Origin of the sequence: Streptomyces sp. NPDC087422 (assembly GCF_044744145.1) — a bacterium.
In the GTDB taxonomy this organism is placed as follows: Bacteria; Actinomycetota; Actinomycetes; order Streptomycetales; family Streptomycetaceae; genus Actinacidiphila.
The window spans coordinates 170,424-281,544 of record NZ_JBIUXT010000007.1 but is presented as its reverse complement, the minus strand read 5'-3'; the positions used below and the strand labels follow the sequence as shown (position 1 = coordinate 281,544).

107 protein-coding genes and 1 riboswitch (2 of these 108 only partly in view) are annotated in these 111,121 nt (G+C 72.8%); of the genes, 56 read left to right on the top strand and 51 right to left on the bottom strand.

Translation table 11 applies throughout. The features are described 5' to 3' along the window. The 6 genes from ACIO6U_RS23800 to ACIO6U_RS23775 all read left to right on the top strand — a co-directional run. Nucleotides 1-1,195, top strand: partial view of a MurT ligase domain-containing protein gene (locus ACIO6U_RS23800; protein ID WP_355341129.1) — the 3' portion only. It extends 44 nt beyond the left edge of the window; the window shows 1,195 of its 1,239 coding nt (coding positions 45-1,239); the start codon falls outside the window, past its left edge; it ends in the stop codon at nt 1,193-1,195. A gap of 60 nt (nt 1,196-1,255) precedes the next feature. Further along, entirely contained in the window at nt 1,256-1,984 is a 729-nt protein-coding gene (locus tag ACIO6U_RS23795; protein WP_188282469.1) for a type 1 glutamine amidotransferase, read from the top strand. Nucleotides 1,985-2,232: 248 nt separating this feature from the next. Further along, complete coding sequence (locus ACIO6U_RS23790; protein WP_188282470.1) at nt 2,233-3,258, top strand: 6-phosphofructokinase; 1,026 nt, start codon at nt 2,233-2,235, stop codon at nt 3,256-3,258. A 170-nt stretch (nt 3,259-3,428) separates the two neighbouring features. Next, nucleotides 3,429-4,385, top strand: coding sequence for a cytochrome c oxidase assembly protein (locus ACIO6U_RS23785; protein ID WP_391045115.1), 957 nt, complete (start codon nt 3,429-3,431; stop codon nt 4,383-4,385). 16 nt (nt 4,386-4,401) lie between these two features. Beyond that, nucleotides 4,402-5,454, top strand: coding sequence for a hypothetical protein (locus tag ACIO6U_RS23780; protein WP_391161969.1), 1,053 nt, complete (start codon nt 4,402-4,404; stop codon nt 5,452-5,454). Nucleotides 5,455-5,590: 136 nt separating this feature from the next. Next, entirely contained in the window at nt 5,591-5,752 is a 162-nt protein-coding gene (locus ACIO6U_RS23775; protein WP_355341139.1) for a hypothetical protein, read from the top strand. A gap of 199 nt (nt 5,753-5,951) precedes the next feature. Here the strand turns inward: ACIO6U_RS23775 and ACIO6U_RS23770 are convergent, their stop codons facing one another. Further along, complete coding sequence (locus tag ACIO6U_RS23770) at nt 5,952-6,668, bottom strand: TetR/AcrR family transcriptional regulator (protein ID WP_401721962.1); 717 nt, start codon at nt 6,666-6,668, stop codon at nt 5,952-5,954. A 118-nt stretch (nt 6,669-6,786) separates the two neighbouring features. Between ACIO6U_RS23770 and ACIO6U_RS23765 the strand changes: the two genes are divergently transcribed. The 3 genes from ACIO6U_RS23765 to ACIO6U_RS23755 all read left to right on the top strand — a co-directional run bounded on the left by ACIO6U_RS23765 (nt 6,787) and on the right by ACIO6U_RS23755 (nt 10,389). Further along, a complete protein-coding gene (locus tag ACIO6U_RS23765) occupies nt 6,787-8,274 on the top strand; it encodes an MFS transporter (RefSeq protein WP_401721959.1) in 1,488 nt (495 codons plus the stop codon). A gap of 159 nt (nt 8,275-8,433) precedes the next feature. Further along, nucleotides 8,434-9,159 carry a lysophospholipid acyltransferase family protein gene (locus tag ACIO6U_RS23760; RefSeq protein WP_355341148.1) on the top strand — a complete coding sequence of 242 codons (726 nt, stop codon included), beginning with the start codon at nt 8,434-8,436 and terminating at the stop codon, nt 9,157-9,159. Nucleotides 9,160-9,345: 186 nt separating this feature from the next. Next, nucleotides 9,346-10,389, top strand: coding sequence for an NAD-dependent epimerase/dehydratase family protein (locus ACIO6U_RS23755; protein ID WP_401721955.1), 1,044 nt, complete (start codon nt 9,346-9,348; stop codon nt 10,387-10,389). Between the two features lie 21 nt (nt 10,390-10,410). Here ACIO6U_RS23755 and ACIO6U_RS23750 read toward each other — a convergent pair whose 3' ends face one another. Next, nucleotides 10,411-11,013 carry a DUF1707 domain-containing protein gene (locus ACIO6U_RS23750; RefSeq protein WP_401721952.1) on the bottom strand — a complete coding sequence of 201 codons (603 nt, stop codon included), beginning with the start codon at nt 11,011-11,013 and terminating at the stop codon, nt 10,411-10,413. A 192-nt stretch (nt 11,014-11,205) separates the two neighbouring features. Between ACIO6U_RS23750 and ACIO6U_RS23745 the strand changes: the two genes are divergently transcribed. Beyond that, nucleotides 11,206-12,060: a TIGR02452 family protein gene (locus ACIO6U_RS23745; protein ID WP_401721950.1), complete on the top strand. Its 855-nt coding sequence runs from the start codon at nt 11,206-11,208 to the stop codon at nt 12,058-12,060. A 121-nt stretch (nt 12,061-12,181) separates the two neighbouring features. On the opposite strand, the gene ACIO6U_RS23740 is transcribed toward ACIO6U_RS23745, so the two are convergent. The 8 genes from ACIO6U_RS23740 to ACIO6U_RS23705 form a co-directional block, all read right to left on the bottom strand. Further along, nucleotides 12,182-13,783, bottom strand: coding sequence for an alpha/beta hydrolase (locus ACIO6U_RS23740; RefSeq protein WP_401721947.1), 1,602 nt, complete (start codon nt 13,781-13,783; stop codon nt 12,182-12,184). A gap of 311 nt (nt 13,784-14,094) precedes the next feature. After that, the gene (locus ACIO6U_RS23735; protein WP_401721944.1) at nt 14,095-14,922 is read right to left on the bottom strand and encodes an urease accessory protein UreD; all 828 of its coding nucleotides are present in this window, start codon (nt 14,920-14,922) and stop codon (nt 14,095-14,097) included. Further along, nucleotides 14,919-15,620, bottom strand: coding sequence for an urease accessory protein UreG (gene ureG / locus ACIO6U_RS23730; protein WP_401721941.1), 702 nt, complete (start codon nt 15,618-15,620; stop codon nt 14,919-14,921). Before ureG ends, ACIO6U_RS23735 begins: the two co-directional genes overlap by 4 nt. A gap of 129 nt (nt 15,621-15,749) precedes the next feature. Further along, the gene (locus tag ACIO6U_RS23725) at nt 15,750-16,508 is read right to left on the bottom strand and encodes an urease accessory protein UreF (protein ID WP_401721939.1); all 759 of its coding nucleotides are present in this window, start codon (nt 16,506-16,508) and stop codon (nt 15,750-15,752) included. 4 nt (nt 16,509-16,512) lie between these two features. After that, the gene (locus ACIO6U_RS23720) at nt 16,513-18,234 is read right to left on the bottom strand and encodes an urease subunit alpha (RefSeq protein ID WP_401721936.1); all 1,722 of its coding nucleotides are present in this window, start codon (nt 18,232-18,234) and stop codon (nt 16,513-16,515) included. Further along, nucleotides 18,227-18,538, bottom strand: a complete 312-nt coding sequence (locus ACIO6U_RS23715) for an urease subunit beta (RefSeq protein ID WP_355341174.1) — start codon at nt 18,536-18,538, stop codon at nt 18,227-18,229. Before ACIO6U_RS23715 ends, ACIO6U_RS23720 begins: the two co-directional genes overlap by 8 nt. A 14-nt stretch (nt 18,539-18,552) precedes the next feature. Then, entirely contained in the window at nt 18,553-18,855 is a 303-nt protein-coding gene (locus ACIO6U_RS23710; protein WP_355341177.1) for an urease subunit gamma, read from the bottom strand. 87 nt (nt 18,856-18,942) lie between these two features. After that, nucleotides 18,943-19,233, bottom strand: coding sequence for a type II toxin-antitoxin system Phd/YefM family antitoxin (locus tag ACIO6U_RS23705; RefSeq protein WP_188285531.1), 291 nt, complete (start codon nt 19,231-19,233; stop codon nt 18,943-18,945). Nucleotides 19,234-19,318: 85 nt separating this feature from the next. On the opposite strand from ACIO6U_RS23705, the gene ACIO6U_RS23700 reads away from it, so the two are divergent. The 3 genes from ACIO6U_RS23700 to ACIO6U_RS23690 all read left to right on the top strand — a co-directional run bounded on the left by ACIO6U_RS23700 (nt 19,319) and on the right by ACIO6U_RS23690 (nt 21,371). Beyond that, nucleotides 19,319-19,954, top strand: coding sequence for an ATP-dependent Clp protease proteolytic subunit (locus tag ACIO6U_RS23700; RefSeq protein ID WP_188285535.1), 636 nt, complete (start codon nt 19,319-19,321; stop codon nt 19,952-19,954). A 6-nt stretch (nt 19,955-19,960) separates the two neighbouring features. Then, a complete protein-coding gene (locus tag ACIO6U_RS23695; RefSeq protein ID WP_401721931.1) occupies nt 19,961-20,281 on the top strand; it encodes a hypothetical protein in 321 nt (106 codons plus the stop codon). A gap of 484 nt (nt 20,282-20,765) precedes the next feature. Beyond that, nucleotides 20,766-20,894: riboswitch (cyclic di-AMP (ydaO/yuaA leader) on the top strand. A gap of 3 nt (nt 20,895-20,897) precedes the next feature. Further along, nucleotides 20,898-21,371 carry a C40 family peptidase gene (locus ACIO6U_RS23690; protein ID WP_355341181.1) on the top strand — a complete coding sequence of 158 codons (474 nt, stop codon included), beginning with the start codon at nt 20,898-20,900 and terminating at the stop codon, nt 21,369-21,371. A gap of 241 nt (nt 21,372-21,612) precedes the next feature. Here ACIO6U_RS23690 and ACIO6U_RS23685 read toward each other — a convergent pair whose 3' ends face one another. Beyond that, nucleotides 21,613-22,338 carry an ADP-ribosyltransferase gene (locus ACIO6U_RS23685; RefSeq protein WP_401721928.1) on the bottom strand — a complete coding sequence of 242 codons (726 nt, stop codon included), beginning with the start codon at nt 22,336-22,338 and terminating at the stop codon, nt 21,613-21,615. A gap of 97 nt (nt 22,339-22,435) precedes the next feature. Here ACIO6U_RS23685 and ACIO6U_RS23680 point away from each other — a divergent pair, with 97 nt between their 5' ends. Beyond that, nucleotides 22,436-23,185: a GNAT family N-acetyltransferase gene (locus ACIO6U_RS23680; protein ID WP_401721926.1), complete on the top strand. Its 750-nt coding sequence runs from the start codon at nt 22,436-22,438 to the stop codon at nt 23,183-23,185. Nucleotides 23,186-23,199: 14 nt separating this feature from the next. On the opposite strand, the gene ACIO6U_RS23675 is transcribed toward ACIO6U_RS23680, so the two are convergent. Then, nucleotides 23,200-23,628, bottom strand: coding sequence for an ATP-binding protein (locus tag ACIO6U_RS23675; RefSeq protein ID WP_401721923.1), 429 nt, complete (start codon nt 23,626-23,628; stop codon nt 23,200-23,202). Nucleotides 23,629-23,880: 252 nt separating this feature from the next. Here ACIO6U_RS23675 and ACIO6U_RS23670 point away from each other — a divergent pair, with 252 nt between their 5' ends. Further along, the gene (locus tag ACIO6U_RS23670) at nt 23,881-24,750 is read left to right on the top strand and encodes a helix-turn-helix transcriptional regulator (RefSeq protein ID WP_355341193.1); all 870 of its coding nucleotides are present in this window, start codon (nt 23,881-23,883) and stop codon (nt 24,748-24,750) included. Between the two features lie 11 nt (nt 24,751-24,761). Next, nucleotides 24,762-24,995 (top strand): DUF397 domain-containing protein, encoded by a 234-nt coding sequence (locus tag ACIO6U_RS23665; protein ID WP_355341196.1) that lies wholly within the window; start codon nt 24,762-24,764, stop codon nt 24,993-24,995. A gap of 46 nt (nt 24,996-25,041) precedes the next feature. Here the strand turns inward: ACIO6U_RS23665 and ACIO6U_RS23660 are convergent, their stop codons facing one another. After that, nucleotides 25,042-26,271, bottom strand: coding sequence for an 8-amino-7-oxononanoate synthase (locus ACIO6U_RS23660; protein WP_401721919.1), 1,230 nt, complete (start codon nt 26,269-26,271; stop codon nt 25,042-25,044). A 294-nt stretch (nt 26,272-26,565) separates the two neighbouring features. On the opposite strand from ACIO6U_RS23660, the gene bioB reads away from it, so the two are divergent. From bioB to bioD, 3 genes are all read left to right on the top strand, one after another. Continuing rightward, nucleotides 26,566-27,807 (top strand): biotin synthase BioB, encoded by a 1,242-nt coding sequence (gene bioB / locus ACIO6U_RS23655; RefSeq protein WP_391045148.1) that lies wholly within the window; start codon nt 26,566-26,568, stop codon nt 27,805-27,807. After that, entirely contained in the window at nt 27,800-29,125 is a 1,326-nt protein-coding gene (locus ACIO6U_RS23650; protein WP_391045151.1) for an adenosylmethionine--8-amino-7-oxononanoate transaminase, read from the top strand. The genes bioB and ACIO6U_RS23650 overlap by 8 nt, the downstream gene beginning before the upstream one ends. Nucleotides 29,126-29,345: 220 nt before the next feature. Then, complete coding sequence (gene bioD / locus ACIO6U_RS23645) at nt 29,346-30,077, top strand: dethiobiotin synthase (protein ID WP_355341205.1); 732 nt, start codon at nt 29,346-29,348, stop codon at nt 30,075-30,077. 124 nt (nt 30,078-30,201) lie between these two features. Here bioD and ACIO6U_RS23640 read toward each other — a convergent pair whose 3' ends face one another. Further along, nucleotides 30,202-30,606 (bottom strand): fic family toxin-antitoxin system, toxin component, encoded by a 405-nt coding sequence (locus ACIO6U_RS23640; protein WP_401721914.1) that lies wholly within the window; start codon nt 30,604-30,606, stop codon nt 30,202-30,204. Next, complete coding sequence (locus ACIO6U_RS23635; protein WP_355341211.1) at nt 30,603-30,842, bottom strand: antitoxin; 240 nt, start codon at nt 30,840-30,842, stop codon at nt 30,603-30,605. Before ACIO6U_RS23635 ends, ACIO6U_RS23640 begins: the two co-directional genes overlap by 4 nt. Nucleotides 30,843-31,023: 181 nt before the next feature. Between ACIO6U_RS23635 and ACIO6U_RS23630 the strand changes: the two genes are divergently transcribed. The 4 genes from ACIO6U_RS23630 to ACIO6U_RS23615 all read left to right on the top strand — a co-directional run bounded on the left by ACIO6U_RS23630 (nt 31,024) and on the right by ACIO6U_RS23615 (nt 34,969). After that, nucleotides 31,024-31,449: a GNAT family N-acetyltransferase gene (locus ACIO6U_RS23630; protein WP_401721911.1), complete on the top strand. Its 426-nt coding sequence runs from the start codon at nt 31,024-31,026 to the stop codon at nt 31,447-31,449. Nucleotides 31,450-31,540: 91 nt separating this feature from the next. Next, nucleotides 31,541-32,962 (top strand): hemolysin family protein, encoded by a 1,422-nt coding sequence (locus tag ACIO6U_RS23625; protein WP_401721908.1) that lies wholly within the window; start codon nt 31,541-31,543, stop codon nt 32,960-32,962. Then, nucleotides 32,959-33,975: a hemolysin family protein gene (locus ACIO6U_RS23620; RefSeq protein ID WP_355341220.1), complete on the top strand. Its 1,017-nt coding sequence runs from the start codon at nt 32,959-32,961 to the stop codon at nt 33,973-33,975. The genes ACIO6U_RS23625 and ACIO6U_RS23620 overlap by 4 nt, the downstream gene beginning before the upstream one ends. A 196-nt stretch (nt 33,976-34,171) precedes the next feature. Further along, nucleotides 34,172-34,969 (top strand): SGNH/GDSL hydrolase family protein, encoded by a 798-nt coding sequence (locus ACIO6U_RS23615; RefSeq protein ID WP_401722258.1) that lies wholly within the window; start codon nt 34,172-34,174, stop codon nt 34,967-34,969. Between the two features lie 23 nt (nt 34,970-34,992). On the opposite strand, the gene ACIO6U_RS23610 is transcribed toward ACIO6U_RS23615, so the two are convergent. Continuing rightward, nucleotides 34,993-36,846: a CocE/NonD family hydrolase C-terminal non-catalytic domain-containing protein gene (locus ACIO6U_RS23610; RefSeq protein WP_401721905.1), complete on the bottom strand. Its 1,854-nt coding sequence runs from the start codon at nt 36,844-36,846 to the stop codon at nt 34,993-34,995. A 328-nt stretch (nt 36,847-37,174) separates the two neighbouring features. Between ACIO6U_RS23610 and purB the strand changes: the two genes are divergently transcribed. From purB to ACIO6U_RS23595, 3 genes are all read left to right on the top strand, one after another. Then, the gene (purB, locus tag ACIO6U_RS23605) at nt 37,175-38,608 is read left to right on the top strand and encodes an adenylosuccinate lyase (RefSeq protein WP_401721902.1); all 1,434 of its coding nucleotides are present in this window, start codon (nt 37,175-37,177) and stop codon (nt 38,606-38,608) included. 37 nt (nt 38,609-38,645) lie between these two features. Beyond that, nucleotides 38,646-39,194, top strand: coding sequence for a G/U mismatch-specific DNA glycosylase (gene mug, locus ACIO6U_RS23600; RefSeq protein WP_401721899.1), 549 nt, complete (start codon nt 38,646-38,648; stop codon nt 39,192-39,194). A gap of 213 nt (nt 39,195-39,407) precedes the next feature. Continuing rightward, entirely contained in the window at nt 39,408-40,565 is a 1,158-nt protein-coding gene (locus tag ACIO6U_RS23595; protein ID WP_355341235.1) for an ROK family protein, read from the top strand. Between the two features lie 108 nt (nt 40,566-40,673). Here the strand turns inward: ACIO6U_RS23595 and ACIO6U_RS23590 are convergent, their stop codons facing one another. Beyond that, nucleotides 40,674-41,435: a GntR family transcriptional regulator gene (locus ACIO6U_RS23590; RefSeq protein WP_401721896.1), complete on the bottom strand. Its 762-nt coding sequence runs from the start codon at nt 41,433-41,435 to the stop codon at nt 40,674-40,676. 391 nt (nt 41,436-41,826) lie between these two features. On the opposite strand from ACIO6U_RS23590, the gene ACIO6U_RS23585 reads away from it, so the two are divergent. After that, nucleotides 41,827-43,287, top strand: coding sequence for a solute carrier family 23 protein (locus ACIO6U_RS23585; RefSeq protein WP_391045172.1), 1,461 nt, complete (start codon nt 41,827-41,829; stop codon nt 43,285-43,287). Between the two features lie 221 nt (nt 43,288-43,508). Here the strand turns inward: ACIO6U_RS23585 and ACIO6U_RS23580 are convergent, their stop codons facing one another. Next, a complete protein-coding gene (locus ACIO6U_RS23580) occupies nt 43,509-44,540 on the bottom strand; it encodes a DMT family transporter (protein WP_401721893.1) in 1,032 nt (343 codons plus the stop codon). Nucleotides 44,541-44,586: 46 nt separating this feature from the next. On the opposite strand from ACIO6U_RS23580, the gene ACIO6U_RS23575 reads away from it, so the two are divergent. Continuing rightward, a complete protein-coding gene (locus tag ACIO6U_RS23575) occupies nt 44,587-46,146 on the top strand; it encodes a PLP-dependent aminotransferase family protein (RefSeq protein WP_401721890.1) in 1,560 nt (519 codons plus the stop codon). 23 nt (nt 46,147-46,169) lie between these two features. Here ACIO6U_RS23575 and ACIO6U_RS23570 read toward each other — a convergent pair whose 3' ends face one another. Next, the gene (locus ACIO6U_RS23570; protein ID WP_401721887.1) at nt 46,170-49,160 is read right to left on the bottom strand and encodes a tetratricopeptide repeat protein; all 2,991 of its coding nucleotides are present in this window, start codon (nt 49,158-49,160) and stop codon (nt 46,170-46,172) included. Nucleotides 49,161-49,209: 49 nt separating this feature from the next. After that, nucleotides 49,210-51,033 carry an HSP90 family protein gene (locus ACIO6U_RS23565; protein ID WP_391045183.1) on the bottom strand — a complete coding sequence of 608 codons (1,824 nt, stop codon included), beginning with the start codon at nt 51,031-51,033 and terminating at the stop codon, nt 49,210-49,212. Between the two features lie 255 nt (nt 51,034-51,288). On the opposite strand from ACIO6U_RS23565, the gene ACIO6U_RS23560 reads away from it, so the two are divergent. Further along, the gene (locus ACIO6U_RS23560; RefSeq protein ID WP_401721884.1) at nt 51,289-52,695 is read left to right on the top strand and encodes a GNAT family N-acetyltransferase; all 1,407 of its coding nucleotides are present in this window, start codon (nt 51,289-51,291) and stop codon (nt 52,693-52,695) included. A gap of 238 nt (nt 52,696-52,933) precedes the next feature. Here the strand turns inward: ACIO6U_RS23560 and ACIO6U_RS23555 are convergent, their stop codons facing one another. After that, on the bottom strand, nt 52,934-54,127 hold the full coding sequence (locus ACIO6U_RS23555) for a trans-sulfuration enzyme family protein (RefSeq protein ID WP_401721881.1): 1,194 nt from the start codon (nt 54,125-54,127) through the stop codon (nt 52,934-52,936). Between the two features lie 60 nt (nt 54,128-54,187). Between ACIO6U_RS23555 and ACIO6U_RS23550 the strand changes: the two genes are divergently transcribed. From ACIO6U_RS23550 to ACIO6U_RS23540, 3 genes are all read left to right on the top strand, one after another. Next, nucleotides 54,188-54,664 carry an Lrp/AsnC family transcriptional regulator gene (locus ACIO6U_RS23550; protein WP_355341262.1) on the top strand — a complete coding sequence of 159 codons (477 nt, stop codon included), beginning with the start codon at nt 54,188-54,190 and terminating at the stop codon, nt 54,662-54,664. A 155-nt stretch (nt 54,665-54,819) separates the two neighbouring features. Next, nucleotides 54,820-56,508, top strand: a complete 1,689-nt coding sequence (locus ACIO6U_RS23545; RefSeq protein WP_355341265.1) for a DUF885 domain-containing protein — start codon at nt 54,820-54,822, stop codon at nt 56,506-56,508. A 304-nt stretch (nt 56,509-56,812) separates the two neighbouring features. Continuing rightward, nucleotides 56,813-57,337: a GNAT family protein gene (locus ACIO6U_RS23540; RefSeq protein WP_355341268.1), complete on the top strand. Its 525-nt coding sequence runs from the start codon at nt 56,813-56,815 to the stop codon at nt 57,335-57,337. 25 nt (nt 57,338-57,362) lie between these two features. Here the strand turns inward: ACIO6U_RS23540 and ACIO6U_RS23535 are convergent, their stop codons facing one another. Beyond that, a complete protein-coding gene (locus ACIO6U_RS23535) occupies nt 57,363-57,881 on the bottom strand; it encodes a rhodanese-like domain-containing protein (RefSeq protein WP_401721878.1) in 519 nt (172 codons plus the stop codon). A 94-nt stretch (nt 57,882-57,975) separates the two neighbouring features. On the opposite strand from ACIO6U_RS23535, the gene ACIO6U_RS23530 reads away from it, so the two are divergent. After that, nucleotides 57,976-58,422, top strand: coding sequence for an Lrp/AsnC family transcriptional regulator (locus ACIO6U_RS23530; protein WP_355341274.1), 447 nt, complete (start codon nt 57,976-57,978; stop codon nt 58,420-58,422). Here ACIO6U_RS23530 and ACIO6U_RS23525 read toward each other — a convergent pair. After that, the gene (locus ACIO6U_RS23525) at nt 58,412-61,810 is read right to left on the bottom strand and encodes an AAA family ATPase (RefSeq protein ID WP_401721875.1); all 3,399 of its coding nucleotides are present in this window, start codon (nt 61,808-61,810) and stop codon (nt 58,412-58,414) included. The genes ACIO6U_RS23530 and ACIO6U_RS23525 overlap by 11 nt on opposite strands. After that, nucleotides 61,810-63,009: an exonuclease SbcCD subunit D gene (locus tag ACIO6U_RS23520; RefSeq protein ID WP_401721872.1), complete on the bottom strand. Its 1,200-nt coding sequence runs from the start codon at nt 63,007-63,009 to the stop codon at nt 61,810-61,812. Before ACIO6U_RS23520 ends, ACIO6U_RS23525 begins: the two co-directional genes overlap by 1 nt. Nucleotides 63,010-63,412: 403 nt before the next feature. Here ACIO6U_RS23520 and ACIO6U_RS23515 point away from each other — a divergent pair, with 403 nt between their 5' ends. Both ACIO6U_RS23515 and ACIO6U_RS23510 read left to right on the top strand, forming a co-directional pair. Further along, the gene (locus ACIO6U_RS23515) at nt 63,413-64,474 is read left to right on the top strand and encodes an MDR family NADP-dependent oxidoreductase (protein ID WP_401721869.1); all 1,062 of its coding nucleotides are present in this window, start codon (nt 63,413-63,415) and stop codon (nt 64,472-64,474) included. Nucleotides 64,475-64,511: 37 nt separating this feature from the next. Further along, nucleotides 64,512-64,883 carry a MerR family transcriptional regulator gene (locus ACIO6U_RS23510; RefSeq protein WP_391117895.1) on the top strand — a complete coding sequence of 124 codons (372 nt, stop codon included), beginning with the start codon at nt 64,512-64,514 and terminating at the stop codon, nt 64,881-64,883. Between the two features lie 26 nt (nt 64,884-64,909). On the opposite strand, the gene ACIO6U_RS23505 is transcribed toward ACIO6U_RS23510, so the two are convergent. After that, nucleotides 64,910-65,542: a YigZ family protein gene (locus tag ACIO6U_RS23505; RefSeq protein ID WP_391045207.1), complete on the bottom strand. Its 633-nt coding sequence runs from the start codon at nt 65,540-65,542 to the stop codon at nt 64,910-64,912. 108 nt (nt 65,543-65,650) lie between these two features. On the opposite strand from ACIO6U_RS23505, the gene ACIO6U_RS23500 reads away from it, so the two are divergent. Together ACIO6U_RS23500 and ACIO6U_RS23495 are read left to right on the top strand one after the other, a co-directional pair. Further along, nucleotides 65,651-66,058 (top strand): CoA-binding protein, encoded by a 408-nt coding sequence (locus tag ACIO6U_RS23500; RefSeq protein ID WP_355341292.1) that lies wholly within the window; start codon nt 65,651-65,653, stop codon nt 66,056-66,058. A 22-nt stretch (nt 66,059-66,080) separates the two neighbouring features. Continuing rightward, nucleotides 66,081-66,317, top strand: a complete 237-nt coding sequence (locus tag ACIO6U_RS23495; protein ID WP_401721865.1) for a hypothetical protein — start codon at nt 66,081-66,083, stop codon at nt 66,315-66,317. Between the two features lie 33 nt (nt 66,318-66,350). Here ACIO6U_RS23495 and ACIO6U_RS23490 read toward each other — a convergent pair whose 3' ends face one another. Both ACIO6U_RS23490 and ACIO6U_RS23485 read right to left on the bottom strand, forming a co-directional pair. After that, complete coding sequence (locus ACIO6U_RS23490; protein WP_401721862.1) at nt 66,351-66,881, bottom strand: YbaK/EbsC family protein; 531 nt, start codon at nt 66,879-66,881, stop codon at nt 66,351-66,353. A gap of 64 nt (nt 66,882-66,945) precedes the next feature. Beyond that, nucleotides 66,946-67,698, bottom strand: coding sequence for an acyltransferase (locus ACIO6U_RS23485; protein WP_401721859.1), 753 nt, complete (start codon nt 67,696-67,698; stop codon nt 66,946-66,948). Nucleotides 67,699-67,841: 143 nt separating this feature from the next. Here ACIO6U_RS23485 and ACIO6U_RS23480 point away from each other — a divergent pair, with 143 nt between their 5' ends. After that, nucleotides 67,842-68,354 carry a gamma carbonic anhydrase family protein gene (locus ACIO6U_RS23480; RefSeq protein WP_355341366.1) on the top strand — a complete coding sequence of 171 codons (513 nt, stop codon included), beginning with the start codon at nt 67,842-67,844 and terminating at the stop codon, nt 68,352-68,354. A gap of 129 nt (nt 68,355-68,483) precedes the next feature. On the opposite strand, the gene ACIO6U_RS23475 is transcribed toward ACIO6U_RS23480, so the two are convergent. Together ACIO6U_RS23475 and ACIO6U_RS23470 are read right to left on the bottom strand one after the other, a co-directional pair. Next, entirely contained in the window at nt 68,484-69,146 is a 663-nt protein-coding gene (locus ACIO6U_RS23475; protein WP_355341304.1) for a DedA family protein, read from the bottom strand. Between the two features lie 163 nt (nt 69,147-69,309). After that, nucleotides 69,310-69,762 (bottom strand): DUF4442 domain-containing protein, encoded by a 453-nt coding sequence (locus ACIO6U_RS23470; protein ID WP_355341307.1) that lies wholly within the window; start codon nt 69,760-69,762, stop codon nt 69,310-69,312. Nucleotides 69,763-69,834: 72 nt separating this feature from the next. On the opposite strand from ACIO6U_RS23470, the gene ACIO6U_RS23465 reads away from it, so the two are divergent. Further along, nucleotides 69,835-71,100, top strand: coding sequence for a hypothetical protein (locus ACIO6U_RS23465; RefSeq protein WP_355341310.1), 1,266 nt, complete (start codon nt 69,835-69,837; stop codon nt 71,098-71,100). A gap of 136 nt (nt 71,101-71,236) precedes the next feature. Next, the gene (locus tag ACIO6U_RS23460; protein WP_401721856.1) at nt 71,237-72,637 is read left to right on the top strand and encodes an MFS transporter; all 1,401 of its coding nucleotides are present in this window, start codon (nt 71,237-71,239) and stop codon (nt 72,635-72,637) included. Here the strand turns inward: ACIO6U_RS23460 and ACIO6U_RS23455 are convergent. From ACIO6U_RS23455 to sigE, 5 genes are all read right to left on the bottom strand, one after another. Next, entirely contained in the window at nt 72,577-73,377 is an 801-nt protein-coding gene (locus ACIO6U_RS23455; protein ID WP_401722255.1) for a spermidine synthase, read from the bottom strand. The two genes, ACIO6U_RS23460 and ACIO6U_RS23455, sit on opposite strands and share 61 nt — an antisense overlap. 487 nt (nt 73,378-73,864) lie before the next feature. Further along, on the bottom strand, nt 73,865-74,479 hold the full coding sequence (locus ACIO6U_RS23450; RefSeq protein WP_391127398.1) for a hypothetical protein: 615 nt from the start codon (nt 74,477-74,479) through the stop codon (nt 73,865-73,867). Nucleotides 74,480-74,626: 147 nt separating this feature from the next. Then, a complete protein-coding gene (locus ACIO6U_RS23445) occupies nt 74,627-75,124 on the bottom strand; it encodes a sec-independent translocase (protein ID WP_355348180.1) in 498 nt (165 codons plus the stop codon). Between the two features lie 173 nt (nt 75,125-75,297). Next, nucleotides 75,298-76,239 (bottom strand): zf-HC2 domain-containing protein, encoded by a 942-nt coding sequence (locus tag ACIO6U_RS23440; protein WP_355348183.1) that lies wholly within the window; start codon nt 76,237-76,239, stop codon nt 75,298-75,300. Continuing rightward, the gene (gene sigE, locus ACIO6U_RS23435; protein ID WP_355348341.1) at nt 76,236-77,003 is read right to left on the bottom strand and encodes an RNA polymerase sigma factor SigE; all 768 of its coding nucleotides are present in this window, start codon (nt 77,001-77,003) and stop codon (nt 76,236-76,238) included. The genes ACIO6U_RS23440 and sigE overlap by 4 nt, the downstream gene beginning before the upstream one ends. A 212-nt stretch (nt 77,004-77,215) precedes the next feature. Between sigE and ACIO6U_RS23430 the strand changes: the two genes are divergently transcribed. Then, nucleotides 77,216-77,851 (top strand): O-methyltransferase, encoded by a 636-nt coding sequence (locus ACIO6U_RS23430; protein WP_355348344.1) that lies wholly within the window; start codon nt 77,216-77,218, stop codon nt 77,849-77,851. A gap of 86 nt (nt 77,852-77,937) precedes the next feature. Here the strand turns inward: ACIO6U_RS23430 and ACIO6U_RS23425 are convergent, their stop codons facing one another. Beyond that, on the bottom strand, nt 77,938-78,105 hold the full coding sequence (locus ACIO6U_RS23425; protein WP_069464762.1) for a DUF3117 domain-containing protein: 168 nt from the start codon (nt 78,103-78,105) through the stop codon (nt 77,938-77,940). Nucleotides 78,106-78,373: 268 nt separating this feature from the next. Between ACIO6U_RS23425 and ACIO6U_RS23420 the strand changes: the two genes are divergently transcribed. Further along, nucleotides 78,374-79,156 carry an enoyl-CoA hydratase-related protein gene (locus ACIO6U_RS23420; protein ID WP_355348187.1) on the top strand — a complete coding sequence of 261 codons (783 nt, stop codon included), beginning with the start codon at nt 78,374-78,376 and terminating at the stop codon, nt 79,154-79,156. Nucleotides 79,157-79,253: 97 nt separating this feature from the next. On the opposite strand, the gene ACIO6U_RS23415 is transcribed toward ACIO6U_RS23420, so the two are convergent. Both ACIO6U_RS23415 and ACIO6U_RS23410 read right to left on the bottom strand, forming a co-directional pair. Continuing rightward, nucleotides 79,254-79,835, bottom strand: coding sequence for a DNA-3-methyladenine glycosylase I (locus tag ACIO6U_RS23415; protein WP_401721851.1), 582 nt, complete (start codon nt 79,833-79,835; stop codon nt 79,254-79,256). Then, on the bottom strand, nt 79,828-80,190 hold the full coding sequence (locus ACIO6U_RS23410; RefSeq protein ID WP_391161649.1) for a DivIVA domain-containing protein: 363 nt from the start codon (nt 80,188-80,190) through the stop codon (nt 79,828-79,830). Before ACIO6U_RS23410 ends, ACIO6U_RS23415 begins: the two co-directional genes overlap by 8 nt. 128 nt (nt 80,191-80,318) lie before the next feature. Between ACIO6U_RS23410 and folP the strand changes: the two genes are divergently transcribed. Continuing rightward, on the top strand, nt 80,319-81,131 hold the full coding sequence (gene folP, locus ACIO6U_RS23405; protein WP_355348347.1) for a dihydropteroate synthase: 813 nt from the start codon (nt 80,319-80,321) through the stop codon (nt 81,129-81,131). A gap of 60 nt (nt 81,132-81,191) precedes the next feature. On the opposite strand, the gene ACIO6U_RS23400 is transcribed toward folP, so the two are convergent. The 3 genes from ACIO6U_RS23400 to dapE all read right to left on the bottom strand — a co-directional run bounded on the left by ACIO6U_RS23400 (nt 81,192) and on the right by dapE (nt 84,338). Then, nucleotides 81,192-82,013: a TIGR00730 family Rossman fold protein gene (locus ACIO6U_RS23400; RefSeq protein WP_355348196.1), complete on the bottom strand. Its 822-nt coding sequence runs from the start codon at nt 82,011-82,013 to the stop codon at nt 81,192-81,194. A gap of 16 nt (nt 82,014-82,029) precedes the next feature. Further along, complete coding sequence (locus ACIO6U_RS23395; RefSeq protein ID WP_355348199.1) at nt 82,030-83,115, bottom strand: alpha/beta fold hydrolase; 1,086 nt, start codon at nt 83,113-83,115, stop codon at nt 82,030-82,032. 155 nt (nt 83,116-83,270) lie between these two features. Continuing rightward, the gene (gene dapE / locus ACIO6U_RS23390) at nt 83,271-84,338 is read right to left on the bottom strand and encodes a succinyl-diaminopimelate desuccinylase (RefSeq protein ID WP_391161651.1); all 1,068 of its coding nucleotides are present in this window, start codon (nt 84,336-84,338) and stop codon (nt 83,271-83,273) included. 137 nt (nt 84,339-84,475) lie between these two features. Here dapE and ACIO6U_RS23385 point away from each other — a divergent pair, with 137 nt between their 5' ends. Together ACIO6U_RS23385 and ACIO6U_RS23380 are read left to right on the top strand one after the other, a co-directional pair. Next, complete coding sequence (locus tag ACIO6U_RS23385) at nt 84,476-85,420, top strand: heavy metal transporter (protein WP_401721847.1); 945 nt, start codon at nt 84,476-84,478, stop codon at nt 85,418-85,420. Between the two features lie 285 nt (nt 85,421-85,705). After that, nucleotides 85,706-86,179: an ATP-binding protein gene (locus ACIO6U_RS23380; protein WP_401721846.1), complete on the top strand. Its 474-nt coding sequence runs from the start codon at nt 85,706-85,708 to the stop codon at nt 86,177-86,179. 153 nt (nt 86,180-86,332) lie between these two features. On the opposite strand, the gene dapC is transcribed toward ACIO6U_RS23380, so the two are convergent. Together dapC and fdxA are read right to left on the bottom strand one after the other, a co-directional pair. Next, nucleotides 86,333-87,478, bottom strand: a complete 1,146-nt coding sequence (gene dapC / locus ACIO6U_RS23375; RefSeq protein ID WP_401721843.1) for a succinyldiaminopimelate transaminase — start codon at nt 87,476-87,478, stop codon at nt 86,333-86,335. 84 nt (nt 87,479-87,562) lie between these two features. Further along, the gene (fdxA, locus tag ACIO6U_RS23370) at nt 87,563-87,889 is read right to left on the bottom strand and encodes a ferredoxin (RefSeq protein ID WP_355348214.1); all 327 of its coding nucleotides are present in this window, start codon (nt 87,887-87,889) and stop codon (nt 87,563-87,565) included. 372 nt (nt 87,890-88,261) lie between these two features. Here fdxA and ACIO6U_RS23365 point away from each other — a divergent pair, with 372 nt between their 5' ends. Both ACIO6U_RS23365 and ACIO6U_RS23360 read left to right on the top strand, forming a co-directional pair. Further along, on the top strand, nt 88,262-89,023 hold the full coding sequence (locus ACIO6U_RS23365; RefSeq protein ID WP_391049301.1) for a GNAT family N-acetyltransferase: 762 nt from the start codon (nt 88,262-88,264) through the stop codon (nt 89,021-89,023). After that, nucleotides 89,020-89,844 (top strand): tetratricopeptide repeat protein, encoded by an 825-nt coding sequence (locus ACIO6U_RS23360; protein WP_391049299.1) that lies wholly within the window; start codon nt 89,020-89,022, stop codon nt 89,842-89,844. Before ACIO6U_RS23365 ends, ACIO6U_RS23360 begins: the two co-directional genes overlap by 4 nt. A 17-nt stretch (nt 89,845-89,861) precedes the next feature. Here the strand turns inward: ACIO6U_RS23360 and ACIO6U_RS23355 are convergent, their stop codons facing one another. After that, on the bottom strand, nt 89,862-90,476 hold the full coding sequence (locus ACIO6U_RS23355) for a response regulator (protein WP_391049297.1): 615 nt from the start codon (nt 90,474-90,476) through the stop codon (nt 89,862-89,864). A 589-nt stretch (nt 90,477-91,065) separates the two neighbouring features. Beyond that, complete coding sequence (locus ACIO6U_RS23350) at nt 91,066-91,506, bottom strand: hypothetical protein (protein ID WP_401721838.1); 441 nt, start codon at nt 91,504-91,506, stop codon at nt 91,066-91,068. Between the two features lie 251 nt (nt 91,507-91,757). Here ACIO6U_RS23350 and ACIO6U_RS23345 point away from each other — a divergent pair, with 251 nt between their 5' ends. From ACIO6U_RS23345 to ACIO6U_RS23335, 3 genes are all read left to right on the top strand, one after another. Continuing rightward, nucleotides 91,758-92,711, top strand: a complete 954-nt coding sequence (locus tag ACIO6U_RS23345; RefSeq protein WP_401722251.1) for an ABC transporter ATP-binding protein — start codon at nt 91,758-91,760, stop codon at nt 92,709-92,711. Then, on the top strand, nt 92,708-93,448 hold the full coding sequence (locus ACIO6U_RS23340; protein ID WP_355348229.1) for an ABC transporter permease: 741 nt from the start codon (nt 92,708-92,710) through the stop codon (nt 93,446-93,448). The genes ACIO6U_RS23345 and ACIO6U_RS23340 overlap by 4 nt, the downstream gene beginning before the upstream one ends. 134 nt (nt 93,449-93,582) lie before the next feature. Further along, nucleotides 93,583-94,734 carry a sensor histidine kinase gene (locus ACIO6U_RS23335; RefSeq protein ID WP_401722249.1) on the top strand — a complete coding sequence of 384 codons (1,152 nt, stop codon included), beginning with the start codon at nt 93,583-93,585 and terminating at the stop codon, nt 94,732-94,734. A 16-nt stretch (nt 94,735-94,750) separates the two neighbouring features. On the opposite strand, the gene ACIO6U_RS23330 is transcribed toward ACIO6U_RS23335, so the two are convergent. The 4 genes from ACIO6U_RS23330 to ACIO6U_RS23315 all read right to left on the bottom strand — a co-directional run bounded on the left by ACIO6U_RS23330 (nt 94,751) and on the right by ACIO6U_RS23315 (nt 98,731). Further along, complete coding sequence (locus ACIO6U_RS23330; RefSeq protein ID WP_401721835.1) at nt 94,751-97,072, bottom strand: hypothetical protein; 2,322 nt, start codon at nt 97,070-97,072, stop codon at nt 94,751-94,753. Between the two features lie 153 nt (nt 97,073-97,225). After that, complete coding sequence (locus tag ACIO6U_RS23325; RefSeq protein WP_317453004.1) at nt 97,226-97,585, bottom strand: DUF6113 family protein; 360 nt, start codon at nt 97,583-97,585, stop codon at nt 97,226-97,228. Further along, nucleotides 97,582-98,469 (bottom strand): N-acetyl-1-D-myo-inositol-2-amino-2-deoxy-alpha-D-glucopyranoside deacetylase, encoded by an 888-nt coding sequence (gene mshB / locus ACIO6U_RS23320; protein WP_355348239.1) that lies wholly within the window; start codon nt 98,467-98,469, stop codon nt 97,582-97,584. Before mshB ends, ACIO6U_RS23325 begins: the two co-directional genes overlap by 4 nt. A gap of 67 nt (nt 98,470-98,536) precedes the next feature. Then, nucleotides 98,537-98,731, bottom strand: coding sequence for a hypothetical protein (locus ACIO6U_RS23315; RefSeq protein WP_355348242.1), 195 nt, complete (start codon nt 98,729-98,731; stop codon nt 98,537-98,539). Nucleotides 98,732-98,980: 249 nt separating this feature from the next. On the opposite strand from ACIO6U_RS23315, the gene ACIO6U_RS23310 reads away from it, so the two are divergent. Then, nucleotides 98,981-101,131, top strand: a complete 2,151-nt coding sequence (locus ACIO6U_RS23310; RefSeq protein ID WP_355348245.1) for a prolyl oligopeptidase family serine peptidase — start codon at nt 98,981-98,983, stop codon at nt 101,129-101,131. Between the two features lie 19 nt (nt 101,132-101,150). Here the strand turns inward: ACIO6U_RS23310 and ACIO6U_RS23305 are convergent, their stop codons facing one another. Continuing rightward, the gene (locus tag ACIO6U_RS23305; RefSeq protein ID WP_401721830.1) at nt 101,151-102,497 is read right to left on the bottom strand and encodes a hypothetical protein; all 1,347 of its coding nucleotides are present in this window, start codon (nt 102,495-102,497) and stop codon (nt 101,151-101,153) included. 443 nt (nt 102,498-102,940) lie between these two features. Between ACIO6U_RS23305 and ACIO6U_RS23300 the strand changes: the two genes are divergently transcribed. The 5 genes from ACIO6U_RS23300 to ACIO6U_RS23280 all read left to right on the top strand — a co-directional run bounded on the left by ACIO6U_RS23300 (nt 102,941) and on the right by ACIO6U_RS23280 (nt 109,186). Then, nucleotides 102,941-103,975 (top strand): ABC transporter permease, encoded by a 1,035-nt coding sequence (locus ACIO6U_RS23300; RefSeq protein WP_355348251.1) that lies wholly within the window; start codon nt 102,941-102,943, stop codon nt 103,973-103,975. Between the two features lie 104 nt (nt 103,976-104,079). After that, nucleotides 104,080-105,876, top strand: coding sequence for an ABC transporter substrate-binding protein (locus ACIO6U_RS23295; RefSeq protein ID WP_355348254.1), 1,797 nt, complete (start codon nt 104,080-104,082; stop codon nt 105,874-105,876). A 99-nt stretch (nt 105,877-105,975) separates the two neighbouring features. Beyond that, entirely contained in the window at nt 105,976-106,953 is a 978-nt protein-coding gene (locus tag ACIO6U_RS23290; RefSeq protein WP_355348256.1) for an ABC transporter permease, read from the top strand. 10 nt (nt 106,954-106,963) lie between these two features. Then, the gene (locus ACIO6U_RS23285) at nt 106,964-108,025 is read left to right on the top strand and encodes an oligopeptide/dipeptide ABC transporter ATP-binding protein (protein WP_391049281.1); all 1,062 of its coding nucleotides are present in this window, start codon (nt 106,964-106,966) and stop codon (nt 108,023-108,025) included. A 27-nt stretch (nt 108,026-108,052) separates the two neighbouring features. Next, nucleotides 108,053-109,186, top strand: a complete 1,134-nt coding sequence (locus tag ACIO6U_RS23280) for a dipeptide ABC transporter ATP-binding protein (protein WP_391049279.1) — start codon at nt 108,053-108,055, stop codon at nt 109,184-109,186. Nucleotides 109,187-109,306: 120 nt separating this feature from the next. Here ACIO6U_RS23280 and ACIO6U_RS23275 read toward each other — a convergent pair whose 3' ends face one another. Both ACIO6U_RS23275 and ACIO6U_RS23270 read right to left on the bottom strand, forming a co-directional pair. Further along, nucleotides 109,307-110,359: an ABC transporter ATP-binding protein gene (locus ACIO6U_RS23275; RefSeq protein ID WP_401722247.1), complete on the bottom strand. Its 1,053-nt coding sequence runs from the start codon at nt 110,357-110,359 to the stop codon at nt 109,307-109,309. 10 nt (nt 110,360-110,369) lie between these two features. After that, nucleotides 110,370-111,121, bottom strand: partial view of an ABC transporter ATP-binding protein gene (locus ACIO6U_RS23270; RefSeq protein WP_355348260.1) — the 3' portion only. The gene runs 274 nt beyond the window's last position; 752 of the gene's 1,026 nt are visible here — the last part of the coding sequence; the start codon falls outside the window, past its right edge; it ends in the stop codon at nt 110,370-110,372.

The following is a 111,121-nucleotide window of genomic DNA, read 5'->3' as shown; positions in this document are numbered from 1 at the left end:
CGTGACGGCGGGCAAGGTGGCGGCGGGCGTGTCGCGTGCGGCAGGCCGTGGCAGCGGCTCGGTGATCGGCGGCAAGGTGGCGCTGAGATTCGACCCCGACCTGCTGGCCAGGCTCGCCCGGCACCTCGACGTGATCCTGGTGTCGGCGACCAACGGCAAGACCACCACCACCCGGCTGCTGGCCGAGGCGCTGCGCGCGGGCGGCCCCGTCGTCTCCAACGCGCTCGGCGCGAACATGCCCGCGGGGATCACCTCCGCGCTGGCGGGCGGCTCCGAGGCGCGCTTCGGCGTGATCGAGGTCGACGAGAAGTACCTGGCGGGCGTCGCCCGCGACGTCGCCCCCAAGGCCATCGCGCTGCTCAACCTCTCCCGCGACCAGCTCGACCGCGCGGCCGAGACCCGCATGCTGGCCGAGAAGTGGCGCGAGGGCCTGGCAGGCGTCGAGGCGATCATCATCGCCAACGCCGACGACCCGCTGATCACCTGGGCCGCCTCCTCCAGCCCGACCGTGGTGTGGGTCGCGGCGGGCCAGGAGTGGAAGGACGACGCCTGGTCGTGCCCGTCCTGCGGCGGCGTCCTGCAACGCCCGTCGGAGGACTGGTTCTGCGCCGAGTGCGGCTTCCGCCGCCCCACCCCGACCTGGGCGCTGTCCGGCGACCACGTGATCGACCCGCACGGCTCCGCCTGGCCGATCCACCTCCAGCTCCCGGGCCGCGCCAACAAGTCGAACGCGGCGGTCTCGGCCGCCGCCGCCGCGGCCTTCGGCATCGACCCCAAGGTCGCGCTGGAGCGGATGTACGCGGTGCAGGCGGTCGCGGGCCGGTACGACGTGGTGAGCTTCCAGCAGCGCGAACTGCGGCTGCTGCTGGCGAAGAACCCGGCCGGCTGGCTGGAGACCTTCTCGCTGATCGACGGCCCGCCCACCCCGGTGATCCTGTCGGTCAACGCGCGCGGCGCCGACGGCACCGACACCTCCTGGCTGTGGGACGTGGACTACACCCGGCTGGCCGGACACCCGATCATGGTGATCGGCGACCGCAAGCTGGACCTCGCGGTCCGCCTGGAGGTCGCCGGGCTCCAGTTCCGGGTCTGCGCCAACCTCGACGAGGCGGTGCGCTCCGCGCCGCCCGGCCGGATCGAGGCCATCGCCAACTACACCGCCTTCCAGGACCTGCGCCGCCGGGTCGGCAACTGACCGCGACCACGTCGCGTCACATCGCGTCACGTTGCTGACGACGGACAAGGAGAAGCACGCATGAGTGAGTCCAGCCTCCGCCTGGTGTGGGTCTACCCCGACCTGCTGAGCACCTACGGCGACCAGGGCAACGCGCTGGTCGTGGAGCGCCGCGCCCAGCAGCGCCGGGTGCCGGTCACCCGGGTCGACGTCCGCTCCGACCAGCCGGTGCCGACGTCCGGTGACATCTATCTGATCGGCGGCGGCGAGGACCGCCCGCAGCGGCTGGCCGCGGAGCGGCTGCGCCGCGACGGCGGGCTGAACCGCGCGGTCGCCAACGGCGCGATCGTCTTCTCGGTCTGCGCGGGCTACCAGATCCTCGGCCACGAGTTCGTCAACGACCTGGGCCGCCCCGAGCCGGGCCTCGGCCTGCTCGACGTGGTGAGCGTGCGCGGCGAGGGCGAGCGGTGCGTCGGCGACGTCCTGGCCGACATCGACCCCCACCTCAATCTGCCGCCGCTGACCGGCTTCGAGAACCACCAGGGCGTCACCCATGTCGGCCCGCAGGCCAGGCCGCTGGCCCGGCTGCGGATGGGCAAGGGCAACGGCACGGGGGACGGCACCGAGGGCGCCTTCAACGACACGGTCTTCGGCACGTACATGCACGGTCCGGTGATGGCCCGCAATCCGCAGATCGCCGACCTGCTGATCAAGCTCGCGCTGGACGTCAACGCGCTGCCGCCGGTCGACGACCAGTGGTTCGAGGCGCTGCGCGCCGAGCGGATCGCGGCGGCCGTACAGCCCGCGTGACACCGTTCCGAGCCGCCTGACCCGTACCGCGCCCGTGTCCTCGCAGGAGGGCGCGGGCGTCGTGCGTCGGCGCGGGTCCGAGGTGGGTCCGTCACGCTGCGCAGGCGTTCCCCGGAGTTTGAGTAATCGTCAGGTGTCCGCAGTTCGGTCGCCGTGGAGGCGTGACAGCCGCTCTCGGTAAGCTGGCTGCGATCCATCCGGACGACGGGGTCCGGCCGTCCGGTCGAGTTGCGGGAGTAACGAGAGCAATGCGTATTGGTGTGCTGACCAGCGGCGGCGACTGCCCCGGGCTGAACGCCGTCATCCGGTCCGTGGTGCACCGCGCCGTGGTGGACCACAGTGACGAGGTCATCGGCTTCCACGACGGGTGGAAGGGCCTGCTCGAGTGCGACTACCGCAAGCTGGACCTCGATGCCGTGAGCGGCATCCTCGCGCGCGGCGGCACGATCCTCGGCTCCTCGCGGGTCCAGCCCGCCCACCTGCGCGGCGGGGTCGAACAGGCCAGGGGCCACGTGGCCGACCTGGGCCTGGACGCGATCATCCCGATCGGCGGTGAGGGCACCCTCAAGGCGGCCCGGCTGCTGTCGGACGCGGGCCTGCCCATCGTCGGTGTGCCCAAGACCATCGACAACGACATCGCGTCCACGGACGTGACCTTCGGCTTCGACACCGCCGTGATGGTGGCCACCGAGGCCCTGGACCGGCTCAAGACCACCGCCGAGTCGCACCAGCGGGTGCTGATCGTGGAGGTCATGGGGCGGCACACCGGGTGGATCGCGCTGCACTCCGGGATGGCGGCGGGCGCGCACGCGATCCTGGTGCCGGAGCGGCCGTTCGACGTGTCGGAGCTGGCACGGGTCGTCGGCCAGCGCTTCGAGGCGGGCAAGAAGTTCGCGATCGTGGTGGTCTCCGAGGGCGCCAAGCCGCGCGAGGGCACCATGGACTTCACGTCGGGCGCGACCGACATCTACGGCCACGAGCGGTTCAGCGGCGTCGCCAACCAGCTCTCGGTCGAGCTGGAGGAGCGGCTGGGCAAGGAGGCCAGGCCGGTCATCCTCGGGCACGTCCAGCGCGGCGGCACGCCCACCGCGTACGACCGCGTTCTCGCCACCCGCTTCGGCTGGCACGCCGTGGAGGCCGTCCACAAGGGCCGGTTCGGCATGATGACGGCGCTGCGCGGCACCGACATCACGCTGGTCCCGCTCGGGGAGGCCGTTGAGCACCTGAAGACGGTGCCCGCCGAGCGGTACGTCGAGGCCGAGTGCGTGCTGTGAGTGGCGTGTCCTGACGCTTCATGACGTGCTCCGACCACGTGCGTCGGCGCTCCCCGCCCCCGGCCGAATCGGCGTCCGGGGGCGGTTCTACTCTGGAGCGGGCACAAGGGTCGAATCGGAGCACGGGCCGGACCGGCAGCACGCGGCCCGGCGCGACAGGAGAGTGACGGATGGACCACGGCGGACACGGCATGCACATGGACTTGCCGCCGTTCACCCTCGGCCGGGGGCTGTCGTTCAGCGGCGGCGATCCGTTCTTCCTCATCGGCTGCCTGGTGGCGCTGGTCCTCTACGGCTGGGGTGTGCTGCGGCTGCGGCGGCGCGGCGACTCGTGGTCGCCCGGCCGTACCGTGGCGTTCGTCACAGGGGTGCTGACGGTCGCTCTGGTGATGTGCACCAAGCTCAACGACTACGGCATGGTCATGTTCAGCGTGCACATGGTGCAGCACATGGTGCTGAGCATGCTCTCGCCGATCCTGATCCTGCTGGGCGCCCCGGTGACGCTGACGCTGCGGGCGCTGCCCGCCGCCGAGCGCGGCCGCACCGGACCGCGCGAGCTGCTGGTGAAGCTGCTGCACAGCCGGTATCTGCGGATCATCACGCACCCGGCCTTCACGCTCCCGCTGTTCATCGCGAGCCTGTACGGGCTGTACTTCTCGCCGATCTTCGACACGCTGATGCACACCAGGACCGGGCACATCGCGATGATGGTGCACTTCCTGCTGGTGGGTCTGCTGTTCTTCTGGCCGATCATGGGCGTCGACCCGGGGCCGCACCGGCCCGGTTATGTGATGCGGATGCTGGAGCTGTTCGCGGGGATGCCCTTCCACGCGTTCTTCGGCATCGCGGTCATGATGGCCAGCGAGCCGATGCTGACCACCTTCGAGCACCCGCCCGCCTCGCTGGGCATCGACGCGCTCGGCGACCAGACGGCGGCGGGCGGCATCGCCTGGGCGTTCAGCGAGATCCCGTCGGTCGTCGTGCTGGTGGCGCTGCTCTTCCAGTGGTACACCTCCGAGCAGCGGCAGGCACGGCGCGGCGACCGGGCCGCGGACCGCGACGGTGACGCGGAACTCGTCGCGTACAACGCGTATTTGGCATCGTTGGAGGCGCGCGGTCGCGGCTGACGGAGGGGGGCCCGGGATGGGCGAACAGGTACGGATCTCGGGGGCGGCGCTGGAGCTGCCCGGCGGGGTGACGGTCCGCTTCATGCGGACGCTGCGGCTGCCCGAGAAGGGCACGCACCCGCTGCCGCCCGGCCTGGGCTCCTTCCCGCTGCGCCGCGTGGGCGACTTCGCCGGGCGGACTCCGGAGCGGTGGCGCGCGCACGGCGGGGTGCTGCTGCCGGTGTATCAGCGCGAGGCGATGTGGCTCAGCTTCTCCTCGGCCGCGCCCGCCGCCCTCCAGGTCGGTGTCGGGAAGGTGTGCGCGGTGTCGGGCCGGCCGTGGAGCGACCGGCTGTCGCGCGACCCGCAGAATTACGTGGTGCTGCCCCGGCAGCCGTGGCTGGACGGCATCAACTCCGGCCCCGGCACGATCCGGCAGTTCGTGGCCGTGCCCCTGGGGCTCGGGGCGACCGTGGAGGGGCAGGTCTCCGGCGAGGAGGTCTGGGGCGGGGTGCAGCTCCAGGTGTTCGAGCTGCGCGAGGAGCCGCTGGCGCGCTGGCGCGCCGAGCAGAGCCGCAGGACGGTGACGACGAACGGGCCGTGGGGTGTGTCGGCTCAGGCGGCCGGGGGGTACGGCGGACCCGCGCTCCCGTCGATGGCCCCTGGCGCGGGTCCCGTGCCGCCGCCCGCACCGATGGCGGCCAGGTCGGCGCCCGCGATGGGGCTCGGCGCGGGCGGCCGGATGCGCCAGGAGGTGTACCGCGACGAGCGGCCCGCGCAGGACTGGCGGAAGAAGCCGTCCGGCCGGGTCTTCGTCCATCTGGCGACGGCCCCGCAGTGGCGGGAGATCACCGGAGAACCGGCGCCCGCGTCCCCGGTGGACCGGGCGGCGTACAACGCGGCGGGGCTGCCGTGGTTCGACTACTACGACGCGGACGGCGAGGATCTGGCCGCCACCGAGCCGTTGACCGGGGTCAGGCCGGTCGGTGACTGGCTGGGCGACGACGAGCAGCCGTGGGCGCCGCCGAAGCCGGAGCAGGTCGAGCACCTGGGCGACGATCCGGGCCGCGTGACCGACGGGGAGTGGTGAACGGCCTGGCGCGCGGCGGGCCGAGAGGCGTGGTGGCGCGCGGGGTGCCCGTGGGGTCACCATGAAGGAAGGGCCGCGATACGGCTTCCGCCTCGTCGGCGGGTGCGCGCACGCGCCTGCGGAAGGGAGGCGTGCGATGCCGGGTTCCGTGAAAGCGATGGCGTTGACCACGGTGGCGTTTCTGGTCGCGGTGGTCGCCTACACCGTGGCACTGGGGTCGAACGGCTGGCTGTGGTTCGGCTGGGTGGTGCTGGGCCTGTGCACGGCGGGGGCGGCGGCGATCCGGGAGCCGCACTGAGTGTGCGGGCGCGCCGAACGAGCGGGCCGGCTGAGCGAGTCCCGGGCCGGGCGGGCGGCCGACCGGCCTGATACGGATACGGGCGGGCGGCCGGATACGGGCGGGCGGCCGGATCTGGGCGGGCGGCCGGATCTGGGCAGGCGGCCGGATCTGGGCAGGCGGCCGGATGCGGGCGGGCGGCCGGATCTGCGCGGGTGGCCTACTCCCCCGCCGCCGGGGCCGCGTGCCGGGCGAGGCCGGAGACCAGCAGGTCGAGGCCGAATTCGAAGCGTTCGTCGCCGACGTCCCGCATCAGCTCGTCGACCATGCCGGTGATGACGGGGAACTGCCCGCTGGGCAGGCTCTTGTAGTAGTCGCGGACCTGGGCGAGGAAGTCGTCCTTGCCCGCCGTCGTGACGCCGGTGCTGAAGGCGAGGGCGGCCTCCTCGGCCGCGGCGGCGGTGACGTACAGCGCGAGCGCGTCGACCCCGTAGGCGCAGACCTGCACGGGCAGTCGCCCCGCGGCGAGGATGGCGAGCACGCCCTCGGCCGTGCGCATCGCGTTCTCACCGGTGGGGACGCCGATCTCGATCGAGAGCCGGGCCAGGTCGCCGTGCGCGGCCAGCGCCGCGCGGGCCTGCCGCATCACGTCCTTCACCTGCTCCTGCCACCGCTCGGGGTCGGGGACCGGGCAGTGGATCTCGGCCCTGACCCGGTCGAGGACCAGGGCGATCAGCTCGTCCCGCCCGGCGACGTGCGCGTAGAGGGAGGCCGCTCCCGTGCCCAACTCCTGGGCGACCCGGCGCATGCTCATCGCGTCGATGCCCTCGGTGTCGACGATCCGCAGGGCCGCCGCGATGATCCCGTCCTGGCTGAGGACGCGGCGCGGCGCGCGCTTGCGGGTCGGTCCCCAGGGCGGGGCGGGGATCTCGGTCACGGCGGTGGAACCTCCAGGGACAGCGGCTGCGAACATCGTACTTGACGCGAACAGTGTTCGTAAGTAGAACAGTGTTCGTTCACAGCACGCCGTCCCGCCACCGCCCGGAGGAATCACCGTGACCGCATCGACCCTCACCGAGGACCCGGATCGCGCGTCGGAGCCGGACGCGGCCCCGGCCGGCGGTGCGCGGCTGCGCTGGCTCGCCCTCGCCGTGGTCCTGGCCGTGGAGGTGATGGACCTGCTGGACGCCACGATCGTCGGCGTGGCCTCGCCCTCGATCCAGGCGGACTTCGGCGGCAGCTCCACCCGTATCCAGTGGATCGCCGCCGCGTACACCCTCGCCTTCGCCGTCCTGATGATCACCGGGGCGCGGCTCGGTGACATCGTCGGCCGCCGCCGGATGTTCCTGATCGGGGTGGCGGGCTTCGCGGTCTGCTCGCTGCTGTGCGCCTGCTCGGGCTCCGCGGACATGCTGATCGGCATGCGGGCGGCGCAGGGCGCGTTCGCCGCGATGATGGTGCCGCAGGGCCTCGGCCTGATCAGGGAGGTCTTTCCGCCGGCCGAAATGGGCGCCGCCTTCGGCGTGTTCGGTCCGGTGATGGGTCTGGCGGCGGTCGCCGGTCCGGTGCTCGGCGGTTTCCTGACCGACGCCGATCTCTTCGGCACCGGCTGGCGGGCGATCTTCCTGATCAATGTGCCGATCGCGCTCGTCGCCTTCGCCGCCGCCCTGCGCGTTCTGCCGGAGAGCCGCGCCCCACGGCCGCCCCGGCTCGACGTGCCGGGTGTCGGCATCCTCAGCGTCGCCGTTCTGCTGCTGGTCTATCCGCTGGTGCAGGGCCGCGACCTGGGCTGGCCGCTGTGGAGTCACCTCTGCATGGCGGCGTCCGTACCGGTCCTCGTCCTCTTCGCGCGCTACCAGAAGTCGGTACGGGCCCGCGGCGGCTCGCCGCTGATCGAGCCGGGGCTGTTCCGGCACCGCGGCTACACCGGCTCCCTCGCCGTCGGCCTGGTCTTCTTCGCCGCGCTGACCGGCCTGATGCTGGTGGTCACCCTCTACCTCCAGTACGGGCTCGGCTTCAGCGCCCTGCACGCGGGCGCGACGATGATCCCCTGGGCGTTCGGCTCCGCCGTCGGCGCGACGCTGTCCGGCATGCGGCTCGGCCCGCGCTACGGCCGCCGTGCCGTACAGGGCGGACTGCTGCTCACCGCGCTGTCCGTGGGCGCGGTGGCGCTGACCGTGCGCCTGGCGGGCGACTCCGTGACGAGCTGGCAGCTCGTACCGTCCCTGCTGGTCAGCGGCGCGGGACTCGGTGTGGTGATGGCGCCGTTCTTCGACATCGCGCTGGCGGGTGTGTCCGACCAGGAGACCGGCTCCGCCTCCGGGGTGCTCAACGCGGTGCAGCAGCTCGGCGGTTCGATCGGCGTCGCCGTCCTGGGCACGGCCTTCTTCGCCCGGACCGGACACGGCATGGGCGCGGCGGCCGTGGCCACCTTGCTGATGGCGGCGGGCGGGCTCGCCGCCGCCTTCCTGGTGGCCTTCCTGATGCCGCGCGCGGCCCAACACGCCGGGCAGGGCGAGGAGTCGGAGCCGGCCGGACACTGACCGGAGAACCGTGCGTACGCCCCGGGCCGGGCAAAGGCGCGGGTCGCGGGCGTGCTCCGGGCTCGCGCGGCGGGGGCGCGGGCACTACTCTGCCGGGGCACCGAGGATCGGGGCACCGCTCTCCGGGCGCACCGGGACGGGTCAGGGGAGGCAGCCACCGTGTTCTACCGACTGCTCAAGTACGTGGTCCTCGGGCCGCTGTTGCGGCTGATGTTCCGGCCCCGGATCGAGGGGATGGAGAACATCCCCGAGAGCGGCCGGGCGATCATCGCGGGCAATCACCTGTCGTTCACCGACCATTTCGTGATGCCCGCGATCCTGCCGCGCCGCATCACCTTCCTGGCCAAGGCCGAGTACTTCACCGGTCCCGGTCTGAAGGGGCGACTGACGGCGGCGTTCTTCCGCAGCGTCGGACAGATCCCGGTCGACCGGTCGGGCGGCAAGGCGTCGCAGGCGGCCGTCACCGCGGCGATCGAGGTCCTGGAGCGTGACGAGCTGCTGGGCATCTACCCGGAGGGCACCCGCTCGCACGACGGGCGGCTGTACCGCGGCAGGACCGGCGTCGCGCTGATGGCGCTGCGCGCCCAGGCCCCCGTGATCCCCTGCGCGGTGCTCGGCACCTTCGAACTCCAGCCGCCGGGACGGAAGTTCCCGCGGATCGGCCGGGTCACCATCCGCTTCGGCGAGCCGCTGGACTTCAGCCGCTTCTTCGGCATGGAGGAAGAGCGGTACGTGGTGCGGTCGGTGACCGACGAGATCATGTACGCGATCATGGCGATGTCCGGGCAGGAGTACGTGGACCGGTACGCGGGCGAGGTGAAGGCCGAGCAGGCGGCGCTCGCGCAGGGCGGCACCGGGGGGCGGCTGCGCCGCAAGTCGTCCTGATCCGGGGCCTGTTCCCGCCCCGCCGGGATTGCGCCGCGCGCTGCCGGGGCTCCTTCTCGCGCTGCCGGAACCCCGCCACGCGCTGCCGGGGCTCCGCCTCGCGCTGCCGGGGTTGCGCCGAGGGCGAATCCGCGCAGGGCGAACCCCTCTGGTCCGCGCGGTGCCCGCCCGCATAGCGTCCTCACCATGACGGGAACCGCGTTCGTGATCGGCGCTTCTGGACAGATCGGGCGGCAGGCCGTACGCGCCCTGGCCGCGGACGGCTGGCAGGTGACGGCCGCCTCGCGCGGCGGCGGCTCGGACGAGGGGTGGCCGACGAGCGTGCGTACGGTCCGGGTGGACCGCTCGGACAGCGCCGCGCTGGCCGCGGCGCTCGGCGACGGCTGCGACGTCCTGCTGGACTGTGTGGCCTACGACGGCGCCGACGCACGGCAGTTGTTGTCGCTGTCCGACCGGATCGGTTCCGCGGTGGTGATCTCCAGCGCGGCGGTGTACGAGGACGAGGCGGGCCGCAATTTCGACACGCAGGCCGAGCCGGGCGGCTCCCCGCGCTTCCCGGTGCCGCTCCCGGAGACCTGCGCGACGGTCGCGCCGGGCCCCGCGACGTACGGCACCCGCAAGGTCGAGTTGGAGCGGACGCTGCTGGAGGCGGGCGACCGGCTGCCGTCGACGCTGCTGCGCGCCGGGGCGATCCACGGCCCGCACAGTCCGCTGCCGCGTGAGATGTACTTCGTCAAGCGCGCGCTGGACGGCCGTCCGGTGCGGGTGCTGGCGTACGGGGGCAGGAGCCGGTTCCATCCGGTGCACGCGTCGAACATCGCCGAGCTGGTCCGGCTGGCGGCGGCGAAGCCGGGCTCCCGCGCGCTCAACGCGGGTGATCCGCGGGTGCCGACCGTCGCGGAGATCTCCGCCGCCGTGGACCGCGCGCTCGGCGTGACCAGCGAGACCGTGCTGGTGGACGGGCCGCCGCCGGAGCCGACCGTGGGCGACACTCCGTGGGGCATGCCGTACCCGATGGTGCTGGACATGTCGGCGGCCGAGCGCGAACTGGGCTACCGCGCGGTGACCTCGTACGAGGAGTCGCTGCCGGGGACGGTGGCCTGGCTGGCGGCGGAGCTGGACAAGGCGGACTGGCGCGAGGTGTTCCCGCTGCCCGCGCGGCTGTCGGAGCACGGCGACTGGTTCGACTACGCGGCCGAGGACCGCTGGCTGGCCGGGCGCGGGGCGTGACGCCCGGTCCGCGCCGCGGCGTCAGCGGCCGTCCCGCCAGGGCCACTTGAAGCGGCGCATCACCCGGACGTGGCCGAAGACGGAGCGTCCGGTGATCCGTACGACCGGTCCGTCCACGCCGCTCTTGTCGCTGCGGCGGCCGTGCTGGGAGCGCTTGCCGAACAGCGCCGTGCCGACGTCGTAGACCTGCGCGTGGTCGGGGACGATGACCTCGACCTTGCCGAAGAAGGAGTCGGCCTGGATGACCACCTCGCGGCGGGTGAACACCGCCTGCCGCAGGTCGATCACGACGGCGCCGAAGCTGGCCCGTACGACGGTGTGCGGCGGCACCGGCCACTGGCCCGAGCGGCGGACCTTGCTGAACAGCGCCCGCACCGCCTCGTTGTCGGCGGCCGAGGCGAGCGGGGCGCCGGGCGCGGGGGCGGGCAGGTCGGCGGTGAGCGGCGCCAAGTCGCCACGGGTCCTGGCGGCGTAGGCCGCCTCCATCCGCTCGGCGTGCTCCTCGGCGGTCAGCCGGCCCGCGGCGAATGCCTCCGCCAGCAGCGCCGCCGTACGGTCGCGCTCGTCGTCGGACGCCCGCATCCTCGGCTCGCCGGAACGCGCCTTCGGGGACAGCTCGGACACGGCACTACCTCCCAGGGAAACGGAACGCGACTCACGATATATCGCGTCTACCGCCGCCCGCAAGAAGCCGGCCGGAAGGCCGGACGAAGCCGTACGAAGTCCGGGATCAGCCCGTAGGGATCGGCCCGACGGCCGCCGCGACCGCCCGAATTCACTCGCGCCGGAGCCCGTACACGCCCTACCGTCCTGGGCATGAGTGCTCGTCTGCGGAACATCGCCACGGAGAATCAGCGGATCGCGGCGGAGGGCGGGTACGACTCCCCGGCCGGACGGTACGTCCCGCTCGGCGAGGCCGTCGCGGCGGCGGCCGACGGGACCCGGATGTACGGCCCCGCGCCGGTCGCGGTCCCCGGCGAGGGAGCGTGGGGCGACGGGCCCGTGCGCTGCGAGGTGACGCCGGAGAGCAGCATGGAGGCGGCGGCCAGGCTGGTCGCGGCAGACGCCGCGGGCGGCGCGGTGGCCGTGCTCAACTTCGCCTCCGCACGCAACCCCGGCGGCGGTTACGTCAAGGGAGCGCAGGCGCAGGAGGAGGCGCTGTGCCGTTCCTCCGCGCTCTACACCTGTCTGCTGCGCGCACCCGAGTTCTACGCCCACCACCGGGCGGAGACCGATGTCTTCTACAGCGACCGCGTCATCCACTCCCCCGCCGTGCCGGTCTTCCGCGACGACAGCGGCACGCTGCTCGACGTGCCGTACACCGTCGGCTTCCTCACCTCGCCCGCGCCGAACGCCGGGGTCATCGCGCGCACGACGCCCGACCGCGTGCCCCTCGTCGGAGCGGCCCTCGACGCGCGCGCCGAGCGGGTCCTGGAGGTGGCCGCCGTACACGGCTACCGGCGACTGGTGCTGGGCGCCTGGGGCTGCGGGGTCTTCATGAACGACCCGGCGCGGGTGGCCGCCGCCTTCGCCCGGCTGCTGACCGGCGACGGCCGCTTCGTGGGCGCCTTCGACGAGGCCGTCTTCGCGGTCCTGGACCGGCGCGCGGACTCCCCCACCCGTGCGGCCTTCGCCGCCGCCTTCAGCGACACCGCCGCGAAGCGGCCGTAGCCGTACCGCGGTTGTCGCCGCCCCGTGTCGGCGCGGCCGTCACGCCGGATGCGCGGCGGGCGGCCCACCGCACCGTGAAGGTGGGTGGACCGCCCGTACGCGGTCTCGCCGGTTCCTCGCCCTAGGGCGCGGCGGGTACGGGTGCGGCGTGGGGTCCGCACACCACGTCGTGGGCGTCGACCGTGCCCGTCAACAGATAGCTCTCGACACGGGAGTTGATGCACGGGTTCACCAGGTTGGTGACGCCGTGCGAGCCCGCGTCCTTCTCGGTGATCAAGCGGGAGCCCGCCAGGCGGCGGTGGAGTTCGAGCGCCCCGGTGTAGGGGGTCGCCGCGTCCCTGGTGCTCTGCACGATCAGCACGGCGGGCAGCCCGTGGTGCGAGCGGACGTCCACCGGGCGCTGCTGCTTGACGCCCCAGGTGGCGCACGGCAGGTTCAGCCAGGCGTTCTCCCACGTCAGGAAGGGGTACTTGGCGTGCAGCGCGGTGTTGTCCCGGTCCCATGTGCGCCAATTCGTGGGCCACTTGGCGTCGGTGCACTCCACCGCGGTGTACACGGCGTTGCTGTTCTCGGCCGAGATGTTGCCCGCGGTGTCGGACAGGTCGGGCGCCGCCGCGTCGAGCAGCGCCTGGGTGTCACCCGCCTCGTAGCGGCTCCAGACGCCCGCGACCGTGGCCCACGTCGAGTCGTAGTAGGGCGCGTTCTGGAAGAAGCCGAGGAGTTCGTTCGGCCCGACGACGCCGCCGATCGGGCGGCTCTTGGCGGCGGCGCGCAGCGCGAGCCACTTCTGCTCGACCTTCGCGGGCGTGTCGCCGAGGTGGTAGACGGAGTCGTACGTCGCGACCCACGCCTCCCAGTCGTCCCAGCGGCCCTGGAAGGCCACGTCCTGGTCCAGGTTGTTCCGGTACCAGATCTGGTCCTGCGCCGGGTTGACGACGCTGTCCACGATCAACCGGCGCACGTGCGTCGGGAAGAGCGTCGCGTAGACCGCGCCGAGGTACGTGCCGTAGGAGACGCCCAGGTAGTTGAGCTTCTTCTCGTGCAGCGCGGCGCGGATGACGTCCAGGTCGCGTGCGGTGTTCTGCGTGGTCATCTGGGAGAGCGTCCGCGCGCCGGTGCGCTCCAGGCAGCCGTCGGCGTACTCGGCAGCGAGCTTGCGCTGTGCGAGCTTGTCGGCCTCGCTGTCCGGCACCGGGTCGGCCTTGGGGGCTTTCACGTACTCCTGCGGGTCCTCGCAGGAGATCGGGGCGGAGTGGCCGACGCCGCGCGGGTCGAAGCCCACGAAGTCGTACGCCTTCGCCGTCTTGACCCACAGCGCGGAGGAGGTGGTGACCCGGACCGGGAAGCGCAGTCCCGAGCCGCCGGGACCGCCCGGGTTGTAGATCAGCGCGCCCTGCCGTTCGGCCGGGGTACCGGTGTTGCCCGCCCGGTCCACGGCCAGCTTGACGGTCGCGCCGAACGGCTTGCCGTAGTCGACGGGCACGGTCACATAGCCGCAGGTGATCGGTGACGGAATGTTCCAACTCGCCGGGCAGGCAGCCCAGTCGATGCCCTTGCGGGCGGCGTTCGCGGCGGCGATCACCACGCCGACGGACTCGGGTACGGTGACGGACCGCGCCGATCTCGACGGCTGGTCGTGCGACTGTGCGGTGGCCGCCGGGGCGGCTGCGATGGCGCCCGCGATCAGGGCGCCGGTGGAGACGAGCACGATCGTGCGTCTCAAGGCGGAAACTCCCCTCCTGGTCCGTGGCTTGTGGCCACGGTGGTCACAGTTGCTGCGGAGCGAATCCTTTCCCCTGTGAGTCGCCTGTGAACAGGCCAGGCGGGTGATTCTTCATCAAAGTGTGATTCTGCGGACGAGTTGGGCGTGAGGTGGCTGCCGCCGCACGGGTGACGGCCGTTTCCCCGGGCCTGCGCTGGTCGCGCTCCGGGCACCGGGATGCCCGCACAGCGGAGCTGTGCGGGCATTCAGGTAACGCGGCGGGCGGGCGTGCCAGGCACCGAAGGGGCCGTTCGTGATCCGCCGGACAGGCTCTAGTCGGCCGGGGCGCTCGCGGCCCGGGCGGCCGCCAGACCGGCGTCCAGCAGACGGCGCAGGCGCAGGCCGTCCGCGGCCACCGCGGTGATCAACGCGGCGGGGCCCGCGAGCGGGGTGACGGCCGCCCGGCCTTCGGCGGGGTCGGCGGGCAGCGTGCGGGCGACGGCCGGGAGGTCGGCGAAGCCGGGTTCGATCAGCAGGAGTTGGCCGACGGCCCGGTAGCGGCCGAGGACGGCCGGTCCGTCCCAGCCGGTGGGGGCGCCGGGGCCGAAGCGGAGTTCCTGGTCCAGGAGCGGGCGGCCGTCGAGGTGGGCGGTCAGCCGGGTGCTGAGGCGGCCGGGGGGTTCCGCGTGGCGGCCGAGGATCTGTTCGTCCCGCAGCAGGAGGCGCGCGCCGGGGGCGAGGTCCACGCGGGTGGTCATCCGCAGGTCGCTGCGGTGGGCGGCGATCACCGGCTCGGGCAGCCAGCGCAGCGCGCCACCGGCCCGTACGGTCAGCCGCACGTCGTACGTCGCCCGCACGCCGTCCCGCCCCGGCAGCGACACCGTGGCCGCGGCGGACCCCACCGCGAGCCGTGCGCCCTGTCCCACCTCCGCCTCGATCCGCAGCCGGTCGCCGCCGAGCGGCGCGCTCATCGCGCCGACCACCATCACCCCGGCCCCTTCGCCGTCGGCGCCGCCGACGATCCGGCTGCGCCGCAGCGCCAGCGGTCCGTCACCGGCCAGCACGGGCAGCGCCGTACCGCCGTGCCCGTCGGGGGCGGCGACGATCCGCGCCGTGGCGACGACGCCGTGCGCGGTGTCGCGGACCGCCACGTCGTTCACGCCGTCGTCGCGGGGACGGCGGCCCAGGCGGCCAGGCGGTCGCCCACCCAGGCGGCGACCGGGGCGACGCCGTCGGGGGCGGCGACGGAGGTGAGGACGACGGGCAGGTCGCCGCGCTGGGCGGCGGCGTCGCGGGACATGCGGGTGAGGTCGGCGCCGACGTAGGGGGCGAGGTCGGTCTTGTTGATCACGAGGAGGTCGGCGGTGGTGACACCGGGGCCGCCCTTGCGGGGGATGTCGTCGCCGCCCGCCACGTCGATGACGAAGATCTGCGCGTCCACCAGTCCCTTGGAGAAGGTGGCGGTCAGATTGTCGCCGCCGGACTCGACGAGGATGAGATCGAGCGGGCCGACCGCGTCCTCCAGATCCTCGACGGCTTCGAGATTCGCGGAGATGTCGTCCCGGATCGCGGTGTGCGGGCACGCGCCGGTCTCCACGGCGGCGATCCGTTCGGCGGGCAGCACCGCGTTGCGCAGCAGGAAGTCGGCGTCCTCGCGCGTGTAAATGTCATTGGTGACCACGGCGATCGACAGGTCGTCGCGCAGTCTGCGGCACAGCGCCGCGACGGTCGCGGTCTTGCCGGACCCGACCGGGCCGCCGAGGCCGATCCGCAGCGCGCGCCGCCTGCCGTCGGCGCGGACGGCGGGCGAGGAGTGCGCGTACCGCTCGGGGTAGGTCTCGGGGTGGTCGAGATGCATGGTCAACTCCGTTGGTGCGGACGGCGTTCGGAACCGGGCTGCGGATGAGGCTGCGGATCAGGAGGCGGATCAGGCTGCGGATCAGGAGGCGGATCAGGCTGCGGATCGGAAGGCGGGTCGGGAGGCGAATCACGAGGCGAAGAGGCGTACGGGCCAGGCGGCGTGGTCCTGCGCGGCAAGGTCGAGCAGCGGTGCGGACGCGGCGGGCAGCACGTCCGGGCCTTCGGCGAGGGCGCGTTCGGCGGCGAGCGCCGCCGCGGCGGCCGCCTCGTCGACGCACGGTGCCAGCCGGGCGAGTACGGCCGCGGCGTGGAAGGGGTCGAGGCTCAGCAGCCGTACGGCGGCGGTCGCGGGCCCGCTGACGGACTCGTAGGCGGCGACGTGTGCCGCGTCCTGCGGGAGCAGGCCGGCGGCGCGGGCGGTGACGCCGAGGACGACGGGCTGGTGGGCACCGCGCGGGCGGGCGGCGGCGAGCTGGTCGAGCGCGGGTGCGGGCCAGGCGGCGCGGGCGGCGCGCAGGAGCTGGCGGCCGAGCTTGCGGGAGGTGGTGCGCAGGGCGGGCGAGGGGGTGCGGGCGTCGGCCGCCGCGTCCAGGACGAGCGGGTCGAGGCCGAAGGTCGCCGCCGCGGCCAGTGCGGCGGCGACCAGTCCAGTGGTGTGCAGACGGCCCCGGCAGAAATCCGCCAGGGTCGCCGCGTCCCGCACCCGGCCGTCCGCGACCGCGGCCTCCGCGCCGCCGGAGTGCGCGTGGCCGCCGGCCGGGAAGCGGCCGTCGGCGAGCAGCAGCAGGGCGGCGCGCGCGGCGGGTGTCGTGGTCGTAGGAGGCGGGGTCGTCGGGGTCGTCGGGGTCGTCGGGGTCGTCGGGGTCGTCGGGGTCGTCGGGGTCATGGTCTCAGAAGAGGAAGTACCGCTGGGCCATGGGCAGTTCCGGCGCGGGCGCGGGCTCCACGACCTCGCCGTCGATCCGTACGGTGAACGTGTCGGGTTCGACCTCGACTCTCGGCAGCGCGTCGTTCTCCCGCATGTCGGCCTTGGTCACGGCGCGTGTACTGCGGATCGGCACGAACTCCTTGCCGAGGCCGAGGCGTTCGGGCAGGCCGTCCTCCAGCGCCGCCTCGTTGACGAAGTTGACGGAGTTGGCGGCGGGCGCGGTGCCGACCGCGCCGAACATCGGCCGGGGAAGCACGGGTTGGGGGGTGGGGATGGACGCGTTGGCGTCGCCCATCTGGGCGTAGGCGATCTGGCCGCCCTTGATGACGAGTTGTGGCTTGACTCCGAAGAACGCCGGTTCCCACAGCACCAGGTCCGCGAGCTTCCCGGCCTCGACGGAGCCGATCTCGTGGTCGAGGCCCTGCGCGACCGCGGGGTTGATGGTGTATTTGGCGACATAGCGGCGGGCGCGGTGGTTGTCGGCCGCGCCGTCGCCGGGGAGCGCGCCGCGCCGTCGCTTCATCACGTGCGCGGTCTGCCAGGTGCGCAGGGCGACTTCGCCGATCCGGCCCATGGCCTGTGAGTCGGAGCTGATGATGCTGATCGCGCCGAGGTCGTGCAGGACGTCCTCGGCGGCGATGGTCGACGGGCGGATCCGGGACTCGGCGAAGGCGAGGTCCTCGGGGACCGACGGGTTGAGGTGGTGGCAGACCATCAGCATGTCGAGGTGCTCCTCGACGGTGTTGACGGTGTGCGGCCGGGTCGGGTTGGTCGAGGACGGCAGCACGTGCGGCTGCGAGACCACGGTGATGATGTCGGGCGCGTGCCCGCCGCCCGCGCCTTCGGTGTGGTAGGCGTGGATGCCCCGGCCCGCGATGGCGGCCAGGGTGTCCTCGACGAATCCGGCCTCGTTCAACGTGTCGGTGTGGATGGCCAGTTGGGCGCCGGTCCGCTCACAGACCGTCAGGCAGGCGTCGATGGCGGCGGGGGTGGCGCCCCAGTCCTCGTGGATCTTGAACCCGACGGCTCCGGCGCGCAGTTGGTCGTGCATGGACCGCTGGTTGACGGTGTTGCCCTTGCCGAGCAGCCCCACGTTGACCGGGTACGCCTCCAGGCCCGCGAACATCCGCGCCAGGTGCCAGCCGCCGGGCGTGACGGTGGTCGCCTTGGTGCCCTCGGCCGGTCCCGTGCCGCCGCCGATGACGGTGGTGACGCCCGCCGACAGGGCCTGCGGCAGCAGCGTCGGCGAGATGAAGTGGACGTGCGCGTCGATGGTGCCGGCAGTGAGGATCTTGCCGTTGCCCGCGATGATCTCGGTCTCGGGGCCGATGACGAGGTCGGGGTGGACGCCGTCCATCGTCTCGGGGTTGCCCGCCTTGCCCAGCGCGGTGATCCGGCCGTCGCGGATGCCGATGTCCGCCTTGACCACGCCCCAGTGGTCGAGGACGACGGCGCCGGTGATGACGGTGTCGGGCGCGCCCTCCGCGCGGCTGGTGCGCGCCTGGCCCATCGATTCGCGGATCACCTTGCCGCCGCCGAAGACGGCTTCGTCGCCCGCGAGTCCCGGCCCGCCCGCCAGGTCGCGTTCGACCTCGATCAGCAGGTCGGTGTCGGCCAGCCGGACCCGGTCCCCGGTGGTGGGGCCGTAGAGGTCGGCGTATACGGCCCGCGAGAGGTCAGCCATCGAGCGCCCCCGCGGTCTCGCCGCGCAGCCCGGCCACGACGCGCTGTCCGGCGATCGGCACGAGTTCGACCTCGGCGGGGATGCCGGGCTCGAAGCGTACGGCGGTGCCCGCGGCGATGTTCAGCCGCAGGCCGCGGGCGGCGGCGCGGTCGAACTCCAGACCGGGGTTGGCCTCGGCGAAGTGGTAGTGCGAGCCGACCTGGACGGGCCGGTCGGCCGCGTTGAGAACGGTGAGGCGGGTCACCGGGCGGCCCGCGTTGAGCGGCACGGGCGCGTCCGCGCTGAGGATCTCTCCGGGGATCATGGCGCTCCTGCCCGTCAGACGATCGGCTGGTGGACGGTGACGAGCTTGGTGCCGTCGGGGAACGTGGCCTCGACCTGCACGTCGTGGATCATCTCGGGGATGCCGTCCATGACGTCGGCGCGGGTCAGCACGGTGCGCCCGGACTCCATCAGTTCCGAGACGCCGCGGCCGTCGCGGGCTCCTTCGAGCAGATGCGCGGTGATGAGCGCGACCGCCTCGGGGTGGTTGAGCCGCAGCCCGCGGGCGCGCCGCTTGGCCGCCACGTCCGCGGCGACATGGATGAGCAGGCGTTCCTGCTCGTGGGGGGTCAACTGCACAGCCACACCTCACAGTCGTCAGAACCCGCGAGATTAGTTCGACGCGGTTTCGACTGCGTTAACCCCTGTTACGGGCGGCGGTCGCTGTTATGGACGACGGTCGCCGGTCTGGTGACCCCGGTGCTCGGCCGCGATGCCGAACCGTCGGCGTTCGCCCGTGGCGGACGTACGGGAGCCGACGGCGGAGACCGTACTGATCACCTGCTCCTCGGCCTGCTCGTCGAGATCACGCAGTCGTTGCAGGTCAGCGGCGGACACCAGGGCGACGAGGGGCTTGCCGTGGCGGGTCAGCACCACCTGTTCGCCGCCGTAGACCACGCGGTTGATCAGTTCCGCGAGCTCGGCACGCGCTTGTGTCACCGGGACGTCATGGGTCATGCTCCCCATCATAACGAGATGTACGTCCTGTACATTTTGACCTGTGGCCAGTTCCTGCGCCCAGATCCGCCCGGAGGTGCACGCCGTGTTCCGTCCCACCGCCCGCTACGTCCTGCCCGAGTTCACCGAACGCAGCAGCAACGGCGTCCGCACGATGGACCCGTACTCCAAGCTGCTCCAGGAGCGGATCATCTTCCTGGGCACCCAGGTCGACGACACCTCGGCGAACGACGTGATGGCCCAGCTCATCCACCTGGAGAACGCCGCCCCCGAGCAGGACATCAACCTCTACATCAACTCGCCCGGCGGCTCGTTCTCGGCGATGACCGCCATCTACGACACGATGCAGTTCGTCACCTGCGACGTGGCGACGGTCTGCATCGGGCAGGCCGCCTCGGCCGCGGCCGTGCTGCTGGCGGCGGGCGCGCCGGGCAAGCGCATGATCACTCCGGGCGCGCGGGTGCTGATCCACCAGCCGTCGCTCGGCGAGGTGGTCCAGGGGCCCATCTCGGACCTGGAGATCCAGGCCAACGAACTGCTGCGCACCCGCGAGCAGTTGGAGACGCTGCTGGCCCGGCACACCGGCCGGGACATCGAGCGGATCCGTACCGACATCGAGCGGGACAAGGTCCTCGACGGCGAAGAGGCCGTCGCCTACGGGCTGGTGGACAAGCTGACCACCAGCCGCAAGACCAACGGCCCCGCGTACGGCCTGCGGTGACCCGCGGTGGTCCCGGAACTGCCGCCGCTTCCGGCGCTCACCCGCTCCGAGGGTGAGCTGATCGACTCCTACCTGGAGGTCGTCGATCTGCTCGGCCGGATCAATCCGTCCCGCACCGCCGACACCTACAGCGCCCTGCGGGCCGCCCAGGCGCTGGTGGGCCGGGCGACCACGCTGCGCGACGCGCTGACCGTGATGCACATGCGGGGCGAGACCGAACTGCACCACGCCACACTGGCCCGCGCCCTGCGGGTGCTGGACGGCGAGCGGCGGTCGGGGCTGGTGGCGCTGGCGCCCGATCCGGCCGCGGGGCCGCCGCCCGCGTGAGGCTGGTGCGGACAGCGCGGCCCGTGCGGCCCGTTGGTGTGAGCCTCGTGCGGTCCGCCGACGGAGAGCTCGCGCGGCACACCGACGCAGGCCAGGTGTGAGCGCGGTCACTCTGCGCGCTCGAAACCGTCGGCACTGCACCAAAGGGGCTCATCCCATCGGCGTATTCACCGCCGATTCATGCTCTCCGGCCGAATTGCGCGCACCGGCCAAAACCGCCCATCGTCCGTCACATATCCGCAGGTCAGATGATGCGACCGGAGGCGCGGACCGGGTGATTCGCCCCGGTGTCCACCCGAATAGGTGAGTCGTGACCTGACTCACACCGCGCGTTTCCCGCCCGGCTGTGGCCGGTTCTGTGCGTCACCATCCGTAGTGACGACAAGCCCCCGCCGCCGTGGCGGGGCGGTCCACGCGGACGCCCAGTCCCGCCGCCGCGTGGACGTCAGGTCGACATGAGTGCACCGGCGGGAGCGGAGGACCCAGGTACGACGGGTCGGTCACGGCACAGCGCCGGAGCCGTCCCTTGGGGTGAAGCCGCACCACGCGGCCGGGCATCTTCGCCAGCCCGAACCCGACAGGTCATCCTTCGGAGGCTGATGACGAAGGGTTGCGCATGTTCGCGCTCAAGTGCATCTCCGGACGGCTGTCCCGGCTCGGGACGGCCTCCGTGCTCACCGCCACAGCGGTCGCACTGCCCGCGCTGCTGCCGGGCACCGCCCAGCAGGCCGAGGCCGCGACGATGGGCGTGAAGGCCCTGAACGTGGCGGCGTCGAAGAAGGGCTCGCCCTACCAGTGGGGCGCCACCGGCCCGAACCGCTTCGACTGCTCGGGGCTGACGCTGTACTCGTTCAAGCGCGCGGGCAAGAAGCTGCCGCGTACCGCCGCCGCCCAGTACAACAGCACCCGGCACATCTCGTCGGGTGCCCGCCGCGTCGGTGACCTGGTGTTCTTCCACACCGGCCGGTCCATTTACCACGTCGGGATCTACGCCGGGAGCGGCCGGATCTGGCACGCCCCCAAGACCGGCGCCAGGGTCCGGCTGGAAAGGATCTGGACCAGCGCCGTCTGGTACGGGCGGGTGGCGTGACCCGGACGGCCGATTCCGGCCGCGACGCGTATCGCGCCCGTACGGCGTATACGGTCCGTGGAGCGGTGGGCACTCGCCGCCGCGCGGCCCGGCCGTCGTCCGGCCCGAACAGCGGCCCGGAGCCGTAGGACAGTGCGGGCCGGCGGCTCGGGTGCGACGGGGCGACCCGCCGCACCCCCTTCAGCGGCGTGGACAGCCGGTCCGGCCGGGGGTACGGCTCCCCCGGCCGGATCAGGGACGGTCAGCCCGCCGGGAGCAGCACCGGCGCGAACGGACGCGGCGCCGGAATCCCGCGCCACGGGACGTAGTACGGGTTGCGTACGCAGCCGGCCAGGTCCTCGTCCTTGGTCGCCTTGTCGACGGGACAGGCGCCGACGATGAAGCGCCGGGCGAGGCCGCCGGGGAAGGCGACCTCGTGCTGGTCGGCCCACTTGTGGGTGTCACCGATCGTGGCGTTGACGTCGATACCGCCGGGCGCGTCCACGTAGTAGTTGAAGCCGGGCTTCCACTGCTTGTAGAGGTCGTGGTCGTAGCTGGTGCTCACGAACGGCGACGGCTGGTTCTTCAGCACGTACGCCGCGAGGTCGTACTGCCCGTCCTGCGCGGCCTTGGGCTGGAAGCCCTCCTGGAAGACCACGGCGGGGGCGCGGCCGTCCGAGCGGAACAGCTCCCCGCACGTGCGGCGGTAGGACGGCTCGGGGGTGATGCGCTCGACGTCGACGCTGCGGTCGGCGGCGGCGAACAGCGGATCGTGGACCACCGGGCACCAGCCGTCGTCGCCCGCGGGGGCGGGACGGGGCACGAGGGACGTGGAGGGCGCGGACAGGGCGGTGGGCGCCGCGGGGGACAGGGGTCCGGAGGCGACGGCCGACGCGGTCTCCGACGTGGCCGCGGTCTGCGCGGCGAGTACGGCGGTCAGGGTCAGCGCGCCGGTCGTGAGAAGCGACCGGACTCGGTTCTTGATCATGACGCACAGACTCGCGGGACCGGCCCCGCGATCGGCCGCATGTCACCCGATCGTAGGCGCGTCCGGCCGCGTACGGGACGGCTGAGAGGATGGTCGGATGAGCTCGCCGACCACCGCGGCGCACCGCGCCGGGCCCTCCCTGCGGTCCCTGCTGGACGCCGCCGCGCGAGGCGACTTCCCGCCCGCCGACGGGACCGTCACCTTCGTCGCCCAGCCGTCGGCCCGCGACGCCGGAGTCATCGCCTTCACCGCCCACACCGTGGTCTTCGCCGACATCGCCGACGGGTCGGGTACGGCGTGTATGGCGGGTACGGCGGGTACGGCGGGTACGGCCGAATGCCCGGCGTCCGAAGACACCGGTGCCGGTCTCCGTGCCCTGCTCCCGCCCGACGACCTGTCCGCTCCGCTCAACCCGCCTTTCCTGACCGCTCTTTGCGCCCGCACCGGCCGTGTGGTCAACAACCTCGACCTGCTGGCCCTGGCCGCCCCGCTGCCGGGCCCGCCCCCGCTCCCCCTCACCGAGACCACCGACCGCTCCCATCCGCGGATCGTGCGGGCGCTCCAGCACCGCGACGACGTGCGGGCCTGGACCGCGCCCGGCGGCACCGTCCTCATCGGCCGCGGTGTGGCGGGCCGTTGGGAGACCGCCGTCGAGGTGGACCCGGACGCCCGCGGCAAGGGCCTCGGCCGCCTTCTCGCCCTCGCGGCCCGTCATCTCGTCCCGGACGGCGCGCCGTTGTGGGCCCAGATCGCCCCGGGCAACGCGGCGAGCGTGCGGGCCTTCCTCGCCGCCGGTTTCGCACCGGTCGGAGCCGAGGCGCTGCTGGTGCCGCCGACGCGCCCGTGAACAGCGCCCGTCGCTCAGGCCACCGGGACCGCCCAGGGGATCGTGATCCAGACCGTCTTGCCGCCCTCGTCGGTCGGCGTGATCCGCAGCCTGCCGCCGGACTCCGCCGCCAGATGCCGAATGATCATCATCCCGCGCCCGTTGTCCTGCTGGACCGCAGCGGGCAGCCGCTGGGGCCAGCGCGGGTGGCTGTCGGTCACGCCGATCAGCAACTGCTCCTGCCGTTCGAGACGCACGTCCACGGTGAAGGTCGGCGACATTCCCGAGGTGTGCAGCACCGCGTTGGTGGCCAGCTCGGAGACGATCAGGCGCACGGCGTCGACCGAGGGGGCGTCCGACGGCAGTCCCCATTCGGCGAGTCGGGCGCAGACGTAGCGCCGGGCCGCCGGTACCGAGGCAGGGTCGCTCGGCAGAGTGACGGAAGCTTCCTGCAGATCTGCCATGGCGACATCGTTCCTTTCCCATCCACTGCGGACCGGGGTATCGGCGCGGGCTCTCCGGGCCACGCCCGGAAGTGGCTGGTTCGCGCCAGACTGCCACTAATCGTGCCGCCGTTTCGGACGGTCCACCGCGCAATGCATATATCTGTCGCTCAAATCGGTGAACTCTGCTACGTGGATACGCATTTGGTCGGCACACTGTCGTAATGACCGCCCGACTACCGGCATCCCTCACTTCAGGAGGTGCGAGAGGCCATGGAACGGGTCCCCGCCGTACGACGACGCAAGCTCGGCGGCGAACTGCGCCGACTCCGCGACCTGTCCGGAATGACCAGCGAGCAGGTCGCCGAGGCGGCCGGCTGGCACCAGTCGAAAGTCAGCCGTATCGAGACCGGCCGCAGCAGCGTCAGCGCCGAGGACGTCGACGTGCTGCTCGACGTCTACGAGGTGCGCGACCGCGATCTGCGCGACCTGCTGGGCACGCTGGCAGGTCAGGGCAGACAGCGCGGCTGGTGGCAGGACTTCCGCGACGTACTGCCCGTGGAGTACCGCGACTTCATCAGCCTGGAGGCGGGTGCCAGCCGGGCCCGCTCGATGGAGAACAGCGTGGTGCCCGGCCTGCTCCAGACCCCCGCCTACGCCCGGGCGCTCACCCGCGACGTCATGCCGCATCTGACCCGGAGCGAGGCCGGCGCACTGGTCGACGTGCGGATCGCCCGGCAGGCGGTGCTGCGCCAGGACGAGCCGCTGGAACTGTGGGCCGTGCTGGACGAGGCCGTGCTGCGCCGCGTGGTCGGCGGCCCCGCGGTCATGTCCGATCAGTTGCGGTCACTGGAACGCGCCGCCGCGCTGCCGCAGATCCGGCTCCAGGTGCTGCCCTTCGGCGCCGGGGGCCACATAGGAGTTACGGGTTCGTTCGTTATCTTCTCATTTCCGCGCATCGCTGATCTCGACGTGGTTGTTATCGATCATTTGACGAGTAGTCTCTACGTCGATCGAAAAGAAGACATCACCGCTTACGGCGCCGCTTTCACCCGATTGAGCAACATTGCCCTTCCTCGCGACGAGTCCGTCGCGTTGATCAGTAAGATCGCCGGGGAGATGTCGCGATTCGCAGGCGCATAAAGGAGGCCACCATGGCGGCACAGTCCGGGTACGTTTCCTCGAGCGCGTCGATTTCCGGCGTGACATGGCGGAGGAGCAGTCACAGCACCGCCGCGAACAACTGCGTGGAGACCGCGAGACTGGCCTCGGGGCTGCTCGCCGTCCGCGATTCCAAGGACCAGGAGGGGCCCGCGCTGCTCTTCCCACCGGGTGCCTGGTCGCACTTCGTCGGGGCGCTGCGCCGGGACGACCTCGGCCCCGCGTAGGACCGGGTCGGTTCCTGCGGCGGACGGACGGCGGCGGGCCGCGCCCTCAACCGCGCGGCGCTGTACGGACGATGACGTCCACCGCGCCTGCGACCTGCGCGTCCGTCAGGTCGCAGCGCGCGGTCAGCCGCAGCCGGGACACCCCGTCGGGGACGGACGGCGGCCGGAAGCAGCCGACGGCCAGACCCGCGGCCCGGCACCGGGCCGCCCACTCGACGGCCGCCTCGGGCGAGGGCGCGCGCACCGACACCACACAGGCGTCGGGCGCCGTCGCGTCCAACTCCGCGGCGGTCAGCATCCGGTGGAAGGCGCGGGCCACGTGCAGCGCGCGGTCGGCGCGCTCCGGCTCGCGCCGCAGCAGCCGCAGCGCGCCGAGGGCGGCGCCCGCCGCGGCCGGGGCGAGACCGGTGTCGAAGATGAAGGTGCGGGCGGCGTTGACCAGGTGCTCGATGACGGCCGCGGGCCCGAGCACCACACCGCCCTGCGCGCCGAACGCCTTCGACAGCGTCGCCGTGCTCACCACGTCGGGGGCTCCGGCGAGTCCGGCCGCCGCGAGCGCGCCGCGCCCGCCCTCGCCCAGCACGCCGAAGCCGTGCGCGTCGTCGACGAGCAGCGCGGCGCCGTACTCGCGGCAGGCCGCGGCGAGCGCGGGCAGCGGCGCCGCGTCGCCGTCCACCGAGAACACCGAGTCGCTGACGACGACGGAGGGCGCTCCCCCGGACCGGGACGCGTCGGCGTCCCGCCGGGCCCGCGCGCCGAGCGCCTTGCGTACGGCCTCGGGGTCGGCGTGCGGCACCACTTCGGTGGTGGCGCGCGACAGGCGGCAGCCGTCGATCAGTGAGGCGTGGTTGGCGGCGTCGGAGACCAGCAGGGTGTCGGGGCCGGTCAGCGCGGTGACGGCGGCGAGGTTGGCGGCGTAGCCGGAGGCGAGGACCAGGGCCGCCTCGAAGCCGGTGAAGTCGGCGATCTCCGCTTCGAGTTCCGCGTGCAGCGCGGTGCTGCCGGTGACCAGCCGGGAGCCGGTGGCGCCCGCGCCCCAGCGCAGGCAGGCGTCGGCGCCCGCCTTCGTGACCTCGGGGTGCCGGGTCAGGCCGAGGTAGTCGTTGCCCGCGAGGTCGAGCAGCTCCCAGTCCGCCGGGCGGGGGCGCAACTCCCGCCGGAGCCCGGCCTCGCGCCTGATCCGGTCCTGTTCCGCGATCCAGCCGAAGGGACCTGACGGGTCGGCGGTGCCGCTCCCGGCGGAGGCGTGCGGGTCGGCGGGGTCGGTGCTCTTCACGGGTGTCCCTGGGGTCGGAGGGTCGATGGATCGGGTGGATCGGGCGGATCGGTGCGCGAGCCGGTCGGGCGGATCGGCGGCTTTTCGGCTCAGCGGTTCTTCGGCTCAGCGTTTCAGTGGCAGTTCGGTTCAGCGGCACTTCTGGTCGGGCCGCGCGCCCCCTCACACGGACGTCATCAGCAACGTACTGGCCCGCACACATGCACAGGGTGTGGTGATGCACACACCAGTAGCCACCCGAGTTGTGCGGTCCGCCATTGGCCGCGGGTGCCGTCGTGCGCGAGGATCGCCCCTATGGATCTGCTGACCACTCTCGTGGACAAGGGGCTGCGGCGCGAGCTGCCCACCAGGGACGAGGCGCTTGCCGTCCTCGCGACCTCCGACGACGAACTGCTCGACGTGGTGGCCGCCGCGGGCAAGGTGCGCCGCCAGTGGTTCGGACGCCGGGTCAAGCTGAACTACCTGGTCAACCTCAAGTCCGGGCTGTGCCCCGAGGACTGCTCGTACTGTTCGCAGCGGCTCGGCTCGAAGGCCGAGATCCTCAAGTACACCTGGCTCAAGCCCGACGAGGCCGCCGCGGCGGCGCGCGCCGGGGTGGCGGGCGGCGCCAAGCGGGTGTGCCTGGTGGCGAGCGGGCGCGGTCCCACCGACCGCGACGTGGACCGGGTCTCGGCGACCATCGCGGCCATCAAGGACCAGAACGAGGACGTCGAGGTGTGCGCCTGCCTCGGCCTGCTCTCCGGCGGCCAGGCCGAGCGGCTGCGGACGGCGGGCGCGGACGCGTACAACCACAACCTCAACACCTCCGAGAACACCTACGGCGACATCACCACGACGCACACCTACGCCGACCGCGTGGACACCGTGCGGCAGGCACAGGCCGCCGGGCTGTCCGCGTGCTCGGGGCTGATCGCGGGCATGGGCGAGAGCGACGCGGACCTGGTGGACGTGGTGTTCTCGCTGCGCGCGCTCGACCCGGACTCGGTGCCGGTGAACTTCCTGATCCCGTTCGAGGGCACGCCGCTGGCCAAGGAGTGGAATCTCACCCCGCAGCGCTGCCTGCGCATCCTGGCGATGACGCGGTTCGTCTGCCCGGACGTCGAGGTACGGCTCGCGGGCGGCCGTGAGGTGCACCTGCGCACGATGCAGCCGCTCGCCCTGCACCTGGTCAACTCGATCTTCCTGGGCGACTATCTGACCAGCGAGGGCCAGGCGGGCCAGGCCGACCTCGACATGATCGCCGACGCGGGCTTCGAGGTGGAGGGCGCGGGGACGTCCACGCTGCCCGCGCACCGCGCCGACGTCGCGGAGGCGGCGACCGGCTGCGGTTCCCACGCTTCCGGCTCCGTGTGCGGCTCGCACGAAGGCGGCTGCGGCCCCTGCGGCCACGACGAGGACGCGGCGCCCGCCGCGAGCGCGGCGCCCGTGCGGACCGAGACGGTGCGGACGGAACCGGTACGCGCCGAGGGCCCGCGCCCCGATCTGGTGGCGGTACGGCGACGCGGCGCGGGGACGGACCTGCCGCCCAATGCCTGAGCCCTGCCCCTCGCCCGACGCGCCGCTCGACCCGGACACGCTGCTGGCGCTGGACCGGGAGCACGTCTGGCATCCGTACGGCCCGATGCCCGGCCGTCAGGAGCCGCTTGTCGTCGCGTCCGCCTCCGGCGTACGGCTGCGGCTCGCGGCGCCCGCCGAGGGCCGTACCGAACTGGTCGACGGCATGTCGTCGTGGTGGTCGGCGATCCACGGCTACCGGCACCCCGTGCTGGACGACGCGGCGCACGCCCAGCTCGACCGGATGAGTCATGTGATGTTCGGCGGGCTCACGCACGAGCCCGCCGTACGTCTCGCGGCCAAGCTGGTGGAGATCACGCCGGAGCCGCTGCGGCATGTCTTCCTCGCCGACTCGGGTTCCGTGTCGGTCGAGGTCGCGATCAAGATGTGCCTCCAGTACTGGCGTTCGCTGGGCAGGCCGGACAAGCAGCGGCTGCTGACCTGGCGCGGCGGCTACCACGGGGACACCTGGCAGCCGATGTCGGTGTGCGATCCGGACGGCGGCATGCACGAGCTGTGGTCGGGCGTGCTGCCCCGGCAGATCTTCGCCGACGCCCCGCCGCCCGGCTTCGACGCGGCGCCCGACGCCGTGTACACCGCGCATCTGCGGGAGTTGATCGGACGGCACGCCGACGAGCTGGCCGCCGTCATCGTCGAGCCGGTGGTGCAGGGCGCGGGCGGCATGTCCTTCCACTCCCCCGAGTACCTGCGGGTGCTGCGGGAGGCGTGCGACGAACACGACGTCCTGCTGGTCTTCGACGAGATCGCCACCGGTTTCGGCCGCACCGGCACGCTCTTCGCGGCCGAGCACGCCGGGGTCTGCCCCGATGTGATGTGCGTCGGAAAGGCGTTGACCGGCGGCTATCTCACGATGGCGGCGGCGCTGTGCACAGGCGAGGTCGCCGAGGGCATCTCGCGCGGCGAGGTGCCGGTGCTGGCCCACGGCCCGACCTTCATGGGCAATCCGCTGGCCGCCGCCGTCGCCTGCGCCTCCGTCGACCTGCTGCTCGACCACGACTGGGCGTTGGAGGTCAAGCGCATCGAGTCCGGGCTGCGCGAGGGCCTGGACGGGGTCGCCGCGCTGCCCGGTGTCCGCGATGTGCGGGTGCTCGGCGCGATCGGCGTCGTCCAGCTCGACCACCCGGTCGACATGGCGGCGGCCACCGCCGCCGCGGTGCGCGCCGGGGTGTGGCTGCGGCCCTTCCGCGATCTCGTCTACACGATGCCGCCCTATGTGACGGGCGACGACGACGTGGCGCGGATCTGCGCGGCGGTACGGGATGCGGCCGTCGCGGGCTGACCGGGCCGCGTCCTTGGCGGCAGGCGCACGGCATCCGACATACCGCGCGCCGTACGGCATACGTCGTACGAGCTGACCGCGCTCGTCACCAATTGGGCGGAATGAGCGGTCCCGGCACGGGTACGAGGCGCGCCGGGACCGTACGCTCCGGGCACACGCGCGGCGCCCGGAGCGGCACGGCGACATGACATGGCACGGCAACGAGGAACGGAGCGACACCATGGCCATCGTGGTCATCACCGGAACGGGTACCGAGGTCGGCAAGACGGTGGCCACCGCCGCCGTGGCCGCCGCGTCGCTCGCGCAGGGGCTGAGCGTGGCCGTGCTCAAGCCCGCCCAGACGGGCGTGGCGGACGGCGAGCAGGGGGACGCCGCGGAGGTGGCCAGGCTCGCGGGCCCGGTGACGGCGGCCGAACTGGCCCGCTACCCCGAGCCGTTGGCGCCCGCGACGGCGGCCCGCCGCGCCGGGCTGCGGCCGGTGGGCCCCGAGGACATCGCGGAGGCGGCGGCCAAACTGTCCGCGGTGCACGACGTCGTGCTGGTCGAGGGCGCGGGCGGGCTGCTGGTCCGCTACGACGAGCAGGGCTCGACCCTCGCCGACGCGGCGGCGCTGCTGCGGGCGCGGGTGCTGCTGGTCGCCCCGGCCGGGCTCGGCACCCTCAACAGCACGGCGCTGACCGTCGAAGCGCTCAGCGCCCGCAAGGTCGACTGCATCGGTGTGATCATCGGAAGCTGGCGGGCCGAGCCGGAGCTGGCCGAGCGCTGCAACATCGCGGACCTGCCCGAGGTCGCGCAGGCGCCGCTGCTCGGCGCGCTGCCGGAAGCCGCCGGCGCCCTGTCCCCCGCCGCCTTCCGCACCGCCGCCCCCGACTGGCTGGCCCCGCAGCTCGGCGGCACCTGGGACGCGGCGGCCTTCGCGGAGGTCTTCGCCCCGGCGCCGTACAAGGCGTAGCCGCGCGGGGCATCGCCGGACAGGGCGCAGCCGTACGTACGGGCGACCGCGAGCGGGCGCAGCCGTACGTACGGGCGACCGCGAGCGGGCGCAGCCGTACGTACGGGCGACCGCGAGCGCGCCGCTACCCGACCTGTCCGGCCGGGCCCAGCTCCGCCTCCGTCGTCCAGGTGCGCAGCTCGTCGGCTATCCGGTCCAGCGGCGCCGAGCCGTCCTTCACCAGCCGGGCCAGGTCACGTACCTGTTCCGGCGTCATGGAGGGCGTGAGGCGGCTGGCGACGAGGTAGGCGTAGGCCACGGCCGAGGCGAACAGCGCGTTCGTCTCCTCCAGCGCCGGGACGTGCACGAGCAACTGGAGCATGGCGGCGGCGCGGGTGTGGGTGTCGGTGTAGACGGGCGTGCCGAAGATCTCCGCGTCGTGCCTGCTGACGGCCGCGACGAGCGCGCCCCAGTCGGTCACCTGCGGGTCGCCCGGCGTGTAGTGCTCGGCGACCATCAGCAGCCATGCGAGGTCGATACGGAGGGTCAACGCGCGCCTTCACCCCGGGCGGCCGCCCGGGTGCCGAACTCCTCGGCGAAGACCTCTTCGTAACGCTTCATGAAGTCGGCGGCGGCCTCGACGAATGCCTTGCCGTTCTCGCCCTCGTCCTGCTGGACGAGTTCCTCGATATAGCGGTTCACACTGATACCGCGCTGCGACGCGCGCTGCCGGGCCGTCTCGGCCGTGGCTTCGTCCACCCGAACGTTCAACTGGGTCTTCGACATGCGTCCACGCTAGCGCCGTGGCGCTAGTAGCGGCAAGGGCGCCTTCCGCGGCGACGCCGGGAACCTCCCGCGCCCCCCGGGGACGGATCGGGGCCTTCGACCGTTGGCAGGGCATGAACGACATTCATCTCGCATGCCGGAATTCCCCACCCGGAAATCGGTGCGGTGATTGGCTGCGGTGATGAGCGATCTTCACCTTCGGACCGCCACCCCCTCCGACGCCCTGCCCGTCCTCGCCTTCTGGCGGGTCGCGGCCGAGGGCACCAGCATCAGCGACGACCGGGCGGGGGTGGAACGACTGATCGCCCGCGACCCCGGCGCCCTGCTCCTCGCCGAGCGGGACGGCGACCTCGTCGGTACGGTCATCGCCGGTTTCGACGGCTGGCGCTGCCACCTCTACCGCCTCGCCGTCCACCCGGACGCCCGGCGTCAGGGCGTAGCGACCGCGCTCCTCGACGCCGCCGAACGCCGCTTCACCACGCTCGGCGGCAGGCGCGGCGACGCGATGGTGCTCGAACGCAACGAGCGGGCGCAGCACGCCTGGAGAGCGGCCGGGTACACCCGCGAGTCCCGCTGGCGCCGGTGGACCAAACCGCTCACCTCATGACGGTTCACCGAGCGACGACCGGGCCGGCCCCGGACCGCCAATACCGAGCGGTCGGCCCGGTCGTGGCCGATCATGGGACCGAGGTGACCGGATGACTGAAACACTTCTGCTGTTGGTGGCCGTACTGCTCACCCTCGCCTGCGGCGTCTTCGTCGCGGCCGAATTCTCCCTGACCACGATCGAGCGCGGTGAGCTGGAGCGCGCGACGCGGGACGGCGAGCGCGGCGCCGCGGCGGCGCTGGCGGCCGTCCGCACACTGACCGTGCAGCTCTCCGGCGCGCAGCTCGGCATCACCGTGACGGGGCTGGTCATCGGCATGCTCGCCAAGAGCTCGATCGCGGAGCTGCTGCGCGGGCCGCTGCGGGCCGCGGGGCTGCCGGACTCAGCGTCGTCCTCCGTCGCCCTGGTGCTGGGCACCGCCCTGTCCACGGTGGCGCTGATGGTGGTCGGCGAGCTGGTGCCGAAGAACTGGGCGATCTCCACTCCGCTGCCGGTCGCCAAGGCCGTGGCGGCGCCGCAGCGCGCCTTCACCGCCGCCTTCCACCCGCTGATCCACCACCTCAACAACACCGCGAACCGGGTGCTGCGCGCGATGGGCCTCGAACCCGCGGAGGAGCTGGCGTCGGCGCGCGGCCCGCAGGAGCTGGCCGCGCTGGCCCGGCACTCGGCCAAGGAGGGTGTGCTGGAGGCGGACACCGCCGAGCTGTTCGTCCGTACCCTCAACCTCGCCGAGCTCACCGCGGAGAACGTGATGACACCGCGCGTCCAGGTCACCGCGCTCGAAGCACAGGCCACCGCCGAGGACGTGGCGAACGCGACCCGCGCGACCGGCCTGTCCCGCTTCCCCGTCTACCGCGGCAGCCTGGACTCGGTGATCGGCACCGCCCACATCAAGGACGTCCTCGCGGTCCCCGCCGACCGGCGCCCGCGCGTGCCGGTCACCGAGCTGCTGCGCGAACCGCTGCTGGTCCCGGAGACGCTGACGGTCGACCGGCTGCTCGACCGGCTGGGCGGACGACGCTCGATGGCCGTGGTGATCGACGAGTACGGGGGCACGGCGGGCGTGGTGACCATGGAGGACATCGTGGAGGAGGTCGTCGGCGAGGTCCGCGACGAGCACGACCCGCACGAGCTTCCCGACCTGCTCTTCCTGCGGGAGGCGCCGGACGGGCGGCGGATCTACGACGCGGACGGCGCGACCCGTACCGAGGACCAGTTGGAGCGGATCGGGCTGCACGCCCCCGACGGGCCGTACGAGACGCTGGCCGGTCTCGTGGCCCAGCGCCTCGGCCGTATCCCGGCGCGCGGCGACGCCTTCGAGCTGGACGGCTGGCGGATCGAGGTCACCGACGCGAGCGGGCACCGGGCGTCGCGGGCCCGGCTGATCTCCCCCGCGCGGGCGGCCCGGGCCCCCGCCGCCGCGGACAGGGCGGCGGGCGGCACGCCCGGCGCCACGGCGGGCAACCCGCCCGGCAACACCGCGGGCACGGCCGAGCGGAGACGTGACCGATGACCGTCGTCCAGTTGCTCATCGGCGCGCTCACCCTCGTGGTGAACGCGTTCTTCGTCGGCGCCGAATTCGCCATGATCTCGGTACGCCGCGGCCAGGTGGAAACCCTCGCCGAGAGCGGCGACCGCCGCGCCCGCAGCGTGGTGTGGGGTCTGGAACACCTCTCGCCCCTGCTGGCCGCGGCGCAGCTCGGCATCACCGTGTGCACGCTGGTGCTCGGTATCGTCGCCGAGCCCGCCATCGCGCACCTGCTGGAGCCGGTGTTCCACGCCGTGCACGTGCCGGAGGGCGCGATCCACGTCATCGCGTTCGTGATCGCGCTGGCCGTGGCCACGTATCTGCACATGCTGTTCGGCGAGATGGTGCCGAAGAACATCGCGCTGGCCGATCCGGTACGGTCCGCGCTGGTCCTCGGCCCCCCGCTGGTGGGGCTGACCAGGGCGCTGCGGCCGGTGATCTTCGCGATCAACGCGTTCGCCAACACGCTGCTGCGGCTGCTGCGGGTGGAGCCGCGCTCCGAGGTGGCGGCCGTCTTCTCCGACGACGAGCTGTCCCGGATGGTGGTGGACGCCGGGGCGGCGGGGCTGCTCGACGAGCGGGCCGCCGAGCGGCTGCGGGACGCCCTGGAGCTGGGCAGGCGGCCGATCGGCGAGATCGTGGTGCCGCCCGAGCGGGTGGTACGCGCGCCGCTGGGCATCACGCCCGAGGGCCTGGAAGCGCTCGCCGCCGACTCCGGTTACTCCCGCTTCCCGGTCGCCGACCCCGACGGCCGGGTCCTGGGCTACCTGCACGTCAAGGACGCGCTGGACGCCGATCCGCGGGACGCGCCCTTCCGGCGCACCGCCCTGCGGCACATCACCCGCGTCGGCGCCGCCACCCCGCTGGACGACGTCCTCACCGCGATGCGGGCGGGCAGCGCCCACCTGGCGGCGGTCGTGGACGACGCGGGGCGCGGCATCGGGCTGGTGACGATGGAGGACGTGCTCAAGGAGCTGGTCGGTCCCGGACGCCCCTGAACGGCCGGGGCGACCGGGTACGGGTCCCGACCTCGTTGCCGGTGCTCCTGAGCGGTCGCATAGGATCTCCGGCGCCATGCAGAATGACGCACAGACAGACACACAGGCGGGCGCGGAGGCGGGCGCGGAGGCGGGCGCGCGGACGCCGGCCGCGTACAGCAGCTTCGTCGCGGTCGGCGACTCCTTCACCGAGGGCATGTCCGACCTGCTGCCCGACGGGTCCTACCGGGGCTGGGCGGACCTGCTCGCCGCCCGCCTCGCCGCCGCTTCCCGCACCGCCACCGGGGACGGGGACGGAACCGCGACCAGGACCGGTCAGCAGCCGGAGCCGGGGGACGGTCCAGGCTTCCGGTACGCGAATCTCGCCGTGCGCGGCAAGCTGATCCGGCAGATCTCCGAGGACCAGGTCGACGTGGCCGCCGCGATGGGCGCCGACCTGATCACCCTGGTCGGCGGCCTCAACGACGTGCTGCGGCCCAAGTGCGACGTGGAGGAGGTCTGCGCGGTCCTGGAGAGCTGTGTCGAACGGCTCGCGCCGGCCTGCGGCCAGCTCGTCCTGATGCGCAGCCCCGCCCGGCGCGGGCCGGTCGCCGCCCGCTTCCTGCCCCGGATGGAACAGCTCTTCTCCTTCCTCGACGACCTCGCGGCCCGCCACGGCGCCCTGGTCGTCGACCTCTACGGCGCCGAGGTCCTGGGCGACCAGCGCATGTGGGCCGACGACCGGCTCCACCTCACGGCGGACGGCCACCGGCGCGTCGCCGAGGCCGTCTGGCAGACCCTCGGCCATCCCGCCGAGTCCGACTGGACGGTCGGTCTCCCCCCGGCGGTCCGCCCCGGCTGGACCGCCCGCCGCACGGCCGACCTGCGCTTCACCCGCCAGCACCTCGTCCCGTGGATCGGCCGCCGCCTCACCGGCCGCTCCTCCGGCGACGGCCGTCCCGCCAAGCGCCCCGACCTGCTGCCGTGGGCGGCCGGTCCGTCGTACGACGACTGATCCGCCGTACGACGGGTCGCCCGTCAGCCCAGCGGCAGGTCCAGGTGGGACTCCTCTCCCGGCGGGGAGCTGACGGTGGTCGTGCTGCCCTCGACGTCGGCGTCGGAGTACAGCTTGTCCTTGCTGTTGACGACCAGGGCCAGCCGGTGGCCGACGGGCACGTCGTAGGCGGCGGCCTGGAGCTGCCAGGTGACGGTGGTGTCCTGGCCGGGCACGAGGTCGGACAGGGTGTACGGCTCGTGCGTGACGATCCGCGCCGTCCGGTCCTCGGCGATGTCGAAGAGGTACGCGACCAGGGTCGTGGACGCGGCGGAGCTGCGCACGGTCAGCCGGACCTCGGGGATGCCGCGAATCCGGCGCGCCACGTGCGGGTCCGCGCCCGCGGGCAGCGGATCGGTGGCCCACAGCGCCAGGTGCTGCCGGTCGAACTTCTCCGTCTCGTAGGTCTTCGGATTGCCGTTCCACTCGGCCTTGCCGGTCGCCACGATCCCGTCCACCGCCGTGGCCTCGGTCAGGTGCCCGGCGATGAACCCGCGCGACCAGCCGGGCGCGGGCTCCTCGGTCAGTGAACCGTCCCGGCGCCCGGCCCCGGTGTTGGCCAGATACCAGCGTTCGGTGGAGACGGTGACGTCGCCCCAGGTCTGCCGGGGTTCGCGCCGCGCCGGGGTGACGACGGTGTCGTCTCCGGTGCCGGTGCCCGGCCGGGTCTCGTAGGTGAACATGATCTGGTTGTTGACCTGCGGCCAGTCGGGCACGTCGTTCGCCTCGCCCCGCAGGTGGTGGTCGAGCCAGGCATACGCCTCGGCCATCGCGAGGTTGGGGCCGGTCGGCCCGGCCAGCGGTCCGGTCAGTCCGGGACCCTCCGGCACCGCGTGGTCACCGATCCACATGTTCAGCCGCTTGGGGACGGTGAGGCGGTTGAAGGTGGCCAGCACCTGGTTGACCGGGAACAGGCCCTCGTGCCAGGTGTTGGAGATGAAGGTCGGCACACCGCGGTCGTTGGTGGCGTCGGTGTACGCCTCCGGCGCGCGCTCCGTGCCCCACGCCACGACCCTGTCCATGTTCTGATTCGCGTGGAAGTCCGCCAGGATCTGCTGGGTGGCCTCGTCGAATTTGCGCTCCACGGGTCCGCCGGTCAGGGCGAGCAGGACGGCCACGGCCTGGAGGTGCCGGGTGTCGTGGTGGTAGAGGCTGGTGGCCAGATTGCCCCAGGTGCTCAGCGCCACGACCGCGTCCACCCGGTCGTCGTTCGCCGCGACGAGCTGGCTGATCCCGGACCCGTAGGACTCGCCGAGGAATCCGATCCTGCTCGGTGCGAAGTGCTCCTGCGCGTAGTCGATCACCGAGGACCCGTCGGCCCAGTCGTTGGGTCCGCCGACGTCGATGAAGCCGCCCGAGGTGAACGGGCCGTCCACGTACCCGTGGCCGGGGATGTTCACGGTCAGGCCGATCCCGCGCGGGGTGTACGCCAGCACGTGGTAGCCCTTGAGGGCCAGGGTCAGGTGCGCGTACTCGAACAGCGGCCAGCCGACCGGGGTCCAGCCGGCGGGGAGGATGACCAGCGGGCGCGGTTCCGCGGAGTTGTGCCTGATGGTGTGCGCCGCCAGCCGGGTCCCGTCCTGGGCCCGGATCCACGGGAAGCCGACGGTGGCGACCCGCAGCACGTCGTCGGTGAGCCGGCGCAGGTCGCGCGGCAGCAGGTTCTGGGTGGTGTTGCCCTGCAACGCGGCGACCAGCGCCTCGCCCAGGTTGGCCGCGTCGGGATTGACGCTCGCGCCCGTGCCCCAGATGCCGTTGTCGGCGACCTGGGTCAGTTGGGCGGTGGTGACCGCGCGGACCTCGTCCTGCGGAGGTCCGTCCCCTGATGACGTGCTCATGAGCGTGTTCCTTCCGTCTCGGTCCCGGACAGCCGGGTGACCGGGTAGCAGAACATGTGGCAGAAATCGTGCGAATCGCCACACCTCGATCGTGGGACCTCGCCGATCACCGGGGACAGGGCGCGAACCGACGCGCGGAAGCGTCCGGGCGGCCGCGTACGCCCGGCGCAGACCTACGACAGACCCGGGTCGACTCGGCAGTGGTACGGCGCCGGGGGCACCTGCGACGCGCGGCGGTCACGGCCCCGTTCCCGGACCGCTGACCAGGGCTCCGGCGCGTGTGACCGGCGGAATCCGGCCGCCCGGATACCCGGTAAACTCTCCGCACGTGACTGCTAAGCCGCGCATCCCCAATGTCCTCGCAGGCCGCTACGCCTCGGCGGAGCTGGCCACCTTGTGGTCTCCCGAGCAGAAGGTGGTGCTGGAGCGCAGGCTGTGGCTGGCCGTGCTGCGAGCGCAGAAGGACCTGGGGATCGAGGTGCCGGAGCAGGCCATCGCGGATTACGAGCGGGTGGTCGAGCAGGTCGACCTCGGCTCGATCGCGGAGCGCGAGAAGGTCACCCGGCACGATGTGAAGGCGCGCATCGAGGAGTTCAACGCGCTGGCCGGGCACGAGCAGGTCCACAAGGGCATGACGTCACGGGACCTGACGGAGAATGTGGAGCAGCTTCAGATCCGGCTGTCGCTGGAGCACGTCAGGGACCGTACGGTCGCGGTGCTCGCGCGGCTGGGGCAGCTCGCGGGTGAGTACGCGGAGCTGGTGATGGCGGGCCGCTCGCACAATGTGGCGGCGCAGGCGACGACGTTGGGCAAGCGCTTCGCGACGACCGCGGACGAGCTGCTGGTGGCCTTCGAGCGGGTCGAGGACCTGATCGGCCGCTATCCGCTGCGCGGCATCAAGGGTCCGGTCGGCACCGCGCAGGACATGCTGGACCTGCTGGGCGGCGACAGCGCGAAGCTGGCGGATCTGGAGCAGCGGATCGCCGACCACCTCGGCTTCTCGCGGGCCTTCACCTCGGTCGGCCAGGTGTACCCGCGGTCGCTGGACTACGACGCGGTGACGGCACTGGTGCAGCTCGCCGCCGCTCCCTCGTCGCTGGCCAAGACGATCCGGCTGATGGCCGGGCACGAGCTGGTCACCGAGGGCTTCAAGCCGGGCCAGGTCGGCTCGTCCGCGATGCCGCACAAGATGAACACCCGTTCCTGCGAACGCGTCAACGGCCTGATGGTGATCCTGCGCGGTTACGCGTCGATGACCGGCGAGCTGGCGGGCGACCAGTGGAACGAGGGCGATGTGTCGTGCTCGGTGGTGCGCCGGGTCGCGCTGCCCGACGCCTTCTTCGCCTTCGACGGGCTGCTGGAGACGTTCCTGACGGTGCTGGACGAATTCGGCGCCTTCCCGGCCGTCGTCGCCCGCGAACTGGACCGCTACCTGCCGTTCCTGGCCACCACGAAGGTGCTGATGGGCGCGGTGCGCGCGGGCGTCGGCCGCGAGGTCGCGCACGAGGCGATCAAGGAGAACGCGGTGGCGTCCGCGCTGGCCATGCGCGAGCAGGGCACCGAGCGCAACGAACTGCTCGACCGGCTCGCCGCCGACGCGCGGATCCCGCTGGACCGGGCGGGTCTCGACGCGCTGATGGCCGACCGGCTGTCGTTCACGGGCGCGGCGGCCGGACAGGTCGCCGAGGTCGTCCGGCGGATCGAGGACGTCACCAAGGCGCACCCGCGGGCCGCCGCGTACCGCCCCGGCGCGATCCTCTGACCACCGGGACGAGCAGGACGAGCAGGCGGCAGCCCGTATGACTCCGGAACAGCTCACGGCGGCCCGCGACCGCACCCTGGACGATGTCATCGGGGGCGGTCTGCGGGTGCTGTTCTGCGGGATCAATCCGGGGCTGATGTCCGCGCATCTCGGGCAGCACTTCGCCCGGCCGGGCAACCGCTTCTGGCCCGCGCTGCACGCTTCCGGTTTCACCCCGCGCCGGTTCGCCCCGGCCGAGCAGGAGGACATGCTCGCGCTCGGCCTCGGGATCACCAACGTGGCCGGGCGGGCGACCGCGCGGGCCGACGAGCTGACGGCGCGGGAGTTGGTCGAGGGCGGGAAGCAGCTGACCGCGAAGGTCGAGGAGTTCCGGCCCGGCTGGCTCGCCGTGCTGGGCGTCACCGCCTACCGGGTGGCCTTCGCGGACAAGCACGCCCAGGTCGGCCCGCAGGAGCGGACGATCGGCGCGACCCGGATCTGGGCGCTGCCGAGCCCCAGCGGCCTCAACGCGCACTGGTCGCCGGCCGCTCTCGCGGAGGAGTTCGCCCGACTGCGCATCGCCGCGGGTCACGAGCCGAAGCCGTAGCCCCCCGCCCTGCCGTTCCGCCTGGGCCGGCGGGACGGCCGCGCGCGGCACCGGCACTCCACCGGTCCCGCGCACCGTCCCCGTAGGACATTTGGCGTCCCGTCAGCGCTTACGGGACGCCACGCGTCTTGGCGGGTACGGGCGACCACTCGCCGCGACGGCCCGCGCCCGGTACGATCCGCCACACACAGGTACAGGCTGGGAGGACATACGTTGGGGCGGCTCACCGGCGGGGACCCATCCCTGCTCCGGCGGATCAATTCCGCGGTCGTCCTCCATGCGCTGCGCGGGGCGCAGGCCCCGACGCTGACCGAGCTGGTGCACAGCACGGGACTGTCGCGGCCCACCGTCGAGGGCGTCATCGAGGGCCTGGCCGAGTCGGACCTGGTGGTCGAGGTGGCCCCCGAGGGCGCCGACGCGCGCAAACAGGGCCGTCCCGCCCGCAGGTTCCGTTTCCACGCCGAGGCCGGGCATCTGCTGGGCATCGAGATCGGCGCGCACCAGGTACGGGTGGTGCTGTCAGACCTCAGCGGCCAGGTGCTGGGCTCGCACGGCCGCGAGGTCGACGAGGCCGCGTCCGCCGACGACCGGCTGGAACGGGTCCGCGGCACGGTCGCCGAGCTGCTGCGCAAGGCCGGGGTGGCCCGCAGCACCCTGTGGGCGGTCGGCGTGGGCAGCCCCGGTATCGTGGAGGCGCACGGCGAGGTCCGGTTGAGCACGGCGCTGCCCGGCTGGACGGGGCTGCCGCTGGGCGAGCGGTTGCAGCGCTCCTTCCGCTGTCCGGTGCTGGTGGAGAACGACGCGAATGTCGCGGCGGTCGCCGAGCACTGGAAGGGTGTCGCGGTCGACACCGACGACGTGGTCTTCGTCCTGGCCGGGCTGAGCCCCGGCGCGGGTTCGCTGATCGGCGGGCGGCTGCACCGCGGCTTCGGCGGCGCGGCGGGCGAGATCGGCGCCCTGCACCTGCTGGGCCGCGAGGTCACGCCCGAGCACCTGCTGTCGACCACCGGCACCCCGCTGCACCCGCTCGACGAACCGGCGGTCGCGCGGGTCTTCGCGCTGGCGAAGAAGGGCGACGTACAGGCCAAGGACGCCGTCGAGCGCTTCCTTCGCCGCCTGGTGCACGACGTCGCCGCGCTGGTGCTGGCGATCGACCCGGAGCTGGTGGTCGTCGGCGGCTGGGCGGCGGGCCTCGACGGGGTCCTGGAGCCGCTCCGTTCCGAGCTGGCGCGCTACTGTCTGCGGCCCCCGAAGGTGACGCTGTCCGCGCTCGGGCAGGAGGCCATCGCGACCGGCGCCCTGCGGCTGGCCCTGGACCATGTCGAGGAGCAGCTCTTCGCGGTGGAGCAGACGTCACTGGCGCGGCACTGACGTATCAGTACCGCGCCATGGTGACGTCGGGTCGGCGTACGGCCGCCGGGCTCGGCGCCTCCGGTCGTCTCGACCGGTGGGCGCTCGCCGCCGGGGCAGCCGCCCGGTTCAGGAAGCCTGGCGGCTGTCGTCCTGGTGGTGGGTGACCTCAAGAGCACCCGAGTCGCCGAAGGTCAGCCGGCAGGTGTCGGCGCGGTACGTGGCCACCGACGCGGCGGCGACCCGGCCCTCGGAGAAGTAGCGGGTGGTGACGACCAGGACGGGCGCGCCGGGCAGCCGGTCGAGCTGCTTGGCGTCCTGGGCGCTGGCCGAGCCCAGCTCGACGGAGCGGTCCTCGCCCTCCAGCTCCAGTGTGTGCAGCTCGCGCAGGACGGCGGGGCCGTGGTTGGCGGGCGTGAGCATCGTCGACAGCTCGGGCACCGAGGCCGGGGGCACGTACAGCAGCTCGGTCGCGACGTGCTGGCCGCGCATCACGCGCTCGCGGCGGATGGTGTGCACCGCCTCGTCGCCGCCGGTGCCGAGGAGCGCGGCGATCGGGCCGGGCGCGGCGGCCTCGACGCAGCCCACCGTGTTCCAGGAGTCACGGCCGGAGCCGGGCCACGCCTCGGCGACCGGTCCCACGGACACGCCCATCCGCGGCGGTGCCACGGTGGTGCCGACCCCCCTGCGCCGCTGGAGGCGCCCTTCGAGTTCCAACTGTTCGAGCGCCTGCCGGAGCGTCGCGCGCGCGACACCGAAGCGGGCGGCCAGGTCCCGCTCGTTCGGCAGGATCTCACCGACCTCGAACTCCGAGTCGAGGGCGTCGTTCAGCACGGTCTTCAGGTGCCAGTACTTCGGCTCCTGCACCGGTTCGAGCTGCGTGGTCCCCACCCTGTCCTCGCAATCACCGGGTCCGCGACGGGCTCTGGCTTGTCGGCCACGCCCTCGGCTTGTTCAGCCTTGTTTCCGAACCACTATTTATTAAAGGTCCTTGCACTACTACGTCTCGAAGATAGAGCCGCCTCGTGAACTTGGTCAAGACCAATCCTCGAACGCGACGGCCTGCTATGGGGCGGGCGCGCGAGACGTTCATGAGTTGTTGACGGTGTGCTGAGACGCCGTTCGTGATGTCCGTGGGAAACGACGCGGGTGTTGACCTGGGCATGACTGAAACCCGACGGTGATACGGGGTAACGCCACGGAAACCCGCCGCGGCCGACCGGGGAGCACAATCCGTGTGCCCCGCCCTCGTTCCACCGTTTGTTGAATCCAGAGGAGCACCATGTCAGGACCCGTCGTGGACGCGGAGAAGCCGTCGTCCGGACCACCACCCGCGGCCAGTCCGCTGGACCGCTACTTCCGGATATCGGAGCGCGGATCCACGCCCGGCCGGGAGATACGCGGCGGTCTCGCCACCTTCTTCACGATGGCGTACATCCTCGTGCTCAACCCGATCATCCTGGGCAGCGCCACGGACAAGTTCGGGCACCACCTCTCGGTCGCCCAACTCACCACCGCCACCGCGCTGGTGGCGGCCGTGATGACCGCGATCATGGGCGTCGGCGGCAACCTCCCGCTGGCGATCGCGGCCGGTCTCGGCCTGAACGCCGTGGTGGCCTTCCAGCTCGCCCCCAAGATGAGCTGGCCCGACGCGATGGGTCTGGTCGTCCTGGAGGGCCTGCTGATCTGCGTGCTCGTCGCGACCGGCCTGCGCGAGGCGATCATGAACGCGATCCCGCAGCCGATCAAACAGGCGATCAGCGTGGGCATCGGCCTGTTCATCGCCTTCATCGGCTTCGTGGACGCCGGATTCGCCAGCCGTATCCCCGACGCGGCGAAGACGACGGTCCCGGTGCAGCTCGGCGCGACCGGGACGCTCACCGGCTGGCCGGTGCTGGTCTTCTGCCTCGGTGTGCTGCTGACGGTCGCGCTGGTCGCGCGGCGGATCAAGGGCGCGATCCTGATCAGCATCGTGGTCATGACGATCGTGGCGATCGTCGTCAACAAGATCGCCGACCTGCCGGACTCGGCGTGGGGCCTGACGGTGCCCAAGGTGCCGCACCATGTGACGTCCACGCCCGACTTCGGGCTGATCGGTCACTTCAGCCTCTTCGGCGGCTTCCGCGAGGCGGGCATCGTCACGGCCGCGCTCTTCGTCTTCACCCTCGTGCTGTCGGACTTCTTCGACGCGATGGGCACGATCGTCGGCATCTCCAATGAGGCCGGTCTGCTGGACGAGCAGGGCCGGGTGCCGAACATCGGCCGCGTGCTGTTCATCGACGGCGCCGCCGCCGTCGCGGGCGGCGCGGCCTCCGCCTCCTCCAACACCGCCTATGTGGAATCCGCCGCGGGTGTCGGCGAGGGCGCCCGTACGGGTCTGGCCAGCGTCGTCACCGGCGCGCTCTTCGTGGTGGCGCTCTTCCTGACCCCGCTCGCCGGCGTCGTCCCGTCCCAGGCCGCCGCCCCCGCCCTGGTCGCGGTCGGCTTCCTGCTCATGGCGCAGGTCCGCACCATCGACTGGACGCAGTACGACATCGGCATCCCGGCCTTCCTCACCATCGCCGTGATGCCCTTCACGTACAGCATCACCAACGGGATCGGCGCGGGCTTCCTGTCCTTCGTCGTGATCAAGATCGTGCTGGGCAAGGCGCGCGAGGTGCATCCGCTGGTGTGGGGTGTGTCGGTGTGCTTCCTGGCGTACTTCGCGATCGACCCGCTCCAGCAGGTGCTCGGCGCCAAGTAAGCACTCACGGAGGTCCGATGACGCGCCGCACGGTCCTCGGCGGCGCCGAGGGACCGTGCGGGATGCGCCGCGCGCGGCGGCACCGGGCGGACGACGCCCCGACCGGGACGGGGGCGCCCGGTCGGGGCTGCTGGCCGGACCGGTGTCGCGCACCGGCCCGTACTGTCACAACTCGCCCACCCCAGCGGGAGTTCCCGGCCGCGCGGAATTTTGCCATCCGGCTATGGGGCGTCCGCCGCCGCCGGAACGGTCCGCCGATCACGGTCGGATACGTGCTCGGGAGGCCGGTGCTCGGGAAGCGGCTTCGTGGGAAGCGGCTTCGCGGGAGGCCGGTTCGCGAGAGGGCGGTTCGCGGAAGGTTCCTTCGCGAGCGGCCGTCGGCGGGACCGCAGCGCTCCCGAGCCGACGGCGACACCGACCGCGACCAGGACGCTGCCCGCGAGTTGACCCGCCCCGAAGGTGCCGACCGCCACCAAGGGCGCGGTCACCGCGGCGGACACCGGGATCAGCCCGGAGAAGAGGGTGGCGCGCTCGGTGCCGATCCGCTGCACGCCCGCGTACCAGCACAGGAATCCGATCACGGTGGCCACCAGCGACTGCCAGCCGAGCGCCAGCGCCTCGGATCCGGTGGGTACGCGCACCGCCGCCCGGCCCTCGGTCACCAGCCCCAGCGTCCCCGCCTCCACGGCGGCCAGCGCGCACACGCACGCCGACAGCAGCGGCGGCCCCAGCGGCTTCACCAACGGCGCCGCCAGCAGAGCGAATCCGCACTCCCCCACCAACGCCATCACCGACCAGAACAGCCCCACGCCGTCCGTGCCGCCCCAGCCCTGCACCACGAAGGCACCGGACGCCACGAGCACGGCCCCCGCGGCGACCGTCCGCGTCGGCCGCCGCCCGGCCCCGAGCGGTACGAGCACCGCGACCACGACCGGGGCGCACCCGACCAGCACGCCCGGCACCGCCGGTTCCGCGGTGCGCTCGGCCGCGAGGATCGCGAGGTTGAAGCCGACCATGCCGATCGCCGCCACGCCCGCCGCCAGCGCCCACTGGCGTACGGTCAGCGCCCGCAGTCTCCGCACGGCGCCTTTGCGCGCGGGCCACAGGAGCAGCAGACAGGCCGAGCCGTAACGCAGCGCCTGGCCGCCCGCGTGCGGATAGTCCACGAGCGCGCCGCCCGCGGTGAAGGACGCGCCGACCAGGACACAGGCGACAGTGGCGAAGAGGAAGCCGGCGCGTGGGGATGAGTTCATACGACGACGGTATGGAGACAAGCGGTCCGGTTTAAGGTCCATTCCCATGGGAGTTAAGAGGACCAATTCGGATGGTGCCGCTGCGGACCCGGAGGGGGCGGGCGGCGCGCCGACCTCGGCGGCCGGGTCGGACGTACTCCGGACGGCGGTCCCGGCGGGCCCGCCGGCCGACGGGCCGCAAGGCGCCCAGCCCGAGGGATGGACCGCCGCGTGGGAGCTGTTGCTGCCCTCCGCGGGGGCGTCGCCGCGGGGTCGGGGGCGGGCGCTCCAGGCGGCGCTGCGGGACGCCGTGCGCTCGGGACGGCTCGCGCCCGGCACGCAACTGCCCGCCAGCCGCGAACTGGCCGCCGACCTCGGCGTGTCGAGGGGCCTGGTCACCGACGCGTACGCGCAGCTCACGGCCGAGGGGTATCTCAGCGGGCGGCAGGGCTCGGGCACGTGGGTGACGGGCGCGGGCGCCGTACCCGTACCGGCCGCGACGGCCATGCCCGCCGTGGACGACCGGGGCGGTCCCGCGGACCTCAGGCCGGGTCTGCCGGACCTCTCCCTGTTCCCGAGGGCCGCGTGGTCGGCCGCCCACCGGCGGGTGATCGCCCGGCTCCCGCACCGCGCCTTCGGCTACCCGGATCCGCGCGGCCTGCCCGAACTGCGCGAGGCGCTGGCTGAGTTGCTGGCCAGGCGGCGCGGGGTGGCCGCGGACCCCGACCAGGTGATGGTCTGCTCCGGCGTGGCCCAGGCGCACACCCTGCTCGGCTTCGTCCTGCGCGGGCGCGGCGAGCGCGCGACGGCCGTCGAGGACCCGGGCAGCCCCGAGCAGAGCGGGCTGCTCGGCGCGACGGGGCTGACGGCGGTGCCGGTGCCCGTCGACGAGGAGGGCCTGTCGGTGACGGCGCTGGCCGCCGCCGGAGTACGGTCCGCCATCGTCACGCCCTGCCACCAGTTCCCGACCGGGGTCGCGTACTCGGCGCGGCGGCGCGCCCAACTCACCGACTGGGCCCGTACGGTCGACGGTCTCGTCATCGAGGACGACTACGACGGCGACTTCCGCTACGACCGCGCGCCGGTCGGCGCCCTCCAGGGCCTGGACCCCGGCCATGTCGCCTACACCGGCTCGGTGAGCAAGACCCTCGCCCCGGGGCTGCGGCTCGGCTGGCTCGTCGCGCCGCCGGACATCATCGCCGACGCCGCCGCGCGCAAGCGCACGATGGACCTCGGCAACCCGGTCACCGAGCAGGCCGTCCTGGCCGACTTCCTCACCTCCGGGCAGTACGACCGCCACCTCCGCCGCTGCCAGCGCCTCTACCGCCGCCGCCGCGACACCCTCACCACCGCGCTCGCCGCGCACTTCCCCGGCGCCACGACCAGCGGCATCGCCGCCGGTCTGCACGCCATCGTCACCCTCCCACCGCGCTACGGGCCCCCGTCCCGTCTGCTGGCCGCCGCGACCTCCGCCGGAATCACCCTCCGCCCTCTGTCCGACTACGAGCACGCGCCGACGCGGGTGCCCGGCGTCCGGCTGGTCATCGGGTACGCGCACCTGTCCCCGGAGTCGATCACTCGCGCGGTCGAGCTGCTGGCCAGGGCGGAGTCGGCCGCACCGCGCTGAGACGAGCGGTCCTGAGCCCGGCCTCAGCTCTCGTCGTCCGCCCGGTCGGCGCTGGTGTAGTCGAGGATCGAGGCGGCCTCGGCGCGGCGGGCGTCGGCCGTGGGGCCCTGGGCGTCGGCGTATTCGGCGGTGACGGTACGGGCGCGGGTGGCGGCGGCGGTTGGGCGGGCGAGGTCGGCTTCCAGCCAGGCGGCCATGAGGGTGGCGGCGGTGCGGTCGTCGCGGGCGGCGGCGCCCAGCGGGGTGAGGGTGGCGATGGCGAGGTCGGCCAGTGCCAGGGCCTCCTCGTGGACGGCGTCCGTGTCGCCCGGACCGTCGTCGGAGCCGTCGGTCCCGCCCGCCGCGCGTAGGACGATCTCGGCGGTCTGGCGGTAGGTGTCGGCGAGGTCCACGCGCAGGTGGCCGGTGGCCGTCCCGTCGTCGGGGTCGGCGGCTTCGAGTGCCTGACGCACGGTGTCGGCGGCGGCGGTCATGAGGGAGCGGGCCACGGTGATGCCGCCGCGGCCTTCACCGACTTCGATCCAGGCGCGGGCGCGCAGGGTGCGGATGAGGGCATGCGGGTCGCCCACGGCGCGCCAGAGGTCCTCGGCGCGGGCGTAGGCGCGTACGGCCTCGTCGTGCAGACCGGCGCGGTTGAGCGCGTCGGCGGCGAGATTGGCGAGCATGGCGTGGTCGCAGGGGTCGTCCCAGCCCTCGGCGACCCGGGCGGCGCGCAGGAACTGCTCGGCGGCCTCGCGGGCCTCGCCGAGGTCGAGTTGGCACTCGGCGAGCCACCAGCGGGCCTGGACGATCTGGGCCTCGTTGCCGCCGCGTTCCAGGTCGGGAAGCACGGACTCCAGGACGCAGGCGCCTTCCTCGGCCCGGCCGAGCCGCCGCAGCGCGCCGCCGAACAGCAGCCGGGCGGTGGCGCCCATGTCGTCGCCGTGGCCGGCCTCGTCGGCCCAGGTCGCGGCCTCCAGCGCCTCGGCCGCGGCCTGTTCGTCGTCGCCGAGCGCGGCGCGCGCCTGGGCGATGAGCAGGTGCAGATGGGCGCGGTGCGGCGGTTCGAGTACGTCGGCGCCGTGGTCGAGCGCGGCGCGCGCGCAGTCGGCCGCGGTCTCGGGGTCGCCGCCGCGCAGTGTCAGGTCGGCGAGGGCCGCCTCGGGCTCGGCGGCGTACCAGGGCTGTTCCGCCGCGTGGTGCAACTCGGCTCCTCGGGTGAGGAGTCGGACGGCCCGCTCGCCGTCGCCGCGGCCGGCGGCGAGCCGTCCGAGCATGACGGTGGCGTCCGCGAGGCGTCCGGTCATCCCCGGCTCGGCCTGGTGCTCGTCGCTGAACTCGGCCACGTCGGCGGCCTGTTGGGCGGCCTCCGCGAGCGCGGCCCGCCGGGCCTCGTCGTCGCCGCCCGCCGCGGCGGCCAGCAGGACGCGGCAGCGCAGCAGACCCGCGCCGCTGACCTGGCGGGCGGTGGCCCGCTCCCCGCCGTGCAGGTCGCGCAGCACCGCGCACTGCTCCTCGACTGCCCGCAGCGCCTCGTCCGCCTCGCCGGTGAGCGCGAGCGCGTAGGCGGCGCGGGCCCGGCTCGCCGCGGCCTCCCCCGGCTCCCGCGCGTCCTCGAACTGCCGCGCGGCGCGCAGGAACAGCTCGCGGGACCGTACGGGTTCGCCGATCGCGGCCATCGCGGCGTTGTCGGTGATCTCCGCGCGCGCCGCGGCGTCCACTTCGGCGCCGGTCCGTTCCACGGCGGCGGCCACGTCCGCCCACGCCTGGTGGGCCCGCGGGTCGCCGCCGCCGCTGAGCCGCCGCGCCTCGGCGACCATGTCCGGCAGGTCGTCGGCGCCGGGTTCTGCCGGTGCGGAGTCGGCCCGCGGCGGGGGAAGGGCCGGTCCCGCCTCCGTGGCAGCCGCCTCGCCGAGCCGCGCCGCCCGAATTCCCAACGGCAGCCGTTCCAGCAGGGGTTGGCGCGCCATCCGCTCCCGTACGGCCTCGGAGACGGCCCGTGTGCCGTTGCGGGCGTCGAAGCTGTGCGCCAACTCCAGGGCGCGGGTGCGGGCATGGGTGTGCAGGTCGGCGGCGGTCCAGTCGCGTCCCGCCGGTCCCGGCACCGGTCGGTCGGCGTGGCCGAGCGCGGTGAGCCGTGCGGTGAGCAGCGCGGTGACGGCGTGGTGGTCCATGAGGCTGTCGGGGTCGCCCGCGGCGGTGAAGTGCGCGGGGTGTGCGGCCAGGATCTCCAGGCCGCGCGCCTCGTTGCCGGTGAGCGCGCAGAATTCGATGTGCTGGGCGACGGCGGACCGCATGCTCTCCATCGACCGGACCATCCGGTAGCCGCGCAGGTGGTTGGCGCGGGCCAGGTCGGCGCTGCCGGTCCTGAGCAGCGGCAGCAGCGAGGAGGCCAGCACCCCGTGCGGCTCGTGCGCACACGTCAACTCGCCCGCCAGTACCGGCTGCCAGCTCTCCAGCGCCCGCCGGTCGTCGCCGAGGCGCACCCGCCAGCCGCCCTGGGCGTGCAGTTCGCAGGCGTGGCAGTCGCTCATCACGTCGCGGTCGGCGGCCAGCCACGCGGCGAAGGCGGCCTCGGCGCGCGGCAGGTCGCCGATGTGCCGGGCGATCCTGAACTGGCCCTGCCGTACGGCGCGTTCGGAGTATCCGGCGAGCCGGTAGCGGTGTTCCATCTCGGCCTGCCACTTCTCGATGGCGGCCAGCGGGATGTGCGGCTGGTCGAGCATGCCGCTGGAGACCCACTTGAAGTACCAGTGCAGGCTCTTGGCGCTGAACTCGTCGAAGTCGCCCGGCTGTTCGTCCCACATCCGCAGCGCCTTCGCGAAGGGCACGAATCTCTTGTCGGACTCGGAGCTGTAGTTGTACGCGGTGAGCAGATTGAACAGCGCCTCGATGATCAGCGGCCGGTCACCGGTGCGGTCGGCCTCCTCGGCGATGCGCTCGGCGCGGGCGTTGCGGGCCGCGCCCTCCGGCTCCGCCGCGTTCTCCTGGATGGCCCGGCGCAGATCCGCCGCGGTCGTGGGCTCGCCGGTCATCGTGGGCTCCCCGGGACGCCGCGCCGTGGCCCGGTCGGACACGTCGTCCTCATCGGCCCTCCTCCTGCCCGGCCGGGTGGTCGGTGGCCCACTGGAGCAGGTCGAGGAAGGCCCGGTTGAGCAGCGCGGTGTCGGCGGGCCGCAACGGCCGCTGCGCCATCAACAGCGCCTGACCGTACAGCGCTTCGACGGAGCTGGCCACCAGGTCGCGGGCGCCGAGCGCGCCGATCCTGCGCACCAGCGGGTTGAGGTGGTTCAGGACCAGCCGGGCCCTGGGCGCGGTGCCGCGCAGCGATCCGAGGATGCCCGCCCACAGGTCGTCGGCCTGTTCCTCTTCCTCCTCGCGGGCGCGCTCGTGCCGGGCCGACCGGTCGTCGAGGTGCAGCGCGGGAACGGTGAGCGGGTGGAACGTGCGCAGCACGACGTCGCACCCCAGCGGGTCGAGTGCGGCGCGGGCGACGGCGAGGAAGCCCGACAGGGCCAGTTCCTCGGCCGGGTCGACCGTGTCGAGGTGGGCGGTGACGGTGTCGGCGTCCAGTTCCGCGACCGGGGTGCCCGGCCGTACCCGCGGGAGCATCCCGACCAGGTCGGCGTCGTACGTGTAACCGCCGTTGACCACGCCCATGCCCTGGGCGGCGGCGATGGCGGCGACCTGGCGGAATTCCTCGACGGTGCGGGTGAAGTGCACGGTCGGGTGGCGGCGGGCGAATTCGTCGAGCGACTGCTGCCCGTCGGTGGTCTCGAACGGCAGCCAGGGCAGCATCACCCGCAGCAGGTCGGGGTCGTGCCGGGCGAGCGTCTTCACGCCGAGGTGGTGCACGGACAGGAAGTGTCCGAGGCGTTCCGGCTCGCCCGCGGCCAGCGTCGTCAGCCACTCCTTGATCCGCTCGCCCAGCGCGTCGCGGACGGCGGCGAGCGTCTCGTCGGCGTAGAGGTGTTCGCGGGACGCGGTCGGCCGCAGGCTGTCGGTGTCGATGACGCAGCGGACGAAGAAGGCCCAGTCCGGGAGGAGTTCGTCGGCGCGGTCGGTGAGCAGCATGCCCTTGAGGTGCACGCGGTGGCCCGCGCGCTGGGCCGGGCTGACGGCCGAGGGCAGGACGTACGCGATGCCGCGCACTCCGGCGACCGGCACGTCGAGGTCGATGGCGTCCAGCGGCAGGAAGCCGAACTGCTCCTGGCAGTGCCTGGCCAACTCCACCCGGCGGGCCCCGGCGCTGGCGTGCCGGCGCTCCCAGACCGGCGGCCGGTCGGTGACGGGCGTGTCGTCCACCCGGATGTCGTACGGCAGCAGCGAGCCGAAGTCGCGGGTGACGGCGGTGACCCGCTCGGGTGTGAACCAGTCGGCGGCGCCGGGCCGCGCGGTGAGGTGCACGGTGGTGCCGGGTTCGGTCCTGGCGTCGTCCGGCAGCGTGCGTACGGTGTACGAGCCGTCGTCGCGCGCGGACCATTCGACCGGCGGCGCGTCCGGGGTCCGGGCGGAGCGGCTGACCACGCGGATGGTGTCGGCGACGACGAAGCAGGCCAGCAGGCCGATGCCGAACTGGCCGAGGAATTCGGTGCGGGCGGAGGCGATGCCGTTCTCCAGCGCGTCGCGCTTGGAGCTGCGTCCGATGGTGGCCAGCAGATTGTGCACGTCGGCCTCGGTGAGGCCGATCCCGGTGTCCTCGACGCGCAGCGCGCCGGGTTCGGTGTGCAGCAGGACGCGGGCGGGCGCGTCCTGGTCCTGCGCGCGGCGGGCGGTGATCGCGTCGACGCCGTTCTGCAGAAGTTCCCGCAGGTAGACCTTCGGGCTGGAGTAGAGGTGGTGGGAGAGGAGATCCACCAGGCCACGCAGATCGACCTGGAAGGTGTGCGGTGTCTGTTCTGCAGTCATCGTCGCTGCGCCGGTGGGGGTAGCTGCTTCGGCGCGGGTAGGGCGGCTCGGGTGGTCCGCGGCGGGGTGAAGTCGGGCCATCGTAGGCGGCGCGGGGGCTCGTTGACCATGGGGCCATGGATGCCGCACTCCGGCGCGAGAGGGGCGCATTCGGCAAAAACGTTGAAAACGTAAGTTAACCGAAAAGATCCGTCCTTTACCGGCCGGTCACGGAACGTTCGTGATCACGCAACACATCTTAGGCATGGTAGACGTATGTCTCAGTCGACTCCTGCCCATCCCGGATCCCGTCAGCATCACTGGCGCCGCGAATTCGTCGAAGTGGCCGCGCTGTTCACGGCGATGGCCACCGCCGACCTGATCGCCGAGACGGTGGGGCACGGACCCGACGGCCGGGTGCTGCTGGTCATGTCGGCGGCGGCGCTGCTCGCGGTCGCGGGCTTCCACACCTGGTGGGCACGCGGGCGCGGCCACGCGCCACCGGCCGCCGCGCCGCGGTCGGGCGAGGACGGACGCGCCGACGCATCCGCCGACGAGGCAGGCGCCGAGCGCGCGGGCGACCGTACCGACGGCGAGACGACGCTGTGGCGGCTGCGGACGACCGTGCGCGACGCCCCCGGCAGCCTGGGCGCGGTGTGCACGGCGCTCGCGGGCAGCCGCGTCGACATCGTCACCCTTCAGACGCACCCGCTGGCCGACGGCACGGTGGACGAGTTCCTGCTGCGGGCCCCTGCGGCGCTGCCCGCCACGGCGCTCGCCCGGACCGTCACCGCCGCGGGCGGCACCGACACATGGACGGAGCGGGCGGACGCCCACGACCTGGTGGACACCCCGACCCGCATGCTCACCCTGGCCACCCGTACGGCGCTCGACGCGGCGGAACTGCCGCTCGCGCTGCGGCAGTTGTTCGGCCGCTGCACCATCCGCTCGACGCCCGCGCCCGCCGACGCCACCGCTCACGCCGAGGACGCGCTCGACGGAACCGTGATGCGGCTGCGCGACCCGTCGGGCGGCACGATCACCGTCCAGCGCGACCATCTCCCCTTCACGCCCACCGAGTTCGCCAGGGCGCGGGCCCTGCTGGAACTCGACGCGCGGCTCGGCGCGCGCCTCGGGGCCAGGACGCCCGACGCCAAGGACGTCCTGACGCTCCCCGAGGGCAACGAGATCACGATCCGCCGCGCCGGGCCCGAGGACCGCGAAGCCGCCCTGGCCATGCACGAGCGCTGCTCCCCCGGCACTCTCGCCCTGCGCTACCACGGCCCCGTGGGCGACGCCGACCGCTACCTCGCCCACCTGCTCAGCCCCCGCTTCGGCCAGTCCCTCGCCGTCGAGACCGCCTCCGGCCGCCTGGTCGCCCTCGGCCACCTTCTCTGGGACGGCGACGAGAACGAGGTCGCCCTCCTCGTCGAGGACGGCTGGCAGCGGCGCGGCATCGGTGCGGCCATGCTGCGCAAGCTGGTCGCCATGGCCGCCGAGGCCGGGCGTGACAGCGTTTACGCTGTCACGCAGTCGACCAACACCGGCATGGTCGCCGCCATGCGCGAGCTCGCGCTGCCGCTCGACTACCAGGTCGAGGACGGCACCCTCGTCATCACCGCCACCCTGGCGTCTGCCGACGCCCCTTCCCCCCTCCCCCGCACCACCCAGGACCGCACCTGACGCCTCGGGTCACGCCCCGAAGGGGCGCGGGGCGGGTGCACTGCCGTCGCGCAGGGCCTGATTTCCAGGGGCGCGGGGAACTGCGCGGCCCGCCCCCACCGGGCTGTCAGCCCGAGAACGACAGCAACTGCCCCTCCGGGGCCGGTATTTCAAGGCCCGCCACCATCGTGGCTGAGCGCGCAGTTCCCCGCGCCCCTCAAACGATCGGCCTACCCTCCTGCGTCAGCGGAGAACGCGGTCAGACGTCGATGCGACGTACGCCGGGTGCGGCCGAGGTGGTGGAGGACGCGAGCGCGAGCGTCAGGTCGGACCAGAGGTCGTCGACGTCTTCGAGGCCGACCGAAAGGCGGAGGAGCCGTTCGCTGACGCCGGAGCGGGAGCGATCGGCCTCGGGGACGATGCGGTGGCTGATGGAGGCGGGGTGCTGGATGAGGGTGTCGACGCTGCCGAGGCTGACGGCCGGGGTGATGAGGCGGACGCCGCCGATGACGGCGTGGGGGTCGCCGAGGACTTCGAAGGCGATCATGGCCCCGCCGATCCGCGGGTAGTGGACGGCGCCCACGCGGGGATCGGCGGTGAGGCGCTGGGCCAGTTCCGCGGCGGTCGCGGAGGCCGCCCGCATGCGTACCGGAAGCGTGGAGAGCCCGCGCAGCAGGAGGTAGCCGGCGAGCGGGTGCAGGACGCCTCCGGTGGCGAACCGCACCTTGCGCAGGCGCCGCGCGAAATCCTCGTCGCAGGCCACGGCGCCGCCGAGCACGTCGCCGTGGCCGCCCAGGTACTTGGTCGCGCTGTGCAGCACGACCCGGGCGCCGGATTCGGCGGGCCTCTGGAGTACGGGCGTGGCGAAGGTGTTGTCGACCAGCAGCGGCACGGTGCCGCAGGAGTGGGCGACGGCCCGCAGATCGACCTCCGCGAGCGTCGGGTTGGCGGGCGTCTCGACGATGACGAGACCGGTGTCGGGCCGCATCGCGTCCGCGATGCCCGCCGGGTCGGTCCAGGTCACCTCGGTACCGAGCAGTCCGGCCGTCAGCAGGTGGTCGCTGCATCCGTACAGCGGCCGGACGGCGACGACATGACGCAGCCCGTCGGCGGCGCGCGCCAGCAGGCAGGCGGTCAGCGCGGCCATCCCGCTGGCGAAGGCCACCGCGGCCTCGGTGCCCTCCAGCCGGGCCAGCGCGGTCTCGAAGCGGGCGGTGGTGGGATTGTCCAGCCGGGCGTAGACGGGCGGGCCTTCGAGCTGTTCGCCGGTGGCGGCGAAGGCGTCGATCCGCCGGGCCTCGGCGCGGCTGTCGTACGACGGGTAGGTGGTGGACAGGTCGAGCGGCACGGCGTGCACGCCGAGGGCCGCGAGGTCTTCGCGCCCGGCGTGCACGGCCTCGGTGGCCAGGGTCAGGCGGGGCCGGGACGGTGTCGTTGCTGCTGTCGTCTCCATGTGCTCCAGGCTGAACGCTCGCCGGGCGTCGTGGGAGAACGCCCGTGCTACGTTCGCCCGATGTCTGATTCCGTCGCGCTGGATCCGGTGGATCTGGAGATTCTCCGGCTGCTGCAGAACGATGCCCGGACCACGTACCGCGACCTCGCGGCGGCCGTCGGTGTGGCGCCGTCGACCTGCCTCGACCGGGTGGCCCGGCTGCGGCGCGGCGGCGTGATCCTCGGGCACGAGCTGCGGCTGGACCCGGCGAAGCTGGGCCGCGGTCTGGAGGCGCTTCTTCTGGTGCAGGTACGGCCGCACCGCAGGGAGTTGATCACACCGTTCGTGGACCGCGTCCGCGCGCTGCCGGAGTCCCGCGCCCTGTTCCACCTCACCGGGCCCGACGACTATCTGGTGCATGTCGCGGTGACCGGTGCCACCGATCTCCAGCGGCTGGTGATCGACGAGTTCACCTCACGGCGGGAGGTCGCGCGGGTCGAGACGCGGCTGATCTTCCAGCAGTGGGCGTGCGGCCCGCTGCTGCCGCCCACGCCGTGACCCGGACGGTCCGATCCGTACCGGCCCGGCGGGGCTGTTCCGCGGGGCGCGAGGGCCGGGGAACACGCCCCCAGCTGCGGCGTACGCGCCAGGCGTAAGGCACCACGCACACAATGGTGGTGACGCGAGGGCCGGTCTCGTACCAGGATGGCGCCATGTCCAATATCACCAGCAGCCCTCTGCCCCGCCAGGTCGCCGACACCTACGTCGACGATCTCCTCGCTCTCGACCCGGTCCTCGGCACCTACCTCGGCGCCCCCGGCAGCGCCCGCCGCCTGCCGGACTTCTCACCGGCCGGCGCCGACGCCCTGGCCGCGCTGGCCCGTGCCACGCTGGACCGGTTGACCGAGGCGGAGGCGCGGCCCGGTGGCGAGAGCGACGCCGAGCGGCGGTGCGCGCGGCTGCTGCGCGAGCGGCTGAGCGCGGAACTCGCCGTGCACGCGGCCGACGAGCACCTGCGCGCGGTGAGCAACCTCAGCTCCCCCGCGCACAGCGTCCGGGACGCGTTCACCCTCATGCCGACCGACTCCGCGGCGGACTACGCCGATCTCGCCGCCCGGCTGCGCGCCGTCCCGGCCGCGCTCGACAGTTACCGCGCCGCGCTCGCCGAGGGCATGTCCCGCAAGCTGTACGCGGGCCCGCGCCAGGTGTCGACGGTCATCGGCCAGATCGGTGAGTGGATCGGCGACGACGGCGGGGAGAGCTGGTTCACCGCGCTCGTCGCCGAGGGGCCGCAGGAGCTGCGCGCCGAGCTGGACGCCGCCGCCGCCGAGACCACCGCCGCCTACGCGGCCCTGCGCGACTGGCTGCGCGACACGTACGCCCCCGCCGCCGAGGGCACGTCCGACACCGTGGGCCGCGAGCGCTACGCCCGCTGGTGCCGGCTGTGGAACGGTACGGACCTCGACCTGGACGAGGCGTACGCGTACGGCTGGTCCGAATACCACCGCATCCACGCCGAGATGGTCGCCGAGGCCGCGAAGATCCTGCCCGACAAGTCCCCCTGGGAGGTGCTGGCCCACCTGGACCAGCACGGCACCGCCATCGAGGGCGTGGACGAGGTACGCGACTGGCTCCAGGGCCTGATGGACGAGGCGATCCAGGCGCTGGACGGTACGCACTTCGAGCTGGCCGACCGGGTCAAGCGCGTCGAGTCCCGGATCGCGCCCCCCGGCGGCGCGGCGGCCCCGTACTACACCGGTCCTTCGGAGGACTTCAGCCGTCCCGGCCGTACGTGGCTGCCGACGATGGGCAAGACCCGTTTCCCGATCTTCGACCTGGTCTCCACCTGGTACCACGAGGGTGTGCCGGGCCATCACCTCCAGATCGCGCAGTGGGTGCACGTCGCCGAGAGCCTGTCCCGCTACCAGGCCACCGTCGGCATGGTCAGCGCCAACGCGGAGGGCTGGGCGCTGTACGCCGAGCGCCTCATGGACGAGCTGGGCTTCCTCACCGACCCCGAGCGGCGCCTGGGGTACCTGGACGCCCAGATGATGCGGGCCAACCGCGTCATCGTCGACATCGGCATGCACCTCGAACTGGACATCCCCGCCGACTCGCCCTTCCACCCGGGCGAGCGCTGGACGCCCGAGCTGGCCCGCGAGTTCTTCGGCCTCCACAGCGGCCGGCCCGCCGACTTCGTCGACAGCGAGCTCATCCGCTACCTCGGCATGCCCGGCCAGGCCATCGGCTACAAGCTCGGCGAGCGTGCCTGGCTCACCGGCCGCGAGACCGCTCGCGCGGCGCACGGCGACGCCTTCGACGCCAAGGCGTGGCACATGGCGGCCCTGTCGCTCGGGTCGCTGGGACTCGACGACCTGGTGGCGGAGATCTCGGCGCTCTGACCTCCGGTCGGGGCATTTCCCGGTGACGCGAGCCCCGCCTCGCCGCCCGGGGAGACCTGTGCCCAGAAGGCGCGCCGGGGGGAACCGCGCGCTCGGCCCCCACCGGTCCGGTGGTCGCGAAACAGCGTCTGCCCCACTGGGGCGACCCTGTGCCCGCGGCCCCGTGGGGGCCGGTCGCGCGGTTCCCCCCGCCCGCGGAAAAGCCGGGCGCGGCCCTCGGCACGGGGTCGCCGCGCGAGGCGGTTACGCTGCTGCCTTCCGGTTCGACGCCGGGACGACAGCTCGCAGAAGGCGGTACGGCTCGATGACGTTGCACGCTTCCCATGACGGTGGACGGCTGGTGCTGACGCAGGGCCGGTTGACCCTGCGTGAGCAGCTTCCGGAGGACGCGGCGCTGTTGGCGGACGGCAAGCCCGCCGGGTTGGTGTGGGTCGACGGCGTGCCGGGGGACGGCACGGTGGGCGCGGCCTCGATGACGGTGGCCGCCGCCGCGGCGGGCGTCTACCGGCCGGGCTGGGGCGTCTTCGCGATACAGCGCAGTGACGACCTGGTGGCGCTGGGCGGCGCCGGGTTCCACGGGCCGCCGGACGGCGGCGCGGTGGAGATCGGGTACGACCTGTCGGAGTCGGGGCGGGGCGCGGGCTGGGCCACGGACGCGGCGCGGGTGCTGTGCCAGTGGGCGCTCGCGCAGCCGGGTGTGCTGGTGGTGCTCGCCACCACGGAACCGGCGAACCGCCCGTCGCAGGCCGTTCTGGAGCGCGTCGGCTTCGTGCGGGTCGCGGACCGCGGCGAGCTGTGGGCGTACGAGCTGACGTCGCTGCCGGACTGAACGGCCGAACAGGCGGACGTCGGGGTCAGCAGCCGCAGTCGTCGGCGCCGACCGGCGCGGTCAGGGGGTCGGCCGCGCGCCGGGCGGGGCTGTCGGCCGTCTCGTACGCGAGGCCCTCGCGGATCCAGTACTCCATGCCGCCGAGCATTTCCTTGACCCGGTAGCCGAAGCCGGCCAGGGCGAGGGCGGCGCGGGTGGCGCCGTTGCAGGCGGGGCCCCAGCAGTGGACGACGACCGGGACGTCGCGGTCGAGGATTTCGGCGGCGAGTTCGGGGACGCGCGCGGTCGGCAGGTGGACGGCGCCGGGGATGTGGCCCTGGTCCCAGGACTCGGTGGAGCGGGAGTCGAGCACGACGAAGCCGGGGTCGCCGCCCGTGGCGCGGGCCGCCTCCAGTGACGCGGCGACATCGGAGACGTCGGTGTGGAAGGCCAGGGAGGCCGCGAAGTACGCGGCGGCGTCGGCGGGGGCTGCCGGCGGCACCCGCAGGACCGGGCCGACGGCGGTGGCAGGGGTGGCGCTGAGCTGGGATGTCCGCTGTGTCATGGCGCAGAATCTACGGTCGCGCCCGGCTTGCCGGAAGTGCGCTTCCCCCGCAAATGCCTTGATCGGCCGGGCTTTCCCCTGCTATCCCTCGTGCATGACCGCTTATTCCCTCGACCCGACCGACTGGCGGCTGCTGGAGGCCCTGCAACGCGACGGCCGGGCCAGTTACGCCGAGCTGGCCCGTACCGTCTCGATGTCGCCGAGCGCCGTCACGGAGCGGGTCCGGCGCCTGGAGGAGGCCGGGGTGATCACCGGATATTCGGCGGTGATCGACCACGACCGGATCGGGCTGCCGATCCTCGCGATGGTCCGGCTGCGCTATCCGACCGGCAATTACCGGCCGTTCCACGACATGCTGGCGACCACCCCCGAGGTGCTCGAGGCGCATCACGTGACGGGGGACGACTGCTTCGTGATGAAGGTCGCGGCGCGGTCCATGCGGCATCTGGAGGAGACCACCGGGCGGATCGCCGGGCTCGGCGCGGTCACGACCAGCATCGTCTACTCCTCACCGCTGGAGCGGCGCCCCCTCACGCTCTGACCGGCCCGCCTCCGGCGGCGGCCGGTGCCCCGGTCCGCATCCGCACGCTCGATCCGTCCCTGCCCTTGACGACCCGCAGTTGGGCCGGGATGCGGTGCCGCAGGTCGGCGACGTGGCTGACGATGCCCACCGCGCGGTCGCGTTCCCGCAGGCCGTCGAGGACGTCGAGCACTTCGTCGAGGGTCTGGTCGTCGAGGCTGCCGAAGCCCTCGTCGATGAAGAGGGTGTCGAGGCGGGCGCCGCCCGCCTCGTCGGTCACGACATCGGCGAGGCCGAGCGCGAGGGCGAGCGACGCGAAGAAGGTCTCGCCGCCGGAGAGCGTCGCGGTGTCGCGTTCGGTGCCGGTCCAGGCGTCGACCACCATCAGGCCGAGCCCCGACTTGGCCCGGCCGCCGCCGCGCGCGTCGGTGTGCACGAGGGTGTAGCGGCCCGAGGACATGCGCTGGAGGCGTACGGCCGCCGCGGCGGCGACCTGTTCCAGCCGCGCCGCCAGCACGTACGTCTCCAGCTCCATCCGGTAGCGGTTCTCCGCGGTGGTGGCGGAGGCGAGGTCGGAGAGCCGGGCGATGGCGTCGAACTCCGCGCGGGCCGGGGCGAGTTCCCTGGTACGGGTGGCGGCCTGCGCGGACAGCCGGTCGAGTTCGGCGCGGCGGGTCGCGGCGGCGGACTCGGCGGCCGATGCGGCGCGCAGCCGGTCGGTCGCGGCGGCGAGTGCGGCCTGCGCGGCTGCCGGTTCCGCGGGCGGCAGTTGGGCCGCGGCGGCGGGTTCGGGCGCGGCGAGGTCCGCTTCGACGGCGGCCTCCTCCTTGGCCCACGCTTCGGCCTCGCGCTCGGCGCGCCACAGCCGTTCCGGGTCGAGTAGCGCGGCCTCGGCGTCGGCGGGGGCCGCGAAACCGGCGCGGGTCGCGGCCTCCGCGAGCGCCGTGTCGGCCTCCGCGAGCCGCTGCCGGCTGTCGCTCCGGTCGCGTACGGCGTGCGCCGCCCGGTCGAGCAGCGCGATCCGCGCCGACAGCCGGGCCCGCCGGTCCGCGACGCTCGCGTACCCGGCCCGCGCCTGGGCCAACTCGGCGCTCAACCGGCGCTGCTGCGCGTCCAGTTCCTCCCGCCGCGAGGTGCGTACGTCGGTCCTGCTCTGTGCCTCGTGCCGCTGCGCCGTGCGGCGGTCGCGCTCCTGTTCCGCGCGCTCCAGCGCCCGGCGCGCCTCGGACACGTCGGCCGCCGCGCGTGCGGTGGAGGAGTGTTCGGCCTCCAGTACGGCGCAGGCGGCGGTCAGCCGGGCCAGCGGCTCGTCCCCCGCCGTGGCGGCTGCGGCCTCCCACGCGGCCCCGATCCGGTCGGCTTCGGCACGCGCCGACTCGTGCCCGGCCGTGGCGCGTTCGTAGGCGGCGCCGGCCGCGTCCTCGTCGGCGCGGGTGACCTGCTGCGCGGCGGGCCGCGCGGGGGCGGGGTGTTCCGGCGAGCCGCACACCCGGCAGGGCTCGCCGTCCGCCAACTGCTCGGCCAATTCGGCGGCGATGCCGTCGATCCTGGCCTCCCGCAGGTCCTGCCACGTCTCCCTGGCCCGTGCCGCCGTGTCCCGCGCGTCCCGCGCCCGGTCCTGAGCCCGCGTCAACTCCTGCGCCAGCCGGTCGCGTTGGTCCGCCGCGTCCCTGCGGCGGCGCGCGGTCTCCAGCTCAGCCGCCAGGCCCGCAGCCCTGGTCGCGGCCTCGGCCGCGCCGTCCGCCCTGGTCTGCAAGGCGGTGCGCAGCGACGGCCACTCCTCCAGCCATCCGTCGGCCTCGCGTACGGCTCCCTCGTCCGCGCGCTCCTCCCGGTCGAGCGCCGCGCGCCGCTCGGCGATCTCCCGCACGCGCTGCTCGGCCTCTCCGGCCCGGGCGAGGCCGCCCAGCTCCTCCCGCAGCTCCCCCGCGCGTCCCGCCAGCGCCTCGGCGCGCCAAGACCCGTGCTCCGCCGGGCTGTTGGGCGACACGGAGGCGGATTCGGGTGCCACCTCGCCCCGGTCGGCCTTCCGTTGCTCGCCGAGCCTGACGTCCTGACGGTCCACGGACCTGACCTCGGTCGGCCTGACGGTCCGCTCTTCGCCGTACCCGACAGACGCCCGATCGGCGGGCCCACCGGCCGACCGCTGCTCGCCGGGCCCGCCGAGCGGCAACTGGCCACCGGGCCCGGCGTCTTGGCCGTCCGAGGACCGGCCGGGCTCGGCCGGGCCGGAAGCCGGTCGGGGGCCCGGCGCGTCGGCCGCCAGTGGACCGGCCGCCTGCCGGGCGGGCGTCTCCACCGGGGATCGGTGGTGCGGTACGGCGGGCGTCGGGGGCTGTTCGCCCGCGGTCGTCAGGTCCGTGAGGACGCGGCCTTCGAGGGCGACGGCTTCACGGTGTTGGAGGGCGGCCTTGTCGCGCAGGGCGAGGGCGGGTTCGACGGTCGCGGCGCGGTGGGCGCGGGCCAGGCGGTCGCGGGCGGCGGCGCGGTGGTCGCGCTCGCCGTCGAGGGCGGCGGCGCGGCGGCGGGCCTCGGCGTGCCGGGACTGGAGGGCGGAGAGGTCGCGGGCGGCGTCGAAGCCGGTGGCGGCGGCGCGGTGGGCGGCCTCGGCGTGCCGCAGGGCCTGCGCGGCGATCGTGGCGGTCTCGCGGGCGTCGCAGCGCAGGACCGCGGCCCACTCCAACAGCCCTTCGGGCGAGGGGCCTTCGTCCGGCGCTCCGTCAGCAACGGCCCCGGCCGCCAGGCCGCCCGCGGCCTGCCGCATCCGCTCGGCGAGGTGGACCAGCCCCTTGTCACCGGCGGCGAGCCGCCCGGCCGCGTCCTGCTTGCGGTCGCGCAGCCAGTGCTCGACGGCCTTGAAGCGGCGCGTGTCGAAGAGCCGTCCGAGCAGTGCGGTCCTTTCGGTGGCGCTCGCGCGCAGGAAGGTGGCGAATTCGCCCTGCGGCAGCAGCACGACCTGGCAGAACTGCTCGCAGCTCATGCCGACGAGCTGCTTGATCTCCTCGCCGATCTCCTGGTGCGACTTGGACAGCGCCTGCCATCCGCCGTCCTTGTGCTCGCGCAGCAGCGTGACGGCCTTGTCCATGGTGGTGCCGGTGCCGCGCTTCTTCGCGCGCGGCTGCTCGGGCCGCCGGGTGATCTCCAACCGCCGTGTCCCGACGGTCAGTTCGAGGACGACCTCGGTGGCGGTGCCCGCCGCCGCGTGGTCGCTGCGCAGCCGCGTCACCGGCCGGGCGCCGGGCACCTGGCCGTAGAGGGCGTAACAGACGCCGTCCAGGACGGAGGTCTTGCCGGAGCCGGTGGGGCCGTGCAGGAGGAAGAGCCCGGCGGCGGAGAGTTCGTCGAAGTCGACGCGCTGGGTGGCCGCGAAGGGGCCGAAGGCGGTGAGTTCGAGGCGGTGCAGTCGCATCAGGCGCGTTCCGTCCGTACGGTGTCCGCCCGTACCGCGTCGAAGGCCGCGCTCAGCGTGGCGCTCTCGTGCGCGGCGGGCGCGGAGCCGCGGACGTGGGCGACGAAGTCCTCGGCGATCTGCTGGTCGCTGCGCCCGCGCAGCCGCCTGGCGTACGAGGCGAGCGGGTCGTCGTCACCGGTCTCGGGCTCGAAGGCGAGGCTGAGGACGTGCGGGAAGCGTTTCGCGAGCGCGGCCATCGGCTCGTGCGGGCGGAAGGGGTCGGTGAGGGTGGCCTCCACCCAGGCGTCCTCGTGCCGGTCGAGCGCCGGGTCGGCGATCAGGTCGTCGAGACGTCCGCGGATCCGGGCGAGCGCGCGCGGCACGGGCGTGTCGACCCGTTCGGCGTCGATGGCGCCTTCGGGGCCGAGGCCGACCAGCCACATGCTCTTGCGGTGGTGCTCCTCGGAGAAGGAGTACGCGAGCGGCGAGCCGGAGTAGCGGATCCTCCCCTGGCCTTCGGCCAGGGGCTCGCCCGTCGCGTCGCGCTCGGTGAGGGTCTGGCAGCCGTGCAGGTGGCCGAGTGCCACGTAGTCGACGCCGTCGAAGACCCCGGCGGGTACGGCCTCGACGCCGCCCGCGGTGATGTCGCGCTCGCTGGCGCAGGGCGCGGCGCCGGTGACGAAGGCGTGCGCGAGCACGATGCTGCGCGTGCCCGCGGGGCGCTCGGCGAGGTCGGCGCGGATCCGGTCCATGGCGGCGCCGAGCACCGCCGTGTGGTCGGCCCGGTCGGCGGCGAACTCCTCGCGGGCCAGGGCCGGTTCGAGGTACGGCAGCCCGTAGACGGCGACGTCGCCGTGTTCGTCGGTGAGCACGACGGGCCGGTGGCAGCTCGCCGGGTCGGTGCGCAGGTGGATGCCGGAGCGGCCCATGACGCGGGCGCCGACGCCGAGCCGCCGGGCCGAGTCGTGGTTGCCGGAGATCATGACGGTGGGCACGTCCAGGTCGGCGAGCCGGTGCAATACGTCGTCGAAGAGTTCGACGGCGGACAGCGGCGGGACCGCGCGGTCGTAGACGTCCCCGGCGACGAGGACGGCGTCCACGCGTTCGGCGCGGACGGTGTCCACGAGGTGGTCGAGAAAGGCGCGCTGGGCGTCGAGCAGGCTGACGCGGTGGAAGGAGCGTCCCAGGTGCCAGTCCGAGGTGTGCAGAAATCTCACGCGACCGCTCCGACCCGCACGCTCACCCTCGCCGTTCCTCGACTCCCGCGGGTGTCAGACGACTTCGACTGGCTTCCGCGGGCACCTGTGCCGCGCCGCTTCCGGCGCCCGATCCGTACCGCTGCGATCTTCTCATCCGGGCTCGCGGCCCGTGCGCCGTGGCTCACCGGCGGTGGTCATGGAGTGTAGAAGGTCGCCGCCCGGCAGGCGGTGGAGATCGCTGATCAGGTCACCGGAAAGCCAGGAAACCGGTGTAAGACCCTGTAATTCGCCAGCAAATCCCCTAAAAGGGCACATCGCTTGACCCTGACGCGCGGGTCAGGGATTAACGTCACCGCGCCCCGGCCGACGGCACCGCACCACACCGCCGCCCCGAATCCGCGCGTCCTCAGGAGACCCGTCCATGTCCGCAACGCCACCGGTAACCCCTCAGGCAAGCCCCTCTGTCCTGCCCCGCACCAGCCGCGAAGTGCGGATCGTCGCCGTCCCCCGAGGACTGCCCTCACCCGCGGACTTCGCCGTCGTGCAGACGCCGCTCCCGGAGCCGGGCCCCGGCCAAGTCCTCGTCCGCAACCGGCACTTCCTCGTCTTCCCCGGCCTGCGCACCCTGCTCGGCGGTGAGAGCGACGGCGTCCCGCTGCCGCCGCTGCGCCACGGCGACACGCTCTTCGGGCCCGCCGTCGGCGAGGTGGTCGCCGCGCCCGACGGCGACGGGCCGCGTCCCGGTGACACGGTGCTGCACCTGCTCGGCTGGCGCGAGTACGCGCTGGTGCCCGCCGCCCAGTGCGCCGTGCTGGACGACACGCTGCCCGACCCGGTGGCGTATCTCGCCCAGGGTTCCTCCGCGTACGGCGCGCTCACCCGGCTGGCCCAGGTGCGGGCGGGCGACACCGTCTTCGTCACGGGCGCGGCGGGGGCGGTCGGCACACTGGCCGGGCAGATCGCCAGGCTGCTGGGCGCGGCCCGGGTGATCGGCAGTACGGGCCCGCCGTGGAAGGCCGACCGGCTGCGCTCCGAACTCGGCTACGACGCGGTCGTGTTGCGCGGCTCCGGGCCGTTCGCGCGTCAGCTCGCCGAGGCGGCGCCCGGCGGTGTGGACGTCGTGCTGGACACCGTCGGCGGCGAGCAGTTGGCCGCGGCTCTCGGCGCGGCCAACCAGGGCGCGCGCTTCGCGCTGATCGGCGCGCTGTCCGGGCAGCTCTCCGCGGACCGGGCGGGCGGCAGCGCTCCCGTCGAGATCGACTCGTACCGGCTCGTCGTCAAGGGCCTGTCCCTGCGCGGCTACAGCGGTACCGACCACCCGCAGGTCGAGGCGGAGTGGACCTCGCGCTTCGGCGGCTGGCTGCGCTCGGGCGAGATCCGCTTCCCTTACACGACGGTCACCGGCATCGATCGCGCGCCCGAGGCGCTGCCGGATCTGATCGGCGGGCGGCACTTCGGGGCTGCGATAGTGGAGCTGGAGTAGGGATGGGCTAGCCGTACGAGGACGGTCAGGGGGACGGATGCGGATCGGCGAAGCGGCGGCAGCCGCCGGAACCACCCCGCGCGCACTGCGCTTCTACGAGCAGCGCGGCCTGCTGCCGCCACCGGCCCGCACCGGCTCCGGCCAGCGCGACTACGGTCCCGCCGAGGTCGCCCGGCTGCGCGTGATCCGTGAGCTGCTCGCCCTCGGCCTGACCGTCGAGGATCTGCGCAGCCGCGCCCACCGCCTCCACCTCCTGGCGGCCGACCCGCCCGCCCCCTGCGACGGTTCCGCCGACCGGCCCGGCTCCTTCGCCGACGTCGTCGACCGCCGGCTCGCCCTCCTGGACGCCGAGATCGACCGCCTCACCCGCCTGCGCACCGACCTCGCGGAGCGCGCCCGAGGGCGCTAGGACGTGTCCGTAAAGTCGGACATGCCCTAGGGCGTCACGGTCACATACGCGCTTCCGCCCACCGTCACCTCGGCGGCGCCCGATGTGGCGTCCGCCAGCCAGGAACGGAAGCCGGGGAGATCCGCCTGCGGTACGCCCAGGTCGATGGTCACGGCGGCGGCGTACGCGACACCGCGGATGGCGTGTCCGGCGGCGCGCAGCTCGTTCTCCAGCCGCCCGGCCCGCTGGTGGTCCACGGTGACCGTGACCAGGACGAGCCGCCGCCGCTCGACCGTGCCGATCTCGTCCAGCGCGGCGGTGACGGCGCCCCCGTACGCGCGGGCCAGTCCGCCCGCCCCGAGCTGGACACCGCCGTAGTACCGCGTCACGACGGCCGCCGTGTCCCGGACCTCGCGGCCCAGCAGCGCCTGGAGCATCGGTGTGCCCGCCGTCCCGCCCGGCTCCCCGTCGTCGCTGGCCCGGTGCAGCCGCCCCTCGGGGCCGATGACGTACGCGAAGCAGTTGTGGCTGGCCCCGGCGTGCTCCTTGCGGACGCGGGCGATGAAGTCCTGCGCCGCCTCCTCGCTCGCCACGGGCGCGAGCGCGCACAGGAACCGCGAGCGCTTGATCTCGCTCTCGCAGACCCCCGCCCGCGCCACCGTCAGATACCGGTCCACCATCCGGTCAGCCTACGGGCCGCGACCGGGAATGGCGGGCGCGGGAGGCGTGTTTGACCAGGCACGACGGCAGTACGTGGACGATGTGACGGCGAGCGGCTGGAGGACGGCGTGTACGGCGACGCGGAGACGGTGCGGAAGATCCTGACCGGTACCGGGGACACCTGGGCGGTGGTGGGGCTGTCGAACAACACCTCACGGGCCGCCTACGGAGTCGCGGGCGTGCTCCAGCGGTTCGGCAAGCGGGTCGTGCCGGTGCACCCGAAGGCCGAGACCGTGCACGGCGAGCAGGGGTACGCCTCGCTGGCCGACATCCCGTTCCCGGTCGACGTGGTCGACGTGTTCGTGAACTCCTCGCTCGCGGGTGGGGTCGCGGACGACGCGGTGGCCGTGGGCGCGAAGGCGGTGTGGTTCCAGCTCGACGTGATCGACGAGGCGGCGTACGAGCGCACCCGGGCGGCCGGCCTGGAGATGGTGATGGACCGCTGCCCGGCGATCGAGATCCCGCGCCTGCCCTGACCTGTGGGTTTACGGTGGGGGTATGGGACGCAAAGCTCCGCCGCCGCCGTTCGGACTCGACGAGCGGACGTATGCGCAGCTCTGGTACTACGCGCTGCCGGTGCTGGCTTTCGTCCTCGGTCTGGTCGTGCTCGTGGCGCTGATGGGTGTGCTGTCCGGGGCGTGGAAGATCTTCGCCGTGCTGGCCGGTGGGGCGGTCGGTACAGCCGTGGTGGCGGGCGGCAGGGCCCTGCACCGCAGGCTGGAGGACCGCTCGTGACCTGCGGCTCCGCGGCCCGGTGGCCCCGCGTCGTCAGATGCCGAGTCCTTCGAGGACGACCGCTCCGGGCAGCGCGGCCAGCGCCTTGCCCGACACGATGAGCTTGCCGCGGCGCGCGCCGCTGCCGATGGCCAGGTGCGGCGCCTCCACGACGGCCGCGTCGACGAGCAGCGGCCAGTCGGCGGGCAGACCGACGGGGGTGATGCCGCCGTACTCCATGCCCGTCTCGCCCACGGCGGTGTCCATCGGCGCGAACGACGCCTTGCGCGAGCCCAGGTGGCGGCGGACCGCGCCGTTGACGTCGACGCGGGTGGTGGAGAGCACCAGGCACGCGGCGAGCGTGACGTCCTGGCCGCGCTTGCCCGCGACGACCACGCAGTTCGCCGAGGCGGTCAGCAGGTCGTCGCCGTAGGTCTCGACGAAGACGGCGGTGTCGGCCTTCTCCGGGTCCGTGTCGACGTAGAGCATGTCGGGTGTCACGGCGGCGGCGACCGGCGGCGGGAGCAGGTCGCGGCGCTCGGTGGCGGGGTGGGCTTCGTCGAAGTTGCCGATCGGTGCGCGCATACGGGCAACGTAACAAATGCCCGCACGGCCGCGGAGATTCAGGGCGAGCGCCGGGGCCGGGCGCTCAGGGCCGGTCCTCCAGATCGGCCAGCGCCAGCAGTTGCTCGGGGGTGACGCCCTCGGGGACCGGCAGCGGCGGCGGGGTGCGCAGGGGCGGCTGCCAGCCGGTGTCCGGGTCCCAGCGCCGTACGATCCGGGCCGGCGCTCCGGCGACCACCGCGAAGTCGGGCACCTCGCCGCGGACCACGGCGCCCGCCGCCACGACCACATTGCGGCCGAGCCGCGCGCCGGGCAGGATCACGCACCCCGAGCCGAGCCAGCTCCCGCTGCCGATCTCGACCGGCGCGGTGCGCGGCCACTGCTTGCCGACGGGCTGGGTCGTGTCGTCGTACGAGTGGTTGTCGCTGGTGACGTAGACGTACGGGCCGCAGTAGACGTCGTTGCCGAAAACCACCGGTACGGACGCGACGACGTGGCTGCCGCGGCCGAGGACGACGCCGTTGCCGAGGCGCAGGACGGGGTCGGGCCCGAGGTCGAGGCCCGGCATCATCCCGGCGGTGAGGGTGACCTGCTCGCCGATGACGCAGTGGTCGCCGAGGTAAATCCACGGCTCGCCGAAGACGGTGCCCTGCGGGAAGGCGAGCCGGGTGCCCTCGCCGATCCGGCCGAAGCGCAGCGGTCCCGGGCGCGCGGCGGTGACCGCGCCCGCGTTCTGCACCCAGCGCCACCCGCGGTGCACCATCCGCGATCCGACGCGGCGACGCCAGGCCGTGGCGGCGGCGGTCGCGGAGGAGAACACGTTCTCGTTCTTCGGCACGGGCCCACCGTATACGGTGCCGGGTGGAGACCACAGGACCGACGACGAGGGCGGTGGGCATGACGGACCCGGCGGTTACGCGGAGCGCGGGCGCGGCAGGCGCGGAGGGCGGGCGCACGGCGGGCGGCGGCGTCCCCGTACCGCTGATCGCGGACATTCTGGGCCGCGCACCGGAGATCGACCCGACCGCGTTCACCGCTCCCGGCTCGGTGGTGCTCGGGGACGTCACGCTGGGCGCGGGCGCGAGCGTCTGGTACCACGCGGTGCTGCGCGGCGACTGCGAGTCGATCACGGTCGGCGCGGGCTCCAACATCCAGGACAACTGCACGGTGCACGCCGACCCCGGCTTCCCCGCCGTCGTCGGCGAGGGCGTCACGGTCGGGCACAACGCCGTCCTGCACGGCTGTGTGATCGAGGACGACGTCCTGGTCGGGATGGGCGCCACGGTGCTCAACGGCGCGCACATCGGCACCGGTTCGCTGATCGCGGCGGCGGCGCTGGTCCCGCAGGGGATGCGGGTGCCGCCGGGATCACTGGTGGCGGGCGTGCCCGCGAAGGTGCGCAGGGAGCTGACCGAGGAGGAGAAGGCGACGGTACGGCTGAACGCCGAGCATTACGTGGCGCTGGCGGACGCGCACCGGGAGTCGCTGGGCTGACGGCGGACGCGCACCGCGAGTCCCTGACGCGACGGCCGACACACGGACGGCGAGTCCCTGACCGACGGCCGACGCGCGGACGGCGGGCCCGGAGGTCCGGGGCCCGCCGTCCGCGCAGTGTCGTATGGCCTACTCGCCCTGCGCCACCGCGACACCGGGTGCCGCCGGTGCCTCCTGCTGCTCGAACTCCGCCTGCGCCTTGGCGGCGCGCCGCCTCACGAAGAGGAACGAGGCGATGCCGAAGAGCACGGCCGCGGCGAGTCCGAAGTAGCCGAACCTCTTCAGCCAGGGTTCGGCGACCACGCCCACGTAATAGATGACCGCGGTGGTGCCGCCCGCCCAGACGATGCCGCCGAGCAGGTTCGCGATCAGGAACTTCCAGTACGGCATCTTGAGCACACCGGCCAGCGGCCCGGCGAAGATCCGCAGCAGGGCCACGAAGCGGCCGAAGAAGACCGCCCACATGCCCCAGCGCTGGAACGAGCGTTCCGCGGTGGCCACATGGCCGGGTGAGAAGTGTTTGGGGAATCTGCGGCCGAGCCGGTCGAGCAGCGGTTGGCCGCCGCGGTGCCCGATCGAGTAGCCGATGGAGTCGCCGCCGACCGCGCCGATGATGGCGGCGGTGCCGACCAGCCAGGGGTTGACGTGCCCTTGCGAGGACAGCAGCGCGGCGCTCATCAGGACGATCTCGCCGGGCAGCGGGATGCCCAGGCTCTCGACGCCGACGACCAGACCGACCATCAGATAGACGAGGATCGGCGGGATGCCGTCGAGCCACTCCTGGACGTGCACAGCGGGGTTCCTCCCCTGGACAACGGTGGGTTGCGCGCACGCGGCGCACACCGCCGAAGCCTAACGGACCGATCGCCGCGAAAGTCCGGTCAAGAGCGAGTCAAACAAGCCGATCGGCGGGCCGTCCGGGGCGGCGCTCCGCGACCGGCGTGAAGTGCCCGGTTCACCGGTTCGGCCGGAGCGTCCACACCACCGTCATGTGCGCGGTCTCGGCGCCGTCCTCCCTGCTGATGGAGATCTCGACGGGGAACTCGGGGCGCTCCCCCGCGTCCAGCTCGGCGACCACGTCGGCGGCGGGCCGCCCCAGTTCGGCGGTGGCCGTCACCGGGCCCATCGCCAGCTTGCTGTAGGCGATCTCGGCGCGGACGGCGAGCGGCACGGCCCGGCCGAGCTGGTCGCCGAAGGCGGCGAGCACGATCGCGCCGCTCGCGGACTCGGCGAGGGTGAACATCGCGCCCGCGTGCGGACCGCCGACGTGGTTGTGGAAGTCGGGCTGGTCGGGCAGCAGCACGACGGCGCGCTCCGCCGTGGTCTCGATGTACTCGAGGTTGAGGGTGCGGGCCATCGGCACGGTGGCCGCCATCATGTCGCCAATGGAAGGCAAGGTCTCGGACATGGCGCGATGTTACCAGTCAGTAGCGGTATCCGGCGTGGAACCGTCGGGCCCACTCCCCTAGTGTTTCCAGCCATGTGGCCAGGAGAACAGCACAACGGGGGAGAGCAGAACCCGCAGGGCGCCCCCCCGCCGAATCCGCCGGGGCCGTACGGCCGGCCGACGCCTTACGACACGCCCTCGCCGTACGCTCAGCCGGGCTACCAGCAGCAACCGAACCAGCCCGCCCAGTCCGGTCCGCCGAACTTCCAGAAGCCGCCGGAGCATCCGCCGGCCCCGCCCTACGGCCAGCCGCCCTCGGGACCTGGCCAGGCCGCGCCGCCGAACCAGTCCGCGGCGCCCACCCAGCCGTACGGGCAGCCCGGTTACGGCACCCCGTCCCCGTACAGCCAGCCCGGCTACGGGCAGCAGCCGCCCGGCGGCTACCCGACTCCGCAGAACTGGGGGCCGCCCGTGCCCGGCGGTCCCGGCGGTCCCGGCGGCCCTGGTGGCCAGCCGCCGCAGCGCGACCGCAAGGGGCTGACGGTCGGCATCGCGATCACCGCCGCTGTCGCGGTGATCGCCGCGGTCGTCGTCGGCGCGGTCTACCTCACCGGTGACGACAAGAAGAAGACGGACGCGAAGGACGGGAGTCCGACCGCGTCGGCGCCGCAGTCGCCCACGGGCACGCCGTCCACCACCGCGCCCACCTCCACCGCCACGGGCGGCAACGCCGACACGGGCGACTCGCCGCGCGGCGACCCGGCGGCGCTCGACGTCAAGCCGGTCATTCCGGGCTGGAAGGTCGTCATCCGCAGCGAGCGCAACGTCGCCTTCGACGTACCGCCGGACTGGTCGGTCGACAGCGAGGGCATGACGATCGGCTTCGAGGACAAGAACGGCGACCCGGCCGTCGCGATGAGCGCGCCCGCGTACTACAAGAAGGACTGGTGCAAGAACGGCAACAGCAGCGCCGACCGCGCCGCCGTGGGCACCAAGGGCGCCAACGGGGCGAAGAGCGTGCGCAACGCCGCCGAGGTGCAGGCCGTGTCGTGGGCGTACTGGGCCTACCAGGACAACGGCAAGGGCACCTTCTCCAAGGTGCAGAACAGCAAGGCGTTCCACAACGCGCACGGCATCTCGGGCTGGCAGGCGTCGGCCACCGCCGCCAACATCCCGAAGAGCAGCAAGTGCTCGGCGGACGGCGCCGCGTACACCGTCGCCTGGAGCGACCCGACGCAGACGGACGCCGCCAAGAAGCTCGTGGTGTGGGTGCTCTACGCCGACCGCGGGGTGCCCGACCAGCTCTCGGATTCGGTGATCGACAAGATCAAGAGCACGATCCGGCCGCTGAAGAAGTAGCAAGGAGCGGCGGGGAGCGAGCGAGCGGGGAGCGGCGAGGAGCGAGCGGGGAGCGGCGGGCGGCGGGTGCCCGCCGCTCCCGGACCGGCCGGAATCCGTTTGCGAGAGGAAACGGACTGCGGGCATAGTCCCCCGGGTGACCTCGAACGACACGGCCCGCAGCGGCGGCCCCTCCGACGCCCGCCCGCCCGGTCCGCGTTCTCGGGATCCCAGGAGCCGCCTCCCGTCCTGGGCCGGACGGAATTTCCAACTGCTGGTCACCGCCTCGTTCATCACCAACCTCGGCAACTCCGGCGCGCTCATCGCCGCCGCCTACGCCGTCATCGAGTCCGGCGGCAGCGCCACCGGCGTCGGTCTGGTGGCCGCCGCCAGGACCCTGGCCATGGTGGTCTTCCTGCTGATCGGCGGCGCGGTCGCGGACCGTATCCCGCGTCAGCGGGTGATGGTGACGGCCAACCTCGTCAACGCGCTCTCGCAGGCCGCCTTCGCGGTGCTCGTCCTGGCCGGGCACGCCGCGCTGTGGCAGATGGCGCTGCTGACCGCGGTCGGCGGCGGCGCGCACGCCTTCTTCTCCCCCGCCTCCGAGGGCATGGTGCTCTCCACGGTCGAGTCCGCGCACGCGGGCAAGGCCTTCGCCGTCTTCCGGATGTCGATGAACGGCGCGACCATCGGCGGCGCGGCCGTCGGCGGCGCGCTCGTCGCCGCGTTCGGGCCCGGCTGGGTGCTGGCGATCGACGCGCTGGGCTTCGCCGCCGCTGCCGCCATGCGCTCCCGGCTGCACGTCGCCGCGGGCGACCGCCCGGCGCGGGCGTCCGGCATCGTCAGCGATCTGCGCGAGGGCTGGCGGGAGTTCGTCTCCCGTTCCTGGCTGTGGGGCATCGTCGTGCAGTTCGCCGTGGTCAACGCCGTGGTCGGCGCGGCCGAGGCGGTGTACGGGCCGCTGGTCGCCCGCGACCATCTCGGCGGCGCGGGCCCCTGGGGCCTGGCCATGGCCGCCTTCGGTGTCGGCACGGTCGGCGGCGGCCTGCTGATGATGCGCTGGAAACCGCGCCGCATGCTGCTCGCGGGCGCCCTCGGCGTCTTCCCCCTGGCCCTGCCGAGCGCCACGCTCGCCCTCGCCTCGCCCCTGTGGATCCTGGCGCTCGCCATGTTCATCACGGGCGTGGCCATCGAGGTCTTCGCGGTCGGCTGGATGCTCGCGCTGCACCAGGAGATCGCCGAGGACAAGATGTCACGCGTGTCGGCGTACGACTGGTTCGGCTCGGTGGCCGTGACACCGATCGCCCTGGCCCTCGCCGGCCCCGCCGCCAGCCTCTTCGGCCGTACGCAGGCGCTGTGGGGCTGCTCCGCGGTGGTCGTGCTGCTGACGGGCGCCGTGCTGACGCTGCCGGACGTACGACGGCTGGAACGGCGTACGGGCGGCGGGCACGGGGTGGTGGCGGGCAGCACCGTGGCGCACCCGGACGCCGTTCCCGCTCAGCCGACGGTGAAGGCGCCGTCCGGCGGGGTCGGCGAGGGCGCGGCCGACGTGTCGTAGACCGGGCGGGCGCGGCCGGTGAAACGGTCGAGAGCGGCGCCGTGCACCACGCGGGCGGGGAAGGCGTCGGCGGCGCACAGCCGGGCGAGCGCGTCCACCGGGAGCGGCGCGGCGCTGGCCACGAGCACCGCGTTGCCGAAGCGACGGCCGCGCAGCACGCCCGGCTCGGCGAGCAGGCAGATCTCGGCGGGGGCGGGGAACACGGCGCGGACCGCGGCCAGTTGGGACCGCAGGAAGGCGAAGGGGGCCGCGTCGGCGACGTTCGCGACGTAGACGCCGCCGGGGCGCAGGACGCGGTGCGCGGCGCGTACGAACTCCACCGACGTCAGGTGCGCGGGCACGCGCGCGCCGCCGAAGACGTCCGCCACGACCGCGTCCGCGCTCGCCTCGGCCGCCGTGGCCAGCCACGCGCGCGCGTCCGCCGTGTGCACCGTCACCGACGCGGGGTCGGCCAGCGGCAGATGCTCGGCGACCAGCGCGGCCAGCCGCCGGTCGGCCTCGACGACGTCCTGCCGCGAACCCGGCCGCGCCCACGCCAGCCACCGCGGCACCGTCATCCCGCCGCCCCCGAGATGCACGGCCGCCACCGGCTCCCCCGGCGCGCTCCCGGCCTCCAGCGCGTACGCGATCCGCCGCACGTACTCGAACTCCAGGCACTCCGGATCGTCCAGGTCCACATACGACTGCGGTGCCCCGTCCACCGTCAACAGCCAGCCCCGTGGCCGGTCCACGTCCGGCATCAGCCGGGCTTCCCCGAAGTCCACGGGGCGGATCACGGGGACCGCTTCGGGGGCGGGGGCCTCGTCCGGGGCGGGGGCCTCTTCTGGGGCGGTTGGCGGGTCCTCCGGGGTGTGGCTCACGGGGTCATTGTCCCAGGCGGGCGGTTTCCGCACGGGGGTGCGGGTGTCCGTGCGGGCCGATGGCCGCCGTCGTGGGATCGGGGCTGCCGAGCGGGCGGGGATCGGGCGTGATCCGTACCGGCGCGGGGGGGGGGGGCCGCGCCCCCCCCCGCCCCCCCCCCCCCCCCGGGGGGGGGGGGGGGGGGGGGGGGGGGGGGTGGGGGGGGGGGGGGGGGGGGGGGGGGGGGGGGGGGGGGGGGGGGGGGGGGGGGGGCGGCCCGCCGCGGGGGGGGGGGGGGGGGGGGGGGCCGGCGCGCGCCCCCCCCCCCCCCCCCCCCCCCCGTCCGCGGAGCGCCGCAAAGGTGCCTGGAAGCGCCCTGAGGGCGCCTCAGACCTCGTACAGGGTCACGTCCTTGACCACGGCCAGTCCGAGGCCGTACGCGCTCATGCCGCGGCCGTACGCGCCGAGGTGGACACCGCGGGCCGAGCCCGCCATGACCCAGCCGTACTCGGACTCGCGGTAGTGGAACGGCGTCGGGTCGCCGTCGACCGGAAGGGTCAGCGTCGACCAGCCGCTGCCCGCCAGGTCGTCGGCGAGTTCCCACGCGGTGGCGGTCTGCTGGTCGAGCCAGTCCTGGCGCAGGGCCCGGTCCATGGTGGTGGGCCAGGTGCAGGACAGCAGCCCGGACCCGGCGAGCCAGGCCGCGGAGGAGACCGAGGTCGCCTCCAGTACGCCGGTGCCGTCGGAGCTGCGCCGTCCGGGGCGGTTGGCGAGGGTGACGACCGCGGCGAACCGCAGCCCTTCCGCGTCCGCCGGAGCCGCCTTCAGCGAAGGCTCGTCACCATGCCCTATTGAGCCGTGCTCGACCGTGCCGTCCCCGCTCACGCCGACCGTGCCCAGCCAGCGCCGTCCGGTGAACGCCTCGTCCAGCCCGTACCAAGGGAAGTCGGCCATCAAGTAGCCGTCGACCGTCCCACGAGCACTGCCGGTCTTCGTCTCCATGCGGTGTTACGCCTCCTCCGTGCCCATCTGGGCGACTCGCCATCTTGCCCGACCCTGGGTGGGTTCGGGAGCCGAACCGGCTCACGGTGACGGCGAACACACGGACAATAGCCACCTGGAGGGGTGAAAAGGCGTGATCTGGTTGACTCAGGTCGCGTCGGAATCGAACGGCGGAGCCTCGCCGGGCTCCAGGCCGTCCTTCTTGCGGAGCCTGTCGGGGGTGGCCGAGGAGCCGCCGCCGGAGGTCGGTCCCGGCACGCCGGAGGACGAACCGGCCGCGCCGGACGAGCCGTTGGCGGCGGAGGCGGGCTCCACCCCGTTGACCGCGTCGGTGACCTCGGCCATCTCCTTGCGGAAGTCGAAGCCGTTGCGGATGTCCTTGAGGCCCAGCTCGTCCATGTCGCTGTCGCTCATCAGATTCTTCTTGATGAACGTCTTCGGATTGAGGTCCTCGAACTCGAAGTCCTTGAACTCCGGACCCAGCTCCCGCCGGATGTCTTCCTTGGCGCTGTCCGAGAACTCCCTGACCTTCCGGATGAAGTTCATGGTGTCCTGGATGACCTTCGGCAGCTTGTCGGGGCCGAAGACGAGGACGGCAAGGACCACGATCGCGACCAGCTCCAGCGGGCCTATGTCGAAGAACACCTTGCAGCTCCTTGGGACGTCCACAGCCGGGAAGGCAGGGTCCGGCGGACTTTACGGTACCTGTCCACGCGGGCGGTGCGGGAGTGGCTCCGGCTAACAGTACGTCGCCAGGGGGTAAAGGGTCAGCCCCCGAGCCCGCTCCGGTGACCGGCCGGAGACCGGCCGGTGGCCGGTCAGCGCCGTATCGCGGGGGCCTGGGGGCCGGGCGACACGGGGGAAGCGGCGGGCGTCACGAGCGGCAGGGCGCCGGGCGCCATCAGCGGCCGGGTCACCGAAACGGGTGTCACCGAGGTGACCGCGGCGGGCGCGCGGAGCATGCGCCGGTCCCCGGCGTCGAGCACGCCGCGCGGGGTGACCCCGCGGGTGTCCGGCACGGAGTTGGCGCTCAGCGGGCTGACCGCGGGGCCGTCGTCGGGGCGGGCGCCGCCGTCGACCGCGGCTTCCATGGGCAGGGCGCTGCCCAGGGCGATGGCCGCCATCGAGAAGGCGCCCGCGGCGGCGAAGGCGAACCGCCTGCCGCGGGAGGCCGCGGTGCCGGAGCCGCTGTGCGCGGGGGCCTCCGGCTGCTCCCGGTCCTCGGGGCGCCCGTCGGCCGCGGCGGCGCGGGTCAGCTCATGGATGCGGAAACCGCGACCGCCGGAGCCGCCGGGCACGAGGTCGCGGCCCGGTGTGAGGTACGAGAACTCCTCGCGGCGCCGTGAACCGCCGCCGCCGAACACGCCGGAGCCGAGCAGGCCGCCGTCGAAGGGGCCGCGCCGCTCCTGGTCCCGCCCGCCGGCGGCGCCGGGGCCGTGGCCCTCGTCGTCCCGGTCGCGCCAGTCACGCGTACGGTCGGCGTCCTCGGTCCCGTCGCCGGTCGGTGGTAGGCCGGGAAGGCCCTGGAGCCGGGCCAGCAGCCCGGCGGAGAGCATCGGCTGCTCGGAGGCCGCCACGACGCTCTTGAGACGCCGCTGCTCGCTGGCAGCGGCTTTGCACTGCGGACAGGTCACCAGATGGGCGAGCACCCGGTCCCGGGTGTCGTCGCCGAGCTCGCCGTCGACAAATGCGGCGAGCCGGTCGCCAAGGTGCTGCTCGGCAGGCGCTGCACGTTGTTCGCCTGAACCGCTACTGCTCACGTTCTCCCGCCCTCCTGGCCAGGTTTCTGTGTGGCGGCAGCGAGCGCGGGAGCCGGCCGGGCGCCGGGCGCCCGGTGTTCCAGAGCCTTGCGCAGGTGGGAGCGGCCACGGTGAATCCTGCTCCGCACCGTGCCCAGCTTCACACCCAGCGTCGCGGCGATCTCCTCGTACGACAGTCCCTCGATGTCGCAGAGCACCACGGCGGCGCGGAACTCCGGGGCGAGGGTGTCCAGCGCCTGCTGGACGTCCGCGTCGAAGTGCGTGTCGTTGAAGTGCTGCGCGGGGGACGGCTCGCGGCTGGGCAGCCGCTCGGCGGCGTCGTCCCCGAGGGCGTCGAAGCGGATCCGCTGGCGGCGGCGCACCATGTCCAGGAAGAGATTGGTCGTGATGCGGTGCAGCCAGCCCTCGAACGTGCCGGGCGTGTAGGTGGACAGGGAACGGAAGACCCGCACGAAGACCTCTTGGGTGAGGTCCTCCGCATCGTGCTGGTTGCCGGTCAGGCGGTACGCCAGCCGGTACACCCGGGCACTGTGGGTACTGACGATCTCCTCCCAAGAGGGAGGCGTCCACGCCTGAGCGTCCCCGTCGGTGGCGAACGTCGCGGTCGCGGGAGTGTTTTCGCGTGAACGGTCATCAGCAGTGTTGGTCACGGATTTCGGCTGTCCGGCGGACCGGAGAATACGCCTGAGCGTTCCTCCCTTGTCACCGGCCGCAGCCGCACCTCCCCTGTCGGCTCTGGTGGTGTCCAGTAGAGCCCCTACCATATCCACCTCGCCCGTTAGCTCCGGATAAGTGCGCTGTTGCCATTGACTTCCCAGGACTTCCACTCGGCGGGGAGAGCCGGGGCCTTCTCCCGCCGGTAGCCGTCCTTACGGATAACGCACAGTCCCATCAGCGGGTTCCCGCCCCCAGCGGATACAGTCGCCGGGCGGGCTGCACCTACGACAGGGATCGACCCGGGGACAGGGAGAGGGACATTACCGGCAACCGGCAGGCGAGCTGGGCGTTCGCCGACGCGTTCGTCGCCGAGGACGACGCCCTCATACGCGCCCGCGCCCGGTCCCACGCGGCCGGTCTGCGGCCCGTCTCGCCCGGCACCGGTGCGGCCCTGCGGCTGCTGGCCGCCACGGGGGACGCGAAGTCCGTCGTCGAGATCGGCACCGGCACCGGGGTCTCCGGCATCCACCTGCTGCGCGGCATGCGCCCCGACGGCATCCTGACCACCGTCGACACCGAGCCGGACCGCCTTCAGCTCGCGCGCGAGGCGTACCGCGAGGCCGGTTTCGCCGCCAACCGCTCCCGCGTCATCCCCGGCCTGGCCCTGGACGTGCTCCCCCGGCTCACCGACGGCGGCTACGACCTGGTCTTCTGCGACGCCGACCGGCTGGAGTACCTGGACTACCTCGACGAGGCGCTGCGGCTGCTGCGGATCGGCGGCCTGGTCTGCTTCGAGGGCGCCTTCGCCCGCGGGCGCGCGCTGGACGCCGCCCACCAGGACGCCGAGTCGGTGCGGCTGCGCGAGCTGATGCGCGCGGTCCGGGACAGCCCCCGGCTCTCCCCCGTCCTGCTGCCGACCGACGACGGTCTGCTGTGCGCGGTGCGCCGGAAGTGACGCGGCGGCGCGCGTAGGAAAACGACGGCGGCCCCGTACACGACATTCCGTGTACGGGGCCGCGACGATTTATGGGACCGCTGGTCTCAGGCGATGGCCTTCTTCAACGCGTCGCCGAGGGCATCCGCCTCGTCCGGGGTCAGCTCGACAACAAGCCGCCCGCCGCCCTCAAGCGGAACGCGCATGATGATGCTCCGCCCCTCCTTGGTCACCTCGAGCGGGCCGTCACCCGTCCGCGGCTTCATGGCCGCCATGCTCGTTCCCCTTCCTGAAACCAGCTCGGACTCGAACACATTGGTTCTCGGCCATTATCCCGCATCTATCGACCCGATGACCAACATCGGTCGCACTACGTTCAGCATGGGCCCTCCCCAAAACCGGCCAATTCGGCGAGTGGACAGTGATCGACCGGGTTCCCGAAGGGTATCGGTTCGGTCGGACGTTTGACGTACGTCACATGTCGGGGTGCCGTGAAGTCCGGCATTCTGGCCAGGACCGATGCCGCGACGAAGGGGTTCAGCCATGGCCGACAGCGTTCTGTACGAGGTGAGCGACGGGCTCGCGACCGTCACCTTCAACCGTCCCGAGGCGATGAACGCGCTCGACACGGACACGAAGAACACCCTGCGGGACGCCTTGCGGGAAGCGGCCGACGACACCGCGGTGCGGGCGGTGCTGCTCACCGCGACCGGGCGGGCCTTCTGCGTCGGACAGGACCTCAAGGAGCATCTGGCGACGCTGGCGGCGGGCGGCGGGCTCACGACGGTGGCCGAGCACTACAACCCGATCGTCACCGCGATCGCGACGATGCCCAAGCCGGTGGTGGCGGGGGTGAACGGGGTCGCCGCGGGCGCCGGGGCCGGGTTCGCCTTCGCCGCGGACTACCGGATCGTGGCGGACACCGCCGCCTTCAACACGTCCTTCGCCGGGGTGGCGCTCAGCGCGGACTCGGGTGTGTCGTGGACGCTGCCGCGGCTGGTCGGGCACAGCCGGGCCTCGGATCTCCTGCTCTTCCCGCGCTCGGTGGGGGCCGCGGAGGCGTACGACCTCGGGATCGCCAACCGGGTCGTGCCCGCCGCGGATCTTCCCGCCGAGGCCGTCGCCGTGGCCCGGCGGCTGGCCGAGGGGCCGACCGTCGCCTACGCCGCCATCAAGGCGTCCCTCGCCCACGGGGCCGCCCACTCCCTGCTCTCCACCCTCGCCAAGGAGGACGAGCTCCAGACCCTGGCCGGAGCCGCCGAGGACCACCGCATCGCAGTCAACGCCTTCGTGGCCAAGCAGCCTCCACGCTACGTGGGCCGCTGACGCGGGACGCCCGTCGCCGCTCCGGCCGGTCCTCGATCGCCGGACGGGCTGAAGGGGGCACGGGTGCGGCGCGGCCCCCGGCCCGTCCGGACCGGCCCTAGCGGGCGGAGCAGTCGGCGAGGTGGTCGTTGACCAGGCCGCAGGCCTGCATCAGGGCGTAGGCGGTGGTGGGGCCGACGAAGCGGAAGCCGTGGGATTTGAGCGCCTTGGCGAGAGCCACCGACTCGGGGGTGGTGGCGGGCACGTCGGCGAGGCGGCGCGGCGCCGGGCGGGTCGCGGGGTCGGGCGCGAAGGACCAGATGAGGGCGTCGAGCCCGCCGTCGTAGCTGTCGCGCAGGGCCTGCGCGGCCCGCGCGTTGGCGACGGAGGCGGCGATCTTCGCCCGGTTGCGGATGATCCCGGAATCGAGCAGCAGCCGCGCCTCGTCCTGCGCCGTGAAGCCCGCGACCGCGTCGATCTTGAAGCCGTCGAAGGCGGCCCTGAACCCCTCGCGGCGACGGAGGATCGTGATCCAGGACAGCCCGGACTGGAACGCCTCCAGGCAGGTCCGCTCGAACAGGGCGTCGTCCCCGTGCACGGGCCGCCCCCACTCGGTGTCGTGGTAGGCCACGTAATCCGGCGCGGACAGCCCCCAGGGGCAGCGCGCGAGTCCGTCGGGCCCGACGATCGCGTCACTCACCGGTGTCGTCCCGCGGCGTCTCGTCCTTGTCCAGGGACGGCGTCACGGGGGCGCCGACCGCGTCGGCCCGCGCCCCGGCCAGCACGGCCTCCAGGTCGGCGATCCTGGCGTCCCGCTCGGCGAGTTCCGCCCCGAGCCGGTCCAGCACCTCGTCGACGTCGAGCATGCGGTAGCCGCGTACGGCGATCGGCAGCCGGACGGCGTCGATGTCGGACCTGATGAGCGGGCGGTCGGCGGGCAGCCGGTCGTCGATCCGGTCGGGTTCGGAGTCCCGCAGGGTGCCGCCGTCACCGAGTACGGCCATCGCGACGGCGGCGACCACCGCGACCAGCGCGATGAGCATGAACCAGAACAACTCGATCTCCCGGGGTCCGGCCTACGTGTCAGGCACGATCGTGCCACGATCGCATGAGTCTGAGATGAGGAGCGGCAGTGGCACTTCGGTTGGGGACCCGCGAATTCGGCGAGCGGGAGCCGGTGATCATGGCGATCGTGAACCGTACGCCGGACTCGTTCTACGACCAGGGCGCCACCTTCACCGACGAACCCGCGCTGGAGCGGGTCGCGGGCGCCGTCGCGGAGGGCGCGGCGATCATCGACATCGGCGGGGTGAAGGCGGGCCCCGGCGAGGAGGTCTCGGCGGCGGAGGAGATCCGCCGCACGGTCGCCTTCGTGGCGGAGGTGCGCCGCCGCCACCCGGATGTGGTGATCAGCGTGGACACCTGGCGGCACGAGGTCGGCGAGGCGGTGTGCGAGGCGGGCGCCGACCTGCTGAACGACGCGTGGGGCGGGGTGGACCCGCGGCTGGCGGAGGTCGCGGCGCGGTACGGCGTGGGGCTGGTGTGCACGCACGCGGGCGGCGCGCAGCCGCGGACCCGGCCGCACCGGGTGGGGTACGAGGACGTGATGGCCGACATCCTGCGGGTGACGGTGGGGCTGGCCGAGCGGGCGGCGGCGCTGGGCGTGCCGCGTGACGGGATTCTGATCGACCCGGGTCACGACTTCGGCAAGAACACCCGGCACTCGCTGGAGGCGACCCGGCGGCTGCCGGAGATGACGGCGACGGGGTGGCCGGTGCTGGTCTCCCTGTCGAACAAGGACTTCGTCGGGGAGACGCTCGACCGGCCGGTCAAGGAGCGGCTGATCGGCACGCTGGCCACCACGGCGGTGTCGGCGTGGCTCGGGGCGCGGGTGTACCGCGTCCACGAGGTCGCCGAGACCCGTCAGGTGCTGGAGATGGTGGCCTCGATCGCGGGTCACCGCCCGCCCGCCGTGGCCCGCAGGGGCCTGGCCTAGGGGCCCGCTGGGCGGGGGCCAGGGGCCCTGCGAGGCGGGGGCCAGGGGCCCTGCGAGGCCCTAGGCGCTCTCCTTCGTCACCCGCGCCACGGCCTCGTCCACGTCGTCCGTGACGTGGAACAGCTCCAGGTCGGCCGCGGACGCCTTGCCGCCCGCGACGAGCGTGGAGCGGATCCAGGAGACCAGGCCGCCCCAGTACTCGGTGCCGAAGAGCACGATCGGAAAACGGGTGACCTTCTTGGTCTGGACGAGGGTGAGCGCCTCGAAGAGTTCGTCGAGGGTGCCGAAGCCGCCGGGGAGCACGACGAATCCCCGCGCGTACTTCACAAACATCGTCTTTCGGACAAAGAAGTAGCGGAAGTTCACGCCGATGTCGACATAGGAGTTGAGGCCCTGCTCGAAGGGCAGCTCGATGCCGAGGCCGACCGAGATGCCGCCCGCTTCGAGCGCGCCCTTGTTGGCGGCCTCCATCGCGCCGGGGCCGCCGCCGGTGATGACGGCGAAACCGGCCTCGGTCAGGGCGCGGCCGATCCGTACGCCCGCCGCGTACTCACGGGAGTCCACCGGGGTGCGGGCGGAGCCGAAGACGCTGACGGCGGGACCGAGTTCGGCCAGGGCGCCGAAGCCCTCGACGAATTCCGACTGGATCCGCATCACACGCCACGGGTCGCCGTGCACCCAGTCCGACTCTCCTCGACTGTCCAGCAACCGCTGATCGGTGGTCCCCGCCTGCACCTGGCCGCGCCGCCGTACGACAGGGCCCGTGTGCCGTTCCGGCCAGCCCTTGCCGGTCAGCACGGTCTCCGCCGCCTCGTTGGCCGCGGCAGCCGCCTCCTGCGCGTCCGGACTCTGCCCGGCCGCTCCCGTGTGTGAGTCAGTCATACGGGAAGCGTACGCATCAAGGTGCGGCGGACGGCGCCAATGGGACCGCCCGGGGCGCTTCGAGGCGGGCGCTGACCCAGGTGAAGGCCGCGGGGAACATTCCGCCCCAGGTCTTCCAGTTGTGCCCGCCGCGGTCGATCCGCAGCGTGCTCACCGAGGTGGGCGGCCGGACGGCGGCGGTGATCCAGTCGCCGAATTTCGGCGGGCTCTCCGGGTCCTGCTTGCTGGACTCGATGAGGATGTGCACGTCGGGGCGGGTGTTCTGGGCCAGCCACAGCGGCGAGCGGACACCGCGGGCGGACTCGGCCGGATTGTCCGGGGCCATCGCGGCGGCGGCCACGAACCGGTCGGGGTGCTCGAGCGCCATCCGCACCGCGCAGTAGCCGCCGGTGGATATGCCCATCACGGCCCAGCCGCGCGGCGCCGGGAGCGTACGGAAATTGTGCGCGATCGTCTGCGCCACGTCGTCGGTGAGCCAGGTGCCGACCTTGCTCTTGCCCGGCACGTCGGCGCAGCCGGTGTTGGCCCGGTCCGGGGTGATGGTGGGCAGCACGAGTATCGCGGGCTCGGCGCGGCCGGCGGTGATCTCGCCCTGCATGATCTGGCCGAGCCGCATGCCGCGCAGGAAGCTGTGCGGGGTGCCGGGGATGCCGTGCAGGACCTCTATGACGGGGAAGCGGGTGTGCGCGAACTCCTTCTTCTTGTACTGCGGCGGCGTCCAGACGATGACGTCGCCCTTCGTCCCGGACTTCCAGCCGCGCACGGTGGCCTTCTCGAAGCCTTGGGAGTACGAGGCGAATTTGACCCGGTAGTCGGGCTTGGTGGGGGTGGGCGTGGCGGTGGGGCCCGCGACGGACTTGCCGCCGCTGTTGGCGTTGCCGAGCAGGTCGTCCCAGGACGCGTAGAAGCCGTAGTCGTTGTTGACCGTGACCATCACCACGAAGATCGCGGTGACCTGACAGAGCACGATCATCCCGACGCGGGCGACGACCCGTACCGGCCGCGGGCCCCGTACCCGCGGCCAGAGCAGCACCGCGCCCGCCACCGCGGCCACCGCGACGACGAGGAGCAGTACGGCGAATCCTCTGCTGGTCAGTCCCACGACACGCCTCTTCCCCCAACCGATCCCTACGGCTCCGATCACACCATGCCGCGAGGGAAGACCGATGGGCACCCCTGTTCGGTTGCTCCGCCTTTCGCCGGATCAATCGGACGAGTGAGGCGGGGCGGTCACCGGGGCCGCGGGATCGGGCCCGGTCAGTCGGTGAGCCAGCCGCGCAGCCGCTCCTCGGCCTCCAGCACGGCGGCGACCGCCACGTGCTCCTCGCGGGCGTGGGCGAGCTTGGGGTCGCCGGGGCCGTAGTTCACCGCGGGCACGCCGAGCGCGGAGAAGCGGGCCACGTCGGTCCAGGCGTCCTTGGGGGCGGGTTCGGTGCCGATGGCGCGGACGAAGGCGGCGGCGGCCGGGTGCGCGAGGCCGGGCAGCGCGCCCGGCGCGCTGTCGGTGAGCACCACGGTGAAGCCGTCGAAGACCTCCTCGGCGTGCGCGAGCGCCTCGGCCTCGCTCCGGTCGGGCGCGAAGCGGAAGTTGACGGTCACCGCGCAGGAGTCGGGGATCACATTGCCCGCGTGGCCGCCCTCGACCCGCACCGCGTTCAGCCCCTCGCGGTACTCCAGGCCGTCGATCACGACCCGGCGGGGCTCGTACGCGGCGAGCCGGTCCAGGATCGGCGCGGCCTTGTGGATGGCGTTGTCCCCGAGCCAGCTCCGCGCCGAGTGCGCCCGGCGGCCGGTGGTCTCGACCCGGATCCGCAGGGTGCCCTGGCAGCCGCCCTCGACCTTGCCGTCGGTCGGCTCCATCAGCACCGCGAAGTCCCCGGCCAGCCACTCGGGGTGCCGCTCGACCAGCCGCTTGAGTCCGTTGAACTCGGCCGCGATCTCCTCGGCGTCGTAGAAGACGTAGGTCAGGTCGCGGTTCGGCGCGGTCAGGGTCGCCGCCAGCCGCAGCTGCACCGCCACGCCCGCCTTCATGTCCGAGGTGCCGCAGCCCCACAGCAGGCCGTTCTCGTCCAGCCGCGACGGCAGGTTGTCCGCGATCGGCACGGTGTCGATGTGGCCCGCGAGCACCACCCGCTCGGCGCGCCCGAGCCGGGTCCGCGCCACCACCGCGTCGCCGTCCCGGTCCACCGTCAGGTGCGGCAGCCCCCGCAGCGCCTCCTCCACCAGATCCGCCAGCGCCTTCTCCTGCTGGCTCACGGACGGCACGTCCACGAGTTGGGCGGTGAGCCGAGCGGCATCCTGGCTGAGGTCGAGTTCGCTGCGCATACGCCGAGCGTAGGGCCTCGGGCCCGGATGCCCCGAAGGCCCCGGCCGCCTGCCCCGTTCACGCGCACGGAGGAGAAAGCCGAAGACGGCGCCGTCGTAGGTCATTCGGGACCCGCCGCCTTCGGTACGCTCGGCGCGTGCCCAGCTCCCCCCCTCAGAAGCCCCCCAAGCGCAAGCGCCGGGGCCGCAAGATCGCCACAGCGGCCGTGGTGTTGCTGGGGCTCGCCACCTATGGCCTCTACCGCGCCGCGGAGGAGAACAAAGCGCCGGAAAGCGCGGACTGCACAGTGACGGCGGACGGCGACACGCTGGACATGAGCCCGTCGCAGGCGGCGAACGCGACGACGATCGCCGCCGTGGCCACCTCGCGCGGGCTGCCGGAAAGGGCGCTCACCATAGCCCTGGCCACGGCGTTGCAGGAGTCACGGCTGGACAATCTCGATCACGGCGACCGGGATTCGCTCGGACTGTTCCAGCAGCGCCCCTCGCAGGGCTGGGGCACCGCGCAGCAGGTCCAGGACCCGGTGTACTCGACGAACGCCTTCTTCGACGGCCTGGTGAAGATCGAGGGCTATTCGCGGCTGCCGCTGACCGTGGCGGCGCAGCGCGTGCAGAAGAGCGGCTTCCCCCAGGCGTACGCGAAGCACGAGGCGGACGCGACGCTGCTGTCGGCGGCGCTGTACGGCCGCAAGGCGGGCGCGCTGAGCTGTACGACGGGCTCGGACACGCCCTTCAGCGCGGGCGGCAAGCTGGGCAGTACGTCGCAGGTCACGGCCAGGCTGACGCGGGAGTTCGGCAGCCAGGTGAAGCCGGTGGCGGCCGACGAGCCGCGTACGGTCGCGGTGCCCGCCAGGCCCGCGGGCGGCGCGGCGGAGGGCGACGGCACCCGGCGCGGCTGGGAGCTGGCGCAGTGGGCGGTGGCGCACGCGCAGGACCTGAAGGTCGAGCAGGTGACCTTCGGCGGCCGGAAGTGGGCCGCGGCGCAGTCCGGCAAGGGCTGGCAGAAGCAGAAAGCGGGCGGCGCGCAGGGTTCCGCGGCCGTCAAGCCGGACGGATACGTACGGATCACCGTCGCGCAATAGTGCGCGCATTCACTCGGAAGTGCCCGCTCCCGCGGTCAAACGCGGGCTGCGGGAAAACCGCTCGACCGGATGGCAATTCCCTTGCCGCAGCAGGGATGTGACGTTTCATCAAAGTCATATGAGCTGTCCGCTATATCCGATCTGTCGGATTCCTATAATGCGACACATTGCCAACTCTTTACCTCGAACGACCGCAACCTTCGGGCTCCTTGAGCGGTAGTCACGACGTCCGCCCGGCGGACGCAATACGTCCCCTCACGGAGCCAACTCCGTAAAAGGAGCACCATGTCCCTCCCCCTGACCCGCCGCTTCGCCCAGGCCGCCCTGCTGATCGGCGCCGCCGCCGCGCCGCTGATCGGAGCGGGCGCCGCGCAGGCCGCCGCGCTGCCGCCGACGGACCTGGGCGGGCTGAGCAATCTGGACGGCGCCAATGTCGGCAACACGCTGGACAGCGCTTCCCAGCAGGCCACCGGGGTGGCCGGGCAGGCCGGTACCCAGGCGATGAAGACCACGCTCCCGGCCACCGGCCGCATCGTGGGCACCGCGAGCAGGACCGCCGCCCCGGCCGCGCAGAAGGCCGCGGGCGACGCCGCCGACTCCGCGGGCCGGATCGTCGGCCAGACCGCCGAGTCCGCCGGTGGCATCGCCCCGCACACCGAGACGCTGCCGGTCTCCGCGCTTCCCAACACCGGCCAACTGCCGGCCGGCGCGCTGCCCACCACCGACATGCTGCCGCTCAAGGGCCTCCCCCTGGGCTGATCGCCGAACCGCACGCGCGCGGGGGCCGGGAGCGACCGCTCCCGGCCCCCGCGCGTGTCTGCCGGGCAGCGCTCTCACACCGGCCTGGTCGGGTCAGCCCGGCGGGTCAGCCCGGCGGAAGCGGTTCAGCGGGAGCGGTTCAGCGGGAGCGGTTCAGCGCAGCCGCTCGACGGCCGCCGCCACCCGCTCGTCGACCGCCGTGAAGGCGATCCGGACGAACCGCTCGCCCGTCGGCCCGTAGAACTCGCCGGGCGCCACCAGGATGCCGCGCTTGGCCAGGTCGCCGACGGTGTCCCAGCAGTTCTCCGCGCGAGTCGCCCACAGGTACAAGCTGGCCTCGCTGTGCTCGATCCGGAAACCCGCGCCCTCGAAGGCGGTCCGCAGCGCGGCGCGGCGGCGCGCGTACCGCTCCTTCTGCTCCACCGCGTGCTCGCGGTCGTCGAGCGCGGCGACCATCGCGGCCTGTACGGGCGCGGGCACGATCATGCCGACGTGCTTGCGGACCTCCAGCAGACCGGCGACGACGGACGCGTCACCGGCGAGGAAGGCGCCGCGGTAGCCCGCGAAGTTGGACCGCTTGGACAGCGAGTGGACGGCAATCAGCCCCTCGTGGCTGTCCCCGCACACGTCCGGGTGCAGTACGGAGACCGGCTCCGTACCCTCCCAGCCCAGCTCGATGTAGCACTCGTCGGACACCACGAGCACCCCGTGCTCGCGCGCCCACGCCACGATCCGGCGCAGCTCGGCGGCGGACAGCACCCGGCCCGTGGGGTTGGACGGGCTGTTGAGCCAGAGCAGCTTCAGGCCGTCCGGGTCGAGTTCGGTCACCGGGTCGTCGTACGTGACCGGTTCCGCGCGGGCCACCAGCGCGCCGATCTCGTACGTCGGGTAGGCGAGCCGCGGGTACGCGACCCGGTCGCCCGCCTCGATGCCCAGCAGCGTCGGCAGCCAGCCGACCAGTTCCTTGGAGCCGAGCAGCGGCAGGATGTTCGCCGGGTCGGCGCCGCTCACGCCGTGCCAGCGGCTGAGATATCCGGCGGCGGCCTCGCGCAGCGCGCGCGTGCCGTACGTCAGCGGATAGCCGGGGCTGTCGGCGGCGGCGGCGAGCGCACGCCGGATCACCTCGGGAACCGGGTCCACCGGGGTCCCCACCGACAGGTCGACCACACCGTCCGGGTGCGCGACGGCCGTCGCCTTGTAGGGCTCCAGGCGGTCCCACGGGAAGACCGGGAGGCGGGCGGAGATGCTCACGTGCTCACTCTCGCTTGTCGATCGATGGTCCGTGATCGAAATGTCCATGACGGACGTACGCCGCGGCCCCGCACAGCGCCGAGCGTGGCTCGGTGCGCCGTACGGGGCCGGGCGGAGACTGCCCGACCGGGATCAGTGGTCCTGGCTCTGCGGGGGCAGCGCTGCGATGAAGGGGTGGTCGCGCTCGATGAGACCGAGCTTGGACGCGCCGCCGGGCGACCCCAGTTCGTCGAAGAACTCCACGTTCGCCTTGTAGTAGTCCTTCCACTCCTCCGGGGTGTCGTCCTCGTAGAAGATCGCCTCGACGGGGCAGACCGGCTCACAGGCGCCGCAGTCGACGCATTCGTCCGGGTGGATGTACAAGGACCTGGAGCCCTCGTAGATACAGTCGACCGGGCACTCTTCGATGCACGCCTTGTCCTTCAGGTCGACACAAGGCTGCGCGATGACGTAGGTCACGCTGTCGTTCCTCCTCGATAGGGCTCATCTCGCGCGGGAGCGCGGCGTCGTCGATGCCCGCACCTAGTATCTCCGTTCCTGAGCACGATCCGAACAGGAGGGGCACGCATGGCAGGGGATTTCTCTTCCGGAGCGCGGCTCGTGATCCGGATTACCCCGTCTGACGTGGGAAAACGCGTATCGGTACGGCAGGTTCTGGAGATCACCGACGGGCATCCTACGTTCACCGATACGGTCGGTGTTCTCGTATCGTGGGATGCGGGAGTGGTGTGCGTCACGCGGAGGTCCGGGGAAACGGTACGCATCGCCGAATCGCTCCTCGTCGCGGGGAAGGTGGTGCCGCCCACCCCGTCGGCACGGAGAATGTCGCGTGTGACGTCCGCGTCCCCCGAGGAGCTTGAGGCGTTCGCCTCGCGCGCCTGGCCCGCCACCGAGACCGAGCCGCTGGGCCGGTGGACACTGCGCTCGGCCGTCGCGGGCGAGCGAGAAGCGGAGCAGGACAAGGGCGGCGGGCGGCGGGAGGGCTTCACCCGCCGCGCCAACTCCGTCCTGGTGGACGGCGATCCCGACCGCCCGCTGGACGCCGCGCTCGACCACGTCGTCGGCTGGTACGGGGCGCGGGGCACGACACCGTATCTCCAGGTGCCCGACACCTCGCCCTACGCGGCCGAGTTGGAGCGCCGCGGGTGGGTACGGGAGGCGGACACGCTGGTCAGGGTCGCGCCGCTGGCGCCGCTCACCCGGCTGCCGGGCGCGGACGCCGTCACGCTGTCCCGGACGCCCGACGCGGCGTGGCTGGCCGCCTACCACCGCACCGGCTCGCTCGCCGACGCGGCGCTGAAGGTGGTCTCCGGCGGGCCCTCGGTGTGGTTCGCGACCGCCCCCGGCGCCATCGGGCGGGCCGTGGTCGACGGGCCGTGGGTGCTGTTCGGCGCGGTCGAGGTGGCGCCTTCGCACCGCCGCAGGGGCCTGGCGACCGCCGTCATGGGCGCGCTCGCCCGGCGCGCCGCCGACGAGGGCGCGAGGAGCGCGTACCTCCAGGTGGAGGCCGACAACGAGGCGGCCCGCGCGCTCTACGACGGGCTCGGCTTCACCGACCACCACGGCTACCACTACCGGCGCCCCTCGGTATGAGCGCGGACGTACGGGAACGGTTCGCGGCGGCGGCGCGCGAGGAGCGCCCCGACCTGGCCGAGCTGTGCCTGCTGATCGGCGCGGAGGCCGACCCGGCGCTGGACGGCGTCGCGATCGACGCGGCCCAGATCGAGCTGGACCGGCTCGCCGGGATGCTCCCGTACGGCCTGACGACGCCGCTGGAGTGGGCGAACGCCCTGCACCGGCTGCTCGGGGCCCGGCTGGGCTTCCACGGCGAGCCCGGCGACTACCAGAAGCTCTCGTCGTCGCTGCTCCAGCAGGTGCTGCGGCGGCGGCGCGGGCTGCCGATCCTGCTGTCGGTGGTCTGGACGGAGGTCGCCCGCCGGGCCGGCGCGCCGGTGTACGGGGTCGCGCTGCCCGGCCACTACGTCGTCGGCTTCGGCGATCCGGCGGGCGCGTACGTCCTGGTCGACCCCTTCGAGGGCGGCCGGGTGCTGTCGGGGCCCGACGCGGAACTCCTGGTCGCGGGCGCGACCGGCGCCCCGCTGGCCCCCGGCATGCTCACGCCCGCCGATCCGCTGGACACCGTGCACCGCGTCCTGAACAACATCCGCGCCTGGGCGTCCGCCCGCCTCGAACAGGCCGCCGTCGAGCTGTGGACGATCGACCTCGCCCTGCTCCTCCCCCGCCACCCGGCCCGCCTGCGCTACGAGCGCGCCCAACTCCTCGTCCGCCTCGGCGACTTCACCGGCGGCGCCGCGGCCCTCGACGAGTACGCCGAACTGATCGGCGGTTTCGACCCGGAGACCGCGGAGAAGATCCGCCGCAAGGCCCGCGCGGCGCGGGCACTGCTGAACTGAGCCCCGGCGGACAGGCCCTAGAGCCAGCCCTTTTCGCGGGCGATACGGACCGCCTCCGCGCGGTTGCGCGCGCCCGTCTTCTGGATCGCGGTCGACAGGTAGTTGCGGACCGTGCCCTCCGACAGCAGCAGGCCGCGCGCGATGTCGGCGTTGACCGAACCGTCGGCGGCGGCCCGCAGCACCTCGCGCTCGCGGGCCGTCAGCGGATCGGCGCCGTCGGCGAGCGCCGCCGCGGCCAGCGTGGGGTCGATGACACGCTCGCCGCGCAGCACCCGCCTTACGGCGTCGGCCAGTTGGGCCGCCGGAGCGTCCTTGACCAGGAACGCCTCCGCGCCCGATTCCATCGCTCTGCGCAGATAGCCGGGGCGGCCGAAGGTCGTGACGATCACGATTTTGACCTCCGGCAGCTCTTCGCGGAGGCGCGCCGCCGCCTCGATGCCGGTCAGGCCCGGCATCTCGATGTCCAGCAGCGCCACGTCCGGGTGGTGGGTCCTGGCCGCCGCCAGCACCTCGTCGCCGCGGGCCACCTGGGCGACGACCTCGAGGTCCTCTTCGAGGCCGAGGAGCGTCGCCAGTGCTTCTCGCACCATCGACTGATCCTCCGCGAGCAGCACCCGGACGCTTCTCCTCATCCCCCCACCCTAGGGCTCCGCCCTTCCCCCACCACGGTTCCCCGCCCGGTCGCCCGCCCCCCCTTCCAGGGCCCGCCCCCCAGCCCGCTCCCTCACCAGGCCGGTGGGCCGATTCTTTCTGGGGGCGCGCCCCCGAGACGGTCCCTCTGCCAGGGCGGCTGGCCGATCTTTTCAGGGGCGCGGCCCCGTGCGGTCCTTCCGCCAAGGCGGCTGGCCGATCTTTTCAGGGGCGCGGCCCCGAGGCGGTCCTCCTGCCAGGGCGGCTGGCCGATCTTTTGAGGGGCGCGGGGAACTGCGCGGCCCGCCCCCACCGGGCTGTCAGCCCGAAAACAAGAGCATCTGCCCCGCTGGGGCCGGTTCTTCAGCCGCGTCACCGCGCGGGCTGAGCGCGCAGTTCCCCGCGCCCCTTCGGGGCCCGACCCGCCGTGCGAACACCGCGCCACCGTCGTGGCGGGCCGCGCAGTTCCCCGCGCCCCTAAAAACACGTGGCTGACCCCCGGCAGAAGAACCGCCCCAGGGCGCGCGCCCTGAAAAGATCGGTCTACCGCCCAGGTTGAGAGGCCGCCCGGGGGGCGGGGTCGCGGCGGGGTTAGCCGAGGGCTTCGGTGAAGCTGGCGGCGCCCATGGCAGAGGTGACGGTGGCACGGTATTTGGGGCAGGAGCCCAAAGCGGCAGCGTCAAGATCGGCGGCGGTGCGCGGCTTCTGATCGGGGTGCTGCTCGATCCAGTTGGCGAGGTCGATGGCGAAGAACGCCTTGGCGCCCGCGGGGGCGCCGGAGTCCTTGATGCGGGGCCCTTCCTTGGCGAGGAAGGCGCAGAAGGTCGGCCCGTCGACCGGATTGGCACCGCCGGAGCCACCGGTGGCGGAGGCGGAGGCTGAGGCGGACGGAGAGGCGGCAGAAGCGCTGCCGGTGGCCTTGCCCGACCCCGTGGCGGACGGCCTGGAACCCCCCGAGCCCCCGCCGCAGGCGGCCAGCAGGAGCGCTCCGGCCACCGCGACCCCGGCCGTCGGCACCGTACGTCTGATCACACGTCTCGTAGCGGAACGCGTCACGTCGACTCCCCCCAGGAAGGCGCCACGGCGGCGCCCGGTGGCCGGACCGTACCGAGCGCGGAGGCCCGGCGTCCCATCCCCGGCACGGATGGTTACAGCGTGAGGACCCGGCGGTGACAGCCGGACCCGGACGCGGACCGCCGTATGACATCTGTCATGGGGAAGACACGACTCGCGGCACTGCACGGGCGAGGGGCGGGCGGGCGAAGCTTGGTGGCATGAGCGCGATGGGGATGACGACCGCGAACGGGCCGGGGGCCGCCGTCAAGGGCGAGCCCGTGGTCGCCTTCAGCGATGTGAACAAGAGCTTCGGGCCGGTGCGGGCCGTCGCGGAGCTGAGCCTGACGCTGCACCCGGGCGAGACGGTGGCCCTGCTGGGCCCGAACGGCGCGGGGAAGTCGACCGCGCTCGACCTGATGCTGGGGCTGCGGAACGCGGACAGCGGGAGCGTGCGGCTGTTCGGCACGACCCCGGCGCAGGCCATCGCGGCGGGCCGGGTGGGCGCGATGCTCCAGAGCGGCGGCCTGATGGAGGAAGTGACCGTACGGGAGCTGGTGAGCCTGGCGTGCGACCTGCACCCGAAGGCGTACCCGGTGGACGAGGTGCTGGCCGGCGCCGACATCGCCGACATCGCCGACCGCAAGGTCAACAAGCTCTCCGGCGGTCAGGAGCAGCGCGTACGGTTCGCGCTCGCGACGGCCGGGGCGAACGACCTGATCGTGCTGGACGAGCCGACGGTCGGCATGGACGTCAGCGCGCGGCAGGCGTTCTGGGCCACGATGCGCGGCCAGGTGGAGCAGGGCAGGACCGTGCTGTTCGCCACCCACTACCTGGAGGAGGCGGACGCCATCGCGGACCGGGTCCTGGTGCTGCACCGGGGGCGGCTGATCGCCGACGGGACGGCCGCGGAGATCAAGGCGCGGGCGGGCGCCCGCCGGATCACCTTCGACCTGGACGGCACGCCGGACGAGCGGGCGCTCGGCGCGCTGCCGCACATCGTCGGCCTCGACATCACCGGCCCGACCGTCCGCATCCGCTCCGACGACGCGGACGCCACGACGCACGCCGTGTACGCGCTCGGCCTGTACCCGCGCAATCTGGAGGTCTCGGGCCTCGGCCTGGAGCAGGCCTTCCTCGCCATCACCGACGCAGCGTCCGCCGAGGAGGCGGAGAACCGATGAAGACCCTGGTCAGACTGGAGATCGTCCGCACCCTGCGGAACCGCAAGTTCATGTTCTTCTCGGTGCTCTACCCGGGCCTGCTCTTCCTGATCATCACGGCGGGCGCCGACAGGACGAAGAAGATCGACGGCCTGAATCTCACGCTGGTCGCGTACTACATGGTCGCGATGGCGGCGTTCGGCGCGATGACGGCGGTGCTGATGGGCAACGCCGAGCGGATCGCGCGGGAGCGCGAGAAGGGCTGGGTGCGGCAGTTGCGGCTGACCGCGCTGCCCGGCCGCGGCTACGTCACCGCGAAGATCGCCTCCGCCGCGACCGTCAGCCTGCCGTCGATCCTGATCGTGCTGATCCTCGGCGCGACCGTGAAGAACGTCCGGCTCGACGCCTGGCAGTGGATCGCGATCCTGGGCGCGACCTGGGCGGGCAGCATGGTCTTCGCGGCGCTCGGCGTCGCCATCGGATACGTGGCCACGGCCGACGTCGCCCGGCCGGTCTCGATGCTCGCCTACTTCGTCCTGGCGATGCTCGGCGGTCTGTGGGTGCCGATCACCACCTTCCCGCACTGGCTCCGGACGACGGCCGACTACCTGCCGGGACGGCCGTACGCGGCGCTCGGCCAGTCCATCGAGTTCGGCAACGCGCCGCACGCCCGTGACATCGCCGTCCTCGCCTTCTACCTGCTGCTCTTCGCGGGTACGGCCGCCTGGCTGTACCGCAAGGACACGCAGAAGGCGTGACGCGGATGGCGAAGGAGGAGCAGGCGCGGCGGGCACAGGCACGGGCGCGGGACCGGGCGGAGGAGCAGGCGCGGGCGCGGGACCGGCCCTGGCCGCCGTGGCGGCAGGCGGTGGAGGACGCGGACACCACCGCCATGGGCCGCGCCCCCGAGACCCGCGGCCAGGCGTTGGTCAAGCTGATGTGGATCGGCATCTGGCTGCTCTACCTCGGCTCCCCCGTCAGCGACCTGGCCGACGGCCACCACGGCGCCCTGGTCACCGTCGTCGCCGGCTGCGGCCTGCTCGTCTTCGTCGTCTCCTACCTCGCCGTCGTCTTCCTGCGCACCAACACCGCGTACATGCAGGAGCGTTGGGTGTACGGGGTGCTCGCCGCCCAGCTCGCGCTCGCCTTCACGCTGTCCGCGACGCTCGGCAAGGACTGGCTGGTGATGTTCGTCTACGTGGCTGTCGCCTGCGGGGCGTCGCTGCCGGGCACGCAGTCCCGGTGGGCGATTCCCGCGGTCACGGCGGCACTCGCCGGGGTCGGCGCCTGGGTCGACAGCAGCGGCGACCTCTACCCGGCACTGGTCATCCCGGCCCTGCTCGGCGGCTTCGCGATGGTGGGCGTGCGGCAACTCGTCCGGACCATGCGGGAGTTGCGCGAGGCGCGGGAGACGGTGGCGCATCTGGCCGCCACCGAGGAGCGGTTGCGGCTCGCCCGTGACCTGCACGACCTGCTCGGGCACTCGCTGTCCCTGATCACGCTCAAGAGCGAACTGGCCGGGCGGATGCTGCCGGACCGGCCGCAGGACGCGGCGCGGCAGGTCGCCGACATCGAGAAGGTCAGCAGGCAGGCGCTGGTCGACGTACGGGAGGCGGTCAGCGGCTACCGCCGCCCGACGCTGGCCACCGAACTGGCCTCCGCGCGCTCCGCGTTGGCCTCCGCCGGGATCGCCGCGCGCGTCCACCAGCCGGACCGGCTGCCCGGTCTCGCGCCGGACGGCGAGGGCGCCCTGGCCTGGGCGCTGCGCGAGGCGGTGACCAATGTCGTCCGCCACAGCGGCGCCCTCACCTGCGTGATCGCCCTGGGCACCAGTGCGGACGGCGCCGCCGCCACCCTCACCGTCTCCGACGACGGCCGCGGCCCCGCTCCCCACCACACCCCGGGCAACGGCCTCAACGGCCTGACCGAGCGCCTCATCCTGGCCGGCGGCACCCTGCGCACAGCGCCCTCGGGCGACGGCGGCTTCCGCCTGACGGCGACGGTGCCGGTCGGCGCCGACGAGACGAGTCCGACCGGCGTCTGAGAACCCTGGGGCCGTCTCAGCCCGCCACGTTCGGCAGGGTCACATCGCGCTTGGCGCCCGTCGCGTCCAGCGCGGGCAGCAGGGCGTCCGCGACGTCCTGCGGGGTGACGGCCCTGGTGGAGCCGTCCTTCGCCTTGAGCTTGACGGGGTCGAACGTGCCGCCGTAGAGCCCCTTGAGGACCGCGAGGTCGATGTGCGGCTGAAGCTTGCCGTCCGCGTCCGGCACCATCGTCAGGAACTTCGGAATCGACTTCATCGGCCCGAACTTGATGGACTTCAGGCCCGCCCGGACGACGACGAAGTCGGACATGGCCCGCTTGCCGAACCCGTTGACGGCGGCGTCCAGTTCGGCCTGGGTGACCTTCGGCGGGGTGGTCGTGACCGGCAGCGCGATGGCCGGGTTGGAGCCGGTCTCGGCGCGCGTACGGTACGCGGCGGCGACCTTGGCCGCGGCGGCGTTCACGTCGAAGGACTGGCCGGACGTGCCCGCCACCGGGACGGCCTTGCCGTCGGCGAAGCGGACCATGCCGTCGGAGCCCGAACCGCTCTGGCCCGCCAGTGACTTGAGCGCGACCCGCAGTTTGTCCTCGTCGACGACTATGACCGGGTCGGCGACGCGGCTGCCGCCGAAGAGCGAGCCGACGACGGAGACCGGGTTGTAGTCGGAGTGCGCGACCCCCCGGACCGTCGCGTCGGTGTCGACCGACAGGCCCGCCACCGACGGCTTGAGGCTCAACTTGCGGTCGCCGATGGTCAGTTCGAGCGGTGCGGTCTTGCGGTCACCGAGCGCGGTGTCCAGCATCTTGACCGCGTCGCCCTTGTTCTGGTTGCCGATGTCGACGCCCACCACGGTGGTGCCCTTCGGCACGTCGCCGTGGGTCATCAGCAGTCCGGCGCCGTACGCGAGCACCGCGATGGTGCACACCCCGACGCCCAGCAGGGCCACCTTGGAGCGGCCCTTCTTCTTCGCGGGCGGACGCGGCGCGGCGGGCGCGGGCTGCGCCGCGCGCGGCTCGGCGACGACGGGGGCGGGCACGGGACCGGCGCCGGGGCCGCCCGGCACGGGCGCGGCGGGACCCGGCGCACGCGGCGTGCGCGCTCCCGGACCTCCGGGCTGCACGGCCGGAATACCGCTGACCAACGTGTCGTCCGACAGCCGTCCGCCCGGGCCGTCCGGCACGAAGGGCGGCCGGAAGCCGCCGCTGGTGTCCTCGGGACCGAGCCCGTCGCCGGGAGGCGTCGGGGCGCGGAAGCCGCCACTGGTGTCCTCGGGGCCGGGTCCGTCGCCGGGCGTCGGCGGGCGGAAGGCGGAGGGGGCGGACCGGCCGCGCTGGTCGGCGGCGGGCGGCACCTGCATGTGGCCGGTCACCGGGCCGGTGGTCGGCCCCGCGGGCGGCTGGTACTCAGGGAAGGGGCTGTTGGGCCCGTCGGCGGGCGGCGCGTAGGGGGCCGCGGCGGCCTGGGCGCCGTACGGGGTGCTCAGCGGATCGGGACCCTGCCCCTGGCTCTGGCTCTGTCCCTGACCCTGGCTCTGGTCCTCGGGACGGCCGTACGGGTCGGGTCCGGGGAAGGTGCCCGCGGGCCGCGGCACTCCGGGCGGGAACGCGTCGATGCCGTACGGCGGCTCCGGCTGCGGCTCCGTACCGAATTCCGGGCCGAACTCCCCGGCGAAGAGCGACGGGACACCGGCGGCCGGGGTGTCGTGCGGGCCGCGCGCGGAAGGGTCGCCGCCCTGCGGGGTGCCGACCGGCGGCGGGAGGTACGGCGTGGACGCCGTACCGGGCGCGGCGGCCGACGACGGGTACGGGCTCGAACCGGTACGGGAGTCGGCGCCCGCACCGGAGCCCGCACCGGCACCGGCAGCAGGACCGGCGCCCGTACCGGAACCCGCGCCGGAGGCGGGAGCGGAGCCAGGACCCGGCTGCCCGGCCTGGGACTTGCGCGGCGCGAACCAGTCGCTGGTCTTCTCCGGCTGCGGCTCCGGCTCGCCCGACGCCTCGGCGGCGGCCGGTTCCGCGGCGGGCGCGGGCTCGGGCGCGGGCGGCTCGGGCGCCGGGTTGTTCTCGTCGACCGGCTTGCGGACCACGACCGGCGGGATCGGGCGCGAACCGGGGATGTTGATCCGGATGCGCGTCGTCAGCGTCGTCTCGGTCTTCGGCTCGTCGGCCGGCGGCGGTTCGGGCGCGGCGGCCGGCTCGGGCGTACCGCCCGGTCGCGGACGCTCCTGCGGGTGCAGCGAAGGAAACGGGCGCGAGCCGTACGGCGGAGTGCCCGAGGGGTACGCGGCACCGCCGCGGCCCTGCGGCCCGGACGACGAACTGTCAGTTTCACGACTCAAAGCAGGCTCTCCCGGTTAGCTTCGCCACCCGTCACGGTTCTCCGCGGGCGGCTCGCCGGCGCGCACCACCATACCGACCGGCGTGTAACGACGACTCTGGTCCGGCGGAACGCTCGGTCTCAGCCAACCACGAGCCCGCCCCCGCCCGCCAAGTCAGGCGGTATTCGGCCCGGATGGGGGCAGTTGGGGCAGGGTGGCGCAGATCACGCCCGCCATGGCCCCGCCGAGCAGGTACACATACGGTCCGAGTCCGGCCGCGAACAGGAAGTCACCTTCGGGGCGGGTGGTGCTCAGCAGCATCACGCACACCAGCCAGACCCCGGCGGGCACGACCGCGCCGAGCCGGGTGCGGGTGAGCGTCACCCCGCCGTAGAAGACCGCCACGCAGCCCGCGAGGCCCAGCAGCAGCCCGCCGGGGAACCAGCCCGCCTGGACGAGCGCCCCGGCCGCCGCGACCAGCGCTCCGAGCACACCGAGGACGACGTACGCGACCACGCGCAGCGGCTGGCTCACCGCGCACCGCCGTCGGAGTCGGGACCGCCCTCGGCGGGGAAGAGGTCGTCGCCGCGGCCCTCGGTCAGGGCCTCGCCGCGCACCTGCCGGTAGTGCTCGGTGGCGAAGAACGGCTGGCCGAGGTCGTTGGAGAGCGCGAAGAAGGGGCCGTCCACGGCGATCTGGCTGGCGTGCGCGCGCATCGCGGCCGTCTTGTGCCCGGTGTAGTCGGCGCCGTCGACGGTGACGGTGACGAGGTCGTCGTCGACGACACCCGGCACGTCGTCCACGGAGGCGATCCCGCCGAAGGGGAAGTCCTTGCCCGCCGCCGCCAGCCGCGCGAAGCCCGCCTCGACGATCGAGCGCGGGGTGCAGATCTCGTAGACCCGCGCGATCCGGTGGCCCCGCTCGGCGGCCAGTTCGTAGCCGCGCAGCGCGACCCGGTGCGCCTGGATGTGGTCGGGGTGGCCGTAGCCGCCGTTGCTGTCGTACGTGACCAGCACCTGCGGGCGGGTGTCGAGGATCACCTCGGCCAGGTGTCCCGCCGCCTCGTCCAGGTCGGCCTGCCAGAAGCAGTCCTCGCGGTCGTTCTGGGAGACGCCCATCATCCCGGAGTCGCGGTAGCGGCCCGCGCCGCCGAGGAAGCGGTGGTCGGTGACGCCCAGCTCGGCCATCGCGGCCGCGAGTTCACCGATGCGGTACTCGCCGAGGGTGTCGTCGCGGTCGGCGGCCAGGTGCGCCAGCTCGGGCGGGATCACCTCGCCCTCTTCACCGAGGGTGCAGGTGACCAGGGTGACAAGGGCGCCCTCTGCCGCGTACTTGGCCATGGTCGCGCCGTTGTTGATCGTCTCGTCGTCCGGGTGGGCGTGGACGAGCAGCAGACGCCGCGCGGGAAGATCGGTCATGAGGGAAGCCTACGGCTCCCCGGCGTACCGCTCTTCCCCGCAGCTCACCGAGCCCGGCACGGGCCGCTCAGAACTTGATGTCCGAGATCATCCCCGCAACGTTGTTGGTGAGGTCTGTGATCTGTGGCGCCCAGGTTGAACTCGCCAGGTAGAAACCGAGCAACGTACAGGCGATCGCGTGCCCGGCTTTGAGCCCGGAACGGCGGATCAACAGGACGACGACGATCAGCAGCAGCAGCACCGCCGAAATCGAGAGTGCCACAGCGGCTCACCTCCCAGTACGCAGGGTCATGTCAGTTGCCACATGCTTATTACCCACCCACGGCTACTGATCATAACTTTCCGTGCCACCGCATATGTCGGGGCACGGAAGCACATGGGGGCGCATGACCAGATCCAGCCACCGGGCGCGGTCCTCGCGGTGGTGCTCCGGCGCAGGTGGGGAGGTACGGCGGCGGCCGGTCCCCGGGAAGAACGGCGAGTGTCGGACGTACGGCCTAGTGTCACGGATATGACGCAGCTCTCATTCCCCCGACAGCACGCCCGTACGCAGCGGTTCACCCTCGGCGCGCCGCGCTCCTTCACCGTGTCGCCCGACGGCGGCCGGGTGGTGTTCCTCAGATCCCGCGCAGGGGACGACCCGTCACATCTGCTGTGGGTCCGTGACCTGCGGGAAGAAGGGGCGGGCGAGGGCGCGGGCACGGAGTACGCGGCGGCCGACCCCGCGGCGCTGCTCGGCGGCGGCCAGGAGGAGCTGTCGGCGGCCGAGCGGGCGCGCAGGGAGCGCAGCCGGGAGGGCTCCGCGGGCGTCGTGGGCTACGCGGTGGACGACACGGTGTCGCTGGCCGCCTTCGCGCTCTCCGGGCGGCTGTTCACCGCCGGGCTGCTGCCGGGGGCCGCGGGGGCACGGGAGTTGACGGTGCCGGGTCCCGTGGTCGATCCGCGGCCCTCGCCGGACGGCCGGTGGGTGGCGTACGCCTCGGGCGGCGCGCTGCGGGTCGTGGCGGCCTCGGGCGCGGACGACAGGGCGCTGGCGGAGCCGGACGGCGAGTCGGTGTTCTGGGGGCTGGCGGAGTTCATCGCCGCCGAGGAGATGTCGCGCAGCCGCGGCTTCTGGTGGGCGCCGGACAGCTCCGCGGTGCTCGCCGCGCGGGTGGACGAGTCACCGGTCGGCCGCTGGTGGATCTCCGACCCGGCGCACCCCGAGCGCCCGCCGGCCGAGGTGGCCTACCCGGCCGCCGGTACGGACAACGCGGTGGTGACGCTCGCGCTGCTCGGCCTGGACGGCTCCCGGGTGGACGTGGAGTGGGACCGGGAGCGCTACCCGTACCTGGCGGCCGTCCACTGGTCGGCGGCCGGTCCGCCGGTCCTGCTGGTGCAGGCCCGCGACCAGCGCGAACAGCTCTACCTGAACGTGGACATCGCGACCGGTACGACGCGGACGCTGCGCACGGAGGAAGATCGAATTTGGCTGGATCTCTTCCCCGGCGTCCCCGCCACCACGTCCGACGGCACCTTGGTGCGGATCGCCGACGAGGGCGACGTACGGGTGCTGATGGTCGGCGACCGGGCGCTGACCGGTCCCGAGTCGCATGTGCGGGCGGTGCTGGACGTCGGCGACGAGGACGTGCTGATCGCCGCGTCGGCGGGCGCCGCCGCCGCCGAGCCGGAGATCGGCGAGCTGCATGTGCTGCGGGTGAGCGAGCGGGGCGTGGAGCGCGTCTCGACCGAGCCCGGCGTGCACACCGCGACGCGCTCGGGGCGGGTGACGGTGCTGCACTCGGCGACGCCGGACCGTCCGGGGCGCACGGCGCGGGTGCTGCGCGACGGCGAGCAGATCGCGGAGATCGCCTCGTACGCGCAGACGCCGTCGCTGACCGCCAGGGCGCGGCTGACCGAGGCGGGCGAGGACCGCATCCCGGCCGCCGTCCTGCTGCCGAGCGGATACACCGAGGGCGACGGGCCGTTGCCGGTGCTGCTCGACCCGTACGGTGGCCCGCACGGCCAGCGGGTGCAGGCGGCGCACAACGCGCATGTGGTCTCGCAGTGGTTCGCCGACCAGGGCTTCGCGGTGATCGTCGCGGACGGCCGCGGCACCCCGGGGCGCTCCCCCGGCTGGGAGAAGGCCATGGCGGACAAGCTGATCGAGGTGTCGCTGACCGACCAGATCGCCGCGCTGCACGCGCTGGCGGGGACGTATCCGCTGGATCTGGGCCGGGTGGCCATTCGCGGCTGGTCGTTCGGCGGCACGCTGGCCGCCGCGGCGGTGCTGCGCCGTCCGGACGTCTTCCACGCGGGCGTCTCGGGCGCGCCGTTGACCGACCAGTGGCTCTACGACACGCACTACACCGAGCGTTACCTGGGGCAGCCCGGCGAGCGGCCGGGCGTGTACGAGGCGAATTCGGTGGTCACGCGGGACGGCATCACCGAACTCGCCGAGCCCGCCAGGCCGTTGATGATCATCCACGGCCTGGCCGACGACAACGTGATGGTGGCCAACAGCCTGCGGCTGTCCACCGCCCTGCTCGCCGCGGGCCGCCCGCACGAGGTGCTGCCGCTGTCCGGCATCACGCACATGACGCCGCAGGAGCAGGTCGCGGAGAATCTGCTGCTGCTCCAAGTGGACTTCCTGAAGCGGTCCCTGGGCCTGGACAAGAGCTGAGGTCCAGCCGCGCGGGTGATCAGCGTCCGTCGCCGCCCGGCTCCCGCGGGAAGCCGGGCGGGGGCGGCGGGTAGCCCGGCGGGGACTGCGGCGGAAACTGCGGCGGCGGGCCGAACCCCCCGCCCGCGGGCGGCTGTTGAGGCGGCTGGGAATAAGGGGACGCGTGGGGCGGCTGACCCCAGCCGCCGGAAGCGGGCGCGGAGCCCGGCGCCGAACCCGGTGCCGAGCCCGGCGTTGACCCCGGCGCGGATGCGGGCACGGACCCCGGCGCCGCGCCGTACCCCTGCGGCGGCGGACCCCAGCCGGGCACCGGCCGCGGGCCGTCCGTACTCCTGCCGGGCACCGCCAGCAGCAGGAGCACCACCAGCCCCACCGCCAACTCGACCACCAGGAAGACCTGCTGACTCTTCTGATACAGCGGCAGGTGGTCGAACTCGAACAGCTGGTGGTAGCTGTGCCAGTTGTCCAGCGCGACGACGCAGAAGACGACCGCCGCGAAGCCGAAGGCGACGCCGAGCGCCCTGGAAGCCGCCGACTTCGCGAAGGCGACCCAGGCGACGAGCAGCGCGAACACGACCCGCAGCCAGCCCGCGTAGGCGACCGGCATGCCGAGCAGCGTGGTCAGCGTGCCCTCGCCGGTCAGCAGGTGCCGGTAGAAGTGCGGCGGAAAGTCGTTGGCCGTCGTGTACTTGTGCGTCTCGAAGATCTGCCAGCCGGCCCCCTCGATCGCGAGCAGCACCAGCAGCACCCCCGCGGCCACCGCCGCTCCGCGCCGCGGCCCCACCGGCGCGGCGCCGGGCCCGCTCGACGGCGCGGTGTCCGACGGCGCACCGCTCAGCGGCACATCCCCGACCGGCGCGCCGCCTCGCACCGGGCGCCTGCCCGCGAGGCCGATGACCACGAGCGCGATCCCGCCGAGCGTGAAGGCGACCGCGGTGGCCAGCGCCCGGGTGTGCATCTGCGCCCCGGCGGTCCAGTCCGACTGGAAGATCCACAGACCGGGCAACCGATATCCGAACGCGAAGACCCCGGCGGTCACGAAGGCCCACCCGGCGGCGGGCCGCGCGGACCACACCAGGGCGCCGAGCAGGACCACGAGCAGTACGCCGTCCAGCGCCGCGGTGGCCAGCAAAGCGTGCTGGTAGACGGCGTGGTCGAGGCCGAGCCAGGCCCAGAGCGTGTCGTGGAATCCGACGTGCTTGATGTCGCGGACCGTCCAGGCGATCTCCACCGCGACGAGAACCGCGCAGATCAGCGCCCCCGCGATCCGCGCTCCCGGCGCGAGTGTCCGCGGTCCGACCGGACCGGGCGGCGTGAAGCCGGACCCCTGCCCGTACGGCGACTGCTGCTGCATACCCTGCTGCATGGCCTTCTCCCCCATGGCCCAGTGTTCCCTCAGATATACCCGTGCCACTTGGGGTAGGAACAGTCGGTTCGCGAACCAGGAGGAGACTGCGGGGAGTTGACGAGCGGCCGGCCGGGGTCGCTCGCGACGCCCGGCCGGCCTACGGCACCCGCACGGCCGTACGTTGTTCAGACTGCTACGTCCGTATATCGGAGTTGCGACGGCTAAGTTGCACGCATGTTAACGCGCTTCGCCTGGATATATCCGAAATGCCCGATGTTTTGGATCACTGTCAAGCACGTACGGAGGACGATCTGCAAAATCTTCGCTCAAGATGCCAAACAACAAGCTTTCTTCCCTCCTTCCCCCCTTGACTGAAGGTTGATTCCATTGCGAAAGTCCGCTCAACCCGCGACGCACAACCCCGTCGCGTCGACCAGACTCCTGCTGCGGGGGCAATCGCGATGACGAGTTCCACATCGACCACGGTCACCGAGCCGATCGGTGACCCCGGCGACCCCGGGAAGGAGGGGGCAGCGGCCACGAAGGTGGACCCCGAGTTGGTCGGGCGGTCACCGGGCCAGCTCATGTGGCGGCGGTTCAGGCGCGACCGAACCGGTGTCATATCGGCCTATGTGGTCCTGTTCTTCTTCGCGATAGCGATCTTCGCTCCCTTGATCGCCAAGCTGTACGGCAAGAACCCGTACACTCTCTACGGGCAGAACAGTCCGGACCTGCTCAACGAGTTCGGCTACCCGGTCGCGCCCAACGGCGGTATCAGCAGCCACTTCTGGTTCGGCATCGAACCCACGCTGGGCCGCGACGTCTTCACCCAGCTCCTCTACGGCATCCGCACCTCGCTGGCGATCAGCATCGCGGTGACGATCATCGTCACCATCACCGCGATCATCCTCGGTGTGGTCGCCGGATACATGGGCGGCAAGACGGACTACTTCATCGGCCGGATCAGCGACCTGCTGATGGCGTTCCCCGCCCAGCTCTTCTTCGTCGCTTTCATGCCCGTGGTCACCGCGCTTCTGGTGTCGCCGTCCGACGCGACCCCCACCTACATCCGCGTGATCGCGCTGATCGTGGTGCAGTGGTTCCTCGGCTGGATGGGTCTGGCCCGCTTGCTGCGCGGCCAGGTGCTCACGCTTCGGGAGCGTGAGTTCATCGAGGCCGCCCGGGTCACCGGCGCCTCGCCCTGGCGCATCGTCCGCCGGGAACTGCTGCCCAACCTGGTCACCCCGATCCTGGTGCAGAGCACGCTCATGCTGCCCGGGTTCGTGACCGCCGAGGCGGGCCTGTCCTTCCTCGGTGTCGGCCTCGTGGAGCCGACCCCCGACTGGGGACGGATGTTCGCCAGAGCCGGTGAGATCTACCAGAACGACCTCACCTACATGTTCTTCCCGGGTATCGCCATGGTGATCTTCATCGTCGCGTTCAACCTGCTCGGGGACTCGGTCCGGGACGCGTTCGATCCGAAGACCGCACGCTGAGGAAGCACAGCAACAGGGGGTGGCTGCCGCCCCTCTCACCAGGAGAGCCAGGCAGCTAACAGGTAACAACGAACAGGGGTGCATTCACCGCTATGAACCTTTCCATGCGTAGAACCCGGGCTGCGTTGGTGGCGGTCGCCGCCGGTGCGCTGGTTCTCACCGCTTGCAGCAGCGGCGGCGGGGGCGGCAAGGGCGAGAACAACGACGCCAAGCAGAAGCAGGACAAGAGCAAGACCCAGCTTCAGTCGCAGATCACCTTCGGTGACGCCGCGGCCTCCACCGGACCGGCGGAGCCCATCGCGGGCGCCGAGCAGGGCGGCACACTGCACGCCCTGGAGCGCGACAGCTACACGCACCTCGACCCGGGCCAGATCTACGTCAGCAACGAGGGCCAGCTCGCCACCCTGATCCACCGTGGTCTGACCACGTACAAGCTGGACAGCAAGGGCAACTACACCGTCGTCGGCGACCTCGCCACGGACAGCGGTGTGGAGTCCGACGGCGGCAAGACCTGGACCTTCAAGCTGAAGGACGGGATCAAGTTCCAGGACGGCACGCCGATCACGGCCACGGACATCCGCTGGACCGTTGAGCGGCTGTTCGCCCCGTTCGTCACCAACGGCCCGCAGTACCTGCAGCAGTGGCTGGCCAACACCAGCGGCTCGGACTTCCGCAAGCTGCTCCCGGAGGGCCCGTACAAGGGCAAGCACCTGCCGGACAGCCTGCTGTCGACGCCGGACGACAAGACCATCGTCTTCCACTTCCCGAACCCGGAGCCCGACGCTCCGTACCTGTTCGCGATGCCGGGCTACTCGGTGGTGGACCACGCGAAGGACACCAAGGAGAAGTACGACAAGGCGCCCGTCGCGTCCGGTCCGTACATGATCAAGACCTTCGACACCGGCAAGTCCATGACCCTGGTGAAGAACCCCGCCTGGGACCCGAAGACGGACGCGGCGCGTCACCAGTACGTCGACACGTACGACATCACGTTCAACCACCAGGCCGAGGACTCCACCAAGCGCCTGATGTCGGACTCCGGTGACAACCAGACCTCGCTGAGCTTCGCGAACGCGGTCGACCCGGACGACACCCCGACCGTGGTGGGCACCCCGTCGATCTACAAGCGCACGGTGGCCGGTTACCAGCCGTTCGTGGGTGAGATCAACTTCAACATGAACAAGATCAAGGACGTCAACATCCGCAAGGCGTTGGCGCTCGCGATCCCGACCAAGCCCGTGTGGCAGGCGCTCGGTGCCTCCTACGGCGCCGAGTACGCGGGCGGCTTCATCAGCCCGACCCTCGCCGGTTACCAGAAGGCCGACCCGCTGGGCAAGGTCGCCAAGCCCGACGGTGACCCGGTGGCGGCCAAGAAGCTGCTCACGGACGCCGGCAAGGTCGGCATGAAGATCACCTACGCGTACATCAACACCACCGCCGGCCAGCAGTACTCCCTGGCGATCGCCAACACGCTGACCCAGGCGGGCTTCAACGTCCAGCGCAAGGAACTGCCGTCGGACACGTACTACGACCTGATCGGCAAGGTCGACAACCCGTACGACATCTACGCCTCCGCGTGGGGTGCCGACTGGCCGTCGACCCTGACGGTGATCCCCCCGGTCTTCGACGGCCGGACGATCGCCGACCAGGCGCCGAACTACTCGCACGTGAACGACCCGCACATCAACTCCGAGATCGACCGCATCAAGAAGATCACGGACCCGAAGGAAGCGGCTGACGCCTGGTTCCAGCTCAACACCTACATCACCACCAAGGTGATCCCCGGTGTTCCGACTGTGTACTACAAGCAGCTCCAGATCTTCGGTTCGAAGGTGGGCGGCGTTGTCTACAACAACGTCACCTCGGGCATCGACCTGACGAAGCTGTACGTCAAGAAGTAAGCACCCTCGCGGCCTTCGGTGGGGCCGGGCAGCCGCCCGGCCCCACCTGGGGTGCGATCACCCGCCCACCGCCGCCGTCCTCTGAGAGCTGCGACCGCCATGCTTCGATTCCTCGTCCGCCGGACGCTCGGCGCTCTGGTCATTCTTTTGTTCATCAGCGCCTTCACGTTCTTCCTCTTCTTCGCCATTCCGCACGACCCCGCGCTCCTTTCCTGCGGCAAGAACTGCACGCCGCAGAACATCGCGCTGATCCACCACAACCTGGGTCTCGACCACCCGGTGCCGGTCCAGTACTGGAACTACATGGTGCGGATATTCACCGGCCACAGGTTCAGTGCCGGCAACTGCCCCGCGCCCTGCCTCGGTTACTCGTTCGCCACGAGTGAGCCGGTCTGGCCGACCCTGATGAACCGCCTGCCCACGACCATCTCGCTCGCCGCGGGCGGCACCGTGGTCTTCCTGCTCGTCGGTCTCGGCTCCGGCATGCTGGCCGCCTGGAAGCGCGGCACGTTCATCGACAAGATCTTCAGCTCCGCGTCGCTGGTTCTCAGCTCGATGCAGATCTACTTCCTCGGCCCGATCGTGCTGGCCCTGCTGGTCTACAACAACCAGATCCTGGATCAGCCCAAGTACGTGCCGTTCACGCAGAATCCGCTCTCCTGGTTCAACGGACTGCTCATCCCATGGTGTGTGCTGTCGGTGATCTTCACCGCCAACTACACGCGTATGTCGCGCTCGACGATGATCGAGCAGCTACAGGAAGAACATGTACGGACCGCGCGTGCCAAGGGCATGTCGTCGGCGTACGTCTTCTTCCGGTACGCCTGGCGTGGCTCGCTGATCCCCATCGTCACGATCCTCGGTATCGACCTCGGCTCGCTGTTCGGCGGCGCGATGATCACCGAGTACACCTTCCAGCTCGCCGGGCTCGGCCGACTGGCGATCGACTCCGTGATGAAGACGGACCTGCCCATGCTCATGGGCGTGATGCTCTTCAGCGCCACCTTGATCGTCCTGTTCAACATCATCGTGGACGCCGCCTACGCGTTCATCGACCCGCGCGTGCGACTGTCCTAGGAGAACGTCAGTGACCACCATGACCAAGCCCGAGGAGGGCACGCACAAGGGCGGGTCGGACTCGTTCTTGTCCGTACGCGACCTGTACGTCCACTTCTCCACCGAGGACGGCACCGTCAAGGCCGTCGACGGTCTCTCCTTCGACCTGGAGCGCGGCCAGACGCTCGGTATCGTCGGTGAGTCCGGCTCCGGCAAGTCGGTGACGAACCTGTCGATCCTCGGGCTGCACAATCCGGCGACCACCGAGATCGCCGGGGAGATCATCCTGGACGGCCAGGAGCTGACCGGTGCGAGCAACCGCACGCTGGAGCGGCTGCGCGGCAACAAGATGGCGATGATCTTCCAGGACCCGCTGACCGCCCTGTCGCCGTACTACACGGTCGGCCGGCAGATCGCGGAGCCGTACCGGAAGCACCTGGGCGCCAGCAAGCGCGAGGGCCGGGACCGGGCGATCGAGATGCTGGAGAAGGTCGGCATCCCGCAGCCCAAGCAGCGCGTGGACGACTACCCGCACCAGTTCTCCGGCGGTATGCGGCAGCGCGCGATGATCGCGATGTCGCTGGTGTGCAACCCCGATCTGCTGATCGCCGACGAGCCGACCACCGCGCTCGACGTGACCGTGCAGGCCCAGATCCTGGACCTGCTCAAGGACCTCCAGCAGGAGTTCGGGTCCGCGATCATCCTGATCACCCACGACCTCGGTGTGGTCTCCAAGGTCGCCGACGACCTGCTCGTGATGTACGCCGGGCGCGCCGTGGAGCGCGGTTCGGTGCGGGAGATCGTCAAGGAGCCGCAGCACCCGTACACCTGGGGTCTGCTCAGCTCGATGCCGCGCCTCAGCGGCAACGTCGACGACCCGCTGACGCCGATTCCGGGCGCTCCGCCGAGCCTGCTCAGGCCGCCGACCGGCTGCCCGTTCCACCCGCGCTGCGAGTTCCCCGCGCTGGTCGGCGGCGACACCTGCGTCACGTCGCGGCCCGACCTGCCGGCTGGTCGCGGTTCCGCGTGCCATCTGACCGCGGAACAGCGGCAGTCCGTATTCATCGAGAAGATTCAGCCCCGGCTGGGCTGACCGGTCACCAGGGGCAGGCATACCACCATGAGCAACGACACCAGCGCTACCGTGACCGAAACGGTCCCGGAACAGCGCGACAAAAGGCCCGTCGGCGAGAAGCTGCTGGAGGTCAAGGACCTCACCAAGCACTTCCCGATCTACGGCGGCTTTCCGTTCAGGCGCCAAGTGGGCGCCGTCAGGGCCGTGGACGGGGTGGACCTGGAGGTCCACGCCGGCGAGAGCTTCGGTCTGGTGGGCGAGTCGGGCTGCGGCAAGTCGACGACCGGCCGGCTGATCACCCGGCTGCTGGAGCCGACCGGGGGCAGCGTGCTGTACCGGGGCCAGGAGATCGCGCACTCCTCGCGCAAGGAGCTGGCGCCGATCAGGTCCGAGATCCAGATGATCTTCCAGGACCCCTACTCGTCGCTGAACCCGCGCCAGACGGTCGGCACCATCATCGGCGGCCCGATGGAGATCAACGGGATCAACCCGCCCGGCGGGCGCGAGAAGCACGTGCGCGAGCTGCTGGAGACCGTCGGTCTCAACCCGGAGCACTACAACCGCTTCCCGCACGAGTTCTCCGGCGGTCAGCGGCAGCGCATCGGCGTGGCACGGGCGCTGGCCCTCAAGCCGAAGCTGATCGTGGCGGACGAGCCGGTGTCGGCGCTCGACGTGTCGATCCAGGCCCAGGTCGTCAACCTCCTGCAGAAGGTGCAGGAGGAGATGGGCATCGCGTTCCTGTTCATCGCGCACGACCTGGCGATCGTGCGGCACTTCTCGCAGCGCGTCGCGGTGATGTACCTGGGCAAGGTCGTGGAGGTCGGCGACCGCGACTCGATCTACCTGCGCCCGCGCCACCCGTACACCCACGCGCTGCTGTCCGCGGTGCCCGAGGTGGACGTGGACCACGCGGACGACCGCGAGCGGATCCGGCTGGCCGGTGACGTGCCGTCGCCGATCAACCCGCCGTCCGGCTGCCGCTTCCGCACCCGGTGCTGGAAGGCGCAGGACAAGTGCGCGACGGACGAACCGCCGCTGGTCCAGATCGACGGGAACACGGACGGGCACCTGACGGCCTGTCACTTCCCCGAAGAGCCGACGATCGCGGCGCGGGACGAGGACATCGTCCTCGACCCCGCGCTGGCCGCGATCGAGGAGGCGGCTGACAAGACCCTTTGACCCGGGCTCAGTTCAGCCTCCGCTCGGAAACGGTCCGTACCCGGACACCCCAGCACCACCCGGGTACGGACCGTCTCGCGTTGCCGACGCCCGTCACACGCTCCCGGCCGCGGCGCGCGCTCAGTCGTTCGGGACGACCTGCTTCTCCTCCGCGAAGTGGCACGCCGAGTCGTGCTCGGCCGGGCCCGCCGTGCCGCGGAAGGCCGGGGGGATCGCCAGCAGCGGCTCCTCCAGGGTGCAGCGCTCCTGGGCCTTCCAGCAGCGGGTGCGGAAGCGGCAGCCGGAGGGCGGGTTGGCCGGGGAGGGCACGTCGCCGGAGAGGATGATCCGCTCGCGGTGCTCGCGGGCGGCCGGGTCCGGGACCGGGACGGCGGAGAGCAGGGCCTGGGTGTACGGGTGCGTGGGGTGCTCGTAGATCGCCTCGTCGCCGCCGATCTCGACGATCTTGCCGAGGTACATCACGCCGACGCGGTCGGAGATGTGCCGGACGATCGACAGGTCGTGCGCGATGAACATGTAGGAGAGGTTGAACTCCTTCTGGAGATTGCCCATCAGGTTGATGACCTGGGCCTGCACCGACACGTCGAGCGCGGAGACCGGCTCGTCGGCCACGATGATCTCGGGGCGCAGCGCCAACCCCCGTGCGATGCCGATGCGTTGCCGCTGGCCGCCGGAGAACTGGTGCGGATAGCGGTTGATGTACTCGGGGTTGAGGCCGACGACGTCGAGCAGGTCCTGTACGCGCTTGCGCCGGTCGCCCTTGGGCGCGACCTCGGGGTGGATCTCGTACGGCTCACCGATGATGTCGCCGACCGTCATACGCGGGTTGAGCGAGGTGTACGGGTCCTGGAACACCATCTGGATGTTGCGCCGGACGGCCTTCAGGGCCCGCCCCGACAGCTTGGTGATGTCGTCGCCCTTGTACAGGATGCGTCCGGCCGTGGGCACTTCGAGGTTCATCAGCAGCCGGGCGACGGTCGACTTGCCGCAGCCGGACTCGCCGACGATGCCCAGCGTCTCGCCGGGGAAGAGGTCGAAGGAGACACCGTCGACGGCCTTGACCGCGCCGATCTGCTTCTTGAACACGATGCCCTGGGTCAGCGGGAAGTGCTTGACCAGGTCGCGTACTTCGAGGATCGGCTCGTGCGCCGCCTTGACCGGGTCCTTGTGCATGACGGGCTGTTCACTCACCGAGCGTCTCCTTCCAGAAGTGGCAGGCGCTCGCCCGGTCGGGGCTCACCTTCGCCAGCGGGGGCACATCGGTGCGGCAGATGTCCTGGGCCATCGGGCAGCGCGGGTTGAAGGCGCAACCGGGCGGAATGTGCAGCAGGTTGGGCGGCAGCCCCTTGATCGCGTACAGCTCCTGGCCCTTCTGGTCCAGCCGCGGGATCGACTGCAACAGGCCCTTGGTGTACGGGTGGGCGGGCCGCTTGTAGATCTCGTGGACCGGCGAGGTCTCCACGATCCGGCCCGCGTACATCACGGCGATCTTGTCGGCCACGTCGGCGACGACGCCCAGGTCGTGGGTGATGAGGATCAGGCCCATGTTGAACTCCCGCTGGAGTTCGGCCAGCAGATCCATCACCTGAGCCTGCACCGTCACGTCGAGCGCGGTCGTCGGCTCGTCGGCGATGATCAGCGCGGGTTCCAGGGCCATCGCCATGGCGATCATCACGCGCTGCCGCATACCGCCGGAGAACTGGTGCGGGTACTGCTTGACGCGTTCGGCGGCGGCGGGGATGCGGACCCGTTCCATCAGCTCGACGGCCTTGATCCGCGAGTCCTTCTTCGACATGCCCTGGTGGGTGGTGAACATCTCGCCGAGCTGTTCCCCCACGGTGAGCACGGGGTTGAGCGAGGACAGCGCGTCCTGGAAGACCATCGCCATCTTCGCGCCGCGGACCTTGCGCCGCTCCTCGCCGACCATCGTCAGCA

Bases quoted from the DNA above. Each gene is read 5' to 3' on its own strand.
- ACIO6U_RS23680 (WP_401721926.1), top strand. From the start codon at position 22,436: ATGAGCTCGCCGACCACCGCGGCGCACCGCGCCGGGCCCTCCCTGCGG.
- ACIO6U_RS23345 (WP_401722251.1), top strand. From the start codon at position 91,758: ATGGGGATGACGACCGCGAACGGGCCGGGGGCCGCCGTCAAGGGCGAG.
- ACIO6U_RS23570 (WP_401721887.1), bottom strand. From the start codon at position 49,160: ATGACCGGCGAGCCCACGACCGCGGCGGATCTGCGCCGGGCCATCCAG.
- ACIO6U_RS23745 (WP_401721950.1), top strand. From the start codon at position 11,206: ATGAGTGCTCGTCTGCGGAACATCGCCACGGAGAATCAGCGGATCGCG.
- ACIO6U_RS23675 (WP_401721923.1), bottom strand. From the start codon at position 23,628: ATGGCAGATCTGCAGGAAGCTTCCGTCACTCTGCCGAGCGACCCTGCC.
- ACIO6U_RS23275 (WP_401722247.1), bottom strand. From the start codon at position 110,359: ATGCACAAGGACCCGGTCAAGGCGGCGCACGAGCCGATCCTCGAAGTA.
- ACIO6U_RS23775 (WP_355341139.1), top strand. From the start codon at position 5,591: ATGCCGGGTTCCGTGAAAGCGATGGCGTTGACCACGGTGGCGTTTCTG.
- ACIO6U_RS23780 (WP_391161969.1), top strand. From the start codon at position 4,402: ATGGGCGAACAGGTACGGATCTCGGGGGCGGCGCTGGAGCTGCCCGGC.
- ACIO6U_RS23685 (WP_401721928.1), bottom strand. From the start codon at position 22,338: ATGATCAAGAACCGAGTCCGGTCGCTTCTCACGACCGGCGCGCTGACC.
- ACIO6U_RS23755 (WP_401721955.1), top strand. From the start codon at position 9,346: ATGACGGGAACCGCGTTCGTGATCGGCGCTTCTGGACAGATCGGGCGG.
- ACIO6U_RS23420 (WP_355348187.1), top strand. From the start codon at position 78,374: ATGGCCGACAGCGTTCTGTACGAGGTGAGCGACGGGCTCGCGACCGTC.
- ACIO6U_RS23690 (WP_355341181.1), top strand. From the start codon at position 20,898: ATGTTCGCGCTCAAGTGCATCTCCGGACGGCTGTCCCGGCTCGGGACG.
- ACIO6U_RS23615 (WP_401722258.1), top strand. From the start codon at position 34,172: ATGTCCGACCTGCTGCCCGACGGGTCCTACCGGGGCTGGGCGGACCTG.
- ACIO6U_RS23495 (WP_401721865.1), top strand. From the start codon at position 66,081: ATGGGACGCAAAGCTCCGCCGCCGCCGTTCGGACTCGACGAGCGGACG.
- ACIO6U_RS23400 (WP_355348196.1), bottom strand. From the start codon at position 82,013: ATGACTGACTCACACACGGGAGCGGCCGGGCAGAGTCCGGACGCGCAG.
- ACIO6U_RS23335 (WP_401722249.1), top strand. From the start codon at position 93,583: ATGGGCCGCGCCCCCGAGACCCGCGGCCAGGCGTTGGTCAAGCTGATG.
- folP (WP_355348347.1), top strand. From the start codon at position 80,319: ATGGCGATCGTGAACCGTACGCCGGACTCGTTCTACGACCAGGGCGCC.
- ACIO6U_RS23465 (WP_355341310.1), top strand. From the start codon at position 69,835: ATGTGGCCAGGAGAACAGCACAACGGGGGAGAGCAGAACCCGCAGGGC.
- ACIO6U_RS23550 (WP_355341262.1), top strand. From the start codon at position 54,188: ATGTCTGATTCCGTCGCGCTGGATCCGGTGGATCTGGAGATTCTCCGG.
- ACIO6U_RS23620 (WP_355341220.1), top strand. From the start codon at position 32,959: ATGACCGTCGTCCAGTTGCTCATCGGCGCGCTCACCCTCGTGGTGAAC.
- ACIO6U_RS23515 (WP_401721869.1), top strand. From the start codon at position 63,413: ATGTCCGCAACGCCACCGGTAACCCCTCAGGCAAGCCCCTCTGTCCTG.
- ACIO6U_RS23455 (WP_401722255.1), bottom strand. From the start codon at position 73,377: ATGCCGGACGTGGACCGGCCACGGGGCTGGCTGTTGACGGTGGACGGG.
- ACIO6U_RS23670 (WP_355341193.1), top strand. From the start codon at position 23,881: ATGGAACGGGTCCCCGCCGTACGACGACGCAAGCTCGGCGGCGAACTG.
- ACIO6U_RS23585 (WP_391045172.1), top strand. From the start codon at position 41,827: ATGTCAGGACCCGTCGTGGACGCGGAGAAGCCGTCGTCCGGACCACCA.
- ACIO6U_RS23555 (WP_401721881.1), bottom strand. From the start codon at position 54,127: ATGGAGACGACAGCAGCAACGACACCGTCCCGGCCCCGCCTGACCCTG.
- ACIO6U_RS23340 (WP_355348229.1), top strand. From the start codon at position 92,708: ATGAAGACCCTGGTCAGACTGGAGATCGTCCGCACCCTGCGGAACCGC.
- ACIO6U_RS23425 (WP_069464762.1), bottom strand. From the start codon at position 78,105: ATGGCGGCCATGAAGCCGCGGACGGGTGACGGCCCGCTCGAGGTGACC.
- ACIO6U_RS23310 (WP_355348245.1), top strand. From the start codon at position 98,981: ATGACGCAGCTCTCATTCCCCCGACAGCACGCCCGTACGCAGCGGTTC.
- ACIO6U_RS23505 (WP_391045207.1), bottom strand. From the start codon at position 65,542: ATGGTGGACCGGTATCTGACGGTGGCGCGGGCGGGGGTCTGCGAGAGC.
- ACIO6U_RS23535 (WP_401721878.1), bottom strand. From the start codon at position 57,881: ATGACACAGCGGACATCCCAGCTCAGCGCCACCCCTGCCACCGCCGTC.
- ACIO6U_RS23380 (WP_401721846.1), top strand. From the start codon at position 85,706: ATGTCCCTCCCCCTGACCCGCCGCTTCGCCCAGGCCGCCCTGCTGATC.
- ACIO6U_RS23290 (WP_355348256.1), top strand. From the start codon at position 105,976: ATGCTTCGATTCCTCGTCCGCCGGACGCTCGGCGCTCTGGTCATTCTT.
- ACIO6U_RS23725 (WP_401721939.1), bottom strand. From the start codon at position 16,508: ATGACCCCGACGACCCCGACGACCCCGACGACCCCGACGACCCCGACG.
- ACIO6U_RS23575 (WP_401721890.1), top strand. From the start codon at position 44,587: ATGGGAGTTAAGAGGACCAATTCGGATGGTGCCGCTGCGGACCCGGAG.
- ACIO6U_RS23705 (WP_188285531.1), bottom strand. From the start codon at position 19,233: ATGACCCATGACGTCCCGGTGACACAAGCGCGTGCCGAGCTCGCGGAA.
- dapE (WP_391161651.1), bottom strand. From the start codon at position 84,338: ATGCGCAGCGAACTCGACCTCAGCCAGGATGCCGCTCGGCTCACCGCC.
- ACIO6U_RS23785 (WP_391045115.1), top strand. From the start codon at position 3,429: ATGGACCACGGCGGACACGGCATGCACATGGACTTGCCGCCGTTCACC.
- ACIO6U_RS23630 (WP_401721911.1), top strand. From the start codon at position 31,024: ATGAGCGATCTTCACCTTCGGACCGCCACCCCCTCCGACGCCCTGCCC.
- mshB (WP_355348239.1), bottom strand. From the start codon at position 98,469: ATGACCGATCTTCCCGCGCGGCGTCTGCTGCTCGTCCACGCCCACCCG.
- ACIO6U_RS23625 (WP_401721908.1), top strand. From the start codon at position 31,541: ATGACTGAAACACTTCTGCTGTTGGTGGCCGTACTGCTCACCCTCGCC.
- ACIO6U_RS23450 (WP_391127398.1), bottom strand. From the start codon at position 74,479: ATGGAGACGAAGACCGGCAGTGCTCGTGGGACGGTCGACGGCTACTTG.
- ACIO6U_RS23565 (WP_391045183.1), bottom strand. From the start codon at position 51,033: ATGACTGCAGAACAGACACCGCACACCTTCCAGGTCGATCTGCGTGGC.
- ACIO6U_RS23305 (WP_401721830.1), bottom strand. From the start codon at position 102,497: ATGCAGCAGGGTATGCAGCAGCAGTCGCCGTACGGGCAGGGGTCCGGC.
- bioD (WP_355341205.1), top strand. From the start codon at position 29,346: ATGGCCATCGTGGTCATCACCGGAACGGGTACCGAGGTCGGCAAGACG.
- ACIO6U_RS23635 (WP_355341211.1), bottom strand. From the start codon at position 30,842: ATGTCGAAGACCCAGTTGAACGTTCGGGTGGACGAAGCCACGGCCGAG.
- ACIO6U_RS23610 (WP_401721905.1), bottom strand. From the start codon at position 36,846: ATGAGCACGTCATCAGGGGACGGACCTCCGCAGGACGAGGTCCGCGCG.
- dapC (WP_401721843.1), bottom strand. From the start codon at position 87,478: ATGGACATTTCGATCACGGACCATCGATCGACAAGCGAGAGTGAGCAC.
- ACIO6U_RS23715 (WP_355341174.1), bottom strand. From the start codon at position 18,538: ATGATCCCCGGAGAGATCCTCAGCGCGGACGCGCCCGTGCCGCTCAAC.
- sigE (WP_355348341.1), bottom strand. From the start codon at position 77,003: ATGGTAGGGGCTCTACTGGACACCACCAGAGCCGACAGGGGAGGTGCG.
- ACIO6U_RS23665 (WP_355341196.1), top strand. From the start codon at position 24,762: ATGGCGGCACAGTCCGGGTACGTTTCCTCGAGCGCGTCGATTTCCGGC.
- ACIO6U_RS23490 (WP_401721862.1), bottom strand. From the start codon at position 66,881: ATGCGCGCACCGATCGGCAACTTCGACGAAGCCCACCCCGCCACCGAG.
- ACIO6U_RS23790 (WP_188282470.1), top strand. From the start codon at position 2,233: ATGCGTATTGGTGTGCTGACCAGCGGCGGCGACTGCCCCGGGCTGAAC.
- ACIO6U_RS23795 (WP_188282469.1), top strand. From the start codon at position 1,256: ATGAGTGAGTCCAGCCTCCGCCTGGTGTGGGTCTACCCCGACCTGCTG.
- ACIO6U_RS23545 (WP_355341265.1), top strand. From the start codon at position 54,820: ATGTCCAATATCACCAGCAGCCCTCTGCCCCGCCAGGTCGCCGACACC.
- ACIO6U_RS23295 (WP_355348254.1), top strand. From the start codon at position 104,080: ATGCGTAGAACCCGGGCTGCGTTGGTGGCGGTCGCCGCCGGTGCGCTG.
- ACIO6U_RS23530 (WP_355341274.1), top strand. From the start codon at position 57,976: ATGACCGCTTATTCCCTCGACCCGACCGACTGGCGGCTGCTGGAGGCC.
- ACIO6U_RS23355 (WP_391049297.1), bottom strand. From the start codon at position 90,476: ATGAGGAGAAGCGTCCGGGTGCTGCTCGCGGAGGATCAGTCGATGGTG.
- ACIO6U_RS23360 (WP_391049299.1), top strand. From the start codon at position 89,020: ATGAGCGCGGACGTACGGGAACGGTTCGCGGCGGCGGCGCGCGAGGAG.
- ACIO6U_RS23470 (WP_355341307.1), bottom strand. From the start codon at position 69,762: ATGTCCGAGACCTTGCCTTCCATTGGCGACATGATGGCGGCCACCGTG.
- ACIO6U_RS23720 (WP_401721936.1), bottom strand. From the start codon at position 18,234: ATGGCTGACCTCTCGCGGGCCGTATACGCCGACCTCTACGGCCCCACC.
- ACIO6U_RS23280 (WP_391049279.1), top strand. From the start codon at position 108,053: ATGAGCAACGACACCAGCGCTACCGTGACCGAAACGGTCCCGGAACAG.
- ACIO6U_RS23510 (WP_391117895.1), top strand. From the start codon at position 64,512: ATGCGGATCGGCGAAGCGGCGGCAGCCGCCGGAACCACCCCGCGCGCA.
- ACIO6U_RS23650 (WP_391045151.1), top strand. From the start codon at position 27,800: ATGCCTGAGCCCTGCCCCTCGCCCGACGCGCCGCTCGACCCGGACACG.
- ACIO6U_RS23560 (WP_401721884.1), top strand. From the start codon at position 51,289: ATGTCTCAGTCGACTCCTGCCCATCCCGGATCCCGTCAGCATCACTGG.
- ACIO6U_RS23540 (WP_355341268.1), top strand. From the start codon at position 56,813: ATGACGTTGCACGCTTCCCATGACGGTGGACGGCTGGTGCTGACGCAG.
- ACIO6U_RS23525 (WP_401721875.1), bottom strand. From the start codon at position 61,810: ATGCGACTGCACCGCCTCGAACTCACCGCCTTCGGCCCCTTCGCGGCC.
- ACIO6U_RS23300 (WP_355348251.1), top strand. From the start codon at position 102,941: ATGACGAGTTCCACATCGACCACGGTCACCGAGCCGATCGGTGACCCC.
- bioB (WP_391045148.1), top strand. From the start codon at position 26,566: ATGGATCTGCTGACCACTCTCGTGGACAAGGGGCTGCGGCGCGAGCTG.
- ACIO6U_RS23580 (WP_401721893.1), bottom strand. From the start codon at position 44,540: ATGAACTCATCCCCACGCGCCGGCTTCCTCTTCGCCACTGTCGCCTGT.
- mug (WP_401721899.1), top strand. From the start codon at position 38,646: ATGACTCCGGAACAGCTCACGGCGGCCCGCGACCGCACCCTGGACGAT.
- ureG (WP_401721941.1), bottom strand. From the start codon at position 15,620: ATGCATCTCGACCACCCCGAGACCTACCCCGAGCGGTACGCGCACTCC.